The sequence below is a fragment of the Ectopseudomonas khazarica genome (genome assembly GCF_017915135.1).
In the GTDB taxonomy this organism is placed as follows: domain Bacteria; phylum Pseudomonadota; class Gammaproteobacteria; order Pseudomonadales; family Pseudomonadaceae; genus Aquipseudomonas; species Aquipseudomonas khazarica.
In genome coordinates this window covers 2483313-2593929 of record NZ_CP068551.1, presented here as the reverse complement: position 1 = coordinate 2593929, position 110617 = coordinate 2483313, and the positions used below count along the sequence as shown (strand labels likewise).

The following is a 110617-nucleotide window of genomic DNA, read 5'->3' as shown; positions in this document are numbered from 1 at the left end:
TGATACAGCCAAGCGCACTGCTTACGTTGCAGCAGCTGAGCGCGCCATCGAAAGTCAGCGCAAGGTGCTCGAAGAAGCCAAAACCATTAGAGAGACTCAGGCGCTTGCCTGAATAATTGCCGAACCAGCAAGAAGCCGCCGCTCAGAGGCGGCTTTTTTGTGGGAAAAATCCATGGATCCACAGAGCGTCAGAGACGCTTGAGGTCTCTCCACTCCTGCAATGCCTCTAGCACCGCCTAACTCACCGTATTCCCCCCACTACCCCGCAATACTCCCCTTCCGGTTGAGGCCCGTCAGAACGTGCCATATGGTGCCAAATAGACACCTTTCACGTATCACACAATCGCCGGTATGGTATCGGCGGGATCGTTATCCATGGAAGCGATACAGTTTTTGAGCCACGAGCAAGTCTGTGAGTTGACTGGCGCCAAGATAAGAGCGAAGCAAATCGAGGTCCTACGCAGAAACGGCATACCCCATACGATCAAAGCAAATGGCTGGCCATGTGTGATTGCGGCCAATCTATTACCAGTGTCGAAGGTTAGCGTTGAGCGAGAAGTGACCTGGAGGTCGAGGAAGGCAGGATAGATGGGACGAAGACCAACAAACCTAGGGGCAATTCCGCGCCTGCGTGAGCGAAAACGCGGAAGCACGACATACTACTTCTATGACACCGGAGGCCGGCCAAGGAAGGAGATTCCCCTTGGTCGAGATTACGGTCTGGCAATAATGAAGTACGCTGAACTTGAGCGCGATAGAACAGCTACAGAGCTACAACAGAAAGTCATTACGTTCGGGTATGTGGCTGGGAAATACCAAGTAGAGATTATTCCTACCAAGGCCCCCGGTACCCAAACGAAAAATCGCCAAGAACTGCGCAAGCTACTAGAGTTTTTCGACGACCCGCCAGCCCCACTTGAAGCGATCCAGCCTCAACACATTCGCCAGTATCTACGCTGGCGGCAATCCGCTCCAATTAGCGCGAATAGGGAGAAGGCTCTTCTCTCAGCAATCTGGAACTATGCACGAGAGATGGGTTACACCGCTCTTGCTAATCCGTGCGCGGGGGTGAAAGGCAACAAGGAAAAAGGACGCGACGTCTACATCGAAGACAGCCTCTTCCATGCCGTTTACTCAAAAGCCGATTCTGGCTTACGCGATGCGATGGACTTGGTTTATCTGACAGGACAACGTCCTGGAGATACCTTGCGCATGGACGAACGAGACATCAGAGACGGGCATCTGCATGTAAAGCAGTCAAAAACTGGCACCAAACGCCGCATTGAGGTTACAGGCGAACTCGGCCTGCTACTGGAAAGGATCAAGGCTCGAAAAGCAGGCCACAAAGTGCGCTCGACGAGACTGGTAGTGGCGGAGGATGGAATCGCTATGACTCCGGCAATGCTCCGCTCCCGGTTCGACAAGGCTAGAAAGGCGGCAGGTATCGAAAAAGCAGAGTTTCAGCTACGTGATCTACGGGCCAAAGCAGGCACCGACACGGCTGAATCAAGCGGAGACATCCTAAAAGCTAGAGACCAGCTTGGCCACACCACGGTAGTCATGACGGAGCATTACATCAGGGAGCGGCGAGGAAGAAAAGTGTCGCCAACAAGGTAATTGCGGAAAAAAACTGGAATTGCGGAAAAAGTGGTAAGAGAGTCGATATCTGTAAGTGCTTGATTTTAAATGGTGCCCGAAGCCGGACTCGAACCGGCACGCCCTTGCGAGCGAGAGATTTTAAGTCTCCTGCGTCTACCGATTTCGCCATTCGGGCGGTAGCGCTGTGCGAAGGGCTGGACTATATACAGCCCTCCACGTCCTCGCAAGGCACGCAAAAGGTGCCATGGAGAATGAAAAAGGCCTCGTAAATCATTGATCTACGAGGCCTTTGGATTGGAGGCTGAGGTCGGAATCGAACCGGCGTTCACGGATTTGCAATCCGGTGCATAACCACTCTGCAACTCAGCCTTAAATCAAATGAGCCGCCTTGGCGACTCGTGTAAAACTGGAGCGGGAAACGAGACTCGAACTCGCGACCCCGACCTTGGCAAGGTCGTGCTCTACCAACTGAGCTATTCCCGCTTGTCTTGTCGACGGGCGCCATTCTATAGAATCGAATCGCGACGTCAACCCTTTGATTCAAAAAAACTTATTTCTTTTCCGAGGTGGTGCTGAGGTGCGGCCAGGCGGCCAACAGATACTGCAGCATCGACCACAGAGTCAGCACGGCAGCAATGACCAGCAGCACGTAACCGACGATGACCCAGAAGGTGAACTGTGGCGGGTTGCCGAGCAGGATGACCAACGCCAGCATCTGCGCCGCCGTCTTCCACTTGCCCAGGTTGGACACCGCCACCTGGGCACGGGCACCCAGCTCGGCCATCCATTCACGCAAGGCGGAGACCACGATCTCGCGGCCGATGATGATCGCCGCAGCGAGCGTCAGCCAGAGATTGGAGTGCTCGGCCGCAAGCAGCACCAGCGCGACAGCCACCATCAGCTTGTCCGCGACCGGATCGAGGAAGGCACCGAATGGCGTGCCTTGCTCCCAGCGCCGTGCCAGGTAGCCATCGAGCCAGTCGGTCGCAGCGGCAATCGCGAAAACGCCGCTGGCTGCCCAGTAGCTCCAGGAGAACGGCAAATAGAACAGCAGGATGAAAACCGGGATCAGCGCGACCCGGAGCACGGTAAGCAAGTTGGGGATGTTCATCGGCACAACTAGGCTGCGAGGTGAGCGAGCATTCTACTCGCTGTGCAGGGTCGCATAAATCAACTCAGCGAGCTTTTTACTGATTCCGGGTGCTTTGGCGATTTCTTCGGCGCTGGCACGCGAGAGCTCCTGCAGACCGCCGAAATGATTGAGCAACTCACGCCGCCGCTTGGGCCCGATACCCGCAACCTCCTCGAGGGTGGAGGTACGCCGGGCCTTGCCGCGGCGCGCACGATGCCCGGTGATGGCGAAACGGTGGGATTCGTCGCGGATCTGCTGGATCAGGTGCAACGCCGGCGAATTGCCGGGCAAGGTGAACTCATGTGCCGCGTCGTTCAGGTACAGCACTTCGAGGCCTGGCTTGCGCGTGGTGCCCTTGGCCACGCCCAGCAGGATCAGGTCGGGCACGGCCAGTTCCTGCAACACCTCACGGGCCATGGCCAGCTGGCCTTTGCCGCCGTCCACCAGCAGCACGTCGGGCAGCTTGCCTTCGCCATCCTTGATCTTGCTGAAGCGCCGGGTCAGCGCCTGGTGCATCGCCGCGTAGTCGTCGCCTGCGGTGACGCCTTCGATATTGAAGCGCCGATAATCGGACTTCAGCGGACCCTCGGGGCCGAACACCACGCAGGAGGCGACCGTCGCCTCACCGCTGGAGTGGCTGATGTCGAAGCATTCCATGCGCTGCGGCGGCTCATCCATCTCCAGCACCGTCGCCAGGGCCTCGAAACGCTCGGTCATGTGCTCGCGATTGGCCAGGCGCGCAGCCAGTGCCTGCTCGGCATTGGTAACGGCCAGCTGCTGCCAGCGTGCCCGGGTCGCCCGCACCCGGTGACTGATCGTCAGGCTGCGTCCCCGCAGCGACTCTATCGCCTCGACGAGCGTGGCGAAATCCTCATGCTGCACGTTGACGATCAGCTCGCTCGGCAGGTCGCGTTCCGCATTGCCCAGGTAGTACTGGGCGAGGAAGGCCATCAGCACATCGCCGCCCTCCTCCTCGATGGCTACCTGAGGGAAGAAGTTCTTGCTGCCCAGCACCCGGCCACCGCGAACGCTGATCAGATGCACGCATGCGCCGCCCGGATTGAGCATGACCGCGACCACGTCGACATCCCCGGTGCCGCCCTCCATGCTCTGCTGATCCTGCACGCGCCGGAGCATGGCGATCTGGTCACGCAATTCGGCCGCGCGCTCGAACTCAAGGGCCATGGAGGCCTTTTCCATGCTGACGGACAGCTCCTCGCTCAGGGCATTGCTGCGCCCATCGAGAAACATCACCGAGTGGCGCACGTCCTCTGCGTATTCCTCGGGGCTTACCAGGCCCACGCAGGGCCCCTTGCAGCGCTTGATCTGGTACTGCAGGCAGGGACGCGTGCGGTTCTTGTAGTAACTGTCCTCGCATTGGCGGACGAGAAAGGTCTTCTGCAGCAGGCTGAGACTTTCACGGATGGCCAGCGCACTGGGATAGGGGCCGAAGTAGCGCCCCTTGGCCTTCTTCGCGCCGCGATGGATGCCCAGCCGCGGGAAGTCGCCATCGGACAGGAATACGTAGGGATAGGACTTATCGTCGCGCAGCAGGATGTTGTAGGGCGGCCGCCATTCCTTGATCAGCGTCTGCTCGAGCAGCAGCGCCTCGGTTTCGTTGGCGGTGATGGTGGTTTCGATCTGCGCGATGCGCGCGACCAGCGCGGCGGTCTTCGGTGCCTGGCCGGTCTTGCGAAAGTAGCTGGCGAGGCGTTTCTTGAGATTCTTCGCCTTGCCCACGTACAACAGGCGCGCCTCGCCATCGAACATACGATAGACGCCAGGGCGACCGCTACAGGTCGCGAGGAAGGCACTCGAATCGAACGGAGCGGACATCGGCTAGTTGGCGGCGTCGACCATGCCGTGGCGCACAGCCAGCAGTGCCAACTCGACATCGCTGGTGATGGAGAGCTTCTCGAAGATGCGATACCGATAGGTATTGACGGTCTTCGGCGACAGGCAGAGCTTGTCCGAGATGTTCTGCACCTTGTGGCAATTGGCGATCATCAGGGCGATCTGGATTTCGCGCTCGGACAACAGGTCGAACGGCGAGCCATTGCTCTGCGGCTGGAAGGACTTCAGCGCCATTTGCTGGGCAATCTGCGGGTCGATGTAGCGCTGCCCGGCGAACACCAGGCGGATGGCCTGAACCATCTCGTCGAGCGCTGCACCCTTGGTCAGGTAGCCGGCGGCGCCAGCCTGCAGCAGGCGGGTCGGGAACGGATCGTCTTCGCAGACGGTAACGGCGACCACCTTGATGTCGGGGTGGCTGCGCATCAGTTTGCGTGTGGCTTCCAGGCCGCCGATGCCAGGCATCTTGACGTCCATCAGCACCACGTCCGGCTTGAGTTCACGAACCTTGAGCAAGGCTTCCTCACCGGTGCAGGCCTCACCGACGACCTGCAAGCCGTCGATGTCAGCAAGCATGCGCGTGATACCCGTGCGAACCAGATCGTGATCGTCGACCACCAGCACCTTAATCAATCGCCACCTCGTTGCACCTTGTCAGCCACCGTGCAGCGACGGTGAGGTTGAACTTGCCGGCCACCTTAGCAAAAAAGCCAGGGACTGACCTAGCTTGACGCACGGAAGTCAAAAAGCAAGCGTCAGATTAAGATCGGGAATTGCTCAGGGCAATACAGGGAAATGGCGGAAGCGGTGAGATTCGAACTCACGCATTTGCCTCTGACCATACCCGCAGCCCGCATTCTTCCGTGCTCGCCCGTGTGTTAGCCGGCAGTTTCTGTTCCCAGGTCATTCCCAGCTATCTGAACGTGCCAGAGCAGGCCCCCCCAGGCGGCGGCGATTCTACCAATTTATGTTGAGCCGTGGGGAAAAGGTAATTTTGGTAATCGGTCAGTCTTGAATCGGCGAAAGCCCAGTTATTTCAATTGGTTAGCTCGGATTCAGAAAGGTAATAAAATGGTAATTACCAGGTTAGGAGATTACCCAAGGCGGCAGTCAGGATGCCGAAACTAAAAATCCTTTAAAAACAGTAACATACAGAAATATTACCTTTGCGATTACCAAAGCTTACCCCTCAAGGTAATCGTTCAAGCCCAGTGTTTTCGCGGGCTACAGCCCAGCGAGAACACCTCATTACCGAAATTACCCTTTCTCGATACCGCCTCAGCCTTGCCGGCCAATGTGCTCGGCAGAGCGCCTGTAAGAGGGCCACGGTGCAGGGATTCGCAGGGTATTGCCGCAGCCAGAACGCTGTATGCAGCCCCCAGCCTGGGCCGTCTGGCCCTACCCGCGGCCTGCAGGGAAAACGACACGTTTAGCGGGCAGGCGTGGAGGGGGGAAGACTGCGCGCGCCGGGTGCTGCTACCCCCTGCCACCCCCTGGCCTGGCGAGCGGGCACAAAAAAGCCGCCCGTGGGCGGCTGGTGTGTAGCTGGTGCTGCTGATCAGCTGTCGCTGTCAGTGGTGCCGGGGAGCCTGAACTCTTCGAAGCGGATGACCTCCTCGCCCAGCCACTCATTCACCTGCAACAGCTTGGCCTGGATGGGCTCCAGTTCGTTCATGGCCCAGATGGCGGCGGCGTCCTTGATCGAGCCGAAGCCACCAGCGTTCTGCGGCACAATGCCAATCAGCTGAGGCGGAATGCGCAACGCGGCGAGCAGATCGTCGCGGCTGATGTTCTTGATGGCGGCAAAATCATCCTTGGCTGACACCTCGCTGATGGGGATCAGCTGGATGCCATCCTTCTTGCCACCTGGTGCATACATGAACAGGTTGCGGAAGTTGCCCGGCCCCTTGCTGTTCTTCATCGCCTCGCGCAGATCGGTGACGAAGCTCTCGTCCTTCACCGCGTCGTGCATGTAGAGGATGAACCCCGCGTGTGACCCGTTCTGGTAATACTTGCGGCGGAACAGGGTCGCGCTCTCATTCAGCAGCGCGCTCTGTAGGGCCGCCATCCACTCCGGCAGCCCGTAGATTTCCTGGTTGATATCCGCCTCGCGCACGTGCCCAACGCTGCCCGTCTTGAACTCATGTTCATCTTTCCAGCCGCGCACCTGGTAGTACGTTTCGAGATCCACACCACGGCGCACATACTTCGCCAGTACCGGCTGTAGGCCCATGGCCTGGCGCAGCATGTTGTCCTTCTTTTCCAGGTAGGCATTGCCGCACCAGCCGAAGTCTGTGGCGAACTGCTCGAACGCCTGACGGCTCAGCAGTCGGTGCGGCTTGAAGGTCCGCACCAGCATGTTGCGGCGGAAGTTCAGCCCCGATTGCAGATAGACACTGGCCTTGGTCGACCTGGCCAGGCCGTCGAGCGACATCGGCGGCTCATACCAGCGGCCATTGGCCCAGCACTCCAGGTAGTCCAGCACTTCCCGGCGATCCAGTACCGGCACCGGGTCCCCGAACGTAAAGGCTTGAGCGCCTGCGGCGCCCTGCCCGGTCAATACTTCGCCTTCACGCGTTGGTTCGGCTACGGCAACCTGCTGGCCACCCTGCTGCTGTGTGCTCATCTAGCAAATCTCCATGATGGCCGTGTTGGTAGAGGTATTGCCTTCCAACGGCTCGTTGAACAGGGCATGAAACAGCGCCCAGGCCAGATCGGCATGCCCGGTCGCCTCGCTGCGCCCTGCTGTGTAAGTGAAACTGCGTCCGCTGGCCGTCATCGTCTTGCGGATGGCCATCAGCGATTGCGCGATATCCGTGGCACCGGCGTCGAACTCAAGCCGGCCTTTGCGCACCACATCCCATGCCTTCATCACCAGCTGGGTTTTCACCTCTGGGCTGTAACTGAAGGTCCGCAGACCAGGGAAGAACTGGCGCACCAGCTGCGCCACCCCGGTGCCCATGCCCGTGGTGTCGATGCCGATATAAGTGACCCAATAGATTTGCGTGAGCTGGCGGATTTTCTCGGCCTGCGCCTCGAAGTCCATGCCCCGGAACTGGAAGCGATCCAGCACCCGGAACTTGCCGCCCTGCTCAGTCGGCGGGGCCAGCACAACAAGGCCGGCGCTATCGCCGTTCTCGGCAGGGTCATAGCCCAGCCACACCTGGCGGTCGCCGAACGGCCGGGCCGCGAACGGCTTATAGTCCGGCCAGTCCCAGGACTCGACCATGCACGGTTGCAGCATCGTGAGCGGGAAGATGCTGTCGCCGTCGTCGACGAACTGGCACATCAGCAAGTTATCGAAGGCCGGCCCGTCGTACTCAAGCCGCAACTCGTCCAGGTCGAACAGATCGCAGCCGCGCGCCTCGGCGTCCAGAATCGTCACGATCTGCCGCCACACCTTGTCCTCGCACAACCGCCCCATCTGCAGCGCGTCGTGGCTTACATCCAGCTTGATATGCTGCGCAGTCGGGCGCCCCTTGTTCAGCCGCTCCCCGGTCCAATACACATAGGCCGGGTGCGCCATCGAGCTGGGCGTCGAGAAATAGGTCTTCCGCCAGTGCTTGTGCAGCGCCATGCCCGAGGCCACCTTGTTGATCTCGGCAAAGCCATGCACCCAGAAAAATTCGTCGAAGTAGAAGTTGCCGGACCGCCCCTGCGCCGTGCGGAAGTTCGTGCCCAGGAAATGCAGCTCCGCGTTGTTCCACAACACGATGGGGTCGCCGGTCAGCTTCACGCCCAGCACCTCATTCAAGAACGCCTGCATGTACGTCTTGAACTGGTGCGCCTGCGCCTTGCTGGCAGACAGGAAAATCTGGTTGCGCCCCGTGGTGATCGCGTCGATCAGCGCCTCGCGGGCGAAGTAGAACGTAGCGCCGATCTGCCGCGACTTCAGAATCATGCGCGTGCGCTGGTCGCCAGCCCGGAACCAATCGAGCTGATAGTCGAAACAGCTGTCGCGGAACGCCTCGACCAGCGTCTCGATCTGCTCCTCGCTCAGTTCGTTGCGGACGGCTTGTTTCTTCGGCCCGTCGTTGCGCTTGGCGATGTTCGGGTTTAGATCGGTCTCCGTCCCGCCACCCTGGTAACGCTGGATTCGCGCCTGCCGCTCAAGCTGGCGGTGCAGCAAGTCAATTTCCTTGAAATCACCGCTCGACTTGCCCTCTTTCAGGATCAGCTGCACTAGGCGCGCTTCCAGCGCCCCGCCGATCCGCTCCACGTTGTCCGCCCGGTCCCACTCGTCGCGGCTTTTCCAGCTATGGACCGTGCGTTCTTTCTCGCCCAGGTAGTCGGCGATATCGGTGACGCGCCACCCCGTCCAGTACAGAAATTTTGCCTGGCGGCGGGCGTCGGTGATGGGTGCGGGCTGGGCGATAGCATTCATGGCGCCGATGCTGCCGCCCGCGCGCGCGAGTCGTTACCGGCGCAGGTTGTAGCGCCCCGCGCTACAACCTCGGCTCGTTGCCGCGCCCTGCCCAGCTGCCGACCATGCCCTCAACGCGAAACCCGCACCGAGGATTACCCAGCATGGCCGCCAGCACCGCCCCCGCCAAGAAATTCCGCTCCAAGTGGTTCCGTGTCGCCGTCGAAGGCGCCACCACTGATAAACGCAAGATCGAACGTTCCTGGCTGGAGCAAGCCGCCAAGAACTTCAACCAGAACACCTATGGCGCCCGTGTCTGGCTGGAGCACCTGCGCAGCGTACTGCCTGACAGCCCATTCAAGGCCTACGGCGACATCACCGCCGTGAAGACCGAAGAAGTCGACATTGCCGGCAAGAAAAAGCTGGCCCTGTTCGCGCAGATCGAGCCGACGCCCGAACTGATCGCCATGAACAAGGCCAAGCAGAAGATTTACACCTCGATTGAGATCGACGACAGCTTCTCCGACAGCGGTGAAGCCTACATCGTCGGTCTGGCCGTCACCGACTCCCCCGCCAGCCTTGGCACCGAAGTGCTCGCTTTCTCCGCGCAAAAGCCGGACGCCAACCCGTTCAAGGATCGCCACTACTCCGAAACCTCGATGTTCTCCGAAGCCATCGAGACCGAACTCACGTTCGAAGAGATCGAAGACACCCCGAGCATGTTCGCAGCCCTGCGCGGCAAGGTCAGCGAGCTGCTGGGTAAGAGCAAGGAAAAGGAAGGCATGGACGCCGCCAATTTCAGCGAGCTGGGCGCCCTGATTGAAGACCTGGCCGACCACGGCGCCAAACAGGCCGAAGCCTTCAACGCCATGAAAACCGCCCACGAAAAGCTCCAGGCCGACCACACCAAGCTGGCCAGCGACTTCGCCGACTTGGCCAAGCGCCTGGAGAAAACCCCGAGTCAACAGTACAGCCAACGCCCTGCGGTAACCGGTGGTGACGGCTCAACCCTCACCGACTGCTGATCCCCAACGGACGACGCCCCAGCCAAGGAACACCGGAGTAACCCCATGCGCAACGATACCCGCAAGCTCTACAACGCCTACCTGCAGCAAGTAGCGGCCCTCAATGGCGTTGACGACGTCACCACCAAATTCGCCGTGGAGCCCACCGTCGCCCAAACGCTGGAAACCCGCATCCAGGAATCCAGCGACTTCCTGTCGAAGATCAACATCACCCCGGTACGCGACCAGGCCGGTGAGAAAGTAGGCCTGGGTATTTCCGGCCCGGTCGCCAGCACCACTGACACCAACACCCAGGACCGGCAGACCCGCGACCTCAGCTCGCTGGATGAACGCGGCTACTTCGCCTCTCAGACCAACTTCGATACCCACATCCGCTATGCCAAGCTGGATCAGTGGGCCAAGTTCCCCGACTTTCAGGCTCGCATCCGCGACGCCATCATCAAGCGCTGCGCCCTGGATCGCATCATGATCGGCTGGAATGGCACCGCCCGCGCCGCCACCTCCGATCCAGTTGCCAACCCGTTGCTGCAAGACGTCAACATCGGCTGGATGCAGAAAATGCGCGCCGAGAACGCCGCGCGCGTTATGAGCGAAGTGCAAGCCGCAAGCGGCAAGATTCAGATTGGCGCCGGTAAGGACTTCGAGAACCTCGACGCCCTGGTCTACGCCATGGTCAACGAGTTCCTCGAACCCTGGTACCAGGAAGACTCCGAACTCGTCGTCATCTGCGGTCGCAAGCTGCTGGCCGACAAGTACTTCCCCATCGTCAACCAGAACCATGCGCCGACTGAAACCCTCGCGGCGGACCTGGTCATCAGCCAGAAGCGTATTGGCAACCTGCCGGCCGTTCGCGTGCCCTACTTCCCGCCGAACGCCCTGATGGTCACCCGCCTCGACAACCTGTCCATCTACCCGCAGGAAGGCACCCGCCGCCGCACCGTAGTCGACAACGCCAAGCGCGACCGCATCGAAAACTACGAGTCCGTCAACGAAGCCTATGTGCTTGAGGACCTGGGCTGTGCCGCCCAGGCCGAAAACATCGAGCTGAGCTGAGGCCTGCCGCCATGACCAACCCATGCCGCCAGCACTTTCTGCGTGTCACCGCCGCCCAACAAGCGGCGGCAACACCGCAGAATCAGCCCATGGCTGATTCCAGTGCCTACACCATGCAGATGGCCCAGCTGCACCAGCACTACCAGCAGCTTCGTGGCATCCAGAGCACCCAAGCCAAGGAAGAGCTGAAAGCCAAGTTGCTGCCCGACTACGCCCCCTACATCGACGGCGTGCTCGCCAGTGGCCAGGGCGCCCAGGACGAGGTGGTGACCACCGTCATGCTCTGGCGCTTCGACGCTGCTGACTACGAAGGCGGCCTGCAGATCGCCGCCTACGTGCTCAAGCATGGCCTCGAAATGTCCGACAACTTCGCTCGTAAAACGCCCTGCTTGATCGCCGAAGTAGTCGCCGAAGCCGCGCTCAAGGCCGCCCGTGCTGGCAACGTCTTCGACGTCGGCATCATTGCCGAAGCCGACCGGCTTACTGCCGCGCACGACATGCCGGACGAAGTACGAGCCAAGGTCAAGCTGGCTATCGGTCTGCTGGCCGCCAATATGGTCGACGAGAAAGAAGCCAAGCCCAGTGACTTGCAGTGCCTGGAAGTGGCACAGCACTTCATCCCCCGCGCCATCGAGCTGCACGAACGGTGCGGCGGAAAGAAAGCCCTGGAGCGCGTCGAGCGCCTCCTGAAAAAACACGCTGAGCAAAAGCCCAGCTAACCGAGCCTTCCCCCGGCACCCCGGCGGCTCGGGGCCGATCAGCATGGTTCATTCCTACCCAGCTGTGACGCCCCGACCACCGCCGTTTTATTCGAGCGGCCAGACATGAGCGCATTCGTCGGCGGCGGCGACAACCCCGCCTTTACCCTCACCAACGACGGCTTCTGGCCCAACATCGACGGCGACGACCTGCGCGCAGCACAGCGCATCGGCGCCGACGTCAGCAACATGCGCCTGGAGACCGCAGCGGTCGCCGCCATCATCAGCATCAACCGTGAACTGCGCCCCCTCAAGATGCGCCACCTGGCCGCCGGCCACGACATCCTGCAGGCCGTGCCGGCTGACCAGGTCAACGGCACCAGCGAACTCGTGCATACCTACCTGCGCGCCATCTACTGCACCACCAGCGCCGAGGTGGCCGAGCGCTACCGCAACTACGACACCACCAACAGCGGCACCGCCAAGGCCGAAGAAGAGAACACCAGCGCCGACGACTACCGTCGCGACGCCCGCTTCGCCATTCGTGACCTGCTCGGCATCAGCCGCAACACCGTCGAGTTGCTCTGATGAACACCACCCACGCCCAACAGGGCGACACCCTCGACGACATCTGCTGGCGGCACTACGGGCGCAGCGTGGGCGTCGTCGAAGCCGTCATCGAAACCAACCCAGGCATTACCCGGCACGGCCCCGTTCTGCCCACCGGAACCCCCGTAAAACTGCCCAGCGTCGCCCCGCAACCCACCGCCACCGGCGTGGTGAACCTATGGGACTGAGGAATGAAAAACATGCCTGACCGCCCCGAAACCTGGGCTTGGCTGCTCGCCTGGCTGGAACACCACCACCCGCTGGTCTACGCCGCCGCCCTCTCCGCGTCCATCGCCTCGGCTCGCTTCATCTACAGCGGCGGCGCCATCAGGCGCGCCCTGGGCGAAGGGTTCATCTGCGGCCTGATCACCCTCGCCCTCACCAACGGCTTGCCCTGGCTCGGTGTACCCGTCGAGTTCGCCCCCTTCTTCGGCGGCCTGGTCGGCCTGATCGGCGCCGACGGCGTGCGCACCGGCCTCAAACGCCTCTACAGCAGAAAGGTAGAAACCCTATGACACAGCCCATCGTCCTCAAGCACGGCGCCAAAGGCCAAGCCATCGTTCAACTGCAAAAAGCCCTCAATGCCCACGGCGCCAAACTGGTGCCGGACGGCGACTTCGGCGACGAAACCGAAAAGGCTGTCCGCGCCTACCAGCTCAAAGTGGGCCTGGTAGTCGATGGCCGCGCAGGCGAGAAAACCCTCCTCGCCCTGGCCGGCGCCGACTGTCGCAGGCTGCTGCACAACAGCCACCTGCTCGCAGCGGCCAAGCGCCTGGGCGTCGAGCTGGCCGCCATCTACGCGGTGAACGAAGTCGAGAGCGCCGGCGCCGGCTTCCTCGCCAACGGCAAACCCAAGGTGCTTTTCGAGCGCCACGTCATGCATCAGCGTCTGTCCCTGGTGCGCAATGAAGACGACGACAGCGCCGCCCTGCTCGCCCATGCCGACCAGCTCGCCGCCACCTACCCCGCCCTGGTCAACCGCAAGCCAGGCGGCTATGCCGGCGGCGTGGCAGAGCATGTGCGCCTGGCGCAAGCCCGCCTGATCGACGCCCTGGCCGCTGACGAGTCCGCATCCTGGGGCGCCTTCCAGATCATGGGCTACCACGCCACGCGCCTCGGCTATGCCAGCGTCGCCGAGTTCGTCGACCTGATGCACCGCAGCGAGGGCGACCAGTTCGAAGCGTTCGTCCGTTTCATCGAAGCCGACCCGGCCCTACTCAAGGCCCTGAAGGCCAAGAAGTGGGCCGACTTTGCCCGCCGCTACAACGGCCCCGCGTTCGCCCGCAACCTCTACGACGTCAAGCTCGACCGCGCCTACAAGCGTCACGCCGACTGCGGCTGTGGTGGGCAGAAGGTGGCGGCATGACGCTTGGATACACCACCGCAGCGCAAGCCTTAGCGCACGGCTGTACCCACCACGGCAGCTACTACGGCATCCCTCTTTGGATGGGGGACATCGATAGCGAAGCTCCACTGGTATTCGCCAAATGGGCGCCGCTCGATCTGCTAATCCTGCCGTTCTCGATCATCGAAGGTCTGCTGTTCCCGCTGGTGCATGGTCCGGACGCTCAGCCCATGTTCATGTTCAAGGTAAAGAGGGAAATCGAATGACCCGCGCCCCCTGCCTGCTCCTGCTCGTCGTCCTGCTCCAGGGCTGCACCGTCATTCAGTCCGCCCAATGGGCCGTGTCCCGCTACTGCGGCCTGCCAGTGCCAGCCCGCAGCGCCAACCGTGAGGCCGTCGCCCTGGCGCTCGCCCCCAACCGCCTGACAGTCGACTGTGCGAGGGACCAATGATCGAGCCAACCGACTACTGCACCGCCTTCCCAGAGGGCTGGTGGCAACACTGCTGCGAAGCGCATGACGCTGCCTACGACGCGCAGATCGGCAAGGCCCAGGCGGACAAAGAGCTGCTAGCCTGCGTCGTCGAATCCCGCCCAGGCTGGGCGGAACAGTCCCCCATGGCCGCAGATGGCGCCTCGGTGCTGGTCGGCCTGCTCATGTTCGCCGGCGTCTCCCTGTTCGGTCGGCGCTTCTACAAGCGCGCCGGCAAGCAGCAGCCCAAGCCATGAGGAAGCCAAACGCCCTGCGCGCCCACCTGATCGCCGCTGTTCCGCAACTGCGGCACAACCCGGACAAGCTCCTGGTATTCGTCGATGAAGGCGCCACCCGGTGCACCGCCGCGCAAGGCCTGTCGCTGGAATACAGCTACAAGCTCAACCTGATCCTTACCGACTTCCCCGGCAGCCCCGACGCCGTATTCATCCCGCTGCTTGCCTGGCTGCGAGAAAACCAACACGAGCTACTGGCCAACCACGACAACAACACCCAGGGCATTCAGTTCGAGGTGGACGTTATCGACAAAAGCAAGGTCGACCTCGCCATCACCCTGCCGCTCACCGAGCGCGCCATCGTCAGCAAGGGCGCGGGCGGCGTGCTCAGCGTCGACTACCCGCCCGAGCCGGCGCTTACCCCGCACCTGCCGGCTACCAACTGGCAGCTATACAGCGGCGCCGAGCTGCTGGCCGAGTGGATGAGCACCGACGCCGAAGGCGCCGCCACCGAGATCGAAACCCCACACCCAGGCCCGCGCCGTGGCTGACAACCTGCACGCCCTGGAAGACTGGGCCGGCGCCCTGCTCGCCAAGCTCCAGCCCGCCCAGCGCCGCCGGCTCAACCAACAGATCGCCCGCGAACTGCGCCGCCGCCAGCAACAGCGCATTGCTGCCCAGCGCAACCCGGACGGCACCCCCTACGCCCCGCGCAAAGCCCGCCAGCCTCTGCGCAGCAAGCAAGGCCGCATCAAACAGAAGATGTTCACCAAGCTGCGCCAGGCCCGCCACCTCAAGCTACAGAGCGACGCCAACCGCATCGGCATCGCCTTCATGGGCCGCGTTGCCCGCCTGGCCCGCGTCCATCAGTACGGCCTACGCGACCGCCCAGGGCGCAACGCCCCCGACGTCCAATACAACGCCCGCGAGCTGCTCGGCTTCGCCGATGCCGACCTCGAAATGATCCGCGACAAACTGCTCCAGCACCTCGAAAGCGCCGGCGCGTTGTAGCGCCCCCCGCTACAACCTCGGCCCCGTGCGCCACGCGCGCGCGAGCTGCACAGTCGGCGCATGAATACCGCCGACCTCGCCCGCCGCCTCGACAACCTGCTCCGCCTCGGCACCATCGCCGAGGTGGACGTCGCCGCAGCGCGCGTGCGCGTCGCCACCGGGCAACTGCTCACCGGCTGGCTGCCGTGGCTCGCCCTGCGCGCCGGCACCACCAGCCACTGGAGCGCGCCGACAGTGGACGAGCAGGTTGTCCTGTTAAGCCCATCCGGCGAACTCACCCAGGGCGTGGCCCTGATCGGCCTGTACAGCGACGCCAACCCGGCCAACGGCAACAGCGCAGACGTACACCGCACCACCTACCCGGACGGCGCCGTGATCGAGTACGACCAGGCGGCCCACAAGCTACGCGCCACCCTGCCCGGTGCCGGTCGCGCCGAGCTGTTCGCCCCTGGCGGCATCACCATTACCGGCACCGTCACCGTAACCGGTGACGTCATCGCCAACGGGGTCAGCCTTACCAAGCACGTGCACCTGGGCGTTATGCCCGGTACCGGCGTCACCGGAGCGCCCCAAGCATGAACCGCAACACAGGGGGCGACCTGGCGCGCCTGGCGCACATCCGCCAATCCATCGGCGACATTCTCAGCACGCCTATCGGCTCGCGCCTCATGCGCCGCGAATACGGCAGCCACCTGCCCGAGCTGATCGACCAGCCCCACAACGACTACACCCGCATGCTCGCCATAGCCGCCATCGCTGCCGCCGTCATGCGCTGGGAACCGCGCGTGCGCATCAGCCGCGCCCAGATTCGCTACGGCGCCACCTGGCCCCAGGGCGTGGCCGACATCGAAGGCACCCTCGTTGACAGCAACGAGGCCTTCAACCTGCAAGTGCCGCTACAGCTTGGAGCCATCGCATGACCCTGGCCGCTCCCGATATCGTCGAGCCGCTCGACTACGAGCAAATCTTCCAGGCGCGCAAAGCCGGCCTGCTCGCCCTGCTGCCAGCCGACCAGCGCGAGGCCACCGCCGAACTGCTGGAGCTGGAATCCGAGCCACTCACCAAACTGCTGCAGGAGTCCAGCTACCGCGAGCTGCTGCTACGCGCCCGCATCAACGACGCTGCCCGCGCCAACCTGATCATCTATGCCGAAGGCCTGGACCTGGACCACATCGGCCAGCTGTTCGGCCTGCCGCGCCTACAGGGTGAAGCGGACGCCCGCTACCGCGAGCGCCTGCTCCTGCGCATTGCCGCCATGGCCGGCAACGGCACCCGCGAGCACTACATCCTGGTCGCCATGAGCGCGAGCCTGGCCGTGCGCAGCGCCGAGGTTATCCAGCCCAGCGCAGGGCGCGTCGACGTCGTGCTCTGGCTGCAAGAAGGGGCTGACGGCCCTGCGACGCTGGCCGCCTGCTGGGCTGCCTTCGATGCCCCCGGCGCCAAGATGCTCGGCGTCACCCTCGGCGTTCGCCTGGCCCAGGCCACCCCCGTCGACGTCACCGCCAGCATCTGGCGCGAGGCAAGCGCGCCCACCAACCTGGTGGAGCTGCTGGCCACCAGCTTCCGCGCCCAGTTCGCCGCCCATGCCACCCTGGGGCGCGCCATCGCCCGCAGCTGGGTCACCAGCACCCTGCATGCCGCTGGCGTTGCCCGCGTGGAACTGGCCATGCCGGCAGACATCAGCATCGCCGCGGACGGCTTCGCCACCCTGCGCACCCTGCAGCTCACCGACCGGGGCCAGGCATGAGCACCACCCTACTGCCGCCCAACAGCACCGAGCTGGAGCACGCCTGGTCGCGCCTCGGCCTGGGCGAGCTGGAGGCCCTGGCCGATCTGCCCGCCGGCGTACAAGTCACCCTGCCGCCAGGCTTCGCCCCGGTGCTGGCCGCCCAGTATTTCCTGGCCCAGTTCGCGGAATACTTCGACACCCCCGAGCAGCTGCTCGCCGCCGGCCTGCCCTGGCTGCGCGAGCGCGGCACAGGCGCCGGCGTAGAGCGCGCACTGGGCTGGATCGACATCACCGCCACCGTCGAAGAAGACGGCCCACTCCTGCACCTGGACCCCGGCAGCCCCCGCGCCCCGGCTCGCCTCGACGACATCCGCAAGCTTATCGCCGCCAGCATCCCGGCCCACGTCCGCTTCTACCGCCTGTTCCACGGCTACGACGTGCGCCACGCCCGGCTCGATCGCTCTCGCTGGGACGGCTCCCTCCTCGATGACGACAGCGGCCTGATCGTCGACGGCCTCAAGCTCAGCTTCGGCGAGCGCCACGCGGCCCAACTGCCAGCACCGCCGCGTGCGGCCCTGCCAGCGCGCACCCACGCCCGCGCCCTGCTACTGCGCCGCGACAGCATGTATTGGGACAACTGGGTCACCGACAGCACCTGGGAAATGGACCTGTTCGGCGGCGTCGGCTCCATGCACAGCGCCCTGCTGCCAGTGCGCGAGCTGGGCGCCCCCTGGCTGCTGCTCGCCCGCGTACACCTGGGCAGCACCGTGCGTGATCTGCCGCCCCTGCAACCCGCCGCCACCGCAGCGCGCAACAGCATCACCCCCGAACGACACCCGCGCCGCAAATGGCGCGGCCCATGGGTCGGCCCCTGGCGCCTGCCCATCTACAGCAAACACAGCACAGAGGACTGACCCCCATGGCCGCACTACAAGACGACGGGCGCATCGGCGAATGCGCCATTTTCATCAGTCGCTCCCTGCACTTCGCCTGGGGGCGTGGGAACCCGGCATGGGACGCCGCCCCCGAGCCGGAGCCGACCACCGCTTCCGCACTGGTTGACGAGATCGGCCGCCGCAGCGTGACGCAAGCACAGTTCGTGCAGCCCGACCCAGCAGGCGAAATCGAGCTACCAGGCGGCCAGCGCTTCACCCCATCGCCCGCCCCCACCAAATGGGCGCATGTGCGCGTGGTGTTCGACTACAACGACGCCGCCGGTGAAACCGTGCGCGAAGTCGGCCTGTTCTTCGATACCCAGGTAGACCCGGCACTCCCGGCGGGTCAGCGCTACTTCACCCCCGCGCAACTGATCAACCCTGGCCGCCTCAAGGTGCTGGAGCGCCTGCCAAACAAGCTCATCCGCGAAGCGGGTGTGCGCCAAACCTTTGAATACATCCTGCCGTTCTGAGGCCCGCCATGACCGAACACTACGACCGCTTTGACCAGGCAAAGAACTACGACCGCCACCTGTTCCGGCCCGACCGCATCTTGCAGAGTGCCGAGTTCAACGAGCTGCAGAGCGCCGAGCATCAGCGCCTCAAGGGCATTGCCGACGTCCTGCTCAAGGATGGCGACATCATCCGTGACGCCGGCCTGGTGCTGGATCTCGAAACCGGCCACGCCACCCTTGAAGCCGGCGCCATCTACCTGGACGGCGCCGTGCGCGGCATCGCCCCTGCTGCGCTCACCGTGCCCCTGGTCGGCACCGTCACCATTGGCGCCTTCATGCTCAGCGAGGTCATCACCGCGCAGGATGACCCCGCCTTGCTCAACCCCGCAGCCGGCACCCGTGGCTACAACGAACCCGGCGCCGACCGCCTGCGCCTTACCCCCACCTGGGGCCTGGAAGGCAGCCGCAACGATGCCGAGTTCTTCCCGGTCTACACCGTCGTCGACGGCAACGTCCGCCAGAAAAGCGCCCCGCCGAACCTCGACGTGGTCGCCCAGGCCATCGCCCGCTACGACCGCGACAGCACCGACGGCTGCTATGTCGTGCGCGGCCTGGTCGCCGAGCTGCTCAGCAGCACCCCCGAGGACTCGCAAACCTGGCTGATCAACGCAGGCCGTGCGCGCATCAACGGCTTCGGCGTCGAGCTGGCCACCTCCCGCCGCATCATCTACGACGCACAGCCCGACCTGCGCCTGATCGCCTCTGAGCCACACCTCATGGCAGGCCCGGCCCGCCAGCGCATCAACGTCAACCGCCCGGCCATCGCCGAAGTGGTCACCCTGCAAATCACCGCCGAGCGCACCGTCGACGTCGTGCATGGCGCCTACGTCGGCGCCGCCGACGTGCTGCCGGACAACTCCGTCATCAGCATCGAGCGCGTCTGGCAGGGCACCACCGAGTACGCCGCAGCCGCCGACTACACCCTCGGCGCGGCGGCGGTGGACTGGGCGCCGGCAGGCGCTGAACCCGCCACCGGCTCCACCTACAAAGTCACCTATCGCTACATCGCCAGTCCCGAAGCGCTCGACCCGGATGACACCGGCCTCTACGTCGAGGGCGCCGTCGCCGGCACCCTCGCCCTGGTCACCTACCGCGCCAAGCTGCCGCGCATCGACCGCCTGTGCCTGGACGAAGGCGGCGGCGCGGTGTGGGTGCGTGGCGTGTCGGCCCTGGACAACCCTGTCGCCCCCAACGTGCCCGCCAACCTGCTGTCCATCGCCACCGTGCGGCAAACCTGGCTGCCCGCGACCCGCAGCGTCACCGCAGACGGCGCCCGCATGGTGCCCATGTACACCTTGGGCCGCATGCAAGCCATGATTGACGAGGTCTACCAGCGTGTGGCCGAGCAGCGTTTGCTGTCCGACGCCAACGTCCGCGACCAGGGCATCCGCCGGGGCGTGTTCGTCGACCCATTCCTGTCCGACGACATGCGCGACGCGGGCATCGAGCAAAGCGCCGCCATCGTCGACGGTGAGTTGGTATTGCCCATCACCGCCACGGGCCTGGCCACCGCCAGCGCAGACGTGACCAGCCCGCAGCGCTGCCCCAGCGTGCCGCGTGTGGCCGTCGAGCAAGTGGCCCGCACCGGTGCGATGAAGGTCAACAGCTACGGCGCGCAGCTGCCCATGCCGGCGCGCGTCACCCTGGAACCCGCCGTAGACCGCTGGACGGAAACCGAAACCGTCTGGGCCTCGCCCGTCACCAAGCGCATCGCCATGCCCACCGGCCAGCACCCGCACCGCTGGTACACCGGCAACTACGTCACCAGCACCCAGGTCACCAGCAGCGTCAGCACCGAGGCCATCTGGACCCTGCGGCAGATCGACGTAGCGTTCGAGCTGCAAGGATTCGGCGCTGGCGAGCGGCTGATCCGTGTGGTGTTCGACGGCATCGACGTCACCCCGGTGCCGATCCTGTCCGCCAACGGCCAAGGCGTGGTCAACGGCGCGTTCCACATCCCCGAGGGCGTCACCAGCGGGCGCAAGACGGTGTTTTTCGTCGGCGAAGGCGGCAGCCGTGGCGAGGCCGAGTATTACGGCGAAGGCACCCGCGAGATTGAAGAAAAGCAACAGGTCACCACCGAGTCGCCGGAGTACGTCATCAGCTTCAGCGACCCGACCCAGACCACCACCCCGACCGTCTACCCGCCAGGCCTCGGCCCGGAGAACTTCGCATCCACTCAGGCATGGGTCACCCGCCTGAAAATCTACGAGATGCAGAACGGCACCTGCATCCTTGACCCGCTGGCCCAGACGCTGCGCGTGGACAAGCTGTGCCAGGTCGAATCCGTCGACCTCATGCTCACCACCCTGGGCGCAGACGGTAAGGACATCCTGGTGCAACTGCGCACCACCGCCAGCGGCATGCCCAGCACCGCCGTGCTGGCCGAGGCGCGCATCACGCCGCAGGCAACCGGCGTGCTCAACGTCACCTTCGACATGCCCGCGTTGCTGTGGCCAGGTCTGGAGTACGCCATCGTTGTGCTGACCGACTCCAACGAGCATGAACTGGCCATCGCCACCCTGGGCGCCTACGACCAGGACGGCGGCGCTTGGGTATCGGCCCAGCCGTATCAAATCGGTGTGCTGCTCAGCTCGGCCAACGCCGTCACCTGGACGGCGCACCAGGACCGCGACCTGTGGTTCCGCCTCAACGTCGCCCAGTACACCGCCACCCAACGCACCATCGACCTCGGCACCCTGGACGTCGAGGACGTGACCGACTGCGTGTTCATCGCCGGCGGCGTATCCCCATCGCCCGAGGCCACCGTCGACTACAGCCTGACCCTGCCGGACGGCTCCGTGCTGCCAGCGGCTGACCTGCAGGCCATCCAGTTCCCGGCGCCGGTGACCGGCGAGATCGCTGTCAGCGCCCACCTGCGCGCCAGTGAGGGCGTGTCCGGCATTCTGCGCGGCCCTACCCAGCTGGCCCTGGGCGTCCTGCAACCTGGCGGCACCTACGTCAGCCGCGCCATTCCGGCCGGCGCCAACGTGCGCCTGCGCGTGGTGTTCGATGCCGTGTTGCCGGCCGGCAGCAACGTCGCCGCCGAGTACCAGGTCGACGCCGGCGCCTGGCAGGCCTGCGACGCCCCCACCGCCAAGGCCCTGGGCAACGGCGCGCTGGAACTCAGCAGCGTAACCGCAGGCATCACCGGGGCCGTCGTGCGCGTGCGCCTCACCCTCACCGGCACCCCGGCGGCGCGCCCGCGTGTGCGCGACCTACGCGTGATCGTTTCGGAGTAAGCCCATGATCGACAACCGCACGCCCAACTACAGCTGGCCGCTGATCCACCCGGACAACGACCAGGAGGACGACGTCCCACGGCTGCTGCTGACCCTGCTACAGATCGATGCGCTGATCGCCAGCATTCAGCTTGACCTGGCCCTGATCAGTCCCGAGGCCATCGGCGCGCTGCCGGTCGCTGGCACCGCCGTGGCCGCCGAGCGCCTGGCCACGGCCCGCCGCATCAACGGCGTGCTGTTCAACGGCACGCAAGACATCACCATCAGCACCGGGGAATTTGTTGCGGTGCCGGCACCGGACGACGTGACGCTCGCCCCCCTGGGATTTGCCCAGATCACCAACGCCGATGCCCCTGTCACCGTCAGCCTGCCGGCGGCGCCGGAGGCCGGGCAAGAAGTCATGGTCGGCAACCTCACCGGTCGGCTCGATCACCGCATTGCAGTCGACAAGATCAACGGGCGCGCCACCGACGGCCACCTCACCCTCAACAAGGCGTTTGTAATCGTGCGGCTGCGGTTCATCAGCGCCGACTACGGCTGGAGCATTCTGTAATGACCAATCTGACGCAGTTCATCAACGGCGGCATGCTGTTGAAACAGCAGATCATCACCGCCAACGGGGATTGGGACCGACCTGTTGGCCTGGCCGGCAATACCGTCTATGTGACGTTGATTGGTGGTGGAGAGGGCTGTGGCACGAACACCCCCACAGCAGGAAACGGCGGTGAATACTTCATTCGAGTGCCGGTTGATATCGGTGATGACATGTCGGTGCCGTGTACGATTGGCGCTGGCGGGATCGGCGCCGGGACATCATCGACCTCCTATAGCCCAGGCGGGACCACTTCCTTCGGTGCTTTCATTTCGGCGCTTGGTGGCAGTACCAGCGCCGGAGTCGGGACCCCTGGCGGAGGTCGCCAAAATAACAGCACCAATCCGACTCCTGTGCAGAACGGATCGGACACCCCCCTGGGTTATGGGGGGAAAGTTATTGCATACACCAGTTCCACCCTAGTGGCTGGCGGCGGTGGGGGTTTGATTCTGGATACCAGTCGCACTGTTGGGCAAACGACTAGCGCCATGTCAGCAGCCATGGGGTATGGCGCCGGTGCTAACTACTCGGCGGGCCTGGTGCGCAACGGCGCCCCCGGCGCAATCCTGATCGAATGGCCGGAGGTGGTCTGATGGCACGCTATGCATTGATCGTCGCCGGCATCGTTCACAGCACGCCCGAGTATGCCGAGCGTCCCGAGTTCGCCCCCAGCATCGTCCTGATCGAACTGCCGGAGGGATCACCGGTCGCACCGGGCTGGCTGTATGACGGCGCGCAGTTCACCGCGCCCGCACCGCAACCTGTACCACTGCCCACCAGCGCAGACGTGGACGCCGAGCGCGACCGGCGCATTTCCGCCGGCTTCATGTTCCAGGGCGTGCGCTATCAGTCCCGCCTGCCATCTGCCAACCAGCCAGGCGACTGGGACGTGTTCAGCGGCAAAGCGCTGGAGGCACTCATCGCCATCATGGCCGGCGCGCTGGCCGGTGATCTGCGCTGGTCTGATCCGGCGGCAGACTTCGCCTGGATCGCCGCCGACAACTCCCGCGTGCCCATGGATGCACAAACCGTGATCGAGCTGGGCAAGGCAGCAGCCGCGCACCGCTCGGCCCACACCTTCGCCGGCAGTGACCTCAAGGCCATGGCCACCATCCCAGCGGACTACACCGCCGACCACTGGTGGCCCGCTATCAACTAAATGCAAACATTCAATGCGACAACCCGAAATGGCTGCATGACTATAATCAGGACGTGAACCGCAGCCTTCAGCTTTACTCCCTTGCCGGCCCTCCCCAGCGCCGGCTTTTTTTTGGTTGTAACGCCCCCCGCTACAACCACCGGCCCTCGCTCAAACATCGCGCGCGCGACACGCTAAAGGCTCACTGATCCGCCCCAGCAGGAGCCCCCAACTATGTCCGCCACTGGCTACCACCACGGCGTGCGCGTTGTCGAAGTCAACGAAGGCACGCGCCCCATTCGCACCCCAGCCACCGGCGTGGTCGGCATGGTTTGCACCGGCAGCGATGCCGACGAAACGGTTTTCCCCCTCAACAAGCCGGTATTGCTCACCGACGTGCTCAGCGCCACCGGCAAGGCTGGCACCCTGGGCACACTGGCGGCCAGCCTCGACGCCATTGCCGACCAGGCCAACGCCATCACCGTCGTGGTACGTGTGGCCGATGGCGAGGGTGCCGACGACGCCGCCAAAGCAGCGGACCAGGCCACCAAGGTCATCGGCGGCGTGGACGACCAAGGCCGTTACACCGGCCTCAAGGCCCTGCTCGCAGCCGAGGCGCAACTCGGCGTAAAACCGCGCGTGCTCGGCGTGCCGGGGCTGGACTCGCTGCCCGTGGTCCAAGAGCTGATCATCACCGCGCAGAAGCTGCGCGGCTTCGCCTACGCCAACTGCTGGGACTGCGCCACCGTCTCCGACGCCATCGCCTACCGCGAGGCCTTCGCCGCCCGTGAGCTCATGCTTATCTGGCCCGACTTCATCGAGTGGAACACCGCCAGCAACAGCGAGCACGTCGCCAGCGCTGCCGCCCGCGCCCTCGGCCTGCGCGCCCGCATCGACGCCGAAACGGGCTGGCACAAGACCCTGTCCAACGTCGCCGTAAACGGCGTGACGGGCCTCTCGCGTGACGTGCATTGGGATCTGCAAAGCCCCGACACCGAAGCCGGCCTGCTCAACGCCAGCGAGATCACCACCCTGATTCGCCGCGAGGGCTTCCGCTTCTGGGGCTCGCGCACCTGCGCAGACGATCCGCTGTTCGCCTTCGAGAACTACACCCGCACCGCCCAGGTGCTGGCCGACACCATGGCCGAGGCGCAATTCTGGGCCATGGACCGCCCCATGCACCCCTCCCTGGTGCGCGACATGGTCGAGAGCATCAACGCCAAGTTCCGCGAGCTGATTCGCGGCGGCTACCTGATCGGCGGGGAATGCTGGTACGACCCAGCCGCCAACGACAAAGACACCCTCAAGGCCGGCAAGTTGTACCTCGACTACGACTACACCCCCGTCCCGCCGCTTGAAGACCTCACCCTGCGCCAGCGCATCACCGACCGCTACCTCGTCGACTTCGCCGCGCGCGTGACCGGCTGAGCCCAACAACCCAGCGCGGCCAGGGCCGCGCCACCGGAGAGCCACCATGGCACTGCCTAAAAAACTCAAGAACATGAACCTGTTCTACAACGGCCACAGCTACATGGGCGTGGTTGCGGCCGCCACCGTGCCCAAGCTGGCCCGCAAGATGGAGGCCTATCGCGGCGGCGGCATGAGTGGCCCGGTCAAGGTCGACCTCGGCCACTCCGATGACGGCCTGCAGATGGACTACACCCTCGGCGGCCTCGTACTGCTGGAGCTGCGCAGCTTCGGCGCCGTGCGTGCCGACGCCGTACAGCTGCGTTTCGCCGGCTCCTACCAGCAGGACGACACCGGCACGGTGACGCCGGTCGAAGTCGTCGCCCGTGGCCGCATCGAAGAACTCGACATGGGCGAAGCCAAGCCCGGCGAAAACACTGAGCACAAGGTCAGCATGACCCTCAGCTACTACAAGCTGATCGTTAATGGTCGCGTCGAGATCGAAATCGACCTGCTCAACATGATTTACATCGTCGACGGCGTGGACCTCGAAGCCGAGCACCGCGCCGCCATCGGCCTGTAACCCCCATAACCCACCCGCGAAGCTGGCCTCGGCACTCCTGCGCCGCTGGCCAGCACCTACAGCAAAAGGAAAACCAGCATGGAAACCAAAAACCCGAACGAAGAAGTGGTCCCGCTCGACACAGCCATCCAGCGCGGCGAAACCACCATCACCGAAATCACCCTGCGCAAGCCCAACAGCGGCGCCCTGCGCGGCGTCACCCTGCTCGATCTGGCACAGATGGACGTGCTCGCCCTGCGCAAGGTGCTGCCGCGCATCTCCGAGCCCACCCTCACCGACCACGAAATCGGCCAGATGGACCCCGCCGACCTCACTGCCTGCGCCGTAGTGGTGGCCAGTTTTTTGGTGCAGAAGTCGGCGCGCGAGGCTGCCCTCACTGCGTAGAAGACGCCATGGCAGACCTCGCCCTGGTATTTCACTGGCAGCCGGCGTCCATGGACGCCCTGCCACTGGCAGAACTGATCGACTGGCGCGAACGGGCCAGAGCAAGGTGGGAGCAAGACGATGGCGCGTGACCTCAAGATGCAACTGGTCCTGCAGGCCATCGACAAAGCCACGGCCCCCATCCGCGCCATCACTCAGGGCAGTAGCGGGCTCGGGCGGGCGCTCAAGGCCAGCCGCGACCAGCTCAAGTCGCTGAACGCCCTGCAAAACGACATCAGCAGCTACAAGAAACAGCACACCGCCGTTCGCGAGACGTCCGAGCAACTCGCCAACGCCCAGCAGCGCATGCGGGGTATGCGTGAACAGCTCAAGGGCATGACGGCGCCCTCTGCGGCGTTCCAAAAGAGCTTCCTCAACGCCAGCAGGGAAGTGGATCGCCTATCGCGAAAGCACCAGGAGCAGCGAGCGGAGCTGCGCCAATCCATTACCCGTTTCAAGGAAGCGGGCATCAGCACGTCGTCACTCAAGAGCCGTGAGAAGACGCTCGGCGATGAGATCGACGCCGTAAACCGCAAGATCAAGGCCCAGAAGGATCGGCTGGCCGAGCTGACCCGCCAACAGGAACGCCTGGCCCGAGCGAAGCAACAGTACCAGCGCACCCAGGGCCTGTCCGGCAGCATGGCCGCCAGTGGTGCCGGTGGGCTTGCGACCGGTAGTAGCATTCTCTACAGCGGTGCGCGCTTGCTCGCCCCTGGCGTCGCCTACGGCGCGCAGATGAGCGAGCTGCAGGCCATCACCCGCCTGAACAAAGACGACGAGCGCTTCAAGGCGCTGAAGGGCCAAGCGCGCGAGCTGGGCGCATCCACCGCATTCAGCGCCAACGAGGTCGGCGCCGGGCAAACCTTCCTGGCGCGCGCCGGCTTCACACCCGAGGCAATCCGCGCCTCGATGGGCGACATTCTCGACTTGGCCTTGGCCAACAACACCGACCTGGCCCGCACGGCGGATATCGCCTCGAACATCAGCAGCGCCTTCAAGATCGACCCCGAGGTCCAAGGCAACATCACCCGCGTGGCCGACGTGCTGTCCGGCACCGCCGCACGCGCCAACGTAGACCTGGAGATGCTCGGCGAAACCATGAAGTACATGGGTTCCGCCGAAGGCCTGGGGCTTACTCTGGAGCAAGCCGCCGCCATGTCCGGACTGCTCGGCAACATCGGCATCCAGAGCAGCCAGGCCGGCACAACCATGCGTGCCATGCTCAACCGGCTCTCGGCCCCGGTGGGTGCTGCGAAAAAATCCATTGCCGCGCTTGGCCTGGAGATCGCCAACGCTGACGGCAACATGCGCGACATCCCTGACTTGCTCGGCGAGATCGCCCGCAAAACCAAAGACATGGGCAACGTCGAACGGGCCGCTCACCTCACGGCCATCTTTGGTGTCGAGCCAGGCTCAGGCATGGCCGAACTGATCAACCAGAAGGGCCTGGGCGGCCTGGACAAGCTCCTGCAGGAGCTGATGAACGTACAGGGCGAGAACGCCCGTATGGCCAAGGTCATGGCCGACAACATCGACGGCGACCTGAAGGGCCTGAGCAGCGCGTGGGAAGAAGTCGGCAACACCATCGCAGACGCCAACGAAGGCCCGCTGCGCGACTTCATCCAGAGCATCACCGGTGTGGTTCGCGGTATCAGCGCCTGGATGAAGGAGAATCCCCGGCTCACCGCGCAGATACTGAAAACCATCGCGGGCTTGGGCATGCTGCTGGCCATCGGTGGCGGCCTCACTGTCATGCTCGCATCAGTCATCGGCCCCTTCGCCATGGTGCGCTACGGCATGATGCTGCTGAGCATCAAAAGCCTCGGCTTGGTCAGCTCCATTAAAACCGTTGGTACTGTGTTGTTGTGGCTCGGCCGGCTGGCCTTGGCCAACCCTATCGGCCTGGTCATCACCGCACTGGTGGCAGGTGCCTACCTCATCTACCGCAACTGGGATCGCGTCGTCGCGTTCTTCTCCGGCATCTGGGCTGAACTCAAGGCCGGCGCCAATGGCGGCATTTCCGGCATCACTACCACCCTGCTCAACTTCAGCCCGTTGGGCCTGTTCTACCGCGCCTTTGCCGCCGTCATGAACTACTTCGGCCTTGAGCTACCGGGCAGATTCAGCGAGTTCGGCGGCATGCTCATCGACGGCCTGGTGAACGGCATCACCAACGGCCTCGGGCGCGTCAAGGGCGCGATCGAGAACGCCGGCGGCGCCACCATCGGCTGGTTCAAGGACAAGCTCGGCATTCGCAGCCCGTCGCGCGTGTTCGCCACCCTGGGTGACGACACCATGGCGGGGCTGGCCGTGGGCCTGCGCCGCAGTGAGGCGCGCCCACTCCAACAACTGGCGAGCACCGCCAAGCAGCTCACCACCGCCGGCGCCATCACCCTGGCCACCGCTGGCAGCAGCCTGGCCATGGACAACCGCCCGCCACTGGGCGCCCGTCATGCCCCCGCCGCGCAGCTCAGCCAGCCGGCGCCGGTCACCATCCACGTTCACCCCAGCGCCGGCATGGACGAGCAATGCCTCGCCCGCCTGGTGGCCATCGAGGTCGCCCGCCAGCAGCACGCCCAGCAGGTGCGCAGCCGCAGCAGCCTGCAGGACCAGGAGTAACCCCGCATGATGATGTCCCTGGGCATGTTCGTGTTCAGCCTCGAAAGCCTCGCCTACCAGCAGCTCCAGCGACAAACCGACTGGCGCCACCCCAGCACCAGCCGCATCGGCGCGCCGCCCGCCTCGCAGTTCCTGGGCCGTGGGGAGGATGAAATCACCCTCCCTGGCGTGCTTTTCCCCGGCCTGGTCGGCAGCGTGCGCAGCCTCGACAAACTGCGCGACATGGCCGACACCGGCGCCGCCTGGCCCATGGTGGACGGCAACGGCTACGTGCTGGGCGCCTGGGTCATCGTCGCGCTCAGTGAGACGCGCGCCGAGTTCTTCCAGGACGGCACCGCACGCCGCTATGAGTTCTCCCTCAAGCTCAAGCGCGTGGATGAACGCCGCGTCGACCAGCTCGGCAGCAACGCCAGCGGCCTCTGGGGGCTGCTGTGACAGCGGAGCGCGCCAACTACCCGCACCCCATGTGCCGGGTGGTGGTCGGTGGCGTCGACATCACCAGCAAGGTTACCCAACGGCTGATCAGCCTCGACCTCACCGACAACAAGGGCATGGAGGCCGATCAGCTCGACCTGCGCCTCACCGACCACGACGGGCTGCTCGCCATCCCCCCAACCGGGGCCAGCATTCGCTTGTGGCTGGGCTGGAGTGATACCGGGCTGGTCGACAAAGGCGCCTTCACCGTGGACGAAACCGAGCACAGCGGCGCGCCCGACGTGCTCAGCATCCGCGCCCGCAGCGCGGACCTGCGCGGCAACCTCAAGAGCAAGCGTGAGCAAAGCTGGCACGACACCACACTCGGCCTGGTGGTCGCCGAGGTCGCCGCCCGCAACGGCCTACTGCCGCTGATCGCCCCCCAGCTCGCCCTTGTTTCCCTGCCGCACCTGGACCAAGCCAACGAGTCAGATACCAACCTGCTAACCCGCCTGGGCCGGGAGCATGATGCCATCGCCACCATCAAGGCCGGGAGTATCCTGTTCATGCCGGCCGGCGGCTCGATCACCGCCAGCGGCCTGGCCCTGCCACACGTTCACCTCACCCGCGCAGACGGCGACAGCCACCGCTACCTGCAGGCCGACCGCGACAGCTACACTGGCGCCAAGGCCTACTACTACACCGTGGCAGGCGGGCAAAAGCGCGAGGCCATCGTCGGCGCCGGCGACAACCTCAAGGAACTGCGCCACGTCTACGCCGACCGCTCCAGCGCCCTGCGCGCCGCACGGGCCGAATGGCGGCGCATCCAGCGCGGCAACGCCACGCTCAGCTACACCCTCGCCCACGGCAGGCCCGAGCTGCTGCCCGACCAGACCTTCACCCTCACCGGCATAAAACCCGAGATCGCCGCCATCAACTGGCTGGTGGAGCGCATCCGTCACAGCTACACGCCGGACAGCTTCACCACATCCCTGGAGCTGACCAGCAAAGCAGCTGACGAAGGCGATACCTCCCTATTGGAATAGATCAGGGCTGCATACAGGCAAGGTTGATGGCAAAATCCGAGGTTTACATCAGTGGATTCAGCAAATGGAACTTGTAGACACAATTATTGAGCTGCTAAAGAGCGATCTTGGGATTGGCACGATTCTTACTATAGTAGTCGCCCGCATAGGCAAGGCCTTGAGTATGTGGAGCAACATACTTGAACTGCATGACAAAAGCTTTGTGCGTCGAAAGCTCGACAAGATCAAGAACCTGCGCAAAGACACATCAGACGAAGATGTCCTGGCCACCTATCTAGATCGTCAACTCAACAGCGAAAAATTCCGGATTGCCTCGGGCATCTCTGCCAATCCAGTAGAGATGGCTTGGCTTATCCAACTGGACAAAACCGGCCTATGGAATCAAAAACAGATAAAAGCTGTTGCAAGATACCTTACAACTGACCAAGACACTAAGACCGCCAGGCTGACCATCAGCAAACCGGATCAATTAGGTGCCCGCCTTAGCATAATAGCGGGTGCAATCATGCTGGCACTCGGGGCTTTCTTCTGGATAAGCTTATATATAAAGGCTGGTACATTAGGCCTCTACGCGGGAGCACCTATATTCGTTGCATACACAGTCGCGGCCGTTATGTTCTCGGGCGGCTTCATTAACTACAAAGTCGCTCGAAAGATCGAAGCCTACCTCAAGCGCAACCCCTTACCTGCATAAACATCGGCGAAAACAATGAGCACGCCTAATCACGTCCAGATCATCTACGGGCCGGACGGTGCGCCGGCCTTCGTCGTCATTCCCTATGCAGACTATGTGGCCACACAGCCGCGGGACGCTCCAGTGCCCAATGAAGTAGTGGGTTACATGGTGAAAGAAGGCTTGACCGCTGTCGGGGCCTGGCGCCGCCACCTGGGCTTTTCGCAAGCCGAGGTGGCGGAGCGCATTGGCATCAGCCGGGCGGCCTACGCGCAGCAGGAACAGGCGAAGAAACCACGCAAACCCACCCGCGAGAAGATCGCCGCAGCCTTCGGTATCAGCCCCGAGCTGCTCGACCTGTAAACGACGAAGCCCCGCGCTCGGCGGGGCTTTTCTAGTCGGGGCATTCAGCAGTGTTTGAAAAATCAGCTGTGCTTTCTGCAAAGGCAACGTTGATTTTGTCGATCAGCCAGCGGTCATCGCTCGCAACATACTTGAGCTTAAAGACCACCGGAGCACTCTCTTTGTCGTACCCATTAATGCTCAGGCAGCCTTCATTCTGCGTAGAGAACTCGTAATGGCTATCAACTCGCCGCATGTAATCTTTAAATAGTAACTGCTGCCTAGCGTCCGGGTTGGTTTTATAATTCTCTCCCAGCAGGGACGGGCTGAAAAACTGATGCGCCACATCAAGGACATTGTTGTTGCTAGCGACTTCATTATAGGTTGAAAATGCTTTGTAGATTGGGGTGTTTGAGCGCTGTTCAGTTACGCAGCCGACGATAGACGACGCACATAGAATGCCGGCAAATACCTTCTTCATATCATCGCCCCATTATGTTCTGCAGTTCAGCTTCATAGGCGTCGTGACGCCCATCAAAGGCTCTAGCAGCACGACACAGCAAACCCGAGCACGATGTTATCAGCTGCTTCAAGTCAAACATCCCGCTCACACTTAAAGAAAGATACTCCAAGCCAAAACTTGCAGTATAGCCAACCTGCATTCCATCTCTATTCTCAAAGCTAACGCTAATGTTTTTTACTTTAGCGCCAATGGTTTTCAGCGCTGGAGCCCCGCTAAACGTAAGATAACCCGCAGATCCAGATAAAGTTGCATTACCGTCTTGATCCACCGCCAGCTTCGCATGACCTGCTTTCGCCAATATCTTTACCGTAACGTCCTTATCTTTTGAGTAAGCCAGCTCCAAGAGTTTTGCGACGGTTATTTTTGCTTCAGCCCTTTCAAATGACATGAGATATCCCTAATCAATTTCCATACCGCTGTTTATTACAGCAGTACAAAGCTACATAAGAGCTATTGCCTCTACAGGAATCTGCTCGCACAACGTGTTACTTAGTAACCAAGGGCGTGATCAAGTTCACGAAATACTTACGAATGCATACCGCCACCGGCACTTTGACAGCTGCGCAAAAGCAAGCCCCGCAATAGCGGGGCCTGATCATTCACTTGGGTGAATCTCGCGTCGCCAGCGCCTCGATCGCACGGCGCATAAACGCCTGTTCGCCCTGGTCTAGCTGGCGGTAGAACCGCAGCAGCAGCCTTTCCTCCGGCGTCAGATACTCCCTCTCCGGCTGTGCAACCCGCTCCGCCAGTTGCTCCCCTACAGCCGTTTTTACATCGGTGTTCATCTGCATACTCCGTTAATGGCAGTTGAACCCTGACCATAACGGCGGCTTTCAGAATCCCAAGGGCACAGCCTAAAGCGGGTCGCCCACCAGCACCGCTTTACCGATATCGCCCTCGCAGCCATCCTCACCGGGATGCCATTCCAGCGTGGCACTCTCGCCAACTAGATCCACATACAGAAAGCGCTGAAGACACTCCCCCATGCCATCCGTATTGATAGCCACCAGGCGCTGGTCATCCCAGGTGGTCACCTCATAGTCGAACGCCTGCGCTTCCAGATCCTCGCCGCTGTCGTGGTGCAGTAGCGAGGCGTAGGCCTCAAAGCAGGTCTGCCGTTCACGGTTGCAGATAATTTCCGACGCATTCGTGGTGCCGTGGTCATAGCCTGCAACCGTGCGCCAACCGCCAGAAAGGGCTAGGCCGTTGCTCTGGTCAATTCGCAGCGGGGGAATGGTGGTGGCGGTGCGCTCCAACGGCGCAGGACTGACGATCCAGGCGGCCGCATAAGCGGCCACCAGGGCAGAAGCGAGGGCAACGGAGAGGTAGCGAAGAATGGGCATGGTCGTATTCCTTTTCGTGGGTGGCGCCGTCCTGGCACAGCAATTGTAGACCATGTGAACCGGAGCAAAAGGCCAGCTTTACTTCTTGTAAATTTGTAGTGACAACACTTGTAAACACTGTCTTCAAGCCCCGTATAATCGCGGCCGATGATAGGGAGGCACGAATGCCAACAGCTGTATCACTTTTCTCGGGTTGTGGCGGATCGGACGCAGGCGTCATCGCGGCCGGCTTTGACGTCATTATGGCCAACGACATCCTGCCCTATGCGCGTGACGTCTACCTGGCAAATTTCCCGGAAACCGACTACCGCCTTGGCGATATCTGCGGCATTCAGGACTTCCCTGCGGCCGACCTTCTAGTTGGCTGCTACCCCTGCCAAGGCTTCAGCCAAGGCGGCGCCCGCGAGGCCAACCGGAAAATCAACACACTCTATCTTGAGTTCGCACGTGCGTTGGGCATCATCCAGCCGCGTGCATTCATAGCAGAGAACGTTTCAGGGCTGCGCCGCAGCACCTATCGCCACCTGCTTGAGGATCAACTCGCCAAGTTCTCGGAAGCAGGCGAGCACGGTTACAACGTCTACTGGCGCCAGATCAATGCCCATGAATACGGCGTTGCACAAGAGCGCAAGCGGGTTGTCATCGTAGGTATTCGCAAGGACATGAACGCCGAGTTTGAATTCCCGGCGGCTACTCATGGCCCGGAGGCTGATCAGCCCTTTTTCAGCATCGGAGAAGCCCTGGAAGGTTTGCCAGAATGGCCTGAAGGCGAGTTCTGCGAAGACCCATTCCACTGGTACTACCTATCGCGCAACCGCCGCAGGGACTGGAGCGAAATCAGCAAAACGGTTGTCAGCCATATGAGACACATGCCACTGCATCCGGTGAGCCCTGTCCTAAAACGGATTCACACCGACAAGTGGGAATTTGAGACGGATGCGCCCGCTCGCCGCTTCTCCTTCCGTGAGGCCGCACGCCTCCAGGGCTTCATGCCACGCTACACCACTCACGGCGGAGATATGATCTTCCCCGACACAGTGGAGAGCCGTACCAAGGACGTTGCTTACAACATGCTGAGACAGCGTTACAAGGTAGTGGGCAACGCTGTACCACCACCTATGTTTGAGGCAGTGGCCGGTGCACTGCCTGATATCTGGGAAGATGAATAAAAGGGGCGTTACAGCCCCTTTTATTTTAATGCCTTAACCATCTGTGCATTTATATCTAGCAACTGAGACCTGAACATAGAATTAATGTGATTAGAGTTTCTTTCACACAACAGCGACAGCCTTGCACGATCCAAGACAATACCGACTTCGGTACTCAACTTTGCTATAACCAAATGTCCTGGTATATGACGAGGAACTGCAAATGCAGGCGTAAACTCAACAAAAGAGACCGGCTGAATATACTCGTTTAGCTTCTTTGCAGACAAATCACCGAGTTTATCTTGCCAATTCTCCCCGCAAGCACACTGACCAAGGATCATAAGCTGTCCTAGCCTTTGATCCTGAAAGCACTTCCAAGCAACAAAATCCAGGCCATAGTCTTTAACATTAACGGGATCTTTGACATCCGCATAAGCAAAACGAGGCGCCCAAATAAATTCACCGCACATAGCGTTTATTTGAGCAATCATCCCTTTAAAGGATGCAGGCTCATTATGCCTTCTAGGCCAACCGCAGCGCACGCTTTTCGCATGCCCGCCCAAATACAAACGAGTGGCCTCTGCCGAAATATATTCAAACAGAACTGCAGCCTCGTCAAAAATCGCACTACTTTTATTAATGAGAGTTGTAAGCAGGCAAAACTCATAAACCAACGTACTGCTTTTACGGTATCGAATAGAGGAAAGATCTACAGAAAAGGGGTATGAACGACCGGAAATAGTAGATCGCCTACTAATCTCTTCAAGTACAGGCCCAACAACAAAATCAAGCGCCTCCTCCTCAGCAACCCAAGTATAATCATGGCCTGGCAAGTCTGCATGATGCTCGTCAGCCATGATGTCGTCTTGCACACCTGCATCAACAGGAGAAGCCCCATTTATAATGGCGTTCAACTCTGTCTGATCAGCATTACTAGCCGCAGAAAATAAAACACCACGCCGATCCCAAGCAACATTATCCGTATTATAAATCATCTGGCAGAGTTATATCCGAATCACTGTAATTCTTGAGGCGACCGTAAACATCGACACTGCGGTTCACTATAGCCTTTCCCGAGGGCAGCAAAGCGGCTGCATCAGCGATTGACAATGACCTATCAGCAAGAAGCTCCAATGCCCGGGTCAAGTTAGCCTCAATCTCACCAAAGGCCTTAGTTAACTGATCTACTGGCGCCCTAGTAAGCTCCTCAATTCTTCCAATCGAGTAACCTTGAGCAAGAAGGTTTCTCTTAACAGGATCAGCCAAGGCACCTGCCAAAGTACTTAATTGACGAGAATCATCAATTGCCGGCAACTTAGATGTAATCTTGTTACCAAACATATAGGTAACAGCTGCAGCACTGTCTGCCCGCTTGTCCGCCTTAACGGGCTTCGGATTCGTTGGCTCATTACCAACAAGACCAAGCCACTCCCTGACTTGAGGATAATTTAAAAGTGTATAGACCCAAGAGAAAGGAAAGAGGGGGTTACTACCTCGCCCTTTTCTTAAGCTGCTTGCAGGGTCAAAAAGCCCTTCATCACGCAACTGATTAATAAAATAGAAACCCTCAAGCAGCCTTTCAATTGTCCTATTTTTATCCCCAGTAACCTGGCTGATCTGATCGAGATTCATCTCGCCACTTCTGATAATTTCATCGATCCATGCGGCTTTGGCGTAAGAATCCCACGCCTTAGCAGACATAATGTGACGAACACCCAAATAGGAATGCAAGAGCGTACGGTCTTCGTTGTGCTCGAACACCTGCACAGGGACTTTAGTGTCCTCAGTCCATATGTCTTTACATTTTCCGGCAAATTTCTCACCGAGGACAGTTTGATTCTTAGAGCGATCAGCGCCGGCAAGAATCAGGCACGCTGCCAAACGGCGATTACCTTCAACAACGACATATTCATTGTCACTATTTTTTAGCGCAATTAGCGGCTCAGCAGAAAAATATCCATTATAAGCCAGTGAACTTATGACATCTTCTACGCCAAAATTTTCAACAATAAAATCCACTACATCAGTTTGATTCCGGCGCGCCCCCTTTTCCATCCCAAAGCGAGGGTTATTAACATCAAGATTTAAGTCCTTCAGAGAGACCAGACTTATTTCTTTTCCAGTATCATTATTTTGAACCACTGTCTGACTCCGTAGAATTCATAGCAATGTCGGTCTTTAGGCACAGTGCCACGACTCGGGAGCACCGAATTCATCCATTCCTAAGAACGCTCGCCAAAGCAGACACCATTTTATGGGTATGCTGCCGTTCACTCTCTGGCAACTGGCGGTAGTGCTCGATTAAGTCGCTTTCGTCGCTATCAAGGCTGCTGCTGGGCTTAGGCGTGCGCTGGCCCGTAACCACATACAGCACGTCAACGCCCTTCTCTGCCACCGCCGCCAGATAGGCCGCATCGGGGTAGCGCTCCCCTTTTTCGTAGTTGCCCTGGGCGTTCGCCTTAACCCCGCCCAGCTCACCGAAAGCGCCCTGGTTGAGGCCAAGTCGCTCCCGCTCTTCGCGCAGGCGCTCGCCAATTCCACTCATTTGGATAGAAAACCCCATTGACACCACTCATTTGAGTGGTAATCTGTGCGCCATTGAATGCTTTTGAATGGTTTTGAATGATGCACGCCATCCGTACCCCAGCACAAGCAAAGGCCTGGATCGAAAGCCAGGGCAAAACCGTTAAGGAATTTGCCGAAGCCAACGACCTCGATCTGCACACCACCTATCAAGTGCTCGCCGGCACCAAGAAAGGCAGAAGCGGCAAGGCCCACAAAGCCGCCGTCCTACTCGGCATCAAGGAAGGCACGGTCGCACAGTAGTGCGCCAGGCCAAGGGGGGAAACGAGAAGATGAAGCGCCCGATTCTTGATAGCCGCCGCCGCGCCGTGCTGGCCGTGGTGGCCGCCTTCCCAGGGGGCCGCGAGTGCGCTGCCACCTGCCTGGGGCTGGACCTCAAGCCGTTCGACAACAAGCTGTACGAGAACCCCGGCCACCGCCCACTGACGGACGAGCAAGTGCGCCAGTTGGAGACGGTCGCCGGCACCACCTACCTGCCCGACTACCTAACCGGCCTCTACAACGGTGTGTTTGTCGCCATGCCTGAACCGGCCGACACGGACAACATCGACCTGCTGGCCCGCGCCATGGGGACAGCGGTCAAGCGCGGCAAGGTCGACGCGATGATCCTCAAGGCGCTGGAGGACGGCGAAATCAGCGAGGCCGAACTGGCCAGCATCATCGCCGCCCATCGCCAGCACATCGCCGCACGCCATGCCGAAGTTGGCGCCATCCTCGCCCTGCACAGGAAGCCCCAGCCATGACAGTCCCAACCGGTGGCGGCTACCGCGCCCTTTGCCCTGCCTGCCGCAGCCCAATGCGTATTCGCGGCAGCAAGGACCAGGCAGCGACGTTCAAGACCATGTATGCCCAATGCACCAACGTGGCTTGCAGTGCGGCCTATACCGGCTCGCTGAGCTGGGACTATGCCCTTAGCCCGTCCGGCCTCGACGCGCCCCGCGTCGTGCTGCCCCTGGCACCCTCCGCACGGCGTCAGCAGGCGCAGCGCGATAGTCGCCCCGAGTCCAACCAGCTGGACCTACTCGACGCCCAGGAGGCCAGCACATGAACACCGCCCAGCCACTGCCGCATGACTACCGCAGCCAGATGCAGAGCCTGGCCAGGGCCTATGTGCTGACCCATCGTGACGAGCACCTCAGCGACTCGGAGCAACTGGCCGTGCGCGCCACTCGCCACCTGGTGCACAAGTACGACGTACCGCTGTTTCTGGCCCCGCGCCTGGTGGCCCTGGCAATCAGCGAGCTACCTCCGCCCGCTTCATAACCGTTAAACGCACCACCTACCGCCCTGCCCGCCTCGCGTGGGTAAGGGGAAGTTGCACCCCAAAGGAGGCCCTGTATGGCCGATGTGACCATCGCAATGACGCTCAGCACTACGCAGGCGCGGGCCTTCCTTCGTTACCAGCTCAATCAATACGAGGTTCTCATGGCCGAGGTCTGGCACTCCGATCGTTACCGCACCGTGCCCGAGGGCATGCGTGGCCCACGTGTGCTGAAGGACTACCCGCACATTGCCGGCTTGCACCGCTCTATCCGCGCACTGCGCAAGCAGCTGCAGGAGGCGCAGGCGTGAAAGCCATGGACAAAGCCGTACGCCTGGAGGTGCTGAGCCGCCTGGAGCGCAACTACGGCCTGCAGCAGATGAAGGGCACGCACTACCTGCGCAAGGGCACGTGCCCGGCCTGCGGCAAGAAGGAGCTGTACTCGCGCAGCGACGAGCCCTGGTTCATCAAGTGCGGCCGCGAGAGCAAGTGCGGCGAGCAGTGGCACGTGAAAGAGCTGTTCGAGGATCTGTTCGACGACTGGAGCAAGCGCTCGCCCGCGACCGATGCCGAGCCCAACCGCACAGCGGACGACTACCTGAGCTTTGCCCGCGGCTTCGACCTTGGTTTGATCAAGGGCAGCTACACCCAGGAGAACTACTGGGACCGCGACCTGGGCATCGGCTCGGCCACGGTGCGCTTCGCCCTGGAGCACGGCGGCTACTGGGAGCGCTTGATCGACCGGCCGCACCGCTTCGGCAAGAAGAAGGCGCGCTTCGCCACGGGCAAATCACCCAAGGGCTACTGGTGGTGCCCGCCGGGTGTGGACCTGCTGGCGGTGAAGGAGCTGTGGATCGTCGAGGGCGTCTTCGACGCCATCGCCCTGCTCCACCATGACATTGTGGCGGTATCGGCCATGAGCTCCGGCGCCTTCCCGGCGGAATCGCTCAAGGAACTAGCCCGCCAGCGTGGCGGCAAGCTGCCGCGCCTGGTATGGGCGCTGGACAACGAGCCAGGCGCGCACCGTTACACCCGCAAGCACGTAGCCATGGCCACCGCCCTGGGCTATGAGTGCCGTGCTGCGCAGATTCCTCAGCGTGACCGCAAGGTGGACTGGAACGACCTGCACCAGCGCTGGCAGTTCATCGACAACGCCGAGCAGCGCATCGAGCAGCGTGAGCGCGATATCAAAGCCGCCCGCTATCACGGCGCCCTGCTGCTGGCCGAAAGCGCCGCCGAGAAAGGCGCGCTGATGTACGAATGGCGCGAGCGCCACGAATTCCACTTCGCCTTCGAGAACCGCCTGTACTGGTTCAAGATGGACCTGGAGAAGTTCAACAAGGCGATGCAGCAGCTGGAGGAATCCGAGCGCATCGAAGACCGCCAGCTCACCGACAAACAGCGCCGTGACAAGGCCCTGCGCCAGTGCGGCGCCGTGTCGGAAATCGCCAACTGCTACCCGCGCGCGCTGTACTTCCAGCGCAACGAGCTGACGGACGAAAGCTGGTACTACTTCCGTGTGGACTTCCCGCACGATGAACCCACCGTTCGCAACACCTTCACCGGCGCCCAGGTGGCGGCAGCCAGCGAGTTCAAGAAGCGCTTGTTGGGTATGGCCGCCGGCGCGGTGTTCACCGGCAGCGGTGCGCAGCTGGATAAGATCATGCGCGAGCAGCTGTTCGGCCTGAAAACCGTGCAGACGCTGGATTACGTCGGCTATAGCAAAGAGCACGGCTGCTGGGTGTTCGGTGACCTGGCCGTGCGCGGCGGTGTGGTGGAGAAGGTCAACACAGAGGACTACTTCGAGTTCAAGAAGCTGCGCTTGAAGACGTTGCAGAAGTCCATCCGCATGGAGATCAACGCCGAGGGGCATGACTACCGCACGGACTGGCTCGATTGGCTGTGGCAGTGCTTCGGCGCACAGGGGCTCATTGCCCTGGTGTATTGGTTTGGCTCGCTGTTCGCCGAGCAGATCCGTGCGGAGTTTCAGAGCTTCCCCTTCCTGGAGGTGACCGGCGAGGCCGGCGCGGGCAAGTCCACCTTGCTGATGTTTTTGTGGAAGCTGCTCGGCCGCCAGGACGAGGAAGGCGACGACCCGCTCAAGATGACCAAGGCCGGCCTGCGTCGCTGGCTGAGCCAGACCGCCGGCATGCCGGTGGTGGTGCTGGAAGCCGACCGCAGCGGCGAGGAAGGCGGACCGATGAAGGTGTTCGACTTCGACCAGTTCAAGCCGCTGTACAACGGTCGCGGCCTGGGCCTGACGGGCGTGAAGAACGCCAGCACAGATACCAACGCGCCCCCCTTTCGCGCCGCCCTGGTGTTCAGCCAGAACGCCACCGTAGCGGCGTCCGAGGCGATCCTTACGCGCATCATCAAGCTGCACTTCGTGCGTCCGAACGTCACCAGCGCCAGCCGTGCAGCGGCAGACAACCTGAACCACCTGCAGGCGACGGACGTGAGCCACTTCCTGCTGTTGGCCACCAAGGCCGAACAGCAGGTGCTGGAGGTGTTCCGCAAGCAGGTGAAGGAGCATGAAATCACCCTGCGCGCGATCCGCGACATCCGCATCGAGCGAATCATCAAGAACCACGCGCAGTTGCTCGCCCTGCTCGATGCCCTGCGCCTGATTCTGCCCATCACTGACGAGCAGCACCGCGCCACGCAGCAAGAGCTGATCGCCATGGCAGTGGAACGCCAGGGCGCGGTGAATTCGGACCCCGAGGAAGTGCGCACCTTTTGGGATGTGTACGACTACCTGGAATCCCTTGGTGACAGTGCGGTGGTCAACCACAGCAAGAAGCCGGACGTCATCGCCATCAACCTCAACGAGTTCGCCGAACGCGCTGCCGAGCACAAGCAGAAGCTGGCGGACGTGGCGACCCTGCGCGGCCTGCTGAAGAACAGCCGCTCGCGCCCCTGCATCGACATCAACCGGGCCGTGGATAGCGCCGTGCGCACGGCCTACAACGCCCGCAATCCCCTGGCACCACGCTGCCCCACGGTGAAGTGCTGGATGTTCAAAGCGTAACCCCAACCCGGCGCGGCAACGCCGGCTCAACCCCGAAGGAGAAGCACCATGCAAGTCGACCACGAAACCCGCACAGACAAGGCCATCACGTTGCTCGGCAGCGGCCTTGCGCTCGTTGCTCTGTTCACGCTGTGCAGCGTTGCCCCGGAAGCGCTGCTCGCCATCATCCACTGATCCAGCACGCCCAGGCGCGGCAACGCCTGGGCACCACCCGAAGGAGAACCACCATGCAGTCAGCACACGCCCGCATGCAGGACGACCTAAACCGATTGGCTGTGGAAGAAGCGGAACGCCCATACATCCGCTCCCAAGGTATTGAGGCCTTGCACAAACTGTTGCCAGTCGCCCGGCGCGACACCGGGCAGAGTCGCGTTTGTGCCCAGTTCCTGCTGAGCCTTTACAACGGCAACGCCTTCCCATTTCCCCTCACCGATCTGCGTGGCCTGGACACGCCGCTGTGGGATGCCTGCATTGCGCTGCTGCGCCTTGATCGTCGCCCGGAAATGGAGGTGCACCATTACGTCGAGAACGGCGAGGCCATCTGGTCGGAGCTGAAGCTCAAGTGGGCGCCACGCCCTGACTGACCCGGCCCGCCCTGGTGAGCGACAACTCACCAGGGCACCCTTGGAGAACTGCCATGCACCTACAACCACTCCACCGCTGGCCGCTACTGGCGATGGTCACCGTCCTCGCCGGCGTCACGGCCACGTCGGTGGCGCTGGCCATATCCGCGTTGATAGCAGCGCCCCTTCTCGCAGGCCTATTCGCCTCGGCCGCAGTAGTGCTGGACCTGTTCAAGTACGCCGCCTGGCCACTGGCCCTGATGCTGCTGGCAGCCCGCCGCACACTGGCCGCGCTACTGATGATGGCCAGCGCCCTGGCCCTGGGCGCCGTTTCCGGCTGGGCCACCTATGACCGGCTGATGACCTCGATCATCACCAGCCAGGCCGAGCACCAGGCGCAGCACGGACAACGCCAAGCCGACCTGCTGGAGCTGCGCCAGGCCGACGCCACCCGCATCGAGCAGCTAGACGCCGAAGCGGTCGCCATCCATCACCAGGCAAACGCCCTGCGCGAACGCGGCATGGTCACCCGCGCCCTGGAGCTGGAGGCCGCCGCCCTCGCCCGCATCGACGCCTTGCGCAACGCCGCCCAGCAGCGCCGCGACAGCGCATCGCAGGAACTCACCACCCTGCGCAGCCAACCGGCCAAGGCGGCAGGCCTGTCGACGGAGCTGGCCACCCTGCTGTGCATTGGCTTCGCCCTCGCGCTGGAAGTGGTGCCGGCCATGATCCTCAGCGCCCTGCGCCCCGTTCCCGAAACCGCCCCAGTAACCGTGCAAGCACGCCAGAAACGCGCCGAGGAACGCCCCCAGGAACACCCGGTAACCGAGCCGGAAACGGCTACAGGCACCGGCCTACCGCCCGAGCTGCTGGAGCTGATCTCCCGCACCGATCACGGCGCCAAGCTTGCCGTGCGGCAGGTGGCGAAGGAATTGAGGATGGGCAGCGAAAGAACCACCCGACTGATGCAGCAGGCCGCAGAAGCCGGCCTGCTGAGCAAGACAGCCGCCGGCTACGTGGCGGCATAAAGAAAGGCCCCGGTGAGCGGCAACTCACCAGGGCCGGACCAACCCCGAAAGGAGAACCACCATGCAAGCAGAACCCAAAGAAGTCAGCGCCGACAAGGCTACCACACAGCAACAACGCACACGCCCAACCATGGGCAGCCACAGCCTGGACCTGCCCAGCATTTGCGACATCTGCGGCGGCGCACGCTCTACGCGCAAGCACGCCAAGTGCAGCCGCATTCGCCAGCAAACCAAGCAGACTGAGTGGTCCGCCCTCATGGCCGAACTCGCCGCCAAACGCCTCGCCAAGCAGGAGCGCCGCCGTTATGCACGCTGATTCGGCATCTGTGGCCGTGCTCTTCGCGCGCGCCGACAGCATCTACAAAACCATGTCTGGCTGTGACGTCTACGACATCCAGCGCGACGCTATGACCTTTGCTGGCGGCGCTCCGGTCGTTGCCCATCCGCCATGCAGGGCCTGGGGGCGTCTCCGTCAGTTCGCCAAACCGCGTCTGAACGAAAAGCAGTTGGCGCTGTGGGCAGTTGACCAAGTCCGTGCAAATGGTGGGGTGCTTGAGCACCCTGCCACCAGCCTCTTGTGGCAGGAAAAGCCCCTGCCTGAACCTGGCTATTTCGACGCCTGGGGTGGCTGGACGCTGGTTATTTCGCAGTGGTGGTGGGGACACAAGGCCGACAAGCTGACCCGTCTTTACATCTGCGGTGCCAAACCGGACCAATTGCCGGCTATTCCCTATCGCATGGGCGAGGCCAGCCACGTAATCGCGTCCAGCAAGGCGCGGCAAAAACTACGCTATCGCCCCGAGGTAACCAAACGGGAGCGCGAGGCAACACCGCGTGACCTGGCCGCGTGGCTTATTGAGGTCGCACGCACATGCGGCGCGAGGAATGCGCCATGACCATCATCGCACCGGTTATCCGCTACCACGGCGGAAAGTTTCGGCTTGCCCCGTGGGTAATCGAGCACTTCCCACCCCACCAGGTGTATATCGAGCCATTCGGCGGCGCGGCTGGCGTGCTGATGCAGAAGCCCCGCAGCCATGGAGAGGTTTACAACGACCTGGACGGCGATATCGTCAATCTATTCCGCGTGCTGCAGGACGCAGCACAACGCGACCTGCTGGCCGAACGTCTGGTGCTTACGCCATATGCCCGCGAAGAGTTCGAACAAGCCTGGATCTTCACTGACGAGCCAGTAGAGCGAGCACGCCGCACAGTGATCCGCGCGCAGATGGGCTTCGGCTCGGCTGGAGCCAGCAAAGGCTCCACCGGATTCCGCATTGACTGCTATCGCCAGTACGGTACTGCCCAGCAGCTATGGGCTCGCTACCCGGAACAATTGAGCGCGATCGGCAAACGCCTAGCCGGCGTTCTGATCGAGAACCGGCCGGCGATCGACATCATGCTCGCGCACGACTCGGCCCTCGCACTGCACTACGTCGACCCACCGTACATGCACGACACCCGCGTACGCGGTGCACAGAAGGGCCGGTACTACCGACACGAGCTGGACGACGACCAGCACGCCGAGCTGCTGGGCACCCTCAGCAAGCTGCAGGGCATGGTCGTGCTAAGCGGCTACCCGAGCGACCTTTACCGGGAGTGCCTCGACAGCTGGACGATGAATAGCACTTCGGCCCGGATTAGCGCCGGCCGGGGCGGCGACACCCGCACCGAATGTCTCTGGCTCAACCCAGCGTGCATGGAAGCACTTGCGCGGCGCGGTCTGTCGCTGGAGTTGACTGTATGAACCGCCAAGTCATCACCACCGGCAGGCGATTCGGCAAGCGCCTCTGGCCGCTGTTCAGCTACGCCAAGGCGCACGGCTGGAAGATCACCAAGACCAACGGTGGCCACCTTCGCCTGATCAAGCCTGGCCGCCCTATCGTCCACACCAGCAGCACGCCGAGCGATTGGCGTGCCGTGCGTAACGCCGTCTCCATGCTGGCCCGGGCGGACGGTTATCGCGTACTGGAGGTGGACCGTGGCTGACCAGGCCGACCGCCAACACATGCACGAATGCGAGGCGCGCCACTGGCTGCGCCTCGGCTACACCAGCGCGGCGATGGTCGACGAGCTGCGCGAAAAGATCACCGCCAAGCGTGGCGCCGCTGCGGCCGAGCGGCTGATCGAGGAAATGCGCCGGCAGTGGCAGCGCCGGCGCGAGTGGCTCAGGAGGGAGCATGCCTAGACCAGGACGCGACAAACGCCACTCGACTCTGGCCCGTTCTGCGGCAAGTATACTGGATACTCAACCAGTATTCTTGCGCTATGTACTACGACGTCACCCCGCTCTATCACCTCGGCAAGCGCCGACCCGCGCGCGACGTGCAGGCCAGCCAACGCTTGCGTTTGGACGTGCAGGTTTACATGAACCCGGAGGGACCATCCGGCGGGCCGTGCCTGACCGCCTGCGCGGGTGGAAACAACATGCAAGACCCTATCCCCAGGCTCTACAACGTCCATCTGGAGGGCATGGCCACCCTTGGCATGGTGCTGGCGGGCGTCGAGGTGATCGACGGCCAGGTCTTCCATCAGGCCTGGCATTGCCGCCCGCTGGAAGAGGCCGTGGTAATTCCCTGGTCGGCCTGCCCACGCTCGTCGCTGGATCTGCTGATCTGAGGCATTCGTTGCCGGCATAACAAGAAACAACCGCTGCATCTTCTCGGCCCGACCTCGGGCCGAGCTTCTTATCGGCCCATACACTGGGCTTTTCGTGTGCCGGGGGGCGCAGATGGCAAAGGGTGTAGAGGTGCGCGGCAACCGCGTGCGTGTGTATTTCCGTTATCAGGGCGAACTGTGCCGCGAGCCGTTCAATGGTGATGCAACGCCCGACAACATCGCCCAGGCCGAACGCCTAGTCGGCATGATCGAGTACGAAATCAAGGCGGGCACATTCAGCTATGCCCGCCACTTCCCTGACTCGCCCAAGGTGAAAACCAACACCTTCGGGCACTACCTGGACCTATGGCTTGAGATCAAGCGCAACCAGCTCGCCGCCAGCGGCTTCCGTGGCTACCTGAGCCGCGTGGAGAACCATATCCGCCCGCGCTGGGGCGATGAACAGGCCGACCAGATCGACCACCTGGACATGCAAGCATGGGTACAGAAGGAGCTGATGGCCAAGCTGCATAACAAGACGGTGCGTGAAATCGTCAGCAACATGCGTCAGGTGTTTCGCCTGTACCGCACCCGCAACAAGAGCGCCCACGATCCCACGGACGGGATTGCAATCACTCTGCCCGATACCGAAGACCCGGACCCGTTTACACGCGAGGAAATCGACACACTGCTCAGCGCTGAGAGCGACCGTGTGCAGGAACTGAACATGATCGAGTTCATGCTCTGGTGCGGCCCGCGCGTAAGCGAGGCAATGGCGCTGACATGGGAGGACGTAGACCTCGAAGCCGGCACGGTGACTTTCCGTCGCGCCCGCGTGCGCAGTCAGTACAAGGTGACGAAGACACGCCGCTCGACGCGCAAGGTTCAGCTACTGGCGCCGGCGCTGCGCGCCCTGGAACGCCAGGTGGCGCACACAAAGAGCATGAAGCCGGTGGAAATCGAGGTGGTGGACCGGGACAACCGCACGCGGCGCAAGCAGGCCGTGCGCTTCGTCTTCCACAACTCGGCGACCAATCAGGCCTATTCGACGTCCGACAACCTGCGGAATGTGTGGTGGAAGGCGCACTTGAAGCGCGCAGGCATCAAGCCACGCGGCCCGAACCAATGCCGGCACACGTTTGCCAGCCAGATGCTGAGCAGCGGGATTGCAACACCAGAGTGGATTGCTGACCAGATGGGGCACACGTCCACGGCGATGATCTTCAAGCACTACGCCAAGTGGATCAGCAAAGACGGCCCCGACTTCGTGGGCATGCTCAACAGGGCCTTGAACCTGCTGTAACACCCCACCGGGAGGGCCATTCGACTGCCCTCCCTGCTTACCTCTATTCCCAAAGTGTTCCCAAAACGCTCCCTTGCGGGCTTCTATTTTGAGAAACCCCTTACAGGACAGGGCTTTAGATGGCGGAAGCGGTGAGATTCGAACTCACGGATAGTTGCCCATCGACGGTTTTCAAGACCGTTGCCTTAAACCACTCGGCCACGCTTCCAGATTCTTTCTACGGAGGGTTCGAGACCGCTGTCTCGAAGCTCCGCCTCAGTGCGGGCGGCAATCTTACCGGAACGCAACACACTGTCAAACTCTCTGTCTTGGCACAGGGATCGGCTCTGCTATGATCCGGGCATTCGAGTAACGGAATCCTTGTGCCACAGGAGCGTCGCCATGCAAGAGCAAGACTACGTCATCAATCATTCGCAGGCTGAGCAACAGGAAGTCAGCAAGGTGTTGCGCAACACCTACGGCCTGCTGGCCATCACCCTGGCGTTCAGCGGCCTGGTGGCGTTCTTCAGCCAGCGCGCGAACCTGCCTTACCCGAGCTTCTTCGTGGTGCTGATCGGCTTCTACGGCCTGTTCTTCCTCACCTACAAGCTGCGTGATTCCGCCTGGGGCCTGGTTTCCACCCTCGCGCTGACCGGTTTCATGGGCTACACCCTCGGCCCGATCCTCAACCGCTACCTGGGCATGGCCAACGGCGCGGAAGTGATCAGCTCGGCGTTCTCCATGACCGCCCTGGTGTTCTGCGGCCTGTCCGCCTACGTGCTGACCACCCGCAAGGACATGAGCTTCCTCAGCGGCTTCATCACCGCTGGCGTGTTCGTCCTGCTCGGCGCCATGGTGGCCGGCTTCTTCTTCCAGATCAGCGGCCTGCAGCTGGCGATCAGCGCCGGTTTCGTGCTGTTCTCTTCGGCCTGCATCCTGTACCAGACCAGCGCCATCATCCACGGTGGCGAGCGTAACTACATCATGGCCACCATCAGCCTGTACGTATCGATCTACAACCTGTTCGTCAGCCTGCTGCAGATCTTCGGCATCATGGGCGGCGACGACTGATAGGCTTTCGTCCCCCTTCGAGCCCGCTTCGGCGGGCTTTTCTTTTTTATCCACTCGACTTTGTGCGCCGCAGGCCCCTGGCCTTATCATTGCGGCTGTTTTTCGCTTCGCCGGACGCCCCATGAAGTTTGCCATCGCCCTGTTCGCCGCCCCTCACCTGCCTGCCTCGCGGCGCGCGCTGCGCTTTGCCCAGGCAGCGCTGGCTGGCGGCCATGAAATCGTCCGCCTGTTCTTCTATCAGGACGGCGTGCACAGCGCCGCCAGCAATATCGTCACCCCGCAGGATGAGCTGGACCTGCCCGGGGAGTGGCGTGAGTTCGTCACCGGCAACGACCTGGACGCTGTGGTGTGCATCGCCGCAGCACTGCGCCGTGGCGTGCTCAACGACGAGGAGGCGCAGCGCTATTCGCGCCCTGCGGCCAACCTGGAGGCGCCGTGGGAGCTGTCCGGCCTCGGCCAGTTGCATGAAGCCGCACAACAGGCCGATCGACTGATCTGCTTCGGAGGCCAGTGAATGAGCAAGTCGCTGCTGATCATCAGCCGCCAGGCGCCCTGGAGCGGCCCAGGTGCCCGTGAGGCGCTGGACATCGCCCTGGCCGGTGGCGCATTCGACCTGCCGATTGGCATGCTGTTTCTCGACGATGGCGTGTTTCAGCTGAACCAGGGCCAGCAACCAGGCGCGCTGCAACAGAAAGACCTCGGCGCCAACCTGCAGGCGCTGCCGATGTTCGGCGTAGAGGATCTGTACGCCAGCGAGCGCAGCCTCGCCGAACGCGGCCTCGCCGGCAACGAACTGAATCTGGCGGTGCAGCGTCTCGACGACAGCGCGCTGACCGCCCTCCTCGACCGTTACGACCAGGTGATCACAGTCTGATGGCCACCCTGCACATTCTTTCTCATTCGCCATTCGCCGACAGCCGCCTGGCCAGTTGCCTGCGCCTGCTCGGCGCCCAGGACGCCCTGCTGCTCTGTGGCGACGCGGTCTACGCCTTGCAGCCTGCAACCGCCAACCTGCAGGCGCTGCAGTTGATGCCCGCCAGCGTCGCGCTCTACGCCCTGGACGAAGACCTCGCCGCGCGCCACCTGCAAGCCCCCGAACGCGTACAGGCCGTGGACTATCCGGGCTTCGTCGAACTCTGCACCCGCTACGCCAAGGTCAACAGCTGGTTATGAACACGCTGAACGTCGCTGGACAGCATATCGCCCTGGACAAGGACGGCTACCTGGTCGACCTGCAGGATTGGTCGGGCCCGGTGGCCGAGGCCCTGGCGGAGGCCGAGGAGCTGCAACTGAGTGCCGAGCACTGGGAAATCCTCCAGCTGCTGCGCGCCTTCTACAACGAATTCCAGCTGTCGCCGGCCAATCGCCCGCTGATCAAGTACGTGGCCCTCAAGCTGGGCCCGGAGAAAGGCAACAGCCTGCACCTCAATCGCCTGTTCAAGGGCACGCCTGCCAAGCTGGCGGCCAAGCTGGCCGGCCTGCCCAAACCGACCAATTGCCTATGAATCTGATCACTCCCGCCGAACACCCTTTCGCCCAGTTCGTGCGCATCCTCGGCAAGGGCAAGCGTGGCGCTCGCGGCCTGACCCGCGAAGAAGCACGCGAGGCCATGGGCCTGCTGCTCGATGACAAGGTCGAGGACACCCAGCTTGGCGCCTTCCTGATGCTGTTGCGGCACAAGGAAGAAAGCGCCGAGGAACTCGCCGGCTTCACCGAGGCGATTCGTCCGCGACTGGCTGCCCCGGTTATCCAGGTCGATCTGGACTGGCCCAGCTACGCCGGCAAGAAACGCCACCTGCCGTGGTACCTGCTGGCAGCCAAGGCCCTGGCGAACAGCGGCGTGCGCATCTTCATGCACGGCGGCGGCGCCCACACCGCCGGACGCCTGTATACCGAGCAGCTCCTGGCCCTCCTGGAGATACCCCGCTGCCATGACTGGCCGTCGGTGCAGCATGCGCTGGACCAGCAACACCTGGCCTACGGCTACCTGGGCGACTGGATGCCGGCGCTGCAGCGCATGATCGACCTGCGCAACACGCTGGGCCTGCGCTCGCCGATCCACTCCCTGGCCCGCGTGATCAACCCGCTCGGCGCACGCTGCGGCCTGCAAAGCATCTTCCATCCCGGCTACCAGGCCGTGCATCGCGAAGCCAGTCGCCTGCTGGAGGATTGCGCCATCGTGATCAAGGGCGAAGGGGGCGAGATCGAGGCCAACCCGGATTCGGCCTGCCACCTCTATGGCACCGCCAATGGCGAGGACTGGGATGAGGAATGGCCAGCGCTCTCGGCGCAGCGCCACGTCAAGCCGGAGAGCCTCGACCCGGCACGGCTGAAGGCCTTCTGGCACGGCGAGCAGGAGGATGCCTATGGCTATCTGGCGGTCATCGCCACCATGGCCACCGCGCTGCGCGGCCTTGGTCTGGCGCGTGAGGACGCCTTCGCCCAGGCGAAGATGCGCTGGGACGCCCGTCTTCAATCAATCTCTTCGATGGATTGAGCCAGCTTTTTCAACGCTTCAATCGAGCCGGTGACGATAGACTCCAGTTTCATTCAAAACGGAGGCAGGCGTCATGGGCTTGTTGATCGATGGGCGCTGGCACGACCAGTGGTATGACACCGGCAGCGGCGGACGTTTCCAGCGCGAAAGCGCGCAGCGGCGCAACTGGGTGACCGCCGACGGCGGCGCGGGGCCAAGTGGCGATGCCGGTTTCAAGGCCGAGGCCGGCCGCTACCACCTGTACGTTTCGCTGGCCTGCCCCTGGGCGCATCGCACCCTGATCCTGCGCAAGCTCAAAGGGCTCGAATCGCTGATCGATGTGTCGGTGGTCAGCTGGCTGATGCGCGAACAGGGCTGGACCTTCGATCGCGACTTCGGCTCCAGCGGCGATCAACTCGACAACCTCACCTACATGCATCAGCGCTACACGGCGGACGACCGTCATTACAGTGGGCGCGTCACCGTGCCAGCGCTGTGGGACAAGCAAACCGGCGGCATCGTCAGCAACGAGTCGTCGGAAATCATCCGCATGTTCAACGACGCATTCGACGGCCTGAGCGGCAACGACCTGGATTTCTACCCCGAGCCATTGCGCGAGCGCATCGATCAGCTCAACGAGCGCATCTATCCGGCGGTGAACAACGGCGTCTATCGCGCAGGCTTCGCCACTACCCAGGATGCCTACGAAGAGGCCTTCGACGAGCTGTTCGACATGCTCGATGAGCTCGAAACGCTGCTAGACGGGCAACGCTATCTGGCCGGGCATTACCTGACCGAAGCCGACATCCGCCTGTTCACCACGCTGATCCGCTTCGACGCCGTCTACCACGGCCACTTCAAGTGCAACCTGAAGCGCATCGAAGACTACCCGAACCTGTCCAACTGGCTGCGCGAGCTCTACCAGTGGCCCGGCGTCAGCGAGACGGTGGACTTCACCCATATCAAGTCGCACTACTACGCCAGCCACGCCACCATCAACCCGACGGGTGTGGTGCCCAAGGGGCCGCAGCAGGACTTCATGCGCACGCACGATCGCCAGCGCCTGCCGGGCAAGGGCGTGTGGCAAAAAACCGAGCGCTAGGTGTGATCTCTCAGTAGGTTGTTCATCCGGGGCATTCCCGGAATTCTGGAAGCGCGACCAACACAGCCTTCCAGGAGCCCCGGATGAACCTGCATAAACATGCCCGTCTTACCCCGCGAGGTCGAGCCCTTCTCGTGCAGCGCATGCTCAACGGTCTGCGAGTCGAAGATGCGGCACAAGCCGCTGGCGTCAGTGTGCGTACAGCCTACAAGTGGCTCAAACGCTTTCGTGAGGAAGGTGAGATTGGCCTGATGGATCGTTCATCACGTCCGCACTCATGCCCCCATGCCACGGCAATCGCTCTGGTCGAGCAACTGATCGAGCTACGTCGCTCTCGCAAGACTTACCGGCAGATCGCTCAGATACTCGGCCTGGCCGTCAGTACCGTGGCCCGCCGCCTCAAGCAGGCCGGCTTTCATCGGCTGGCTGAGCTGGAACCCGCTCCTGTGGTGGTGCGTTATGAATACGCCAATCCTGGCGATCTCCTGCACTTGGACATCAAGAAGCTTGGCCGCTTCTGGAAACCCGGGCATCGAGTCACTGGCGACCGTCAGCAGTGCTCCGACGGCGCCGGCTGGGAGTTCATGCACGTGGCTATCGACGATGCGTCCCGACTGGCGTTCACCAGCCTGCATCCAGATGAGCGCGGCAGCAGCGCCTGCCGGGCCTTGCTGCAAGCACTGCGCTACTACCGCGGGCTGAACATCTGCTTTCGGCGCGTCATGACAGACAACGGCGCCTGTTATCGGTCCCGGGCGTTTCAACGGTTGTGTGCTCGACTCAGGCTGAAACACATCCGTACCAAGCCCTATACGCCACGCACCAACGGTAAGGCCGAGCGCTTCATCCAAACGAGCCTGCGTGAATGGGCCTATGCCCGTAGCTACGACACTTCACAGCAGCGAGCAGCGCACCTGCTGCCCTGGCTGCATCACTACAACTGGCACCGACTGCACGCCAGCCTCGGATACCTGCCCCCGATCAGCAGAGCACCGCTTCCACTGAACAACGTACTGGGTTTACACAGCTAGGCCGCAGGGTGGATGAGGCCTTCTTCATCCATCGATACCCAGCCACGGTGGATCGATGAAGCGCGATCCACCCCACGTATCAGACGTGGCCCTGCGCACCCTCGAACCAGGCCAGCTTGTCACGCAAGGTGACCACCTCGCCGACGATGACCAGAGTCGGTGCATGCACTTCATGCTCGGCCACCAGTTGCGGCAAGCTGTCCAGGGTGCCAGTGAACACCCGCTGATTCTGCGTGGTGCCCTGCTGCACCAGAGCCGCCGGCGTTGCGCCCGAACGACCGTGGGCGATCAGTTGCTCGCAGATGGCGGGCAACCCCACCAGGCCCATGTAGAACACCAGCGTCTGCCCTGGGGCCACCAGGTCCTTCCATGGCAGATTGCTGCTGCCATCCTTGAGGTGCCCCGTGACGAAGCGGACCGACTGCGCATGATCGCGGTGGGTCAACGGAATGCCCGCATAGGCGGCGCAACCCGACGCGGCGGTGATGCCTGGCACCACCTGGAAGGGAATGTCCTCCGCGGCCAGTTGCTCGATTTCCTCGCCACCACGGCCGAAGATGAACGGGTCGCCCCCTTTCAGGCGCAACACGCGCTTGCCCTGCCTGGCCAGGTCGATCAGCAGCTGGTTGATCTGCTCCTGCGGCACCGCATGATCGGCGCGGCGCTTGCCCACGTAGATGCGCTCGGCATCGCGGCGGCACAACTCGATGATGGCTGGCGCCACCAGGCGGTCGTAGAGCACCACATCGGCCTGCTGCATCAGGCGCAGCGCCCGGAAAGTCAGCAGGTCCGGATCACCGGGGCCGGCACCGACCAGATAGACCTCGCCCAGCGCTCGCGGCGCGGCGCCAGCCAGGCGCTCCTGCAGAAGACGCTCGCCCGCCTCCGGTTTGCCAGCGAAGACGCTCTCGGCAATCGGCCCCTGGAAGACATCCTCCCAGAATACCCGGCGCTGCTGCACATCGGGAAACATCTGTTTGACCCGCTCGCGAAAGCGCTTGCCCAGGTTGGCCAGTTGCCCATAGCTGGCAGGAATCCAGGTCTCGATCTTGGCCCGGATCAGTCGCGCCAGTACCGGCGCATCACCACCACTGCTGACGGCAACGATCAGCGGCGAACGATCGACGATCGCCGGGAAGATCACACTGCACAGCGACGGCGCATCGACGACGTTGACCGGGATACCGAGCGCCTGGGCTTCGGCGGACACCTGCGCGTTGAGCGTTTCGTCGTCGGTCGCCGCGATGACCAGGGCCACGCCCTGCAGGTCGCTGCTCGCATAGCCGCGCAGGAAGATGCCGGCCGAGCCAGCCAGCTCCTGCAGCTCGCTACGCACCTCGGGCGCAACGACGCGCAGGCGCGCACCGGCATCACTGAGCAGGCGCGCCTTGCGCAGCGCGACCTCACCACCGCCGATCACCAGTACCGGGCGATCCTGCAGCTTGTGGAACAGCGGAAGAAATTGCATCAGGTCAGCCTCAGCGAAGGTCGGTTCGCAGAATGCGTCGTGCACACCCTGCCGCCATTGAAAACGGGGCAGCCGTGCCGCCCCGTTCCATGCATCGCGATGAGCGGCTCAGCCGATCACTTCGATACCACCCATGTAGGGCTTGAGTACCTCGGGCACGCGAATGCTGCCGTCGGCCTGCTGGTAGTTCTCCAGCACCGCGACCAGGGTGCGGCCCACGGCCAGGCCGGAACCATTGAGCGTGTGCAGCAGCTCCGGCTTGCCGGTTTCCGGGTTGCGGTAACGCGCCTGCATGCGGCGCGCCTGGAAGTCGCCGCAGTTGGAGCAGGAGGAAATCTCGCGGTACTTGTCCTGGCTCGGCACCCAGACTTCCAGGTCGTAAGTCTTGACCGCAGAGAAGCCCATGTCGCCGGTGCACAGTGCCAGCTTGCGATACGGCAGCTCGAGCAACTGCAGCACGCGCTCGGCATTGGCCGTCATGCCTTCCAGCGCTTCGAAGGAGGTCGACGGTTCCACGACCTGCACCATCTCGACCTTGTCGAACTGGTGCTGGCGAATCATGCCGCGCGTATCGCGGCCGGAGGCCCCTGCCTCGCTGCGGAAGCACGGCGTGTGGGCGACGAACTTCAGCGGCAGCTGCTTGGCGTCGAGGATTTCGCCGGCGACGATGTTGGTCAGCGACACTTCGGCGGTCGGGATCAGGTACAGATCGGCCTGGTCTTCACGGGCGATCTTGAACAGGTCTTCCTCGAACTTCGGCAGTTGACCGGTGCCCTGCAGCGCCGGCGCCTGCACTAGGTACGGGGTGTAGGCCTCTTCGTAGCCGTGCTCGCCAGTGTGCAGGTTGATCATGAACTGCGCCAGGGCACGGTGCAGGCGCGCGATGGGGCCGCGCAGCAGGGCGAAACGGGCACCGGAGAGCTTGGCGGCAGTCTCGAAGTCCAGCCAGCCGTGCTGCTCGCCCAGGGCGACGTGATCCTTGATCTCGAAGTCGAAGCTGCGCGGTGTCCCCCAGCGCGCGACCTCGACGTTCTCGTCCTCGTCGGCGCCGACCGGCACGGATTCGTGCGGCAGGTTGGGGATGTTCAGCAGCAGGTTGTCCAGCTCGCCCTGGATCGCGTCGAGCTCGCGCTTGCCGGCTTCCAGGTCGCTGCCCATCTGGTCCACTTCCGCCAGCAGCGGCGCGATGTCTTCACCGCGCGCCTTGGCCTGGCCAATGGACTTGGAACGACTGTTACGCTCGGCCTGCAATTGTTCGGTGCGCACCTGCACCGACTTGCGCTGACTCTCCAGGGCCTCGAAGCGGGCGACGTCGAGTGCGAAGCCACGGGTGGCGAGGCGCTCGGCGATTTCGGTGAGTTGCGTGCGGACGAGTTTGGAGTCGAGCATGTTCGGGTCTCAATACATCGGCGAAATGGTTAATGACCAGCAAGCTGGCGCGGGTTGTGGAGTGTAAAGCCTTAACGGGTCAGGATGCCAATCGGGCCAGACTCAGGCCGGCCCAGGCTGCCAGCAGACCGCCAAGGATGCTGAAGGCCAGATAGCCGAAGGCTTCGGGTGCGCGCCCGCCCTCCATCAGCTTCATGATCTCCAGGCTGAAGGACGAAAACGTGGTGAAGCCACCCAGCACGCCGGTGATCAGCCCGGTGCGCAGCTCCAGTGGCAGGTCGGTACGGGTGAGGAACAGGCCGGACAGCAGACCGATCAACAGGCAACCCAGCACGTTGACGGTGAGCGTGGCCAGGTAGAAGTGCCGCGGCCAGTTGCCGGCGACCCAGCTGGCCACCAGAAAGCGCATCAGCGAACCGACAGCCCCCCCTGCCGCCACGGCAAGCGCCACACGAATCATCTCTTTCTCCTTTGTCGGGTGCTGCTGGAATCCAGGCTGCGCAGGTGCTTGAGCTTCTCGCGAATCTTCGACTCCAGGCCTCGCGGCACCGGCTGGTAATACTCGCGCGGCTCCATTTCATCCGGGAAATACACTTCGCCAGCGGCGTAGGCATTGGGCTCATCGTGGGCGTAGCGGTATTCCTCGCCATAACCGAGCTGCTGCATCAGCTTGGTCGGCGCATTGCGCAGGTGCAGTGGCACCTCCAGCGAGCCGAACTCGGCGACATCCTGCTTGGCTGCCTTGATCCCCAGATACACCGCGTTGCTCTTGGCTGCGCAGGCGAGGTAAGTCACCGCCTGCGCCAGCGCCAGGTCGCCCTCGGGACTGCCCAGGCGCTTGACCGCATCCCAGGCGGCCAGACACAACGGCAACGCACGCGGGTCGGCATTCCCGACGTCTTCGCTGGCCATGGCGACAATGCGCCGGCAGATGTAGGCCGGGTCGCAGCCGCCGTCGAGCATGCGCGCCAACCAATACAGCGCGCCATCGGGGCTGGAGCCGCGGACGGACTTGTGCAACGCGCTGATCTGGTCGTAGAAGGCTTCGCCGCCCTTGTCGAAACGCCGGCGGGTATCGCCCAGCAGGTTGTGTAGCGAGGCCACGGCGATCTCGCCACCATCCTCGGCCAGGTCGGCGGCGTTCTCGAGGAAATTGAGCAGGCGCCGGCCATCGCCATCGGCGGCGGCCATGAGCATGGCGAAGCTTTCCTCGGGCAGGCTCAGGTGACGCTCGCCCAGGCCTTTCGGGTCGCTCAGCGCGCGCGCCACCAGCTTGCGCATGGCCGCCTCGTCGAGGCTCTTGAGCACATAGACGCGGGCGCGCGACAGCAGTGCATTGTTCAGTTCGAACGAAGGGTTCTCGGTGGTGGCGCCGATGAAGATCAGCGTGCCGTCTTCGACGTAGGGCAGGAAGGCATCCTGCTGGCTCTTGTTGAAACGGTGCACCTCGTCGACGAAGAGGATGGTGCGACGGCCATATTGCGCGGCATGCTGCTGCGCCACCTCGACCGCCTGGCGAATCTCCTTGACCCCGGAGAGCACCGCCGAGATGGTCTCGAAATGCGCATCGCTGACCTTGGCCAGCAGGCGCGCCAGGGTGGTCTTGCCTACCCCAGGCGGCCCCCAGAAGATCATCGAATGCAAGGCGCCCTGTTCCAGCGCTTCACGCAGCGGCTTGCCAGGCCCCAGCACATGCTCCTGGCCGACGTATTCATCCAGGCTGGTAGCACGCAAACGCGCAGCCAGGGGCTGCGCGACGGGTTGGCGAGCGAACAGGTCCACCACTTACTCCTGGATGACGTCCGCACCTTGCGGGATGTCGAAGCTGAACAGGCCGTCGTCGACCGGCTCGTTCATCTTCACATTGAGGAACAGGATATTGGTGCGCTGACCAATGCTGTCGATCAGCTGCATGTCGTTGAGCACGCGATTGCGGAACGACAGGCGCAGGCTGTCGAACAGGCTGTCCTTGGCCTTGGGCTTGAGGATGAAGTCGACCACGTTGCCGCCTTCCTTATAGTCGATATCGAAGTTCTCGCGAATCTGCGACACGTCACCGGAGAGCAGCAGCGCCGGGGTGTGGGTCAGGCGCTGGTCGAGGGTCTGCACGGTCACCTGCTCCAGGTCCGGGTCGTACAGCCAGACCTTCTTGCCGTTGGACACCAGCAGCTGCTCCATCGGCTGGTCGGTATGCCAGCGGAACAGCCCCGGGCGCTTGAGCACCAGTTGCCCGGCGGTTTCCTGCAACTGGGTGCCGCTGGCATCGAGCGTCAGTTGCGAAAAGCGCGCACTGATGGTCTGCGCCTGGTTGAGCAGCTCGGTCAGGCGCTGGGTGGCCGCCTCTTCGTCAGCCTGGGCAGTCAGCAGGGTAAAACTCAGAACAGCCAGCATCAGCAGGCGAATAACACGCATAGGAACCCCTTTAGTCCGTGTGAGGATGGCGAGATGACTCCGCACCTCGCATTGCTCGGCCGCATGAACGACCGTGGAATCTTGTAGACCGCGAATCGGGCGGTTTGTCCGTGAGATGCCGAAGTCAGTCGCGCGACGGCCCGGGCGCGATGACCTCGCGCGAGCCGTTGGTGTTCATCGAACTGACCACGCCGGCCATCTCCATCGCCTCGATCATCCGCGCGGCGCGGTTGTAGCCGATCTTCAGCTTGCGCTGCACTGCAGAGATGGAAGCACGACGGCTTTCCAGCACGAAGTTGACGGCTTCGTCGTACAGCGGATCTTCCTCGCTGCCCTCGCCGCCTTCGCCACCACCGCCTTCGAAGCCGCTGCCACCACCCTCCTCGACGCCCGCGAGGATGTCCTCGATGTAGTCGGGCGAGCCGCGCTGCTTCCAGGCCTCGACCACACGGTGCACTTCATCGTCGGAGACGAAGGCACCATGCACGCGGATCGGCAGGCCGGTGCCGGGCGGCAGATAGAGCATGTCACCATGCCCCAGCAACTGCTCGGCGCCACCCTGGTCGAGAATGGTGCGCGAGTCGATCTTACTCGACACCTGGAACGCCATGCGGGTCGGAATGTTGGCCTTGATCAGACCGGTGATCACGTCCACCGAAGGGCGCTGGGTCGCCAGGATCAGGTGAATGCCCGCAGCCCGCGCCTTCTGGGCGATACGTGCGATCAGCTCTTCCACCTTCTTGCCGACGATCATCATCATGTCGGCGAACTCGTCGACGACCACCACGATGGTGGGCAGCGGCTTGAGCAGCGGCGGCTCGTCTTCCATGCTTTCGCGACGGAACAGTGGATCGGTCAGCGGCGTGCCGGCTTCGATGCCGTCCTTGACCTTGCGGTTGAAGCCCGCCAGGTTGCGCACGCCCATCGCCGCCATCAGCTTGTAACGGCGCTCCATCTCGGCCACCGACCAGCGCAACGCATTGGCGGCCTCCTTCATGTCGGTCACGACCGGGCACAGCAGGTGCGGAATGCCTTCGTAGATCGACAGCTCGAGCATCTTCGGGTCGATCATGATCATCCGCGCCTCTTCCGGCGTGGACTTGAACAGGACCGACAGGATCATCGCGTTGACCCCCACCGACTTACCAGAACCTGTGGTACCGGCCACCAGCAGGTGCGGCATCTTGGCCAGGTCGGCGATCACCGGACGTCCGCCGATGTCGTGCCCGAGGGCCAGGGTGACCGGCGACTTGGCATCGTCGTACTCGCTCGACGACAGCACTTCGGAGAAGCGCACGATCTGCCGGTCTTCGTTGGGTATCTCGATGCCCACGGTGGTCTTGCCGGGAATCACCTCGACCACGCGTACGCTGACCATGGCCATCGAGCGTGCCAGGTCCTTGGCCAGGTTGGAGATGCGGCTGACCTTGACGCCGGCAGCGGGCTGAATTTCGAAACGGGTGATCACCGGGCCCGGATGCACGGACTCCACCACCACCTCGACGCCGAATTCCTTGAGCTTGATTTCCAGCAGGCGTGACATGGCCTCGAGCGACTCGGGCGAATACTGCTTCTGCTTCTTCTCGGCGACATCGAGGATGGAAATCGGCGGCAGGCTGCCCTCGATGGCGCTATCGACGAACAGCGGCGCCTGTTTCTCCTTGAGCACGCGCTTGCTCGGCTCCGCCGCCTTGGGCGGCGCAGGCGGCGTGATCACCGGTGCCGGGCGCTTGTCGCGCTCGCTCATGTGCTTGCTCAGCGACTCTTCGCGTTCGAGCAGGCGCTCCTTGACCTTGGCCTGTTCGCGGCGGTCAGCGACCACGGGCGCGGCCACCTCGATGACGCGGTCGTCCAGCTCACGCAGTTGCGCGACCATCTGCTTGCGTTCGCTGCGGGCATTCCACCAGCCCGTGATGGCGCCATGGATCAGTTCGATCAGATCGAGGGTGATCTTGCCGGTCAGGTCCATCACGCGGAACCAGGACAGGTCGGAGAACACCGTCAGGCCGAAGAGGAACAGGGCCAGGAATACCAGGGTGCTGCCTTGTACGTTCAGCGCATGCACGGCCAGATCGCCCAGGCTGGCACCCAGCATGCCACCACCGGAGCCCTGCATGCCGGCATCCGCCGCGAAATGGATGTCGCCGAGTGCGGCGCCAGAGAGAATCAGGAACACCAGGCCGATGCTGTGCCAGGAAAACAGCCAGCCATTCCAGTGCCAGGGTTGGTTACGGGTGCGGAACACCTGCCAGGTCTTGGCCGCCAGCAGCAACGGGAAGATGTAGGCGAAATAGCCCAGCGCACCGAACAGCGCGCTGGAGAGCCAGGCGCCAATGCTGCCACCTGCGTTGATGATGCGCTCGACCTGCACGCTGTTGTCCCAGGCCGGATCGGCGGCGTTGTAGGTCAACAGTGCCATCAGCAGGTACAGGCACATAGCGCCCAGGGCGATCAAGGCGCCTTCCTTCAGTCGATACTGAAGTTTCTGACGCCAATCGATAGTCTGGGTGGTGGAATTCTTCAAAACAGCCATTTCCTGCGCCCTGGGCGCGTCCATCTGATGATTGATCGCGGAAGCGGCCTATTGTAGGGCCTGCCTGGTGCTCAGGCCAATTGCCAAGCTCCCGCACTTGCCCTGCTTCGGTGTAGCATAGCCGCCAGCAGCTTCCATGCGGCTCAATTGGAGCACGCATTCTCTTTTGTGACAAAGGCTTATGGGGTTTTTTTATGAGCGAAGTCAAGCATTCACGCGTGATCATCCTGGGTTCCGGCCCTGCCGGTTATAGCGCCGCCGTGTACGCCGCGCGCGCCAATCTCAAACCCGTGGTCATTACCGGCATCCAGCCTGGCGGTCAGCTCACCACCACCACCGAAGTGGACAACTGGCCGGGTGACGTCGAAGGCCTCACCGGCCCTGCCCTGATGGAGCGCATGCAGAAGCATGCCGAGCGCTTCGACACCGAGATCATCTACGACCATATCCACACCGCAGAGTTGCAGAGCCGCCCCTTCGTCCTCAAGGGCGACAGCGGCACCTATAGTTGCGACGCGCTGATCATCGCCACCGGCGCCAGCGCCCAGTACCTCGGCCTGCCGTCGGAAGAGGCATTCTCCGGCAAGGGCGTTTCCGCCTGCGCGACCTGCGACGGTTTCTTCTACCGCAACCAGGTGGTCGCAGTGATCGGCGGCGGCAACACCGCTGTGGAAGAGGCACTGTACCTGTCGAACATCGCCAAGGAAGTGCACCTGGTGCACCGCCGTGACAAGCTGCGCTCGGAGAAGATCCTGCAGGACAAGCTGTTCGACAAGGTCGAGAACGGCAACATGCGCCTGCACTGGAACCACACCCTCGACGAAGTGCTGGGCGACCAGACCGGCGTGACCGGCGTACGCCTGAAAAGCACCCAGGACGGCAGCACCCAGGACCTGGCCCTGGCCGGCGTGTTCATCGCCATTGGCCACAAGCCGAACACCGAGCTGTTCGTCGGCCAGCTGGACATGCATGACGGCTACCTGAAGATCAAGGGCGGCAGCGAAGGCAACGCCACTGCCACCAGCATCGAGGGTGTGTTCGCTGCCGGCGACGTGGCCGACCACGTCTACCGCCAGGCCATCACTTCGGCCGGCGCCGGCTGCATGGCCGCGCTGGATGTCGAGAAGTTCCTCGACAGCAACTGATGGCACCAGGGCGAGCACCCCGCTCGCCCTCCCCTGCCCCGCGGACGGACGCGCATGCTGACCTGGCTGCAACGTGATTCCCTGCAGTTCCCGCCACTGGCCAAGGCCATGCGCGAACCGAACGGCCTGCTGGCTGCGGGCGGCGACCTCAGCGCCGACCGTTTGATCAGCGCCTATCGCCACGGCTGCTTCCCCTGGTTCCAGGACGGCCAGCCGATCCTCTGGTGGTCACCGGACCCGCGCACCGTGCTGCTCCCCAACGAACTGCATGTTTCGCGCAGCCTGGCCAAGTTGCTGCGTCAGCAACGCTACCGCGTCAGCTTCGACCAGGATTTCGCGGCTGTGATCAACGCCTGCGCAGGGCCACGCAGCTACGCCGACGGCACCTGGATCACCCAGGGCATGCAGGATGCCTACCTGCAGCTGCATAAGCGCGGCATCGCCCACTCGGTCGAGGTCTGGCTCGACGACGAGCTGGTCGGCGGCCTCTATGGCCTGGCCATGGGACAACTGTTCTTTGGCGAATCCATGTTCAGCCGCGCCGACAACGCCTCGAAAGTCGGTTTCGCCACCCTGGTGGGCAAGTTGCATGAATGGGGCTTCGCGCTCATCGACTGCCAGATGCCCACGCAGCACCTGCACAACTTCGGCGCCAGGGCCATACCGCGCGCCACGTTCGCCGAATACCTGCAGCGCCACCTCGACCTGCCCAGTGCAGCGGACTGGCTCGCCTAGTCGACTGGCCAACCCTGACATACACTCTTAGTCAGGTTTTCCCGAGACACCGCCATGACCGAGCTGGCCCGCCTGAAGTTCTATGCCACTCAGCCACATCCATGCAGCTACCTGCCGGAAGAACAGGCGACGACCCTGTTTCTCGACCCCAGTCAGCCCATGGACGTGCTCGTCTACGCCGAACTTTCGGAAATGGGCTTTCGCCGCAGCGGCGATCACCTGTACCGCCCACACTGCCAGCAGTGCACCGCCTGCATCCCGGCACGCATCCCGGCAGCGCTGTTCACGCCGAACCGCCAGCAGCGGCGCATCCTCAAGCGCAACGAGGACGTCAGCGTGCGCTCGGTGCGCCCGGCATTCACCGAAGAGTATTACGCCCTCTACGTTCGCTACATCGAGCAGCGCCATGCCGATGGCGACATGTACCCGCCCAGTCGCGACCAGTTCTCGACCTTTCTCGTCCGGGACCTGCCATTTTCTCGTTTCTATGAGTTCCGCCTGCGCGGCAAACTGGTCGCCATCGCGGTCACCGACGTGCTGCCGAACGGCCTGTCGGCGGTCTACACCTTCTATGATCCGGACGAGGAGCGCCGCAGCCTCGGGCGCTTCGCCATTCTCTGGCAGATCGGCGAGACCGCACGTCTGGGCCTCGAAGCCGTCTATCTGGGCTACTGGATCAAGAACTGCCGCAAGATGAACTACAAGACCCAGTACCGGCCCATCGAGCTGTTCGTCAATCAGCGCTGGACACGGCTGACCTAGCGCACCTCCCGCCCCTTCAGCCCCAGGCAAAGCACCAAGCCACTTGGCGCAGCCCCCTGTTTTCGGGCACAATGCACGCCGCTTTTGCCTGGGGCCAGTCGCGCCGGGCCATTTCCTGGATACCGAGGGCTTTACTGCATGTCGAAAGAAGACAGCTTCGAAATGGAAGGCACTGTCGTCGACACCCTGCCCAACACCATGTTCCGCGTGGAGTTGGAAAACGGGCACGTCGTTACCGCGCACATCTCCGGCAAGATGCGCAAGAACTACATCCGCATTCTCACTGGTGACAAGGTGCGCGTCGAGCTGACACCTTATGACTTGAGCAAGGGCCGCATCACCTACCGCGCCCGCTAAGCCAAGCACCAAACGAAAACGCCCGGCGACTGCCGGGCGTTTTCGTTTGCGCGTGCAGCGCGGGCCTCCCTGGCCTACACCGCCGCATCCCGATCAGGCGACTTCCGCCGTCGTCTCGAACTCGAAGCTTGGCTCGCCATCGCGAATGTCGATGTGCACCACACCGCCATGCTCGGCCAGCTCGCCAAACAGGATTTCCTCCGCCAGCGGACGCTTGATCTTGTCCTGGATCAGTCGCGCCATCGGCCTGGCCCCCATCATCACGTCGTAGCCACGTTCGGCCAGCCAGCTGCGCGCCGCGTCGCTGACTTCGAGCGTGACCCGCTTGTCCTCCAGCTGCGCCTGCAGTTCGGTGAGGAACTTGTCGACGATGCTCTTGATCACTTCGTGGCTCAGACGGCCGAACTGGATGATGGTATCCAGGCGGTTGCGGAACTCCGGCGTGAAGCTCTTCTTGATGACTTCCATGGCATCGGTGGAGTGATCCTGCTGCGTGAAGCCGATCGACGCACGCGATGCGGTTTCCGCACCGGCATTGGTGGTCATGATCAGGATCACGTTGCGGAAATCCGCCTTGCGCCCGTTGTTGTCGGTCAGCGTGCCGTGGTCCATCACCTGCAGCAGCAGGTTGAAGACTTCCGGGTGCGCCTTTTCGATCTCGTCGAGCAGCAGCACGCAATGCGGCTGCTTGGTGATCGCCTCGGTCAGCAGGCCACCCTGATCGAAACCGACGTAGCCGGGCGGCGCGCCAATCAGGCGCGACACGGTATGCCGCTCCATGTACTCGGACATGTCGAAGCGCACCAGCTCGATCCCCATGGCCTTGGCCAGCTGCCGCGCGGCCTCGGTCTTGCCCACCCCGGTGGGGCCGGCGAACAGGAAGGAGCCGACCGGCTTGTCCGGTGCCTTGAGGCCGGCCCGCGACAGCTTGATCGCGGTGGCCAGCGAGTCGATGGCGGCATCCTGACCGAATACGGTGAGCTTGAGGTCGCGCTCCAGGTTTCGCAGCAGCTCCTTGTCGGAGCTGGACACGTGCTTTGGCGGAATCCGCGCGATCTTGGCGACGATGTCCTCGACCTGCGCCACGTCGATGCGGGCCAGACGCTTGTCTTCCGGCTGCAGGCGCTGGTAGGCGCCCGCCTCGTCGATCACGTCGATGGCCTTGTCCGGCATATGGCGGTCGTTGATGTAGCGCGCCGCCAGCTCGGCCGCCGCACGCAGCGCCTCATCGCTGTATTCGATGTGATGGTGCTGCTCGAAGCGGGCCTTGAGCCCCTTGAGGATGCCGTAAGTGTCATCCACCGAAGGCTCAACCACGTCGACCTTCTGGAAGCGCCGCGCCAGTGCGCGATCCTTCTCGAAGATGCCGCGAAATTCCTGGAAGGTGGTCGAACCGATGCAGCGGATCTCGCCGGAGGACAGCAGCGGCTTGAGCAGGTTGGAAGCATCCATCACCCCGCCGGATGCGGCCCCGGCACCGATGATGGTGTGGATCTCATCGATGAAGAGGATGGCGTGCGGACGCTTGCGCAGCTCGTTGAGCAGCGATTTGAAGCGCTTCTCGAAGTCGCCACGGTACTTGGTGCCCGCGAGCAAGGCGCCCAGGTCCAGCGAGTAGACCACGCTGTCGGCAAGCAGGTCAGGCACCTGTTCGTCGACGATGCGCTTGGCCAGGCCCTCGGCGATGGCGGTCTTGCCGACACCGGCCTCACCGACCAGCAGCGGGTTGTTCTTGCGCCGACGCGCGAGGATCTGCGCCACGCGCTCGACCTCGTGCTCGCGCCCCACCAGCGGATCGATCCGCCCCTGGCGCGCAAGCTCGTTGAGGTTGCTGGCATAGGCATCGAGCGGATTGCCGGAGGTAGCGGAATCACCGCCCTCCTCATCCTGCATGTCCTGATCGCTTTCGTGGTGATCACCATGCCCCGGCACCTTGGAGATGCCATGGGCGATGTAGTTGACCACGTCGATACGGGCCACGCTCTGCTGCTTGAGCAGGAACACCGCCTGGCTTTCCTGCTCGCTGAAAATCGCCACCAGCACATTGGCACCGGTGACTTCACGCTTGCCGGAGCTCTGCACGTGGAACACCGCGCGCTGCAGCACGCGCTGGAAGCCCAGGGTCGGCTGAGTCTCGCGCTCCTCGTCGTGCTGGGGAATCAACGGAGTGGTGGAGTCGATGAATTCCTGCAGGTCATGGCGCAGCTTGTCGAGGTTGGCCCCACAGGCCCTTAGAACACTGGCGGCGGCCTCGTTATCCAGCAGGGCCAGCAGCAGGTGCTCGACCGTCATGAACTCATGACGTTTTGCACGGGCCTCCTTGAAAGCCAGATTGAGGGTGACTTCGAGCTCTCGATTCAACATAGCTTCACCTCATACCCAAGTGGCCGGCGTTAACCGTCCTTCTCTATTTCACAGAGTAGCGGATGCTGGCTCTCACGCGCATATTGGTTGACCTGCATGGCCTTGGTCTCCGCAATGTCGCGCGTGTAAACCCCACACACCGCACGCCCCTCTGTATGGACGGTCAGCATGATCTTGGTCGCCAGCTCCCGGTTCATGCCGAAAAAGGTTTCAAGTATTTCGACGACGAAGTCCATCGGTGTGTAGTCGTCATTGAATAGGACCACCTTGTACATCGGTGGTGCCTGCAGTGCTGGCTTGGATTCCTGAACAGCGATACCAGAGGAGTCATCCTCATGCTCTGCCGGGTGATCCTGATTGAATGTTAGTCGAATCTGGCTACTTGCATGCATGCTGAATTCAGAGGTTCAGGGCTGGGCGAACTGGGATGCTAGAGGGAGTTTGACTGAGTTCTCAGCCATCCGCCGTATAGCCTTGACTATCGGCAAAAGGGTGTTACAACCAATGAATACCCACTAGTGGGTATCAGGGGTTCCACGCCTTCGCCCAGCCTGGTCGGTTATCGCGCGGAATCGAAGTGGATGATACTCCAGAGATGGAGTCCTTTGCAGAGGGATATCAGCATGCTCAGCGGTAAGGTCAAGTGGTTCAACAACGCCAAAGGCTATGGATTCATCCTGGCCGACGGCCGAGATGAGGACCTGTTCGCCCACTACTCGGCCATCCAGATGGACGGTTATAAAACGCTCAAGGCCGGCCAGCCGGTCCGCTTCGAGATCGTGCAGGGTCCCAAAGGACTGCATGCCATCAATATCAGCGCGGTGACCGCCACTCAGGACGCCCCAGCGGCCGTACCCCAGGCGCAAGATATCGCGAGCACTGTCGAAGTCTGAGCATCCTGGCAAATCGCCACAAGAAGGCCGGTCATGTGACCGGCCTTTTTTTCATGCGCTGATCGAGTATCCGATCACATGTGGCTGATCATCGCGTCACCGAACTCGGAGCACGACAGCAGGGTCGCACCCTCCATCAGGCGCTCGAAGTCATAAGTGACAGTCCTGGCCGCGATCGCGCCATTGGTGCCCTTGATGATCAGGTCGGCGGCCTCGCCCCAGCCCATGTGGCGCAGCATCATCTCAGCCGAGAGGATGACCGAACCCGGGTTGACCTTGTCCTGGCCGGCGTACTTAGGCGCAGTACCGTGAGTGGCCTCGAACATTGCCACCGAATCCGACAGGTTGGCCCCCGGCGCGATGCCGATGCCCCCGACCTCGGCCGCCAGGGCGTCGGACAGGTAGTCACCGTTGAGGTTGAGCGTGGCGATCACGTCATACTCGGCCGGGCGCAGCAGGATCTGCTGCAGCATGGCGTCGGCGATCACGTCCTTGACCACGATGTTCTTGCCGGTCTTCGGGTTCTTGAACTGCATCCACGGGCCGCCATCGAGCAGTTCGGCGCCGAACTCCTCACGGGCAATCTCGTAGCCCCACTCCTTGAAGGCACCTTCGGTGAACTTCATGATGTTGCCCTTGTGCACCAGGGTCACCGAGCCACGATCGTTGTCGACCGCATACTGCAGTGCCTTGCGCACCAGACGCTTGGTGCCCGCCTCGGAAACCGGCTTGATGCCGATGCCGCACATGTCGGTGAAGCGGATCTTCTTGACGCCCATTTCCTCGGTGAGGAACTTGATGACCTTCTCCGCCTCGGCGCTGCCGGCCTTCCACTCGACACCGGCATAGATGTCTTCGGAGTTCTCGCGGAAGATCACCATATCCACGTCGCCCGGCTTCTTCACCGGGCTGGGCACGCCCTCGAACCAGCGCACCGGGCGCAGGCAGACGTACAGGTCGAGCTCCTGGCGCAGGGCCACGTTGAGCGAACGGATGCCGCCACCGACAGGCGTGGTCAGCGGCCCCTTGATCGAGACCACGTAATCACGCACGGCCTCCAGGGTTTCTTTCGGCAGCCAGGTGTCCTGGTCGTAGACCTGGGTGGCCTTCTCGCCGGCGTAAACTTCCATCCAGGAGATCTTGCGGGTGCCGCCATAGGCTTTCTCGACGGCCGCGTCGACGACCTTGATCATCACCGGAGAAATATCGACGCCGATGCCATCACCCTCGATGAACGGGATGATGGGGTTGTTCGGTACATTCAGTGACATATCGGCGTTGACGGTGATTTTGTCACCGCTGGCTGGCACCTGGATCTTTTGGTATCCCATGCTGGACTCCATCTTGTGGTTAGACAGTGTGCATCCCCGAGAGTAGCGCAAACCGCTTGGCGAGACACATGTGCGAAGGTCTTATTCAACTGGGCATTCTGCGGCGAGGTGCCGCAGTGGTATACTGCTTAGGTGACTAACGAGTCATAAGGGGCGACCTGACTGGAACCAGACAGCAGCCTCTTGCAACCGGTAGACGGCCACCACTGCCTGTCGGTTCGAAATGCTCGACACTCTACGGGTGCATCCAACATCACCGCGGCGAGTCCTCGACCCGGCCCCACCATCCTGGGGCTCAAGCGCCTACCCGCGCAGGTCGAGTTTCTATGCGCGCTCAGCAAAGAAGAGAGTTAACCCTAAATGTCCACCCCTTCGAAGATCATCTACACCTTCACTGACGAAGCTCCAGCCCTTGCCACCTACTCGCTTCTGCCCATTGTGGAAGCCTTTGCCGCCTCGGCTGACATCTCCGTTGAAACCCGCGACATCTCTCTTGCTGGACGGATCCTGGCAAGCTTTGCCGACCGCCTGGACGCCGACAAGCGCATCGACGACGACCTCGCCAAACTGGCCGAACTGACCCTGCAGGCCGACGCCAACATCATCAAGCTGCCGAACATCAGCGCCTCCGTGCCGCAGCTCAAGGCTGCCATCGCCGAACTGCAGGCGCAGGGCTACGCCATCCCCAGTTTCCCGGAAGACCCGCAGAGCGAAGAAGACAAAGAAGTTCGCGCGCGTTACGCCAAGGTCCTGGGCAGCGCCGTGAACCCGGTCCTGCGTGAAGGCAACTCCGACCGCCGCGCCCCGGCCGCCGTCAAGGCCTACGCCCGCAAGCACCCGCACAGCATGGGCAAGTGGAGCATGGCCTCGCAGTCCCACGCCGACTACATGCGCGGCGGCGACTTCTTCTCCAGCGAGCAATCGATCACCATGGCCAAGGCCGGTGACGTGCGCATCGAGTTCGTCGGCAAGGACGGCAAGGTCGAAGTCAAGAAGCAACTCGCCCTGCAGGAAGGCGAAGTGTTCGACAGCATGTTCATGAGCTGCCGCAAGCTGCGTGACTTCTTCGAGAAGACCCTGCAGGACTGCAAGGAGACCGGCGTGATGTGGTCCCTGCACGTCAAGGCGACCATGATGAAGGTCTCCCACCCGATCGTCTTCGGCCATGCCGTCAGCGTCTACTACAAGGACGTGTTCGACAAGTACGGCGACCTGTTCAAGGAGCTGGGCGTCAACCCGAACAACGGCATCAGCAGCGTCTACGACAAGATCAAGTCGCTGCCGGCCTCGCAGCAGGAAGAAATCCTTCACGACATCCACGAGGTCTACGCCCATCGCCCGGAAATGGCCATGGTCGACTCGGTCAAGGGCATCACCAACCTGCACATCCCGAGCGACGTGATCGTCGACGCCTCGATGCCGGCGATGATCCGCAACTCCGGTCAGATGTGGGGCAAGGACGGCAAGCAGAAAGACACCAAGGCCGTCATGCCGGAGAGCACCTACGCGCGCATCTACCAGGAGATGATCAACTTCTGCAAAACCAACGGCGCGTTCGACCCGACCACCATGGGCACCGTACCGAACGTCGGCCTGATGGCGCAGAAAGCCGAAGAGTACGGCTCTCACGACAAGACCTTCGAAATGACCGCCGACGGCACCATGCGCGTCGTCGCTGCCGACGGCAGCGTGCTGATGCAGCACGAAGTCGAAGCCGGTGACATCTGGCGTGCCTGCCAGACCAAGGATGCGCCGATCCGCGACTGGGTCAAGCTGGCCGTCACCCGCGCCCGTCAATCCGCCACCCCGGCCATCTTCTGGCTGGACCCGGAGCGCGCCCACGACTGCGAACTGCGCAAGAAGGTCGAGCTGTACCTGCAGGACCACGACCTGACCGGCCTGGACATCAGCATCATGGGCTACAACGAAGCCATCCGTGCCAGCATGGAGCGCCAGATTCGCGGCCAGGACACCATCTCGGTGACCGGCAACGTCCTGCGTGACTACCTGACCGACCTGTTCCCGATCATGGAGCTGGGCACCTCGGCCAAGATGCTGTCCATCGTTCCGCTGATGGCGGGCGGCGGCATGTACGAAACCGGCGCCGGCGGCTCGGCACCCAAGCACGTGCAGCAGCTGGTCGAAGAGAACTACCTGCGCTGGGATTCGCTCGGTGAGTTCCTGGCCCTGGCCGTGTCCCTGGAAGAAACCGGGATCAAGACCAGCAACGCCAAGGCCAAGGTTCTCGGCAAGACCCTGGACCAGGCCACTGGCAAGCTGCTGGACAACAACAAGTCCCCGGCGCGCAAGGTCGGTGAAATCGACAACCGCGGCAGCCACTTCTACCTGGCCCTGTACTGGGCCCAGGCCCTGGCCGCCCAGGACGACGACGCAGCCCTGAAGGCTCACTTCGCACCGCTGGCCAAGCAGCTCACCGAGCAGGAAGCCACCATCGTTGCCGAACTGGCTGCCGTACAGGGCAAGCCGGCCGACATCGGCGGCTACTACCGCTCCAACCCCGAGCTGACCAGCAAGGTGATGCGCCCCAGCAACACCTTCAACGCCGCCCTGGCCTCGCTGAACGCCTGATAGGGCTTGAGCGTGAAAAGAACCCCGGCCCCGTGCCGGGGTTCTTTTTTATAGCGCGAACCCCTGCCCCCCAACACTTCCCCGTGGAGCCAACGACATGCAGTGGCAACCCCATATCACCGTGGCCACGGTCATCGAAGACCAGGGCCGCTTCCTCTTCGTCGAAGAGTTCAAGGCCGGGCGTCTGGTGCTCAACCAGCCTGCCGGACACCTGGAAGCCAACGAATCGCTGCGCGAAGCCGCGCTGCGTGAAACGCTCGAGGAAACCGGCTGGGACGTGGAGCTGACCGGCCTTCTGGGCATCTACCTCTACACCGCGCCAAGCAACGGCGTGACCTACCAGCGCGTGTGCTTCAGCGCCCGTCCACTGCGCCATGACCCCGCGCGCGAACTGGACAGCGACATCAGCGGCATCACCTGGCTGAGCCGTGACGAACTGGCCGCGCAACCCGAACGCTGGCGCAGCGAGCTGGTACTGCGCTGCGTGGATGATTATCTGCAGGGTGTCAGCGGCTCACTGGAGCTGCTCCGTGACTGACCGTCGCGGCGGCAACGCCGATCCCGCGCACGCGGCGCGTCGTCGTGTGGGGCGGACCAAGGCTTTCTGGTAGACTCGGCAGCTTTTCAGGCTTCACTCGCAGATTCCCATGCAAGCACCTAGCACCCAACGCGTGATCGTCGGCATGTCCGGCGGCGTCGATTCGTCCGTTTCCGCCCTGCTGCTGATGGAACAGGGCTATCAGGTCGAAGGCCTGTTCATGAAGAACTGGGACGAAGACGACGGTACCGAGTACTGCACCGCCATGGACGACCTGGCCGACGCCCAGGCCGTATGCGAGCGCATCGGCATCAAGCTGCACACCGCCAACTTCGCCGCCGAGTACTGGGACAACGTGTTCGAGCATTTCCTCGCCGAATACAAGGCCGGACGCACGCCGAACCCGGACATCCTGTGCAACCGCGAGATCAAGTTCAAGGCCTTCCTCGACTACGCCCTGTCGCTCGGCGCCGACCTGATCGCCACCGGGCACTATGTGCGCCGCCGCGATATCGACGGCCGCACCGAGCTGCTCAAGGGACTGGACCCGAACAAGGACCAGAGCTATTTCCTGCATGCCGTCGGCGGCGAGCAGATCGCCAAGACCCTGTTCCCGGTTGGCGAGCTGGAAAAACCGCAGGTACGCGCCATTGCCGAGAAGTACGAACTGGCCACGGCGAAGAAAAAGGATTCCACCGGCATCTGCTTCATCGGTGAACGTCGTTTCAGCGACTTCCTCAAGCAGTATTTGCCTGCCCAGCCGGGCGACATCGAAACCACCGACGGCCAGGTGATCGGGCGCCATCACGGCCTGATGTACCACACCATCGGCCAGCGCCAGGGCCTCGGCATCGGCGGCATGAAGGACGCCGGCGATGACCCCTGGTACGTGCTGCGCAAGGACCTGACGCGCAACGTGCTGATCGTCGGCCAGGGCAACGAACACCCCTGGCTGTTCTCCCGCGCCCTGCTCGCCTCGGAAATCTACTGGGTCAACCCGGTGGACCTGAGCAGCCCGCGTCGCCTGACCGCCAAGGTGCGCTATCGCCAGCGCGACCAGCTCTGCACCCTGGAGCAGAGCGAGAACGGCTACCGCGCCGTCTTCGACGAGCCGCAGCGCGCCGTCACCCCGGGGCAGTCCGTGGTGTTCTACGACGGCGAGGTGTGCCTCGGCGGCGGCGTGATCGAAAGCGCAGAAGCCTGGCACGAGGACGCCCGATGACCCCGCTTCAGGAGCAACTGGTTGCACTCGGCGCCGTGTTCGAAGCGGCCGTGCTGGCGGACAAGATCGCCCGCACCGGCCAGGTCAGCGAAGCCTCGATGAGCTGCATGCTCGGCAGCCTGCTGGTACGCGACCCGAAGAGCACGCTGGACGTGTATGGCGGCGACGACCTCAACCTGCGTGACGGCTATCGCGCCCTGATCAGCTCGCTGGAGCGCAATCCGGCCGCCTTGCAGCGCGAGCCGCTGCGCTATTCCCTGGCCCTCATCGGCCTGGAGCGGCAACTCGACAAGCGCGACGACATGCTGCAGATCATGGGCAGCCGTCTCGACCAGATCCAGCAGCAGGTGGAGCATTTCGGCCTGGTGCACGACAACGTCATCGCGGCCTGCGGCGGCCTGTATCAGGACACCATCAGCACCTTCCGCCAGCGCATTCAGGTGCATGGTGACATGCGCTTCCTGCAGCAGCCGAACAATGCCGCGAAGATTCGCTCCCTGCTGCTGGCCGGCATCCGCTCGGCACGCCTGTGGCGACAACTGGGCGGACACCGCTGGCAGCTGGTATTCAGCCGCGGCAAGCTGCTCAAAGAACTCTATGAACTGATGCGCACCTGACCATGAGCCCAGCCAGCCGCAGCGTCAAACCCCTCCAGGGTGCCCTGCTGCTGGCGCTCTCGGCCCTGTTGTTCGCCTTTACCGGCGTTGGTATTCGCGAGATATCCGTCAGCGTCAACAACGAGTCGGTGGTGTTCTTCCGCAACCTGGTCGGCGTGCTGTTCTTCCTGCCCCTGGTCCTGGTCCGCGGCGTCGCGCCGATGCGCACCACTCGCCTCAAGTCGCACCTGTGGCGCACCACCTACGGCCTGGCGGCGATGTACTGCTTCTTCTACGCCATCGCCCACCTGCCCCTGGCTGACGCCATGCTGTTCACCTACTCGGCGCCGGTCTTCACCCCGCTGATCGCCCATCTCTGGCTGAAAGAGCCGCTGACCCGGCGCATGCTGGTCAGCAGCCTCGTCGGCCTGTGCGGCGTGCTGCTGGTGGCCAAGCCCAGTGCCGCACTGTTCGAGGGTGCCGCCCTGATCGGCCTGGCCGCCAGCCTGCTGGCAGCCTTCGCCTTCGTTTCCATCCGTGAAATGAGCGACAGCGAGCCGGCCACCCGCATCGTTTTCTACTTCTCGCTGTTCAGCGCGCTGTTTTCCGCCATTCCGCTGACCTGGAGCTGGCAGCCGCTGGACGCCACCCAGCTGGGCTGGCTCGTCGGCATCGGCCTGCTGGCCACCGCCAGCCAGATCATCATGTCCCGCGCCTACGGCCTCGCGCCGCCGGGGCTGATCGGCCCCTTCGCCTACCTGGCCATCGTCTTCGGCGGCATCATCGCCTGGCTGCTCTGGGACGAGACGCCGGACACCCTGTCGCTGCTCGGCGCGGCGCTGATTTTCGCCGCCAGCCTGCTATCGGTCGCCAGACGCAGCGCATAGGCGGCGAAGCGTTGGTTTTCATGTATGATATGCGCCCTTTTCTTCAGAGGTCGTCCTGGCGCGCGAGCCAAGGCCCGTTTCACCCAAGCAGGCCCGACGCAACGCGGCACCCGGACGACTGATCAGCCCGACAGCCCGAGAACGCCCACATGCAGCTTTCCTCGCTCACCGCGGTTTCCCCCGTCGACGGCCGCTACGCCGGCAAAACCAGCGCCCTGCGCCCCATCTTCAGCGAGTACGGCCTGATCCGTAGCCGCGTACTGGTCGAAGTGCGCTGGCTGCAGCGCCTCGCCGCGCACGAAGGCATCCCGGAAGTGGCGCCCTTCTCCGCCGAAGCCAACGCCCTGCTCAACGAGCTGGCGGAAAACTTCGCCGTCGAGCACGCCGAGCGTGTGAAGGAAATCGAGCGCACCACCAACCACGACGTCAAGGCCGTGGAATACCTGCTCAAGGAGCAGGCCGCCAAGCTGCCGGAGCTGGACAAGGTCAGCGAATTCATCCACTTCGCCTGCACCAGCGAGGACATCAACAACCTGTCCCACGCGCTGATGCTGCGTGAAGGTCGCGACGACGTGCTGCTGCCGCTGATGAAGCAGCTGGCAGGCGCCATTCGCGAACTGTCGGTGAAGTTCGCCGACGTACCGATGCTGTCGCGCACCCACGGCCAGCCGGCCTCGCCGACCACCCTGGGCAAGGAACTGGCCAACGTCGTCTACCGCCTCGAGCGGCAGATCGCGCAAGTCGCCGCCGTGCCGCTGCTGGGCAAGATCAACGGCGCCGTGGGCAACTACAACGCGCACCTGTCGGCCTACCCGAGCATCGACTGGGAAGCCAACGCCCGCCAGTTCATCGAAGGTGACCTGGGCCTGACCTGGAACCCCTACACCACCCAGATCGAGCCGCACGACTACATCGCCGAACTGTTCGACGCCATTGCCCGCTTCAATACCATCCTGATCGACTTCGATCGCGACGTGTGGGGCTACATCTCCCTCGGTTACTTCAAGCAGAAGACCATCGCGGGCGAAATCGGCTCCTCGACCATGCCGCACAAGGTCAACCCGATCGACTTCGAGAACTCCGAAGGCAACCTGGGCATCGCCAATGCAATCTTCCAGCACCTGGCCAGCAAGCTGCCGATCTCCCGCTGGCAGCGTGACCTGACCGACTCCACCGTGCTGCGCAACCTCGGCGTCGGTTTCGCCCACAGCGTCATCGCCTATGAAGCAAGCCTCAAGGGAATCAGCAAGTTGGAGCTCAATGCTCAACGTATTGCTGAAGACCTGGATGCCTGCTGGGAAGTGCTCGCCGAGCCGATCCAGACCGTGATGCGCCGTTACGCCATCGAGAACCCCTACGAGAAGCTCAAGGAGCTGACCCGCGGCAAGGGCATTAGCCCCGAGGCCCTGCTGGCCTTCATCGACGGCCTGGACATGCCGACCGCCGCCAAGGAAGAGCTCAAGCAACTGACCCCGGCGCGCTACATCGGTAACGCCGTGGCCCAGGCCAAGCGCATCTGAGCGACACCAGCCTCGAGGACGCCCGGCTGAGCCGGGCGTTTTTGTTTAAAGGTTTTTATCCATTTCAAGGGCTTACCGATGAATCCTGATACTCCGCTGCAATTGCTGGGTGGCCTCACAGCCCGCGAGTTCCTGCGCGACTACTGGCAGAAGAAACCGCTGCTGGTGCGCCAGGCCATCCCCGATTTCGAGAGTCCGATCAGCCCGGACGAACTGGCGGGGCTGGCGCTGGAAGAGGAAGTCGAATCGCGCCTGGTCATCGAGCATGGCGAGCGCCCCTGGGAACTGCAGCGCGGCCCGTTCAACGAGGACACCTTCCAGGACCTGCCGGAACGCGACTGGACCCTGCTGATTCAGGCGGTCGACCAGTTCGTGCCCGAGGTCGCCGAGCTGCTGGAGGACTTCAAGTTCCTGCCCAAGTGGCGCATCGACGACCTGATGATCAGCTTCGCCGCCCCCGGTGGCGGCGTCGGCCCGCATTTCGACAACTACGACGTATTCCTGCTGCAGGCCCATGGCCATCGCCGCTGGCAAGTGGGCCAGATGTGCGATTCCGACAGCCCGCTGCTCCCCCACGCCGATCTGAAGATCCTGGCCGAATTCGAACCAACTGAAGAGTGGGTGCTGGAGCCCGGCGATATGCTCTATCTGCCGCCGTGCCTGGCCCACAACGGCATTGCCGAGGATGATTGCATGACCTATTCCGTGGGCTTCCGCGCGCCAAGCGCTGCCGAAGTACTGACCCATTTCACCGATTTCCTCGGCCAGTTCCTGCCCGACGAAGAGCGCTACAGCGACGCCGACATCCAGCCGAGCGAAGATCCGCACCAGATCCAGCGCGACGCCCTGGAGCGCCTCAAGGCCCTGCTCAACGAGCACATGAGTGACGAGCGCCTGCTGATGACCTGGTTCGGCCAGTTCATGACCGAGCCCAAGTACCCCGAGCTGGTCGCTGGCATCGAGATCGGCGAAGAGGATTTCCTCGGCGCCCTGGAAGATGGCGCGATCATCATCCGCAATCCCAGCGCACGCATGGCCTGGTCGGAAGTCGGCGAAGACCTGGTGCTGTTCGCCAGCGGCCAGAGCCGCCTGGTCACGGCTCGCCTGCGCGAACTGCTGAAGCTGATCTGCAGCGCCGACGCGCTGCATGTCGAGAACCTCGGCGCCTGGCTGGCCGACGACGAAGGGCGTACCCTGCTCTGGGAACTGGTCAAACAGGGAAGCCTGGGGTTCGCCGATGAGTGAGATCACTGTCCGCGTGGCGGACTGGCATAAGGACAATGCCGAGCTGCGGCGGATTCGGGACACCGTTTTCGTCGCCGAACAGTCCGTTCCGCCGGAGCTGGAGTGGGACGCCGAGGACGCCGATGCCGTGCATTTTCTCGTCGAGGAAGGCGACTACGCGGTCGGCACGGCGCGCCTACTGCCCGACGGCCATATCGGCCGCGTCTCGGTGCTCAAGGACTGGCGCGGCCTCAAGGTGGGCGAGACGCTGATGCAAGCGGTGATCGCCGAGGCGGAAAAGCGCGGCCTGCGTCAGCAAATGCTCACCGCTCAGGTGCATGCCACGCCGTTCTATGAAAGGCTAGGCTTCAGGATAGTCAGCGACGAATATCTCGACGCCGGCATCCCGCACGTGGACATGGTGCGCACCAGCCAGTAGAGGAAGCGATGGACAACGAAGACGCCCCGGTCGATACGGACGATACGCAAGCGCCCAGCGAGCTGGCGGCTATCGAATTCGAGTCGCCGGGGCGTTTTGCCGTGCACAATCCCGAGCCCGTCACGCCAGATGTCGCGCAGTGGGAGCCGGCGCCCTTCATCCTCGGCCAGCACGAGCGCCTGGAGCGCTTCAGCCAGCCGCAGGAGGCCCGCGCCCACGTCCTGGCGCTGATCCAGCAGGCGCAGCGCAGCCTGTGCCTGTACAGCGACGATCTGGAGCCATGGCTGTATCACCACAGCAGCGTGCAGCAGGCCTGCACCCGCTTCCTGCTCTCCAGTCCGCGCGCGCGCCTGCGCATCCTGTTGCGCGACCCGACGCGCGCGGTGAAGGATGGCCATCGCCTGCTCACCCTGTCCCGGCGGCTGTCGTCCAATCTGCATATCCGCAAGCTCAACCCCGATTACCCCAGTGACGAACTGGCCTACCTGATCGCCGACGACCGAGGCCTGCTGCTGCGCCCCGAGCTCGACCAGCAGGCCGGCTACGCGCTGTATGCCGACCCGGCACGCGTGCGCCAGCGTCAGGCCCAGTTCGATCAGGCCTGGGATACCAGCATCACCGATCCTGACCTGCGGAGCTTTCTGCTATGACCCTGCGCACGCTGCTCGCCACCCTGCTCCTTGGTCTATGCCTGCCCCTGCATGCGGCGACCGAAGTGATCCCACTGAACTACCGCACCGCCGACGACGTGCTCGGCGTGGTGCAGTCGATGCTGGGCAACGAAGGCCGGGTCAGCGCCTATGGCAATCAACTGATCGTCAACGCATCGCCGGGCAAGATCGGCGAAGTTCGCCTGCTTCTGCAGCAGCTCGACACCCAGCCACGCCGGCTGCTGATCACCGTGGAAAGCAGCGACAGCAATTACCAGAACGATCGCGGCTACCGCGTCGACGGCACGCTCAGCGCCGGCAACGCCGAGGTCCAGGTGGGGCGCGGCGAGGTGAATGGTCGCGACCAGGTGCGCATCATCCGCCGCAGCACCGACAGCCGTGGTGGCGGCACCCAGCAGGTGCAGGCGACCGAAGGCTATCCGGCATTGATCCAGGTGGGCCAGAGCGTGCCGCTGACCACCACCAGCACCGGCCCCTACGGCCAGGTCTATCAGGACACCCAGTATCGCGACGTGACGCGCGGCTTCTACGTGACGGCCAGCCTGTCCGGCGAACTGGTGCACGTGACCATCAGCAGCCAGCGTGACCGCGTCAGCAGCAACCGCTCCAACGTGATCGACGTGCAGAGCACCGACACCCGCGTCAGTGGTCGGCTCGGCGAGTGGATCACCCTGGGGGGCGTCAGCGAGCAAACCAGCTCCGACGGCCGCGACGTGCTGCGCCGTCAGACCACGCAAGGCCGCGAAGACATGTCGCTGCGCCTCAAGGTCGAAGCCCTCGACTGACCCCCGACCAAAGTCGCATGCCCCTTTCGCCCTGCGCAGCATGGACAGTGCGCGCAGCCCGCGAAATGCCTGAAACGCCCGCCCCATGGGCTGCCATCAATGACCAACCGGTCATCTACTGAATATGTAGTAGTTTTAAAAAACCACTACAAAACGTTTGACGAAGCATTTCACCAGAGGCATGATGGCCTCGCTCCCGCTAGCCAGGGGTCCTGAAAAGGATCTCCAGATCGCCCGCGAAGTACTTCGCGACGATCCGTGTCCCAACAGCCCACAAGGCCGTACGACGAGGTTGCGACTGGAACGTAGTTGTCCTGAGGGACGGGGAAGCGTTTAGCGTCAGACAGATCGAAAGCCCAGCAGGTGCCCAAGGTTTCCACGAGCCGACCCGCACCGGCGACGTTACCGAACTGTTAGCTGCATCCCCCCTCCTCGCGGTACATCCTCGCCCCAGCCGTTTTCTCGCCGTTCAAGTGGAAGCCTCCCGCAGCCGCCGCATCCGTGCGCGCATTGAGTGGGTAGTCGGTGCTCAACCAACACATTTTCTGAAGGATTGACCATGTCCGCATATCAAAACGACATCAAGGCTGTAGCCGCTCTGAAAGAGAAATTCGGCAGCAGCTGGAGCGCTATCAACCCAGAGTCCGTCGCCCGTATGCGCGCTCAGAACCGCTTCAAGACCGGTCTGGAAATCGCTCAGTACACCGCTGACATCATGCGCAAGGACATGGCCGAGTACGACGCCGATTCGTCCGTCTACACCCAGTCCCTGGGCTGCTGGCACGGCTTCATCGGTCAGCAGAAGCTGATCTCGATCAAGAAGCACCTGAAGACCACCAACAAGCGCTACCTGTACCTGTCCGGCTGGATGGTCGCGGCCCTGCGTTCCGACTTCGGCCCGCTGCCGGACCAGTCGATGCACGAGAAGACTGCCGTCTCCGACCTGATCGAAGAGCTGTACACCTTCCTGCGCCAGGCTGACAGCCGCGAGCTGGACCTGCTGTTCACCGCCCTGGACGCCGCCCGTGAGGCTGGCGACCACGCCAAGGCTGCCGAGATCCAGGCGCAGATCGACAACCACGAGACCCACATCGTCCCGATCATCGCCGACATCGACGCTGGCTTCGGTAACCCGGAAGCCACCTACCTGCTGGCCAAGCGCATGATCGAAGCCGGTGCCTGCTGCATCCAGATCGAGAACCAGGTTTCCGACGAGAAGCAGTGCGGCCACCAGGACGGCAAAGTGACCGTTCCACACGCCGACTTCCTCGCCAAGATCGCTGCCGTTCGCTACGCGTTCCTCGAGCTGGGCATCGACAACGGCGTGATCGTCGCTCGTACCGACTCCCTGGGTGCCGGTCTGACCAAGCAGATCGCCGTGACCAAAGAGCCGGGCGACCTGGGCGACCTGTACAACTCCTTCCTCGACTGCGACGAAATCTCCGACGCCGAGCTGGGCAACGGTGATGTCGTGATCAAGCGCGAAGGCAAGCTGCTGCGTCCGAAGCGTCTGCCGTCCAACCTGTTCCAGTTCCGCAAGGGCACTGGCGAAGACCGCTGCGTACTGGACTGCATCACCAGCCTGCAGAACGGCGCCGACATGCTGTGGATCGAAACCGAGAAGCCGCACGTTGGCCAGATCAAGGGCATGGTTGACCGCATCCGCGAAGTCATCCCGAACGCCAAGCTGGTTTACAACAACAGCCCGTCCTTCAACTGGACCCTGAACTTCCGCCAGCAGGTGTTCGACGCCATGGCCGCCGAAGGCAAGGATGTTTCCGCCTACGACCGCGCCAAGCTGATGAGCGTCGAGTACGACGAGACCGAACTGGCTCAGGTTGCCGACGAGAAGATCCGCACCTTCCAGCGCGATGGTTCCGCTCAGGCCGGCATCTTCCACCACCTGATCACCCTGCCGACCTACCACACCGCCGCGCTGTCTACCGACAACCTGGCCAAGGGCTACTTCGCCGACCAGGGCATGCTGGCCTACGTGAAAGGCGTTCAGCGTCAGGAACTGCGTCAGGGCATCGCCTGCGTCAAGCACCAGAACATGGCTGGCTCCGACATCGGCGACAACCACAAGGAGTACTTCGCTGGCGAAGCTGCTCTGAAGGCAAGCGGTAAAGACAACACCATGAACCAGTTCCACTAAGAACGGTTCTCTGCTGCGGACCACGCATCCGCAGCAGTTCTTTTGCCTAATCCGCCCCGACCCTGCCGGGGCTTTTTTTATCCCCTGCGTTCAACCTGCCGGGCAGGCGCATGAGCGCCCTTTTCTGGCCGATTTGTGCGGCAGTGCGCAGGCACTGTCACGATTCCGTCGTTTTCCTTGATTAGCGTCATAGCTCCGTCGATCAGCCCAATCAAGGAGCCCACCGTGCGTATCGAACAAGAGCAAGACGTGCTATTCGGCAATGGCGATGAACCCCTCAGCAACGCCTCCAGCAACCCCCATATCAATGACCTGATCGAGGCCGGACTGAGCCGCCGCCAGGTGGTTGCAGGCGGTGCGGCACTCGGTGTCATGGGCTTCCTCGGCGTCGCCCTGCCCGGCAGTGCCGAAGCCGCCGGGAATCCGCTCAAGGACCTGCTCGAACGCCTGAAGAAACGCGGCAAGCGTCTGCCGTTCACGGCGGTGGCGGCCGGCTACAAGGCCACACCCTTCATTCCCTGGGGCACGCCCATTCGCGGCAGCTTCCCGGCATTCCTCGACAATGCCGGCAACAGCGCCGCCGATCAGGCCGATCAGGTGGGCATGCACCACGACGGCATGCACTTCTTCCCCATCGATGGTCAGCGCGGTGCCGGCCACAAGAGCGACCACGGTCTGCTGGTCCTCAACCACGAGTACATCGACGCCCCGCTGCTGCACCCCAACGGCCCGACGCTGGTCGACGGCAAGCGCAGCAGCGCCGACGAGGTCCGCAAGGAAATCAACGCCCACGGGGTTTCGGTGGTGGAAGTTCGTCGCAACCGCGGCCAGTGGGAGGTACTGCCCAGCGCCCGCAATCGCCGCATCACCGGCGCGACACCGATGCAGATCAGCGGCCCGGCGCGCGGCCACGCCCTGCTCAGCACCCGCTACAGCCCGGACGGCACCGCCACGCGCGGCACGCTGAACAACTGCTCTAACGGCTTCACCCCCTGGGGCACCTACCTGACCTGCGAGGAAAACTGGGCCGGCTACTTCGCCAGCGGCGACGCCGAGCGTCCGCGCGAAATGACGCGCTACGAAGTCGGCAGTGCCAGCCGCTACGGCTGGGATCACCTGGCCGGTGACGAATTTCAGCGCTTCAACGCCACCCGCCTGGCCGCCAACGCCAGTGGCGACTATCGCAACGAGCCCAACCACTTCGGCTGGATCGTCGAGATCGATCCCTTCGCCCCCGAAGCCGCACCGGTCAAGCGCACCGCCCTGGGCCGCTTCGCCCACGAGGGCCTGGTGTTCGCCCCGACCAAGCCGGGGCGCCCGGTGGTCTGCTACTCCGGCGACGACTCGCAGAACGAGTACATCTACAAGTTCGTCAGCCGTGGCAAGTACATTCCGGGGCGCAGCAACGGCAGCCTGCTCGACGAGGGCACCCTCTACGTGGCGCGCTTCAAGGCCAATGGCAAGGGCGAATGGCTGGCGCTGGACATCCGCAACAAGGCCTTCCAGGCGGCCTGCAGGGCTGCCGGGGTCAGCTTCGCCGACCAGGGCGAGGTGCTGATCAACACCCGCCTGGCGGCCGACATCGTGGGCGCCACCAAGATGGACCGGCCGGAATGGGGGGCGATGAACCCGCAGAACGGCGACATCTATTTCACCCTGACCAACAACACCTCGCGCACCGTCGTGGACGCCGCCAACCCGCGCCCGGCCAACGCCTATGGCCACATCATCCGCTGGCGCGAGCAGAGCCGCGATCATGCCGGCCGCGAGTTCGTCTGGAGCCTGTTCCTGCTGGCCGGGCCGGAAGGCGACAGTCTCGACCCCAACGGCAGGCCGCTGACCGCCGACAATCGCCTGGCCAGCCCGGACGGCCTCTGGTTCGATAACGACGGTCGCCTGTGGATCCAGACCGACATGAGCGGCAGCCAGCTGGCCAGCGGCCCGTTCGGCAACAACCAGATGCTGGTGGCCGAGCCCGTCACCGGCGAGGTCAAGCGCTTCCTGGTCGGCCCGGTTGGCTGCGAGGTCACCGGCATCACCGCCACGCCGGACTTCCGCACGCTATTCGTCAACATCCAGCACCCGGGTGAAGGCTCGACCTCGACGAACTTCCGCAGCACCTGGCCGGACGGTGCCGGTCGCCGTCCACGCTCGGCCACCGTGATCGTCACCCGCGACGACGGCAAGCCGCTGCTCTGACCCAGCCGCGCCCCTCTCGCGCCACCGCGCGAGGGGCGGCGCATGCAATCGACGCATGGAACAGGCAAGGCGCAGCCGCGGCTTCTAAGCTGGAACACACTCGACTCGCGCAAGGACCGCCCATGCCTCGCTCTTCCCTGCTGTTCGGCAGCTGCCTCGTATTGGGCAGCGTGACACTCGCCTGGTACTGGCAGCGTCCTGATACCCTGCATTCCGCCATCCCGCAGCCCGCGCAGGTGCCCACGGCGCAAGCCGCGCAAGGCAGCCCCGCGCCAGCCCCGGCCGACCTCAGCGAGGAGCAGCTGCAACTGCTGGCGAAACCCGAAGTTCAGCAGCAGGAACGGCGTCTGGAGTTCCATCGGCGTTACCGGGGCTTCATCGAGCACGCCAGCGAACTCGACGCTGACGGCCGCGAGGCGCAAGCGCAGCAACTGAGTGAAGGCGTCGACGCACTGGAACGCAGGGGCGAGCTGGCGCTGAGCGAAGCCTTGCTGCTGCAGATCGGCCTGATCAGGGCCGTCAGCACAGACGAGCAGGAACAGAAGCGCCGCGCCGAAGCCCTGATCAGGCGTTACCAGGCCCTCAGTGCAGAGCGCGAGGCCAGGCAGGCGCAACGGGTCGACCCGAACTTCGCACGCTACAAGGCCGAGGAGAAGCGCATCGTCGAGGAAGTGCTGGCCCTGCAGAGCATTCCCGACGGCCTGTCCCGCGATCAGTACCTGCGCCAGCGTCTGCAGGAGGCGCGCGAACGCAACTATCGACAACGCCCGGACAGCTAGCGCCGCGGCAGAGGCGCCGCCGCAGCACTAGCCGATCATCCGTTCAGAGCAGTTGGTCGAGCAGGTAATACAGCAGATTGAACGGCTTGTTGCGGTCGGCCACATCACTGCTTTCCGATGCTTCCAGCACTTGCCCGCTGCCGTCGAGCACGCTGCTGACGAAGTTGTCCAGTTGCAGGTTCTGCTCCTGGATATCGGCATTGGCGAACTCGATGATGCTGGTGCAGTGGCTTTCGTTGACGTCACGAAACTGCGGGAAGTAGCCCCCGACATTCCCCAGGCTGGCCAGCTGGCTGCGCAGGCGCGACGTATCGGTCGCCCAGCGTTGCTTGATCAGCGCTTCCTTGGTCGCCTGGTCCGGCGCGTTGACGATCTCCGGATAGAAGCGCTCGTAGGAATAGGCGGAGTAGTTCAGGTCCTGCCAGAAGTGCGTATGGCCCATGCGATCACCCGGCAGGTTACTCGAGAGCGCCGGGTAGAGGCTGCCCAGGTCGCTCCTGTCGAAGCCGGGCAGGCGCGCCTGCAGGTACTGCAGTGGTCCCTGCTCGGCATCCAGGCCCCAGGCCTGACGAATGAAGGCTTGCAGCGGATAGGACGGATAGCGCTGGTTGTCCCCCGCCAGGGCGGTGTAGACCGGCCCGGAGTCGTTGACCAGGTAGCCGCGACTGGGCGCCATGTCCTGGCGCAGGTTGGCATAGTTGGTCAGGCTGCCGGCGCCGCCGGCGCTGCACCCTGTGGTCAGCATCTGCGTGGGGCGCGGCAGGTTGTCCTTGAGCCACCCCACCACGGCGCGCATGTTGCGCAGGCCGTTGTGATGCCAGACCAGGGGCTGCTGCCCCTGCGGGTCGTCATACACCGCCACCTTGTCGCCGGAATAGATGTCACCGGTGCAGTACGGCACGTAGACCATGTTCCAGTTCTGCGTCTTCACCCGCGTCCAGGGATGCAGGCGCACCACGAACGGGCTGACCAGGCTCGCCCCCGGATTGAGCAGCGACATGTAGTCGTCGGCGATCCCGTCGGGGTTGCGCGCACCGCGAATGCCGGCCTGCCCGCTGCAGCTGGCGTAGTCCCAGCAGGCACCGCCACCCTCCAGGTAGACGATGGTGTTGCGGGTATTCGGCACCCGGTTGATGAAGAACTTGTAGGGCGAGCCATTGCCGCACACCGCGCCGGTTTCCGGCGCCATCTGGATGGTCTGCCAACCGTAGTAGTTGCTAGCATTGAAGCCACTGTTGAAGCCGCTCGGATTGGCCAGCAGCGGATAAGGCCCGACGCGCTGCGCCGGCATGACCGGGTTATCGGCCCCAGGAGGGGAAACCAGATTGCTCAAGGTCTGCCAGAAGCTGTAGTCGCCCTGCTCGGCGCTGGCAGGCGCACTCAGGGCGAGTAGCAGAACGACAGGAACGATACGCGACAGGGACTGGGCGACAGGCATGGCAAAACCCCTCATCTTGTTATTCGTACGAAGGGCCGGCATACCCAGGCAGGGGCAACAGCGCAGACCCAGCGGTTGGTGGGCACTGCTCGATCAATGATGCATCGCGCTCCGGCGATTCATGCACGCTAGTACAAGATCGCGGGCGCAACACCCAGGAAGGCATATCGTTTAGTGATAATCGCGGCTTCTGCTTATACCTTTGCCCATGACACAGGCCTGCACCTGCTGCTTTCGCCCCAACACCAAAGTGGCAATGAATTGCTCATTTCGCGGCGGCTCATCCGGGACGGAAATAAGGCAGATTAGTCAGCTGAATTTGCGGCGCAAAGTTGCCAGCGAGGGGTTGCCAGCTATAGTTGCGGGGACGACGGGACGAGCGAAAGGCTCAAGAACGGCACTGCGGGCGCCTGTCAATCACAAGCTCGACAGAAATGATCAAACTGCGAGAATAATTTTTCTCTGAAAAATTTACTTACAGTTGGCGTGCACATAGTATTGTATACACACTTTGCGTCAGCGCCCTCGATGGCGTTAGGCGACTACTAAATTAAAAGCCGTTCCTTAATTTCAAGGAGTACCGGCATGCCTGATGCGGTAACGACCATGTCCCAGAACTGGGCTTTCGCTGTTTTCTTGCTGGGTGTCTGCGGGCTCATCGCCTTCATGCTCGGCGTCTCCAGCCTGCTTGGCAGCAAGGCGTGGGGCCGCAGCAAGAACGAGCCGTTCGAGTCGGGCATGCTTCCCACCGGCAGCGCGCGTCTGCGCCTGTCAGCCAAGTTCTATCTGGTCGCGATGCTCTTCGTGATCTTCGACGTTGAAGCCCTCTATCTCTTCGCTTGGGCTGTCTCGGTGCGCGAAAGCGGCTGGGCGGGCCTGATCGAAGCTACAGTTTTCATAGCAATTCTGTTGGCAGGTCTTGTCTATCTTTGGCGTATCGGCGCGCTCGATTGGGCACCGCAGGGACGTCGTGAACGGCAGGCGAAGCTAAAACAATGAGGCTTTGGCGATGCAATACAAACTTACTCGGGTCGACCCGGATGCGCCCAATGAGGCGTATCCGATCGGCCAGCGGGAGGTCGTCTCCGACCCGCTGCTAGAGGACCAGGTTCACAAGAACATCTACATGGGCAAGCTCTCGGACGTGCTGAGCGGCGCGGTCAACTGGGGGCGCAAGAATTCCCTGTGGCCGTACAACTTCGGCCTCTCTTGCTGCTATGTGGAAATGACCACCGCCTTCACCGCACCGCACGACGTCGCACGCTTCGGCGCCGAAGTCATTCGTGCGTCACCGCGTCAGGCCGACTTCATGGTCATCGCCGGCACCTGCTTCATCAAGATGGCGCCGGTCATCCAGCGTCTCTATGAGCAGATGCTGGAGCCCAAGTGGGTCATCTCCATGGGTTCATGCGCCAACTCCGGCGGCATGTACGACATCTACTCGGTCGTTCAGGGCGTGGACAAGTTCCTCCCCGTGGACGTCTACATTCCCGGCTGCCCGCCCCGTCCGGAGGCGTTCCTGCAAGGCTTGATGCTGCTGCAGGAATCCATCGGCCAGGAGCGCCGCCCGCTATCCTGGGTCGTAGGCGACCAAGGCATCTACCGTGCCGAAATGCCTTCGCAAAAGGAACAGCGCCGCGAGCAGCGAATCGCCGTTACCAACCTGCGTAGCCCTGACGAAGTCTGAGCCGATGCTTGCCTGCGCAAGCCTCACGCCCACTTTCTACGTTGTTCGATAGCGACCGAGACCATGACTGCAGACACCGTTGTGTCCATACCGCCATACAAAGCTGACGACCAGGACGTCGTCGCCGAACTGCGCGCCCAATTCGGCGACGACAGTTTCACCCTGCAAAGCACCCGCACCGGCATGCCGGTTCTCTGGGTCGCCCGCGAGCGCCTGATCGAGGTGCTCACCTGCCTGCGCAAGCTGCCGCGCCCCTACGTGATGCTCTATGACCTGCACGGCGTCGACGAGCGCCTGCGCACCCAGCGTCGCGGCCTGCCGGATGCCGACTTCACTGTGTTCTACCACCTAATGTCGCTGGAGCGTAACAGTGACGTGATGATCAAGGTGGCGCTGCGCGAGGGCGATCTCAACCTGCCGAGCGCCACCGGCATCTGGCCCAACGCCAACTGGTACGAGCGTGAGGTCTGGGACCTGTACGGCATCACCTTCACCGGCCACCCGCACCTGAGCCGCATCATGATGCCGCCGACCTGGGAAGGCCACCCGCTGCGCAAGGACTATCCGGCGCGCGCCACCGAGTTCGACCCCTTCAGCCTGACTCTGGCCAAGCAGCAGCTCGAGGAAGAAGCCGCGCGCTTCCGCCCGGAGGACTGGGGCATGAAACGCGGCGGCGAGCACGAGGACTACATGTTCCTCAACCTCGGCCCCAACCACCCTTCCGCGCACGGTGCCTTCCGCATCATCCTGCAGCTCGACGGTGAAGAGATCGTCGACTGCGTGCCGGAGATCGGCTACCACCACCGTGGCGCCGAGAAGATGGCCGAGCGCCAGAGCTGGCACAGCTTCATCCCCTACACCGACCGCATCGACTACCTCGGCGGGGTGATGAACAACCTGCCCTACGTGCTGGCCGTGGAGAAGCTGGCCGGCATCAAGGTGCCGCAGAAGGTCGACACCATCCGCGTGATGCTCGCCGAGTTCTTCCGCATCACCAGCCACCTGCTGTTCCTGGGGACCTACATCCAGGACGTCGGCGCCATGACCCCGGTGTTCTTCACCTTCACCGACCGCCAGCGCGCCTACAAGGTGATCGAAGCCATCACCGGCTTCCGCCTGCATCCGGCCTGGTACCGCATCGGCGGCGTCGCCCACGACCTGCCACGCGGCTGGGACAAGCTGGTCAAGGAGTTCGTCGACTGGCTGCCCAAGCGCCTCGACGAGTACGAGAAGGCGGCACTGAAGAACAGCATCCTCAAGGCGCGCACCATCGGCGTGGCGCAGTACAACACCAGGGAAGCGCTGGAATGGGGCACCACCGGTGCCGGTCTGCGCGCCACCGGCTGCGACTTCGACCTGCGCAAGGCGCGCCCCTACTCCGGCTACGAGAACTTCGAGTTCGAGGTGCCGCTGGCCGCCAATGGCGACGCCTACGACCGCTGCATGGTCCGCGTGGAAGAGATGCGTCAGAGCATCCGCATCATCGACCAGTGCCTGAAGAACATGCCGGAAGGCCCGTACAAGGCGGACCACCCGCTGACCACACCGCCACCGAAAGAGCGCACGCTGCAGCACATCGAGACCCTGATCACGCACTTCCTGCAGGTTTCCTGGGGCCCGGTCATGCCGGCCAACGAAGCCTTCCAGATGATCGAGGCGACCAAGGGCATCAACAGCTATTACCTGACGAGCGACGGCAGCACCATGAGCTACCGCACCCGGATTCGCACCCCCAGCTTCGCCCACCTGCAGCAGATCCCCGCAGTGATTCGCGGCAGCATGGTGGCGGACCTGATTGCCTATCTGGGCAGTATCGACTTCGTCATGGCCGACGTGGACCGCTGATCATGAGCACGCTAATCCAGACAGACCGTTTCGTCCTCAGCGAAACCGAACGCTCGGCCATCGAGCACGAGATGCATCACTACGAAGACCCGCGCGCCGCCAGCATCGAGGCGCTGAAGATCGTGCAGAAGGAGCGCGGCTGGGTGCCGGACGGCGCCGCCGATGCCATTGGCGCGATCCTCGGCATCCCCGCCAGCGACGTCGAGGGCGTCGCCACCTTCTACAGCCAGATCTTCCGTCAACCGGTCGGCCGCCACGTCATCCGCGTATGCGACAGCATGACCTGCTACATCGGCGGCCATGAGTCGGTGCTCGCCGAGATGCAGCAACAGCTCGGCATCGGCCTCGGCCAGACCACCGCCGACGAGCGTTTCACCCTGCTGCCGGTGTGCTGCCTGGGCAATTGCGACAAGGCCCCGGCCGTGATGATCGACGACGACACCTTCGGCGACGTTCGAGCGGACGGCGTAGCCAAGCTGCTGGAGGACTACAAATGAAGACCCTCACCTCCATCGGCCCGGCCAACCGCATCGCCCGCAGCGAAGAGACCCACCCGCTGACCTGGCGCCTGCGCGACGACGCCCAGCCGGTATGGCTGGCCGAGTACCAGGCGAAGAACGGCTATGCCGCCGCACGCAAGGCGCTGACCGAGATGGCCCAGGCCGACATCGTGCAGACCGTCAAGGAATCCGGTCTCAAGGGCCGCGGCGGTGCAGGCTTCCCCACGGGCGTGAAGTGGGGCCTGATGCCGGCCGACGAATCCCTGAACATCCGCTACCTGCTGTGCAACGCGGACGAGATGGAGCCCAACACCTGGAAGGACCGCATGCTCATGGAGCAGCTGCCGCACCTGCTGGTGGAAGGCATGCTGATCTCGGCTCGCGCGCTCAAGGCCTACCGTGGCTACATCTTCCTGCGCGGCGAATACGTCGACGCCGCCGCCAACCTCAACCGCGCCATCGAGGAAGCCAAGGCTGCCGGTCTGCTGGGCAAGAACATCTTCGGCTCCGGTTTCGATTTCGAGCTGTTCGTGCATACCGGCGCCGGGCGCTACATCTGTGGCGAAGAAACCGCGCTGATCAACTCGCTCGAAGGCCGCCGCGCCAACCCGCGCGCCAAACCGCCCTTCCCCGCTGCCGTCGGCGTGTGGGGCAAGCCGACCTGCGTCAACAACGTCGAGACCCTGTGCAACGTGCCCGCCATCGTTTCTGGCGGTGTCGACTGGTACAAGAGCCTCGCCCGTCCGGGCAGCGAAGACCATGGCACCAAGCTGATGGGCTTCTCCGGCAAGGTGAAGAACCCCGGCCTGTGGGAGCTGCCGTTCGGCGTCAGCGCGCGCGAACTGTTCGAGGAGCATGCCGGCGGCATGCGCGACGGCTACCGGCTCAAGTGCTGGCAGCCGGGCGGCGCCGGTACCGGTTTCCTGCTGCCCGAGCACCTCGAGGCGCAGATGTACGCTGGCGGCATCGCCAAGGTCGGTACGCGCATGGGCACCGGCCTGGCGCTGGCGGTGGACGACTCGATCAACATGGTCTCCCTGCTGCGCAACATGGAAGAGTTCTTCGCCCGCGAGTCCTGTGGCTGGTGCACGCCGTGCCGCGATGGTCTGCCGTGGAGCGTGAAGATTCTCCGCGCCCTGGAGCGCAAACAGGGTACCGCCGAAGACATCCAGACCCTGCTCGGGCTGGTCAACTTCCTCGGCCCGGGCAAGACCTTCTGCGCCCACGCACCCGGTGCGGTGGAGCCGCTGGGCAGCGCCATCAAGTATTTCCGTGAAGAGTTCGAGGCCGGTGTGGCGCAGGTGGCGAGCACGCCCCGCACGCCGGCGACCGCGAGCTGAACAGACGAATTCCCTTAGCCAGCCGCTTTAGCAAGCGGGTAAACGAAGACTCAAAGAAATGGCCACTATCCACGTAGACGGCAAAGATTTCGAAGTCGATGGAGCGGACAACCTGCTGCAGGCCTGCCTGTCCCTCGGCCTCGATATCCCCTACTTCTGCTGGCACCCCGCGCTTGGCAGCGTCGGGGCCTGCCGGCAGTGTGCGGTCAAGCAGTACAACGACGAGAACGACACCCGTGGTCGTATCGTCATGTCCTGCATGACGCCTGCCACCGACAACACCTGGATCAGCATCGACGACGAGGAATCCAAGGCGTTCCGCGCCAGCGTCGTCGAATGGCTGATGACCAACCACCCGCACGACTGCCCGGTGTGCGAGGAAGGCGGTCACTGCCACCTGCAGGACATGACGGTGATGACCGGGCACAACGCCCGTCGCTATCGCTTCACCAAGCGCACCCACCAGAACCAGGAGCTTGGCCCGTTCATCGCCCATGAGATGAACCGCTGCATCGCCTGCTACCGCTGCGTGCGCTACTACAAGGACTACGCCGGCGGCACCGACCTGGGCGTGTATGGCGCCCACGACAACGTGTACTTCGGTCGCGTCGAGGACGGCATGCTGGAAAGCGAGTTCTCCGGCAACCTGGTCGAGGTCTGCCCGACCGGCGTGTTCACCGACAAGACCCATTCCGAGCGCTACAACCGCAAGTGGGACATGCAGTTCGCTCCAAGCATCTGCCATGGCTGCTCCAGCGGCTGCAACATCAGTCCCGGCGAGCGCTACGGCGAACTGCGCCGGATCGAGAACCGCTTCAACGGCTCGGTCAACCAGTACTTCCTCTGCGACCGCGGCCGTTTCGGCTACGGCTACGTCAACCGCGAGGATCGCCCGCGCCAGCCACTGCTGGGGAGTCAGCCGCTGGGCATCGATGCCGCGCTGGACAAGGCCGCCGAGCTGCTCGAGGGCAAGCGCGTGATCGGCATCGGCTCGCCGCGCGCCAGCCTCGAAGCCAACTTCGCCCTGCGCGAACTGGTCGGTGCCGAGCACTACTACAGTGGCATCGCGGCCGCCGAGCTGGACAACATTCGCCTGATCCGCGACATCCTGCGCAACGGCCCGCTGCCGACGCCGACGCTGCGCGATGTCGAGCTGCACGACGCCATCTTCGTCCTCGGCGAAGACCTGACCCAGACCGCTGCGCGCCTGGCCCTGGCCCTGCGCCAGGCGGTCAAGGGCAAGGCCACCGAGATCGCCGCCGGCGCACGCATCCAGGACTGGCACATGGCAGCCGTGCAGAACGTCGCCCAGCACGCCCGGCATCCCCTGTTCATCGCCAGCGTCGGCGAGACCCGCCTGGATGACGTCGCCGCCGAGAGCGTGCATGCCGCGCCGGCCGATCTGGCCCGTATCGGTTTCGCCGTGGCCCACGCCATCGACCCCAGCGCCCCGGCCGTGGACGGCTTGGAAGCGGAGGCGCGCGAGCTGGTACAGCGCATCGCCGCTGCGCTGACCAACGCCAGTCGCCCGCTGATCGTGTCCGGTGCCTCGCTGGGCGACAAGGCCCTGATCGAAGCGGCCGCCAACATCGCCAGCGCCCTGAAGAACCGTGAGAAGAACGGCTCGCTGAGCCTGGTGGTGCCCGAGGCCAACAGCCTGGGCCTGGCCCTGCTCGGCGGCGAATCCGTCGACGCCGCGCTGCAGGCCCTGAGCAGCGGCCAGGCCGATGCCGTGATCGTGCTGGAGAACGACCTGTACCGCCGCGCCGATGCTGCCAAGGTCGATGCCGCGCTGGCTGCCGCGCAGAGCGTGATCGTCGCCGACCACCAACGCACCGCGACCAGCGAACGCGCCCACCTGCTGCTGCCGGTGGCCAGCTTCGCCGAGGGCGACGGCACCCTGGTCAGCCTCGAGGGCCGCGCCCAGCGTTTCTTCCAGGTCTATGAGCCGAGTTACTACGACAGCAACATCCTGATCCGCGAGGGCTGGCGCTGGCTGCACGCGCTGCACAGCACCCTGCAGGGCAAGGCCGTGGACTGGACGCAGCTGGACCAGGTCACCGACGCCTGCGCCGCCAGCAACCCGCTGCTGGCCGGCATCAGGGACGCCGCGCCGAGCGCCGCGTTCCGCATCAAGGGCCTCAAGCTGGCGCGCGAACCGCATCGCTACAGCGGTCGCACCGCCATGCGCGCCAACATCAGCGTGCACGAGCCGCGTCAGCCGCAGGATCAGGATTCGGCCTTCGCCTTCTCCATGGAAGGCTACGCCGGCAGCAAGGAAGACCGGCAGCAGATTCCGTTCGCCTGGTCGCCGGGCTGGAACTCGCCGCAGGCCTGGAACAAGTTCCAGGACGAGGTCGGTGGTCACCTGCGCGCCGGCGACCCCGGCGTGCGTCTGCTCGAGGCCGCTGGCAACGCGCTGCCCTGGTTCGCGGTGAACGCTGCGTTCAACCCGGCGGCCGGTACCTGGCAGGTGGCGCCGCTGCACCACCTGTTCGGCAGCGAGGAAAACTCCGCGCGCGCCAAACCCATCCAGGAACGCATGCCCGAGCCCTATGTGGCCCTGGCCCGCGACGAGGCGGCTCGCCTTGGGGTGAACGACGGTGCGCTGCTGGCCCTGCGCGTCAACGGCCAGGCCCTGCGCCTGCCGCTGCAGGTGCGTGACGATCTGGGCGTCGGCCTGGTCGGCCTGCCGCTCGGCTTGCCGGGCATTCCGGCGACGCTCGCCGGTGCCAGCGTGACCCTGCTGCAGGAGGCCGCACAATGAGCTGGTTGACGCCCGAACTGATCGAGATCGTCATCGCCGTACTCAAGGCCATCGTCATCCTGCTGGTGGTGGTGGTCTGCGGTGCGCTGCTGAGCTTCATCGAGCGGCGCCTGCTCGGCTGGTGGCAGGACCGCTACGGCCCCAACCGCGTCGGGCCGTTCGGCATGTTCCAGATCGCCGCCGACATGATCAAGATGTTCTTCAAGGAGGACTGGACGCCGCCGTTCGCCGACAGGTTCATCTTCATCCTGGCACCGATGATCGCCTTCTCGGCGATGCTGATGGCCTTCGCCATCATCCCCATCACCCCGACCTGGGGGGTGGCGGACCTGAACATCGGCATCCTGTTCTTCTTCGCCATGGCCGGCCTTTCGGTCTACGCGGTGCTGTTCGCCGGCTGGTCGAGCAACAACAAGTTCGCCCTGCTCGGCAGCCTGCGCGCGTCGGCCCAGACCATCTCCTACGAGGTGTTCCTGGCCCTGGCACTGATGGGTGTGGTGGCGCAGGTCGGCTCGTTCAACATGCGCGACATCGTCGATTACCAGGCGCAGAACCTGTGGTTCATCATTCCGCAGTTCTTCGGCTTCTGTACCTTCTTCATCGCTGCCGTCGCCGTGACCCACCGTCACCCGTTCGACCAGCCGGAAGCCGAACAGGAGCTGGCCGACGGTTACCACATCGAATACGCCGGGATGAAGTGGGGCATGTTCTTCGTTGGCGAGTACGTCGCCATCGTCACCGTCTCGGCCCTGCTGGTGACGCTGTTCTTCGGTGGCTGGCACGGCCCGTTCGGCATCCTGCCGCAGATCCCGTTCTTCTGGTTCGCGCTGAAGACGGCCTTCTTCATCATGATCTTCATCCTGCTGCGCGCGTCGATCCCACGCCCGCGCTATGACCAGGTCATGGCCTTCAGCTGGAAGTTCTGCCTGCCGCTGACCCTGATCAACCTGCTGGTGACCGGCGCATTCGTGCTGGCCGCGGCCCAGTAAGGAGAAACGCAATGTTCAAATACATCTGGGACGTGCTGGTCGGCACCGCCACCCAGCTACGCAGCCTGGCCATGGTCTTCAGCCATGGTTTTCGCAAGCGTGACACCCTGCAATACCCGGAAGAGCCGGTCTACCTGCCGCCGCGCTACCGGGGCCGCATCGTCCTCACCCGCGACCCCGACGGCGAAGAGCGCTGCGTGGCATGCAACCTGTGCGCCGTGGCCTGCCCGGTAGGCTGCATCTCGCTGCAGAAGGCCGAGACCGATGACGGTCGCTGGTACCCGGAGTTCTTCCGCATCAACTTCTCGCGCTGCATCTTCTGCGGCCTGTGCGAGGAAGCCTGCCCGACCACGGCGATCCAGCTCACCCCCGACTTCGAGATGGGCGAGTTCAAGCGCCAGGATCTGGTGTACGAGAAGGAAGACCTGCTGATCAGCGGCCCCGGCAAGAACCCGGACTACAACTTCTACCGCGTCGCCGGCATGGCCATCGCCGGCAAGCCCAAGGGCGCCGCGCAGGACGAGGCCGAGCCGATCAACGTCAAGGGACTGCTGCCATGATGCTGACAACACTCTCCCTGCCCCTCGCCCGCCACCGTGCGCGGGCTACCGTGAGGAGCCTGTAATGGAATTCGCGTTCTACTTCGCCGCCGGCGTGGCGGTGGCATCGACGGTGGGGGTGATCACCAACACCAATCCGGTGCATGCCCTGCTCTACCTGATCGTCTCGCTGCTGGCGGTGTCGATGGTGTTCTTCGCCCTTGGCGCGCCCTTCGCCGGCGCGCTGGAAATCATCGTCTACGCCGGCGCCATCATGGTGCTGTTCGTCTTCGTGGTGATGATGCTCAACCTCGGCCCGGCCGCTGCCGATCAGGAACGCAGGTGGCTGACGCCCGGCATCTGGGTCGGTCCGGCCATTCTCAGCGCCCTGCTGCTCGGGCAGTTGCTCTACGTGCTGCTCAGCCATGTCAGCGATGCCCAGATCGGCCATACCACGGTCGAAGCCAAGGCCGTCGGCATCAGCCTGTTCGGCCCCTACCTGCTGGTGGTGGAGCTGGCCTCGATGCTGCTGCTCGCCGCCCTGGTCGCCGCCTACCACCTGGGCCGCCATGACGCCAAGGAGCCCACAGCATGACCGGTATACCCCTGGAGCACGGCCTGGCCCTGGCCGGCGTGCTGTTCTGCATCGGCCTGGTCGGCCTGATGGTGCGGCGCAACATCCTGTTCATCCTGATGAGCCTGGAGGTGATGATGAACGCCGCAGCGCTCGCCTTCATCGTCGCCGGCGCCCGCTGGGGTGCGGCTGACGGCCAGGTGATGTTCATTCTGGTGATCACCCTGGCAGCCGCCGAGGCCAGCATCGGCCTGGCGATCCTGCTGCAGCTGTATCGCCGCTTCAACACCCTGGATATCGACGCTGCCAGCGAGATGCGCGGATGAACCTTCTAGCCCTGACTCTATTCTTCCCGCTGCTCGGCTGGCTGCTGCTGGCCTTCTCGCGCGGACGCCTGTCGGAAAATACCAGCGCAGTGATCGGCGTCGGCTCCATCGGCCTGGCGGCTGCCAGCGCCGCCTGGGTGATCGCCGCCTTCCTCGGCAACCCACCGGCTTCAGGCGCCTACAGCCTGACCCTGTGGCAGTGGATGAGCGTCGAAGGCCTGGCGCCGAGCTTCACCCTGTACCTGGACGGCCTGTCCGTGACCATGCTCGGCGTGGTCACCGGCGTGGGTTTTCTGATCCACCTGTTCGCCAGCTGGTACATGCGTGGCGAGGAAGGCTACTCGCGCTTCTTCGCCTACACCAACCTGTTCATCTTCAGCATGTTGCTGCTGGTGCTCGGCGACAACCTGCTGGTGCTGTTCTTCGGCTGGGAAGGCGTGGGTCTGTGCTCGTACCTGCTGATCGGCTTCTACTACAAGCACGTGCCCAACGGTAACGCCGCGCTCAAGGCCTTCATCGTCACCCGCATCGGCGACGTGTTCCTGATGATCGGCCTGTTCCTGCTGTTCCTCAACCTCGGCACCCTGAACATCCAGGAGCTGATGGTGCTGGCACCGCAGCGCTACGTCGCGGGCGACACCTGGCTGTGGCTGGCCACGCTGATGCTGCTCGGCGGCGCGGTGGGCAAGTCGGCGCAGTTGCCGTTGCAGACCTGGCTGGCCGACGCCATGGCCGGTCCGACCCCGGTGTCGGCGCTGATCCACGCGGCGACCATGGTCACCGCCGGCGTCTACCTGATCGCGCGCACCCACGGCCTGTTCCTGCTGACCCCGGAGATTCTCGAACTGGTCGGCATCGTCGGCGGGGTGACCCTGGTGCTGGCCGGTTTCGCCGCGCTGGTGCAGACCGACATCAAGCGCATCCTCGCCTACTCGACCATGAGCCAGATCGGCTACATGTTCCTCGCCCTGGGCGTCGGTGCCTGGGACGCGGCGATCTTCCACCTGATGACCCATGCCTTCTTCAAGGCCCTGCTGTTCCTGGCGTCCGGTGCGGTGATCCATGCCTGCCACCACGAGCAGAACATCTTCAGGATGGGCGGCCTGTGGAAGAAACTGCCACTGGCCTACGCCAGCTTCGTCGTTGGCGGCGCAGCCCTGGCCGCGCTACCGCTGCTGACGGCCGGTTTCTACTCCAAGGACGAGATACTCTGGGAAGCCTTCGCCAGTGGCCACGGCGGCCTGCTCTACGCGGGGCTGACCGGCGCTTTCCTGACTTCGATCTACACCTTCCGCCTGATCTTCATCGCCTTCCACGGCGAGCAGAAGACCGAGGCCCATGCCGGCCATGGCATCGCCCACAACCTGCCGCTGCTGGTGCTGATCGTGCTGTCGACCTTCATCGGCGCCTGGATCACCCCGCCGCTGGCCGGCGTCCTGCCGGAAAGCGCCGGGCATGCCGGTGGCGAGGCCAAGCACAGCCTGGAGCTGCTGTCCGGGCTGATCGCGGTCAGCGGCATCGTCATCGCTGCCCTGCTCTTCCTCGGTCAGCGCCGCTTCGCCAGTGCCGTGGCGCAGAGCGCGCCGGGTCGCCTGCTGAGCGCCTGGTGGTTCGCCGCCTGGGGCTTCGACTGGCTCTACGACAAGCTGTTCGTGCGTCCCTACCTGCTGCTCTGCCACCTGCTGCGCCGCGACCCGATCGACCGCAGCATCGGCCTGATCCCGCTGCTCGCGCGCGGCGGCAATGCCGCGCTGGTACGCAGCGAAACCGGTCAGGTGCGCTGGTACGCCGCCTCGATCGCCGGGGGCGCCGTGCTGGTGCTCGCCGCCATCCTATTTTTGAGTTAAGGAAAACAGCCTGATGATTCTGCCCTGGCTAATCCTGATCCCCTTCATCGGCGGCCTGCTGTGCTGGCAAGGCGAGCGCTTCGGCCACGTCCTGCCGCGCTGGATCGCCCTGATCACCATGGGCCTGCTGTTCGGCCTGAGCCTGTGGCTGTGGGTCAGCGGTGATTTCACCCTGGCGCCAGCCCCGGACGGCGGCCCGCGCTGGGCCCACGAATTCGTCATCGACTGGATCCCGCGTCTGGGGATAACCATCCACCTGGCGATGGACGGCCTGTCGGTGCTGATGGTGACGCTCACCGGCCTGCTCGGCGTGCTCTCGGTGCTCTGCTCGTGGAACGAGATCCAGAACCGCGTCGGCTTCTTCCACCTCAACCTGATGTGGATTCTCGGCGGCGTGGTCGGCGTGTTCCTCGCCGTCGACCTGTTCCTGTTCTTCTTCTTCTGGGAAATGATGCTGGTGCCGATGTACTTCCTCATCGCGCTCTGGGGTCACAGCGGCAGCGACGGCCGCACCCGCATCACCGCCGCCACCAAGTTCTTCATCTTCACTCAGGCCAGCGGCCTGGTCATGCTGGTGTCGATCCTCGCCCTGGTGTTCGTGCACTTCAATCAGACCGGCGTGCTCAGCTTCAACTACGCCGACCTGCTGCAGACCGAACTGGCGCCAGGCACCGAATACCTGCTGATGCTCGGCTTCTTCGTCGCCTTCGCGGTGAAGTTCCCGGTGGTACCGGTGCATTCCTGGCTGCCCGACGCCCACGCCCAGGCACCGACCGCAGGCTCCGTGGACCTCGCCGGCATCCTGCTGAAAACCGCCGCCTACGGCCTGCTGCGCTTCGCCCTGCCGCTGTTCCCCAACGCCTCGGCGGAGTTCGCACCGATCGCTCAGTGGCTCGGCGTGTTCGCCATCGTCTACGGCGCCCTGCTGTCCTTCGCGCAGACCGACATCAAGCGCCTGGTGGCCTACTCCAGCGTCTCGCACATGGGCTTCGTGCTCATCGCCATCTACTCCGGCAGCCAGATCGCGCTGCAGGGCGCGGTGGTGCAGATGGTCGCTCACGGCCTGTCCGCCGCGGCACTGTTCATCCTCTGCGGCCAGCTCTACGAGCGCCTGCATACCCGCGACCTGAGCCAGATGGGCGGCATCTGGGCGCGCATGCCCTGGCTGCCGGCCATCAGCCTGTTCTTCGCCGCTGCGGCGCTGGGCCTGCCGGGCACCGGCAACTTCGTCGGCGAGTTCCTCATCCTGATCGGCAGTTTCCCGAGTGCGCCCTGGGTCGTGGTACTGGCCGCCTGCGGCCTGGTGCTCGGCTCGGTGTATGCCCTGGCGATGATTCACCGCGCGTACTTCGGCCCGGTGCGGCAGGAGGCGGCATTGCCCGGTCTGAAAGCCCGCGAGCTGTCCATGGTACTTGGCCTCGGGGCACTGCTGATTCTGCTTGGCGTCTACCCGCAACCGGTGCTCGACACCTCCGCTGCCAGCATGCATGGCGTGCAGCAGTGGCTGGCTGGCGCCCTCGATCAACTCGCCTCGGGCCGGTAGGGTAAGGATTAGAGACTCATGGAACATCACGCTGTCGAATTCACCCTGCAACACCTGATTGCCCTGCTGCCGCTGCTGGTGACCAGCCTCACCGTGGTGGTGGTGATGCTGGCCATCGCCGCCAAGCGCAATCACACCCTGACCTTCATCCTCTCGGTGGTGGGCCTGAACCTGGCGCTGCTGTCGCTGATTCCGACCCTGGAAGTCACACCGCTGGCGGTCACCCCCCTGCTGCTGGTCGACAACTTCGCCTGCTACTACATGGCGCTGGTGCTGGCCGCCAGCCTGGCCTGCATCACGCTGATCCACGCCTACCTGGGCGGCGAGTCGGGCAAGGGTTACCCGGGCAACCGCGAGGAGCTGTACCTGCTGGTGCTGCTGTCCGCTGCCGGCGGCCTGGTGCTGGTCAGCGCGCAACACCTGGCCGGGCTGTTCATCGGCCTGGAACTGCTGTCGGTGCCGACCTACGGCATGATCGCCTACGCCTTCTTCAACAAGCGCTCGCTGGAAGCCGGGATCAAGTACATGGTGCTGTCGGCGGCAGGCAGCGCCTTCCTGCTGTTCGGCATGGCACTGCTGTACGCCGAGTCCGGCAACCTGGCCTTCGCCGACCTCGGCGTCAGCCTGGCACGGGAAAGCACCCTGCTGGTCCAGATCGGCATCGGCATGATGCTCATCGGCCTGGCGTTCAAACTGTCGCTGGTGCCCTTCCACCTGTGGACGCCGGACGTCTACGAAGGCGCGCCGGCGCCGGTAGCGGCGTTCCTCGCCACCGCCAGCAAGGTGGCGGTGTTCGCCGTGCTGCTGCGCCTGTACCAGATCTCGCCGGCCACCGCTGGCGGCTGGCTGAACGAGCTGCTGACGCTGATCGCCATCGCCTCGATCCTGTTCGGCAACCTGCTGGCGCTGCTGCAGAACAACCTCAAGCGTCTGCTCGGTTATTCCTCCATCGCCCACTTCGGCTACCTGCTGGTGGCGCTGGTCGCCAGCCAGGGGCTGGCCGTGGAAGCCATCGGCGTGTACCTGGCCACCTATGTGCTGACCAGCCTCGGCGCGTTCGGCGTGATCACCCTGATGTCCACGCCCTACAGCGGCCGCGATGCCGATGCGCTGTACGAGTACCGGGGCCTGTTCTGGCGCCGTCCGTACCTGACCGCCGTGCTCACGGTGATGATGCTGTCACTGGCCGGCATTCCGCTGACCGCCGGCTTCATCGGCAAGTTCTACGTGATCGCCGCTGGTGTCGAGGCGCAGCTGTGGTGGCTGCTCGGTGCCATGGTGCTGGGCAGTGCCATCGGCGTGTTCTACTACCTGCGGGTGATGGTCACGCTGTTCATGCGCGAACCCAACCTGCATCGCCACGACGCCCCCTTCGACTGGGGCCAGCGCGCCGGCGGCATCATGCTGCTGGTGGTCGCACTGCTCGCCTTCTTCCTCGGCGTGTACCCGCAGCCGTTGCTGGAACTGGTGCAACAGGCCGGACTGGTCGCCCTCGCGCAGTAAGCCAAAGCCCCGCAGATGCGGGGCTTTTTCTTCTCAGGCTCGCCGGGAAAAGTCACTGCGACACTGCGGGCTTAATCGCGACAGCCTGTAGCGCTAGCGCCGGGCCACCAGAAACAGACGCGGGAACGGCAACAGCACGCGCCCATCGGCCTGCTGCGGGTAGGCCTCGGCAATCGCCGCCTGGTAACGCTGCAGGAAGGCGGCCTGCTGCTCGGCATCCAGCGGCTGCAGGAACGGCCGCAGCGCAGTGGACTTGAACCACTCGACCACCGCCCTGGCGTCGTCCAGCACATGGAAGTAGGTGGTGCGCCAGATATCCAGCTCGCTGGCATGCGCGCCGAGGATGTCGTAATAGGCCTGCGCAGTGTGCCGCTCGGGGTGCTGCACATGACCGATACGCGCTGCCCATGGACCATCGGCCGCCACTTCCCTGGCCAGGCGATGCGCCGGTTCCTGCAGGTTGTCCGGCGTCTGGATCGCCAGCCAGCCGCCCGGTGCCAGCTGGGCCAGCAGACGCGGGTAGAGCTGCGCGTGATCGTCCAGCCACTGCAGCGAGGCGTTGGCCAGGATCAGCTGCGGCGCGATGTCGGCCTGCCAGTGCTGGATATCCGCCAGCTGCACGCTGACCTGCGGCAGCCGTTCACGCGCCGCGCGCAGCATGTCCTCGCTGCTGTCGATGGCGACGATGCACGCCTCGGGGGCATGCGCCTGCAGCACCGCGGTGGAATTGCCGGGGCCGCAGCCCAGGTCCACCGCCTGCTCGATGCCCTCGCGGGGCACAGCCGCCAGGAGATCCTGGACAGGACGGGTACGCTGGCGTTCGAACAGGGAATACTGCGTGGCGGACCAACTCATCGGGGCGCTCCTGGATGACAGAGGGAGCGGCACAGGATAGCAGGGCTGCTGGATACGTTGCGCACCGGCAAGTTTCCGCTGTGTCTTCCCGGGCACATGGCGGTTATCCGCCACCTAATGTGCGCTGGATCACAGCCTTTTCACCATCCCAGGCACTCTGGCGGATATTCGCCACACTGGCATAAGCCTTGCCATGCAGGACTTCAACTCTGGTCGGGTATCGGGTACTGCCGCACCCCTTGCCGTCATTGCGTGCCAGAGTCGACCAACACAGGGCTGCCGAAACGAGCGCCCAAACCGACAAGAAGAAAAGGAAGCAGTATGTTCAATCCAGTCCGCGCCCTGGCCACCTGCGCCCTGGCGTTAGCCGCCTTCAGTGCCAACCCGGCACTGGCCGATGAACCTATCCTGATCAAGTTCTCCCACGTCGTTGCCGATGGCACGCCCAAAGGCCAGGGCGCACTGCTGTTCAAGCAACTGGTCGAGGAACGCCTGGCTGGCAAGGTAACGGTCGAGGTCTACCCCAATTCCAGCCTCTATGGAGACGCCAACGAGCTCGAAGCCCTGCAGAAGGACGAAGTCCAGCTGCTGGCACCGTCGCTGGCCAAGTTCGAGCAATACACCAAGCAGCTGCAGGTCTTCGACCTGCCGTTCCTGTTCGACGACATCGAGGCGGTCAACCGCTTCCAGAAGCGCTCCAAGGGCCGCCAGCTACTGCGCTCCATGGAAGATCACAACATCGTCGGCCTGGCCTACTGGCACAACGGCATGAAGCAGCTCTCGGCAACCCGCGCGCTGCACACGCCAGGCGATGCCAACGGCCTGAGCTTCCGCATTCAGCCTTCGGCGGTGCTGGAGGCGCAGTTCCGCCAGATCGGCGCGAGCAGCCAGAAACTGCCCTTCGCCGAAGTCCTCAACGCGCTCAAGAGTGGCCAGGTACAAGGCGCCGAGAACCCCTGGTCGAACATCTACAGCAAGCAGCTGCACGAGGTGCAACCCTTCATCAGCGAAACCAACCATGGTGTGCTGGACTACATGCTGGTGAGCAACTCGCGCTTCTGGTACAGCATTCCGCACCACATCCGCACCGAACTGGAAGCCATCATCGACGAAGTGACCTACGTGGTGAACCAGCAGGCGGAGGCCGCCAACCAGACCGATCGCCAGCGCATCATCGACTCCGGCCGCAGCCAGGTGATCACCCTCACCAGCGAGGAACGCGAAGCCTGGCGCAACGCCATGCGCCCGGTGTGGCAGCAGTTCGAATCGGTGATCGGCAGCGACGTGATCAAGGCCGCACAGACCGTGAATCGCAAGCAGCACAAGTGATGCGAAAGTGGTGTGGCGGTTTTCCGCCACGCCTATTGGCAAACAACCGCGCGCCATAAGAATGCAACATCATGGCAACGGCAGCGCCTTGCTCTTCGCAGTCACCGTCCGCCTCTGACTATGCAGCGGCAGAGCTATTCCAAGAAATAGATGACACAAAAAGACGCCCGCTCTCGGCTGAGAACGGGCGCCTCCACATGCAGCAGCTGTTACTGCCAGTTGGCCGCAATGACCGCATTCAACTGATCACGCTGTGTCTGCGTCAGTTCGATCTCGCCACCCGCTGGCGCACCGAAAGCAGCCATGGCGTTGACCAGGCCATCCACCTGATTCGCATACAGCGACGACCCACCAGCCTGGATCAGGTCAAGTTGCTGGGCTGGGTTGGCATACCAGTCCTGGATGGTGATGCTGTCCTCCGAACCCGACACATCGATCACCAGGTCGCTGCCACTACGTGACAGCCACAGATCCTCGCGGACGATACCTTCGATGCTCAGCACATCGGTGTCGACATCCGGGGTGTTGGACAGATTATTGATCACATCCTGACCGTCCCCGAGAGCAAACACGTAGGTGTCGCTCCCAGCTCCACCAAGCAGGTAATCATTGTCGGAGCCGCCATCGAGCAAATCGTCCCCACCATCGCCCCACAGCTGATCAGCGCCGGCACCACCGAACAACGTGTCATTGCCCAGGCCGCCACTCAGCTTGTCGTCGCCGTCACCACCCTTCAGCTGATCGTTACCTTCACCACCGTCAAGCAGATCATTACCAGAACCACTGTTGAGCAAATCATCCCCATCATCGCCCCGCAACTGATCAGCACCAGCACCACCGAGCAACGTGTCACTGCCCAGGCCGCCACTCAGTTGGTCGTCACCGTCACCACCCTTCAGCTGATCGTTACCTTCACCACCGTCAAGCAGATCATTACCGGAACCACTGTCGAGCAAATCGTCCCCACCATCGCCCCGCAGTTGGTCAGTGCCGGCACCACCGAGCAACGTGTCACTGCCCAGGCCGCCACTCAGTTGGTCGTCACCGTCACCACCCTTCAGCTGATCGTTACCTTCACCACCGTCAAGCAGATCATTGCCGGAACCACTGTCGAGCAAATCGTCCCCACCATCGCCCCGCAGTTGGTCAGTGCCGGCACCACCGAGCAACGTGTCACTGCCCAGGCCGCCACTCAGTTGGTCGTCACCGTCACCACCCTTCAGCTGATCGTTACCTTCACCACCGTCAAGCAGATCATTGCCGGAACCACTGTCGAGCAAATCGTCCCCACCATCGCCCCGCAGTTGGTCAGTGCCGGCACCACCGAGCAACGTGTCACTGCCCAGGCCGCCACTCAGTTGGTCGTCACCGTCACCACCCTTCAGCTGATCGTTACCTTCACCACCGTCAAGCAGATCATTGCCGGAGCCACTGTCGAGCAAATCATCCCCATCATCGCCCCACAGCTGATCAGTGCCGGCACCCCCATAGAGCAGATCATCACCGGCACCGCCCAATATTTGATCGTTTCCACCTCCTCCCCATTGAATATCTTGTCCAGATCCACCGACCAAGTGATCGTCCCCAGCAGTTCCATGCATTGGTCCGCCATGCTGAGCCGCTTCGATGCGATTGGGACTTATGATCAATGGCAGGCTGTGCTGCGCACTGGCACCAGCAGCGTCAGTGGCTGTAATGATTAAGGTCATTGAACGGCTACCTTGCGCTACGCCACTGAACTCGCCCGTGACACTGTCCAGGTACAGCCACTCGGGTAGATCACCGCCGTCTGCCAGACGCGCGCTGTAGATCAAATCGTCGCCATCACTGTCGACGAAAGAGCCGGATGGCAAGGTATAGCGCCATGCCTGACCAGATGTAGCGGTCTGCTCATCCAGCGAACCAATCGCTTGCGGGGCATGATTAGGCATTGCGAGAGGCGGCAGCTCAATACCCAGTGCACCGTTCGAGAATGACGAGATGACAACCTGACCGGCCTTTGGCACCCCCTCCTCATCCAGCAATCGCAATGTCAGCGTGTTCATGGAAGGATCAAGACTCAATAGGAAAGTGCCGTCGAGGGCATGCCATAGGTTTTCAGCCGTGGCACTCAACAACTCGCCTTCAATCGCGAGTCCATCGAGCGTTACACTTCCGATGCCATCCACATCGAATATTCGTGTATCGCTACCCTCTATTCGATACGAGTCCAAAGCATAAACATCATAGCCCTCACCGCCCTCCAAGGTATCGTTGCCGGCACCGCCATAAAGCAGATCATCCCCCACACCACCGTTCAGATAATCATCACCGCTGCCTCCCTGAAGTGTATCGTCCCCCCCCTCACCATAAAGTTGGTTGCTTCCTCCATAGTCGTACACGGTGTCATGACCAGCCCCACCGTACAAAAAGTCATCCTGAAAAGCCGACCCCAGCAGATAATCATCCCCCTCCGTCCCTCTGGTGGAACGGAGGCGTAAATCTATTTCCGTCGAATCCCACACCGAGCCATCAGCAAAAAGAATCGTCCCTAATGGCTTGTTATCGAACAACGTCCAGTTGACAACCCGAATGCTATCGTCACTGTTGTCTGCGAAATGGACCAGCAGATCACTCCCATCCAGATCAATGCGCACATCGTCAGGGCGGATCTGGCTGCCAAATTGCAAAGTATCTAGTCCTCGGTAGTCAGGCTCCCCCAAAATATCCGGATTACGCCAGGAGCCAAACCGAGCGGCTAGTAGTTCGGTCACTTGCTCGTCCGGCATTCCAGCCCAGAGCGCCTGCAATCGCCCACCGTAATAAACATCCAACTCGGAATAGTTGTACTCCTGATCAGACAGGCGACCTAGTTCAAAAATGCGGTCGTGGCCATCACCTCGCTCGAACAAGTATGTATCGGCGGACAGGCTGGCAAAAATCTCGTCATCACCTTGCCCGCCACGATAGGTATTACCCTCACCGTAGTACTCATCCAAAGAGGCCCCCAGCCGATCACTACCGCTCCCGCCGAGAAGTGTATCGGCCCCCTTTCCACCGACCAGATAATCACGGTCATCACCACCAGTCAGATGGTCATCACCCTGGCCGCCAAAGAGAGAGCCGCCGCCCGACAAGGTATCGTTGCCATCTCCACCGACAAGCCTGCGCTCCCCCGCAGTCGCCTCTCTTGAAAGCACCTGACCCGTCGCATAGTTGTCAGGCATTGGCCCCAGGCCCGCCTGGTCTATCAACTCCCCCAGGCCTACGGTGGAGCCATCGGCAAACCGGATCTTGTCGACCCCAGTTCCTACAGGGTCATGGGCAAACGGCATCACCAACCGCACCACCTGCTCGCTTCCCCAGGAAATGTCCAGGGTCGTCACCCCCATCACACCACGCAGTTCACCTTGATTGGCTCCATGCAATACCGCGTCCTTGACGTAAACCTCATGTTGCGCCCACCCCCAAGCCAATTGCAGGTCGGCGTTCCCGACGCCTTCGGGCAGAACCAGGACATCATCCATTTCCTCATTGAGGGCCGAGCTGTAGGCATATACCGGGGCCATTCCATTGTCGCCCTGACCATATCCGGTGATTTGGATTGGCGATCTGTCATCACTGACAAAGTCAATACCATCTCCTTGCAAGACTAGGTAAGTATCTGCGCCCTGACCTCCCTCAAGCGTATCGTCGCCAGTGCCACCGATCAGCACATCGGTGCCTGTCGTACCCAATATATGGTCATTACCCGCGCCGCCATCGAGAAACACCCCCAACTGCCCAGGCGTTGCCTCGGAGAGTTGCAAACCCTCAATGCTGTCGTTACCGCGGCCACCATGGAAGATATTGCCCTGATAAACAAAGACGTACCCGCCGTTGTCATCACCATAAGCAACCTTCATTTCGGTGGTGCGACTCGAGGTATAAGTCTCATAGACCTTATTCACTCTGGTAGAACCCGAGTTGGAGCCGCTGGGTCCGTTCACAAGCCAGCCGCTCAGTTGGCCGTTCTCGTAGACCTCACCGCTGCCTGGGCCAACCACGGAGACCAATCCGCTGACGCCACCACCGTTATTGACCATGCTCAGAAATTGTTCGACTGAGACGAAACTCCCGCCGCCGGCTGAACCCCCACTGCTGCCTACTGCACTTAACTGAAACTGCTCGGTGCTTTCTACTCGGGAAGAATGAGAGGACGAGTATGCCTGGGACGACCGAACCGTGAGTTGGCCATACTCTTCTACGAATACCAACCTATAGGATTTGTTGTATTCGGTACGCCGCGTCCGAGTGTCAGACATCGAAAGCGAATGATACTGACCATCCTCCTGTAGATATGCACCTTGCGCCTGCATTTGTTTGCCGAAACCCGCAATCACCTGCTGCTTGAACTGACGCTCGGCGATTGCCACGCTCGCCGAATGATCAGATGAGACAACGCCCAGGAACGCCTCCAGGCTACTCAGTCCATTCACCGACTCGACCTGCCAATCCTGGCTCGAAGAGAAGTAATCTTTGATGCGTACACCATCGAGCGAGCCCTTGAGCCCGATCAGCAGATCCTCACCCTCCTGGCGCCTGACCAGATCTTCCGGGAAAACATCGTAGGCAACCCTCAGGATGGAAGAGGCGCCTGCGGAAACCTCGACAAGATCCTGCCCCATGCCCCGTTCGAAGGCATAAGTATTGGTTCCTGCACCGCCGATCAGCGTGTCATTGCCACTGCCGCCCGACAGAAAATCATCTCCCTCTCCACCATCTAACCAGTCATTACCGGAGCCACCCAATAGGTTGTCGTTATCGGCACCGCCGTACAGCTCATCATCGCCGTCACCACCACGCAACTCATCGACACCACCTCCCCCCAGCAGCGTATCGTTACCGGCACCACCATAGACATGGTCGTCTCCCCCCTGTACGTCAATGAAGTCCCCACCAGCACCGCCATGGGCCTCGTTCGCGCCATCGCTACCATAAAGACGATCACCATTCTCGCTAGCGAACAGCAGTGGAATGTCCACGTCCTGCAACGCCTCAGCGAGCGACAGAGAAGAACCATCGGCGAACTCAAAATGATTGATCGTGCCCGACAGGCCATCCTGAATCAGCACCCGATCCTCACCATGACTCACCTGCAGATAATGCGTCCCGGAGACCGATGTAAAGGCCCGAAACGCCAGCGATACGCGCTCAATACCTTCAGAAAACATCAACCTGTTGTTGCCACCCTCATCGATGATCAGCTCCTGGCCATAGCCCAAGCCAAACACAAACCGATCATCCCCGGAGCCACCTCGTAGAGTGTCGTTACCACTACCGCCGTCAAGCAGGTTGTTACCCGAATCACCCTGTAAGTAGTCGTTGCCTGCACCGCCAAGCAACGTATCGTTTCCGACGCCACCGAGCAGCAGGTCGTGGCCTGCGCCACCGAGCAGGGTATCCAGACCATCCCCACCTATCAGCGCGTCATCGTCCGTACCGCCATCGAGGTAGTCGTTGCCATTGCCCCCGACCAAGGTGTCGTTACCAGCCTCGCCATACAACCAGTCATTACCGGTCAACGAAGAAACATCATCCGAGTTCAGGTGATCCTCACCTGCCAGCCAGTCGTCGCCGGCACCACCCAGCAGAGTGTCATCACCTCCCATGCCAAACAGAGTGTCGTTATCTGCACCGCCATCGAGGTAATCATTACCGTGGTATTGCGCGGACGTGGTGCGGTCGTCGCCAAACAGCTTATCGTTGCCTTCATCGCCGAACAGTTGGTCATGCCCGCCGTTACCCTGGATCCGGTCGTTACCCTCTCCACCGACCAGCAGATCATTGCCATGCCTGCCGCCCGGCATGCGTGAACTTGGCATGACCTTCGACTCGCCGTCGAAGCCGTCACCAATCAACGTGTCGTTGCCGATGCCACCAACCAGCGTGTCACGACCCTCACCGCCGTGCAGGTAGTCGTGCCCACCGTTACCTTCAAGGTAGTCATCGCCGGCATAGCCATCGACGAAGTCATTCCCGTCCCCGGCAAACACCACATCATTTCCTGCCTGCGCCAGCGGCGCATAGCCCGTGGTGCCCGAAACATAAGCGACCAACTGCATGTCCTGACCAATTTCGACACTGCGCAGCCGTAGAAACAGGTCCGGCATCAGATTGGACGTCACTCCATCGGCCAGGATGATGTCGTCGCCGTCTCCCCCCATGATGGTGTCGGCCCCCGCACCACCAAATAGCCCATCCGCACCATTCGACCCCATCAACTGGTCATCGCCGCTACCACCATCCAGCCAGTCACCAGATATTCCTTTATCGTCCCCCGACAGTGGATTAGCGACACCATATCCACCCACTGCATAAGCATAAATTTGGTCACTGCCAGCGCCGCCAAACAGCCGGTCACTGCCATCACCCCCAACCAAGGTGTCCGCACCACTCCCCGAGTACGCCTGGTCGTTCCCTGCCCCCATGTCTATCAGGTCATTTCCACCCAACTGCCCATGAGCAAAGTTGAGATCATCGTCACCACCCAAGGCTTGAATGACATCATTACCGCTGGTGTCGATAAGATCATCGCGTGAGTCGCTACCCGTGATATTGGTAGACACGCCTTGAAACGGATCAGAAGGCTCTACATAACCTTCCAGAGTTATTCCTAGATCCCCCGAGGAGTAATTGCGGATTAAGACACTGTCCCCCTCTCCATATGACACCAGCAGATCGGAACCGGATAGCAGAAAGCGAACCTTCTTATCATCACTCAGCCAACCGTCTGCGTCCGGAGCCAGGCGAACGGCTAAGCCATATTTGATATCATCTATCCACAACTCGCCCAGCCCATCGGCATCGATCAGCGTGTCATGTCCATCGCCAGTAGCGAATTCGTATCGATCATTGTCGTTACCGCCGACCAGCGTGTCGCTATCTTTACCGCCAATCAGTCTATCGTCACCGCTGCCGCCTTCGAGGTAGTCGGCGCCGATTCCACCCGTGAGGGTGTCGTTGCCCCTCTCCCCATAGAATCGATGCCCCGCCTGGGAACCCTGTGGCGCCTCGATGAGGTCGGCGTCCTCCTTGCCGAAGACGATCCGCGAAACGTCCCCCACCTCGTGGATATGCATGACCAGCCCCGTGCTCCGATCGTCCAGCAACAGCCCCCGGTCGCCATCGACCAGCGGAGTCTGCGCATCGGTAATCCCGTCGATCAGGGCCAGCTCCAGCTTCCAGTGCAGCAGTTCGGCCCGGTCGCGCAGCCATTCGGCAGTCAGCTCGCCTTGGCCTGTTGTCGGGTCGTAAAGGCCCAGTCCGTCTCTAGAGGAATAATCCAGGCCGGCCAAGGCGAAAGGGCTCAAGGCCAGCAAGGCGATTCGGTACGCCTCGCCACCCGGCGCAGTGGCCAAATCGGCAATAGCCTGGGCACCAAGCCCCACCAGGCTGACCACACTGGCCTGCTGCCCATCCAACGCATCGCGGATGCCATAGATGCGTGAATACAACGACTCGCGGCTCTCCGCCTCGCCATTCAAGGGGCTGTAGCCTGGTAAAACCTGGGCTCCCCACGCATCGAGCACGGCCTCGAAACTCGCCAGATTGTTGGTGGAAGCGGCCTCGAAAATAGGGTTGAGGCGCGCACTCACCAGCGCAAAGTCATCGACCGCCAACGACGCATCGATCCGCACAAACAGATCCATGATGGCCAGGGCATCGGTCATCTGTTCCTTGCCATGCCCGAAGGTGGTGCCGAGCCCCCATGACTCGATGAAAACCTCCCCATGCCCGCCTTGCTGCTTTAAGCCAAGGTAGGAGTCCATAGTCACAATCTCGGGGCCTGCCGATCCATAGAGGTTGTAGATGCGCCCTCCAGCGAACTTATCCGCACCACCGAGCATGCCAAACACGTTGGCGATATTGGTCCAGCCCTTCGATCAACTCGGTCGCAAAACCCGCCCCGTTGATCGTCGTCGCCTCGGCGCCGGTCTCGGGAAACAGCCGGGTGAATGCCGCTGCCAGATGGCCGCCCAGACTATGGCCCGTAACGTCCAGCTCCACCTGCTGGCCATGCAGCACGCCCGATCCCAAGGCCCGATGATCATCGTAGTATTCCTGAGACTCCACGAACTCGATGGTGTACACCATGCCCGTGGGCATATCGATGATGATGTCACTACGGGCGCGCAATGCCAGTTCGTAATCGCTGGTGCCAATCGGAGTGGTCAGCCTTGCCGCGGCCAGAGCTGCGGTTTCGCCCAACAGCAGCGACAACTGCGCAACCTGGTAGGAGGCAGCAGCCTCGGCATTGAGGTACTGCCAGTCGTTGTACATATCGACGATCTGGTTGATCGCCAAGCCGTCCAGCACTATGTCGGCTATGTCCGTCTCGACAATATCGCTCCATGCATTCCCCGGCTCCGTGCCGCGAGTCGCGTATATGTATTTGCCCGTTTCCTTGGATTGAAACAGCGTGGCAGAGAAGCCAT

General features: G+C 62.9%; 114 protein-coding genes and 4 tRNA genes (2 of these 118 only partly in view). 89 read left to right on the top strand and 29 right to left on the bottom strand.

The window, feature by feature from the left end; translation table 11 throughout:
- The 3 genes from JLK41_RS12425 to JLK41_RS12415 all read left to right on the top strand — a co-directional run.
- A protein-coding gene (locus JLK41_RS12425) for a hypothetical protein (RefSeq protein ID WP_210391131.1) crosses the window boundary here: on the top strand, positions 1 to 112 show its 3' portion. The gene continues 62 nt to the left of window position 1, outside the view; the window shows 112 of its 174 coding nt (coding positions 63–174); its start codon lies beyond the left edge, outside the window; its stop codon occupies positions 110 to 112.
- Positions 113 to 351: 239 nt separating this feature from the next.
- Positions 352 to 588 carry a DUF4224 domain-containing protein gene (locus JLK41_RS12420; RefSeq protein WP_371916359.1) on the top strand — a complete coding sequence of 79 codons (237 nt, stop codon included), beginning with the start codon at positions 352 to 354 and terminating at the stop codon, positions 586 to 588.
- Positions 589 to 1617, top strand: a complete 1029-nt coding sequence (locus JLK41_RS12415; protein WP_210391130.1) for a tyrosine-type recombinase/integrase — start codon at positions 589 to 591, stop codon at positions 1615 to 1617.
- Positions 1618 to 1687: 70 nt separating this feature from the next.
- On the opposite strand, the gene JLK41_RS12410 is transcribed toward JLK41_RS12415, so the two are convergent.
- From JLK41_RS12410 to JLK41_RS12375, 8 genes are all read right to left on the bottom strand, one after another.
- Positions 1688 to 1774, bottom strand: a tRNA-Leu gene (locus JLK41_RS12410).
- A 120-nt stretch (positions 1775 to 1894) separates the two neighbouring features.
- A tRNA-Cys gene (locus JLK41_RS12405) sits at positions 1895 to 1968 on the bottom strand.
- Between the two features lie 38 nt (positions 1969 to 2006).
- A tRNA-Gly gene (locus tag JLK41_RS12400) sits at positions 2007 to 2082 on the bottom strand.
- Between the two features lie 67 nt (positions 2083 to 2149).
- On the bottom strand, positions 2150 to 2710 hold the full coding sequence (gene pgsA, locus JLK41_RS12395; protein ID WP_037056661.1) for a CDP-diacylglycerol--glycerol-3-phosphate 3-phosphatidyltransferase: 561 nt from the start codon (positions 2708 to 2710) through the stop codon (positions 2150 to 2152).
- Between the two features lie 33 nt (positions 2711 to 2743).
- Positions 2744 to 4567, bottom strand: a complete 1824-nt coding sequence (gene uvrC / locus JLK41_RS12390; RefSeq protein ID WP_037056667.1) for an excinuclease ABC subunit UvrC — start codon at positions 4565 to 4567, stop codon at positions 2744 to 2746.
- Positions 4568 to 4570: 3 nt separating this feature from the next.
- Positions 4571 to 5215 (bottom strand): response regulator transcription factor GacA, encoded by a 645-nt coding sequence (gacA, locus tag JLK41_RS12385; protein ID WP_037056669.1) that lies wholly within the window; start codon positions 5213 to 5215, stop codon positions 4571 to 4573.
- Between the two features lie 925 nt (positions 5216 to 6140).
- Complete coding sequence (locus tag JLK41_RS12380) at positions 6141 to 7208, bottom strand: phage portal protein (RefSeq protein WP_210391129.1); 1068 nt, start codon at positions 7206 to 7208, stop codon at positions 6141 to 6143.
- Entirely contained in the window at positions 7209 to 8966 is a 1758-nt protein-coding gene (locus JLK41_RS12375) for a terminase ATPase subunit family protein (protein ID WP_210391128.1), read from the bottom strand.
- A gap of 143 nt (positions 8967 to 9109) precedes the next feature.
- Between JLK41_RS12375 and JLK41_RS12370 the strand changes: the two genes are divergently transcribed.
- From JLK41_RS12370 to JLK41_RS12230, 29 genes are all read left to right on the top strand, one after another.
- Positions 9110 to 9970 carry a GPO family capsid scaffolding protein gene (locus JLK41_RS12370; protein WP_210391127.1) on the top strand — a complete coding sequence of 287 codons (861 nt, stop codon included), beginning with the start codon at positions 9110 to 9112 and terminating at the stop codon, positions 9968 to 9970.
- A gap of 45 nt (positions 9971 to 10015) precedes the next feature.
- The gene (locus tag JLK41_RS12365; RefSeq protein WP_210391126.1) at positions 10016 to 11023 is read left to right on the top strand and encodes a phage major capsid protein, P2 family; all 1008 of its coding nucleotides are present in this window, start codon (positions 10016 to 10018) and stop codon (positions 11021 to 11023) included.
- A gap of 89 nt (positions 11024 to 11112) precedes the next feature.
- Positions 11113 to 11742 carry a phage terminase small subunit gene (gpM, locus tag JLK41_RS12360; protein ID WP_342357382.1) on the top strand — a complete coding sequence of 210 codons (630 nt, stop codon included), beginning with the start codon at positions 11113 to 11115 and terminating at the stop codon, positions 11740 to 11742.
- 105 nt (positions 11743 to 11847) lie between these two features.
- Positions 11848 to 12309 (top strand): head completion/stabilization protein, encoded by a 462-nt coding sequence (locus JLK41_RS12355; RefSeq protein ID WP_210391124.1) that lies wholly within the window; start codon positions 11848 to 11850, stop codon positions 12307 to 12309.
- Positions 12309 to 12518: a tail protein X gene (locus JLK41_RS12350; protein WP_210391123.1), complete on the top strand. Its 210-nt coding sequence runs from the start codon at positions 12309 to 12311 to the stop codon at positions 12516 to 12518. The genes JLK41_RS12355 and JLK41_RS12350 overlap by 1 nt, the downstream gene beginning before the upstream one ends.
- A 12-nt stretch (positions 12519 to 12530) precedes the next feature.
- Complete coding sequence (locus tag JLK41_RS12345) at positions 12531 to 12845, top strand: phage holin, lambda family (protein ID WP_210391122.1); 315 nt, start codon at positions 12531 to 12533, stop codon at positions 12843 to 12845.
- On the top strand, positions 12842 to 13696 hold the full coding sequence (locus JLK41_RS12340; RefSeq protein WP_210391121.1) for an N-acetylmuramidase domain-containing protein: 855 nt from the start codon (positions 12842 to 12844) through the stop codon (positions 13694 to 13696). Before JLK41_RS12345 ends, JLK41_RS12340 begins: the two co-directional genes overlap by 4 nt.
- Positions 13693 to 13941 (top strand): hypothetical protein, encoded by a 249-nt coding sequence (locus tag JLK41_RS12335; RefSeq protein WP_210391120.1) that lies wholly within the window; start codon positions 13693 to 13695, stop codon positions 13939 to 13941. Before JLK41_RS12340 ends, JLK41_RS12335 begins: the two co-directional genes overlap by 4 nt.
- 181 nt (positions 13942 to 14122) lie before the next feature.
- Positions 14123 to 14401, top strand: a complete 279-nt coding sequence (locus JLK41_RS12330; RefSeq protein WP_210391119.1) for a hypothetical protein — start codon at positions 14123 to 14125, stop codon at positions 14399 to 14401.
- On the top strand, positions 14398 to 14931 hold the full coding sequence (locus JLK41_RS12325; RefSeq protein WP_210391118.1) for a phage tail protein: 534 nt from the start codon (positions 14398 to 14400) through the stop codon (positions 14929 to 14931). The genes JLK41_RS12330 and JLK41_RS12325 overlap by 4 nt, the downstream gene beginning before the upstream one ends.
- Entirely contained in the window at positions 14924 to 15391 is a 468-nt protein-coding gene (locus tag JLK41_RS12320; RefSeq protein ID WP_210391117.1) for a phage virion morphogenesis protein, read from the top strand. The genes JLK41_RS12325 and JLK41_RS12320 overlap by 8 nt, the downstream gene beginning before the upstream one ends.
- Before the next feature lie 60 nt (positions 15392 to 15451).
- Entirely contained in the window at positions 15452 to 15970 is a 519-nt protein-coding gene (locus tag JLK41_RS12315) for a phage baseplate assembly protein V (protein WP_210391116.1), read from the top strand.
- Positions 15967 to 16311, top strand: a complete 345-nt coding sequence (locus tag JLK41_RS12310; RefSeq protein WP_047587378.1) for a GPW/gp25 family protein — start codon at positions 15967 to 15969, stop codon at positions 16309 to 16311. Before JLK41_RS12315 ends, JLK41_RS12310 begins: the two co-directional genes overlap by 4 nt.
- Positions 16308 to 17138, top strand: a complete 831-nt coding sequence (locus JLK41_RS12305) for a baseplate J/gp47 family protein (protein WP_047587375.1) — start codon at positions 16308 to 16310, stop codon at positions 17136 to 17138. The genes JLK41_RS12310 and JLK41_RS12305 overlap by 4 nt, the downstream gene beginning before the upstream one ends.
- Complete coding sequence (locus tag JLK41_RS12300; protein ID WP_210391115.1) at positions 17135 to 18034, top strand: phage tail protein; 900 nt, start codon at positions 17135 to 17137, stop codon at positions 18032 to 18034. Before JLK41_RS12305 ends, JLK41_RS12300 begins: the two co-directional genes overlap by 4 nt.
- 5 nt (positions 18035 to 18039) lie before the next feature.
- Positions 18040 to 18528, top strand: coding sequence for a hypothetical protein (locus JLK41_RS12295; RefSeq protein ID WP_210391114.1), 489 nt, complete (start codon positions 18040 to 18042; stop codon positions 18526 to 18528).
- An 8-nt stretch (positions 18529 to 18536) separates the two neighbouring features.
- Positions 18537 to 21812 carry a DUF4815 domain-containing protein gene (locus JLK41_RS12290; RefSeq protein WP_210391113.1) on the top strand — a complete coding sequence of 1092 codons (3276 nt, stop codon included), beginning with the start codon at positions 18537 to 18539 and terminating at the stop codon, positions 21810 to 21812.
- 4 nt (positions 21813 to 21816) lie between these two features.
- Entirely contained in the window at positions 21817 to 22365 is a 549-nt protein-coding gene (locus JLK41_RS12285) for a hypothetical protein (protein WP_210391112.1), read from the top strand.
- The gene (locus JLK41_RS12280; RefSeq protein WP_210391111.1) at positions 22365 to 22997 is read left to right on the top strand and encodes a hypothetical protein; all 633 of its coding nucleotides are present in this window, start codon (positions 22365 to 22367) and stop codon (positions 22995 to 22997) included. Before JLK41_RS12285 ends, JLK41_RS12280 begins: the two co-directional genes overlap by 1 nt.
- Positions 22997 to 23563 (top strand): DUF4376 domain-containing protein, encoded by a 567-nt coding sequence (locus tag JLK41_RS12275; RefSeq protein WP_210391110.1) that lies wholly within the window; start codon positions 22997 to 22999, stop codon positions 23561 to 23563. Before JLK41_RS12280 ends, JLK41_RS12275 begins: the two co-directional genes overlap by 1 nt.
- Positions 23564 to 23776: 213 nt before the next feature.
- Entirely contained in the window at positions 23777 to 24970 is a 1194-nt protein-coding gene (locus JLK41_RS12270; RefSeq protein WP_210391109.1) for a phage tail sheath protein, read from the top strand.
- Positions 24971 to 25016: 46 nt separating this feature from the next.
- On the top strand, positions 25017 to 25532 hold the full coding sequence (locus JLK41_RS12265) for a phage major tail tube protein (protein WP_210391108.1): 516 nt from the start codon (positions 25017 to 25019) through the stop codon (positions 25530 to 25532).
- Positions 25533 to 25610: 78 nt separating this feature from the next.
- Positions 25611 to 25916: a phage tail assembly protein gene (locus JLK41_RS12260; protein WP_210391107.1), complete on the top strand. Its 306-nt coding sequence runs from the start codon at positions 25611 to 25613 to the stop codon at positions 25914 to 25916.
- A gap of 8 nt (positions 25917 to 25924) precedes the next feature.
- On the top strand, positions 25925 to 26047 hold the full coding sequence (locus JLK41_RS12255; protein WP_210391106.1) for a GpE family phage tail protein: 123 nt from the start codon (positions 25925 to 25927) through the stop codon (positions 26045 to 26047).
- Positions 26037 to 28574 (top strand): phage tail tape measure protein, encoded by a 2538-nt coding sequence (locus JLK41_RS12250; RefSeq protein WP_244976500.1) that lies wholly within the window; start codon positions 26037 to 26039, stop codon positions 28572 to 28574. The genes JLK41_RS12255 and JLK41_RS12250 overlap by 11 nt, the downstream gene beginning before the upstream one ends.
- 6 nt (positions 28575 to 28580) lie before the next feature.
- On the top strand, positions 28581 to 29009 hold the full coding sequence (locus JLK41_RS12245) for a phage tail protein (protein ID WP_210391105.1): 429 nt from the start codon (positions 28581 to 28583) through the stop codon (positions 29007 to 29009).
- Positions 29010 to 29038: 29 nt separating this feature from the next.
- Entirely contained in the window at positions 29039 to 30034 is a 996-nt protein-coding gene (locus JLK41_RS12240; protein ID WP_210391222.1) for a phage late control D family protein, read from the top strand.
- A gap of 64 nt (positions 30035 to 30098) precedes the next feature.
- On the top strand, positions 30099 to 30728 hold the full coding sequence (locus JLK41_RS12235; RefSeq protein WP_210391104.1) for a hypothetical protein: 630 nt from the start codon (positions 30099 to 30101) through the stop codon (positions 30726 to 30728).
- Between the two features lie 15 nt (positions 30729 to 30743).
- Positions 30744 to 31070 carry a helix-turn-helix domain-containing protein gene (locus JLK41_RS12230; protein WP_210391103.1) on the top strand — a complete coding sequence of 109 codons (327 nt, stop codon included), beginning with the start codon at positions 30744 to 30746 and terminating at the stop codon, positions 31068 to 31070.
- Between the two features lie 31 nt (positions 31071 to 31101).
- Here JLK41_RS12230 and JLK41_RS12225 read toward each other — a convergent pair whose 3' ends face one another.
- From JLK41_RS12225 to JLK41_RS12210, 4 genes are all read right to left on the bottom strand, one after another.
- The gene (locus JLK41_RS12225) at positions 31102 to 31530 is read right to left on the bottom strand and encodes a hypothetical protein (protein ID WP_210391102.1); all 429 of its coding nucleotides are present in this window, start codon (positions 31528 to 31530) and stop codon (positions 31102 to 31104) included.
- Position 31531: 1 nt separating this feature from the next.
- Entirely contained in the window at positions 31532 to 31960 is a 429-nt protein-coding gene (locus JLK41_RS12220; protein WP_210391101.1) for a hypothetical protein, read from the bottom strand.
- A gap of 211 nt (positions 31961 to 32171) precedes the next feature.
- Entirely contained in the window at positions 32172 to 32357 is a 186-nt protein-coding gene (locus tag JLK41_RS12215) for a hypothetical protein (RefSeq protein ID WP_210391100.1), read from the bottom strand.
- 69 nt (positions 32358 to 32426) lie between these two features.
- On the bottom strand, positions 32427 to 32915 hold the full coding sequence (locus tag JLK41_RS12210) for a hypothetical protein (RefSeq protein ID WP_210391099.1): 489 nt from the start codon (positions 32913 to 32915) through the stop codon (positions 32427 to 32429).
- 164 nt (positions 32916 to 33079) lie between these two features.
- On the opposite strand from JLK41_RS12210, the gene JLK41_RS12205 reads away from it, so the two are divergent.
- Positions 33080 to 34084: a DNA cytosine methyltransferase gene (locus JLK41_RS12205; protein WP_210391098.1), complete on the top strand. Its 1005-nt coding sequence runs from the start codon at positions 33080 to 33082 to the stop codon at positions 34082 to 34084.
- 20 nt (positions 34085 to 34104) lie between these two features.
- On the opposite strand, the gene JLK41_RS12200 is transcribed toward JLK41_RS12205, so the two are convergent.
- From JLK41_RS12200 to JLK41_RS12190, 3 genes are all read right to left on the bottom strand, one after another.
- On the bottom strand, positions 34105 to 35058 hold the full coding sequence (locus JLK41_RS12200) for a hypothetical protein (protein WP_210391097.1): 954 nt from the start codon (positions 35056 to 35058) through the stop codon (positions 34105 to 34107).
- Positions 35048 to 36205 (bottom strand): hypothetical protein, encoded by a 1158-nt coding sequence (locus tag JLK41_RS12195; RefSeq protein ID WP_210391096.1) that lies wholly within the window; start codon positions 36203 to 36205, stop codon positions 35048 to 35050. The genes JLK41_RS12200 and JLK41_RS12195 overlap by 11 nt, the downstream gene beginning before the upstream one ends.
- Before the next feature lie 70 nt (positions 36206 to 36275).
- Positions 36276 to 36608, bottom strand: coding sequence for a helix-turn-helix domain-containing protein (locus JLK41_RS12190; protein WP_210391221.1), 333 nt, complete (start codon positions 36606 to 36608; stop codon positions 36276 to 36278).
- Between the two features lie 80 nt (positions 36609 to 36688).
- On the opposite strand from JLK41_RS12190, the gene JLK41_RS12185 reads away from it, so the two are divergent.
- From JLK41_RS12185 to JLK41_RS12115, 16 genes are all read left to right on the top strand, one after another.
- Positions 36689 to 36889: a DNA-binding protein gene (locus JLK41_RS12185; RefSeq protein WP_210391220.1), complete on the top strand. Its 201-nt coding sequence runs from the start codon at positions 36689 to 36691 to the stop codon at positions 36887 to 36889.
- A gap of 29 nt (positions 36890 to 36918) precedes the next feature.
- Complete coding sequence (locus JLK41_RS12180) at positions 36919 to 37389, top strand: YmfL family putative regulatory protein (protein WP_210391095.1); 471 nt, start codon at positions 36919 to 36921, stop codon at positions 37387 to 37389.
- Positions 37386 to 37694 (top strand): ogr/Delta-like zinc finger family protein, encoded by a 309-nt coding sequence (locus JLK41_RS12175; RefSeq protein ID WP_210391094.1) that lies wholly within the window; start codon positions 37386 to 37388, stop codon positions 37692 to 37694. The genes JLK41_RS12180 and JLK41_RS12175 overlap by 4 nt, the downstream gene beginning before the upstream one ends.
- Entirely contained in the window at positions 37691 to 37909 is a 219-nt protein-coding gene (locus JLK41_RS12170) for a hypothetical protein (RefSeq protein WP_210391093.1), read from the top strand. Before JLK41_RS12175 ends, JLK41_RS12170 begins: the two co-directional genes overlap by 4 nt.
- A 75-nt stretch (positions 37910 to 37984) precedes the next feature.
- Entirely contained in the window at positions 37985 to 38218 is a 234-nt protein-coding gene (locus JLK41_RS12165) for a hypothetical protein (RefSeq protein ID WP_047589226.1), read from the top strand.
- A 5-nt stretch (positions 38219 to 38223) separates the two neighbouring features.
- Positions 38224 to 40935: a toprim domain-containing protein gene (locus JLK41_RS12160; protein WP_210391092.1), complete on the top strand. Its 2712-nt coding sequence runs from the start codon at positions 38224 to 38226 to the stop codon at positions 40933 to 40935.
- Positions 40936 to 40983: 48 nt separating this feature from the next.
- Positions 40984 to 41109, top strand: a complete 126-nt coding sequence (locus tag JLK41_RS25460) for a hypothetical protein (protein WP_280527703.1) — start codon at positions 40984 to 40986, stop codon at positions 41107 to 41109.
- A gap of 53 nt (positions 41110 to 41162) precedes the next feature.
- Positions 41163 to 41519 (top strand): DUF7673 family protein, encoded by a 357-nt coding sequence (locus JLK41_RS12155; protein WP_244976498.1) that lies wholly within the window; start codon positions 41163 to 41165, stop codon positions 41517 to 41519.
- A 53-nt stretch (positions 41520 to 41572) separates the two neighbouring features.
- Complete coding sequence (locus tag JLK41_RS12150; protein WP_210391091.1) at positions 41573 to 42526, top strand: hypothetical protein; 954 nt, start codon at positions 41573 to 41575, stop codon at positions 42524 to 42526.
- Positions 42527 to 42587: 61 nt separating this feature from the next.
- Positions 42588 to 42842: a hypothetical protein gene (locus JLK41_RS12145; protein ID WP_210391090.1), complete on the top strand. Its 255-nt coding sequence runs from the start codon at positions 42588 to 42590 to the stop codon at positions 42840 to 42842.
- A complete protein-coding gene (locus JLK41_RS12140) occupies positions 42832 to 43422 on the top strand; it encodes a hypothetical protein (RefSeq protein WP_210391089.1) in 591 nt (196 codons plus the stop codon). Before JLK41_RS12145 ends, JLK41_RS12140 begins: the two co-directional genes overlap by 11 nt.
- Positions 43419 to 44273, top strand: a complete 855-nt coding sequence (locus tag JLK41_RS12135) for a DNA adenine methylase (protein WP_210391088.1) — start codon at positions 43419 to 43421, stop codon at positions 44271 to 44273. Before JLK41_RS12140 ends, JLK41_RS12135 begins: the two co-directional genes overlap by 4 nt.
- Positions 44270 to 44515 carry a type II toxin-antitoxin system HicA family toxin gene (locus tag JLK41_RS12130; RefSeq protein ID WP_210391087.1) on the top strand — a complete coding sequence of 82 codons (246 nt, stop codon included), beginning with the start codon at positions 44270 to 44272 and terminating at the stop codon, positions 44513 to 44515. The genes JLK41_RS12135 and JLK41_RS12130 overlap by 4 nt, the downstream gene beginning before the upstream one ends.
- On the top strand, positions 44508 to 44714 hold the full coding sequence (locus JLK41_RS12125; protein ID WP_210391086.1) for a DUF7696 family protein: 207 nt from the start codon (positions 44508 to 44510) through the stop codon (positions 44712 to 44714). Before JLK41_RS12130 ends, JLK41_RS12125 begins: the two co-directional genes overlap by 8 nt.
- A 239-nt stretch (positions 44715 to 44953) precedes the next feature.
- Positions 44954 to 45145, top strand: a complete 192-nt coding sequence (locus tag JLK41_RS12120; RefSeq protein ID WP_155294612.1) for a hypothetical protein — start codon at positions 44954 to 44956, stop codon at positions 45143 to 45145.
- A gap of 112 nt (positions 45146 to 45257) precedes the next feature.
- Positions 45258 to 46427, top strand: coding sequence for a tyrosine-type recombinase/integrase (locus tag JLK41_RS12115; RefSeq protein WP_210391085.1), 1170 nt, complete (start codon positions 45258 to 45260; stop codon positions 46425 to 46427).
- Positions 46428 to 46547: 120 nt separating this feature from the next.
- Here JLK41_RS12115 and JLK41_RS12110 read toward each other — a convergent pair.
- Positions 46548 to 46635: transfer RNA gene (locus JLK41_RS12110), tRNA-Ser, on the bottom strand.
- A 173-nt stretch (positions 46636 to 46808) separates the two neighbouring features.
- On the opposite strand from JLK41_RS12110, the gene JLK41_RS12105 reads away from it, so the two are divergent.
- The 8 genes from JLK41_RS12105 (at position 46809) to JLK41_RS12070 (ending at position 52086) form a co-directional block, all read left to right on the top strand.
- Entirely contained in the window at positions 46809 to 47477 is a 669-nt protein-coding gene (locus tag JLK41_RS12105; protein ID WP_134675866.1) for a Bax inhibitor-1/YccA family protein, read from the top strand.
- Between the two features lie 121 nt (positions 47478 to 47598).
- Entirely contained in the window at positions 47599 to 47991 is a 393-nt protein-coding gene (gene tusD, locus JLK41_RS12100) for a sulfurtransferase complex subunit TusD (protein WP_150609561.1), read from the top strand.
- Entirely contained in the window at positions 47992 to 48351 is a 360-nt protein-coding gene (gene tusC, locus JLK41_RS12095; RefSeq protein ID WP_175252903.1) for a sulfurtransferase complex subunit TusC, read from the top strand.
- Positions 48351 to 48650: a sulfurtransferase complex subunit TusB gene (tusB, locus tag JLK41_RS12090; protein WP_152488681.1), complete on the top strand. Its 300-nt coding sequence runs from the start codon at positions 48351 to 48353 to the stop codon at positions 48648 to 48650. The genes tusC and tusB overlap by 1 nt, the downstream gene beginning before the upstream one ends.
- Positions 48647 to 48982, top strand: a complete 336-nt coding sequence (locus JLK41_RS12085; RefSeq protein ID WP_134675867.1) for a TusE/DsrC/DsvC family sulfur relay protein — start codon at positions 48647 to 48649, stop codon at positions 48980 to 48982. The genes tusB and JLK41_RS12085 overlap by 4 nt, the downstream gene beginning before the upstream one ends.
- Complete coding sequence (locus JLK41_RS12080; protein WP_210391084.1) at positions 48979 to 49974, top strand: glycosyl transferase family protein; 996 nt, start codon at positions 48979 to 48981, stop codon at positions 49972 to 49974. Before JLK41_RS12085 ends, JLK41_RS12080 begins: the two co-directional genes overlap by 4 nt.
- A 73-nt stretch (positions 49975 to 50047) precedes the next feature.
- The gene (locus tag JLK41_RS12075; protein WP_210391083.1) at positions 50048 to 51055 is read left to right on the top strand and encodes a glutathione S-transferase family protein; all 1008 of its coding nucleotides are present in this window, start codon (positions 50048 to 50050) and stop codon (positions 51053 to 51055) included.
- Between the two features lie 83 nt (positions 51056 to 51138).
- The gene (locus tag JLK41_RS12070; protein WP_210389071.1) at positions 51139 to 52086 is read left to right on the top strand and encodes an IS481 family transposase; all 948 of its coding nucleotides are present in this window, start codon (positions 51139 to 51141) and stop codon (positions 52084 to 52086) included.
- A 79-nt stretch (positions 52087 to 52165) separates the two neighbouring features.
- Here JLK41_RS12070 and cysG read toward each other — a convergent pair whose 3' ends face one another.
- The 6 genes from cysG to ftsK all read right to left on the bottom strand — a co-directional run bounded on the left by cysG (position 52166) and on the right by ftsK (position 59888).
- Positions 52166 to 53554, bottom strand: a complete 1389-nt coding sequence (gene cysG, locus JLK41_RS12065; RefSeq protein WP_037055933.1) for a siroheme synthase CysG — start codon at positions 53552 to 53554, stop codon at positions 52166 to 52168.
- 108 nt (positions 53555 to 53662) lie between these two features.
- Positions 53663 to 54943: a serine--tRNA ligase gene (serS, locus tag JLK41_RS12060; protein ID WP_210391082.1), complete on the bottom strand. Its 1281-nt coding sequence runs from the start codon at positions 54941 to 54943 to the stop codon at positions 53663 to 53665.
- A gap of 79 nt (positions 54944 to 55022) precedes the next feature.
- A complete protein-coding gene (crcB, locus tag JLK41_RS12055) occupies positions 55023 to 55403 on the bottom strand; it encodes a fluoride efflux transporter CrcB (protein WP_037055922.1) in 381 nt (126 codons plus the stop codon).
- Positions 55400 to 56725 (bottom strand): replication-associated recombination protein A, encoded by a 1326-nt coding sequence (locus JLK41_RS12050; protein WP_210391081.1) that lies wholly within the window; start codon positions 56723 to 56725, stop codon positions 55400 to 55402. The genes crcB and JLK41_RS12050 overlap by 4 nt, the downstream gene beginning before the upstream one ends.
- Positions 56726 to 56728: 3 nt before the next feature.
- The gene (gene lolA, locus JLK41_RS12045; protein WP_037055916.1) at positions 56729 to 57355 is read right to left on the bottom strand and encodes an outer membrane lipoprotein periplasmic chaperone LolA; all 627 of its coding nucleotides are present in this window, start codon (positions 57353 to 57355) and stop codon (positions 56729 to 56731) included.
- Positions 57356 to 57479: 124 nt separating this feature from the next.
- Entirely contained in the window at positions 57480 to 59888 is a 2409-nt protein-coding gene (gene ftsK / locus JLK41_RS12040) for a DNA translocase FtsK (RefSeq protein WP_392492032.1), read from the bottom strand.
- A gap of 194 nt (positions 59889 to 60082) precedes the next feature.
- Here ftsK and trxB point away from each other — a divergent pair, with 194 nt between their 5' ends.
- From trxB to infA, 4 genes are all read left to right on the top strand, one after another.
- Positions 60083 to 61033 carry a thioredoxin-disulfide reductase gene (gene trxB / locus JLK41_RS12035; RefSeq protein WP_037055914.1) on the top strand — a complete coding sequence of 317 codons (951 nt, stop codon included), beginning with the start codon at positions 60083 to 60085 and terminating at the stop codon, positions 61031 to 61033.
- 54 nt (positions 61034 to 61087) lie between these two features.
- Positions 61088 to 61768: a leucyl/phenylalanyl-tRNA--protein transferase gene (aat, locus tag JLK41_RS12030; protein ID WP_210391079.1), complete on the top strand. Its 681-nt coding sequence runs from the start codon at positions 61088 to 61090 to the stop codon at positions 61766 to 61768.
- A 54-nt stretch (positions 61769 to 61822) separates the two neighbouring features.
- Positions 61823 to 62530 (top strand): arginyltransferase, encoded by a 708-nt coding sequence (locus JLK41_RS12025; protein WP_037055910.1) that lies wholly within the window; start codon positions 61823 to 61825, stop codon positions 62528 to 62530.
- 138 nt (positions 62531 to 62668) lie between these two features.
- On the top strand, positions 62669 to 62887 hold the full coding sequence (gene infA, locus JLK41_RS12020) for a translation initiation factor IF-1 (RefSeq protein WP_002553999.1): 219 nt from the start codon (positions 62669 to 62671) through the stop codon (positions 62885 to 62887).
- A gap of 93 nt (positions 62888 to 62980) precedes the next feature.
- On the opposite strand, the gene clpA is transcribed toward infA, so the two are convergent.
- Positions 62981 to 65251 carry an ATP-dependent Clp protease ATP-binding subunit ClpA gene (clpA, locus tag JLK41_RS12015; RefSeq protein ID WP_037055908.1) on the bottom strand — a complete coding sequence of 757 codons (2271 nt, stop codon included), beginning with the start codon at positions 65249 to 65251 and terminating at the stop codon, positions 62981 to 62983.
- 29 nt (positions 65252 to 65280) lie between these two features.
- Positions 65281 to 65643 carry an ATP-dependent Clp protease adapter ClpS gene (clpS, locus tag JLK41_RS12010; protein WP_037055907.1) on the bottom strand — a complete coding sequence of 121 codons (363 nt, stop codon included), beginning with the start codon at positions 65641 to 65643 and terminating at the stop codon, positions 65281 to 65283.
- A 231-nt stretch (positions 65644 to 65874) separates the two neighbouring features.
- On the opposite strand from clpS, the gene cspD reads away from it, so the two are divergent.
- On the top strand, positions 65875 to 66144 hold the full coding sequence (gene cspD / locus JLK41_RS12005) for a cold shock domain-containing protein CspD (RefSeq protein ID WP_037055906.1): 270 nt from the start codon (positions 65875 to 65877) through the stop codon (positions 66142 to 66144).
- A 74-nt stretch (positions 66145 to 66218) separates the two neighbouring features.
- On the opposite strand, the gene icd is transcribed toward cspD, so the two are convergent.
- Positions 66219 to 67475, bottom strand: coding sequence for an NADP-dependent isocitrate dehydrogenase (gene icd, locus JLK41_RS12000; RefSeq protein ID WP_037055905.1), 1257 nt, complete (start codon positions 67473 to 67475; stop codon positions 66219 to 66221).
- Between the two features lie 360 nt (positions 67476 to 67835).
- Here icd and JLK41_RS11995 point away from each other — a divergent pair, with 360 nt between their 5' ends.
- The 13 genes from JLK41_RS11995 to JLK41_RS11935 all read left to right on the top strand — a co-directional run bounded on the left by JLK41_RS11995 (position 67836) and on the right by JLK41_RS11935 (position 83079).
- Positions 67836 to 70064 (top strand): NADP-dependent isocitrate dehydrogenase, encoded by a 2229-nt coding sequence (locus JLK41_RS11995; protein WP_210391078.1) that lies wholly within the window; start codon positions 67836 to 67838, stop codon positions 70062 to 70064.
- A gap of 97 nt (positions 70065 to 70161) precedes the next feature.
- Positions 70162 to 70602, top strand: coding sequence for an NUDIX hydrolase (locus JLK41_RS11990; protein WP_037055902.1), 441 nt, complete (start codon positions 70162 to 70164; stop codon positions 70600 to 70602).
- Between the two features lie 109 nt (positions 70603 to 70711).
- Positions 70712 to 71824: a tRNA 2-thiouridine(34) synthase MnmA gene (mnmA, locus tag JLK41_RS11985; protein WP_134675876.1), complete on the top strand. Its 1113-nt coding sequence runs from the start codon at positions 70712 to 70714 to the stop codon at positions 71822 to 71824.
- Complete coding sequence (hflD, locus tag JLK41_RS11980; protein WP_037055898.1) at positions 71821 to 72441, top strand: high frequency lysogenization protein HflD; 621 nt, start codon at positions 71821 to 71823, stop codon at positions 72439 to 72441. Before mnmA ends, hflD begins: the two co-directional genes overlap by 4 nt.
- 2 nt (positions 72442 to 72443) lie before the next feature.
- A complete protein-coding gene (locus tag JLK41_RS11975; RefSeq protein WP_134675878.1) occupies positions 72444 to 73307 on the top strand; it encodes a DMT family transporter in 864 nt (287 codons plus the stop codon).
- A 149-nt stretch (positions 73308 to 73456) separates the two neighbouring features.
- Positions 73457 to 74827, top strand: coding sequence for an adenylosuccinate lyase (gene purB, locus JLK41_RS11970; protein ID WP_150609537.1), 1371 nt, complete (start codon positions 73457 to 73459; stop codon positions 74825 to 74827).
- A gap of 78 nt (positions 74828 to 74905) precedes the next feature.
- Positions 74906 to 76072: a ribosomal protein uL16 3-hydroxylase gene (locus JLK41_RS11965; protein ID WP_150609535.1), complete on the top strand. Its 1167-nt coding sequence runs from the start codon at positions 74906 to 74908 to the stop codon at positions 76070 to 76072.
- Positions 76065 to 76490: a GNAT family N-acetyltransferase gene (locus tag JLK41_RS11960; protein ID WP_037055889.1), complete on the top strand. Its 426-nt coding sequence runs from the start codon at positions 76065 to 76067 to the stop codon at positions 76488 to 76490. The genes JLK41_RS11965 and JLK41_RS11960 overlap by 8 nt, the downstream gene beginning before the upstream one ends.
- An 8-nt stretch (positions 76491 to 76498) precedes the next feature.
- Complete coding sequence (locus tag JLK41_RS11955) at positions 76499 to 77140, top strand: DUF7931 domain-containing protein (protein WP_210391077.1); 642 nt, start codon at positions 76499 to 76501, stop codon at positions 77138 to 77140.
- A complete protein-coding gene (locus JLK41_RS11950) occupies positions 77137 to 77946 on the top strand; it encodes a secretin N-terminal domain-containing protein (RefSeq protein ID WP_210391076.1) in 810 nt (269 codons plus the stop codon). Before JLK41_RS11955 ends, JLK41_RS11950 begins: the two co-directional genes overlap by 4 nt.
- Before the next feature lie 559 nt (positions 77947 to 78505).
- Positions 78506 to 80101, top strand: coding sequence for an isocitrate lyase (locus JLK41_RS11945; RefSeq protein WP_037055884.1), 1596 nt, complete (start codon positions 78506 to 78508; stop codon positions 80099 to 80101).
- A gap of 225 nt (positions 80102 to 80326) precedes the next feature.
- Positions 80327 to 82300, top strand: coding sequence for a PhoX family protein (locus tag JLK41_RS11940; RefSeq protein ID WP_210391075.1), 1974 nt, complete (start codon positions 80327 to 80329; stop codon positions 82298 to 82300).
- 122 nt (positions 82301 to 82422) lie between these two features.
- Complete coding sequence (locus tag JLK41_RS11935; protein ID WP_210391074.1) at positions 82423 to 83079, top strand: hypothetical protein; 657 nt, start codon at positions 82423 to 82425, stop codon at positions 83077 to 83079.
- 43 nt (positions 83080 to 83122) lie between these two features.
- Here JLK41_RS11935 and JLK41_RS11930 read toward each other — a convergent pair whose 3' ends face one another.
- A complete protein-coding gene (locus JLK41_RS11930) occupies positions 83123 to 84517 on the bottom strand; it encodes a pectin acetylesterase-family hydrolase (protein WP_210391073.1) in 1395 nt (464 codons plus the stop codon).
- 585 nt (positions 84518 to 85102) lie between these two features.
- Between JLK41_RS11930 and JLK41_RS11925 the strand changes: the two genes are divergently transcribed.
- From JLK41_RS11925 to nuoN, 13 genes are all read left to right on the top strand, one after another.
- Positions 85103 to 85516, top strand: coding sequence for an NADH-quinone oxidoreductase subunit A (locus tag JLK41_RS11925; RefSeq protein ID WP_037055877.1), 414 nt, complete (start codon positions 85103 to 85105; stop codon positions 85514 to 85516).
- A 10-nt stretch (positions 85517 to 85526) separates the two neighbouring features.
- Positions 85527 to 86204 carry a NuoB/complex I 20 kDa subunit family protein gene (locus tag JLK41_RS11920; protein ID WP_210391072.1) on the top strand — a complete coding sequence of 226 codons (678 nt, stop codon included), beginning with the start codon at positions 85527 to 85529 and terminating at the stop codon, positions 86202 to 86204.
- 63 nt (positions 86205 to 86267) lie between these two features.
- The gene (gene nuoC, locus JLK41_RS11915) at positions 86268 to 88049 is read left to right on the top strand and encodes an NADH-quinone oxidoreductase subunit C/D (RefSeq protein ID WP_037055874.1); all 1782 of its coding nucleotides are present in this window, start codon (positions 86268 to 86270) and stop codon (positions 88047 to 88049) included.
- Entirely contained in the window at positions 88046 to 88546 is a 501-nt protein-coding gene (gene nuoE, locus JLK41_RS11910) for an NADH-quinone oxidoreductase subunit NuoE (RefSeq protein WP_175252955.1), read from the top strand. The genes nuoC and nuoE overlap by 4 nt, the downstream gene beginning before the upstream one ends.
- Positions 88543 to 89889: an NADH-quinone oxidoreductase subunit NuoF gene (nuoF, locus tag JLK41_RS11905; RefSeq protein ID WP_210391071.1), complete on the top strand. Its 1347-nt coding sequence runs from the start codon at positions 88543 to 88545 to the stop codon at positions 89887 to 89889. Before nuoE ends, nuoF begins: the two co-directional genes overlap by 4 nt.
- 58 nt (positions 89890 to 89947) lie before the next feature.
- Positions 89948 to 92656: an NADH-quinone oxidoreductase subunit NuoG gene (nuoG, locus tag JLK41_RS11900; RefSeq protein ID WP_210391070.1), complete on the top strand. Its 2709-nt coding sequence runs from the start codon at positions 89948 to 89950 to the stop codon at positions 92654 to 92656.
- Complete coding sequence (gene nuoH / locus JLK41_RS11895; protein ID WP_037055871.1) at positions 92653 to 93645, top strand: NADH-quinone oxidoreductase subunit NuoH; 993 nt, start codon at positions 92653 to 92655, stop codon at positions 93643 to 93645. The genes nuoG and nuoH overlap by 4 nt, the downstream gene beginning before the upstream one ends.
- 11 nt (positions 93646 to 93656) lie before the next feature.
- Positions 93657 to 94205, top strand: a complete 549-nt coding sequence (gene nuoI / locus JLK41_RS11890) for an NADH-quinone oxidoreductase subunit NuoI (RefSeq protein ID WP_037055870.1) — start codon at positions 93657 to 93659, stop codon at positions 94203 to 94205.
- Positions 94206 to 94269: 64 nt separating this feature from the next.
- Positions 94270 to 94779 (top strand): NADH-quinone oxidoreductase subunit J, encoded by a 510-nt coding sequence (gene nuoJ, locus JLK41_RS11885; RefSeq protein WP_037055868.1) that lies wholly within the window; start codon positions 94270 to 94272, stop codon positions 94777 to 94779.
- Entirely contained in the window at positions 94776 to 95084 is a 309-nt protein-coding gene (gene nuoK, locus JLK41_RS11880) for an NADH-quinone oxidoreductase subunit NuoK (RefSeq protein ID WP_037055867.1), read from the top strand. The genes nuoJ and nuoK overlap by 4 nt, the downstream gene beginning before the upstream one ends.
- A complete protein-coding gene (gene nuoL / locus JLK41_RS11875) occupies positions 95081 to 96931 on the top strand; it encodes an NADH-quinone oxidoreductase subunit L (RefSeq protein ID WP_150609524.1) in 1851 nt (616 codons plus the stop codon). Before nuoK ends, nuoL begins: the two co-directional genes overlap by 4 nt.
- 13 nt (positions 96932 to 96944) lie before the next feature.
- Positions 96945 to 98474 carry an NADH-quinone oxidoreductase subunit M gene (nuoM, locus tag JLK41_RS11870; RefSeq protein WP_037055864.1) on the top strand — a complete coding sequence of 510 codons (1530 nt, stop codon included), beginning with the start codon at positions 96945 to 96947 and terminating at the stop codon, positions 98472 to 98474.
- 18 nt (positions 98475 to 98492) lie between these two features.
- Positions 98493 to 99977, top strand: a complete 1485-nt coding sequence (gene nuoN, locus JLK41_RS11865; protein WP_175252895.1) for an NADH-quinone oxidoreductase subunit NuoN — start codon at positions 98493 to 98495, stop codon at positions 99975 to 99977.
- Between the two features lie 93 nt (positions 99978 to 100070).
- Here nuoN and tam read toward each other — a convergent pair whose 3' ends face one another.
- A complete protein-coding gene (tam, locus tag JLK41_RS11860) occupies positions 100071 to 100832 on the bottom strand; it encodes a trans-aconitate 2-methyltransferase (RefSeq protein ID WP_210391069.1) in 762 nt (253 codons plus the stop codon).
- A gap of 321 nt (positions 100833 to 101153) precedes the next feature.
- On the opposite strand from tam, the gene JLK41_RS11855 reads away from it, so the two are divergent.
- Positions 101154 to 102161 carry a TRAP transporter substrate-binding protein gene (locus JLK41_RS11855; RefSeq protein ID WP_210391068.1) on the top strand — a complete coding sequence of 336 codons (1008 nt, stop codon included), beginning with the start codon at positions 101154 to 101156 and terminating at the stop codon, positions 102159 to 102161.
- 209 nt (positions 102162 to 102370) lie between these two features.
- On the opposite strand, the gene JLK41_RS25355 is transcribed toward JLK41_RS11855, so the two are convergent.
- Both JLK41_RS25355 and JLK41_RS11785 read right to left on the bottom strand, forming a co-directional pair.
- Positions 102371 to 110029 (bottom strand): calcium-binding protein, encoded by a 7659-nt coding sequence (locus JLK41_RS25355; RefSeq protein ID WP_244976497.1) that lies wholly within the window; start codon positions 110027 to 110029, stop codon positions 102371 to 102373.
- On the bottom strand, positions 110010 to 110617 hold the 3' portion of the coding sequence (locus tag JLK41_RS11785) for a Tle-like phospholipase domain-containing protein (RefSeq protein WP_210391067.1). The gene runs 193 nt beyond the window's last position; the window shows 608 of its 801 coding nt (coding positions 194–801); its start codon lies beyond the right edge, outside the window; the stop codon is at positions 110010 to 110012. The genes JLK41_RS25355 and JLK41_RS11785 overlap by 20 nt, the downstream gene beginning before the upstream one ends.

What these genes read in the sequence shown, in the direction of transcription:
- JLK41_RS12185 (WP_210391220.1), top strand. Translation starts at nt 36,689, where the DNA reads ATGCACGCCATCCGTACCCCAGCACAAGCAAAGGCCTGGATCGAAAGC.
- JLK41_RS12325 (WP_210391118.1), top strand. Translation starts at nt 14,398, where the DNA reads ATGAGGAAGCCAAACGCCCTGCGCGCCCACCTGATCGCCGCTGTTCCG.
- JLK41_RS12200 (WP_210391097.1), bottom strand. Translation starts at nt 35,058, where the DNA reads ATGATTTATAATACGGATAATGTTGCTTGGGATCGGCGTGGTGTTTTA.
- cysG (WP_037055933.1), bottom strand. Translation starts at nt 53,554, where the DNA reads ATGCAATTTCTTCCGCTGTTCCACAAGCTGCAGGATCGCCCGGTACTG.
- nuoF (WP_210391071.1), top strand. Translation starts at nt 88,543, where the DNA reads ATGAAGACCCTCACCTCCATCGGCCCGGCCAACCGCATCGCCCGCAGC.
- JLK41_RS11965 (WP_150609535.1), top strand. Translation starts at nt 74,906, where the DNA reads ATGAATCCTGATACTCCGCTGCAATTGCTGGGTGGCCTCACAGCCCGC.
- JLK41_RS12340 (WP_210391121.1), top strand. Translation starts at nt 12,842, where the DNA reads ATGACACAGCCCATCGTCCTCAAGCACGGCGCCAAAGGCCAAGCCATC.
- JLK41_RS12245 (WP_210391105.1), top strand. Translation starts at nt 28,581, where the DNA reads ATGATGATGTCCCTGGGCATGTTCGTGTTCAGCCTCGAAAGCCTCGCC.
- JLK41_RS12130 (WP_210391087.1), top strand. Translation starts at nt 44,270, where the DNA reads ATGAACCGCCAAGTCATCACCACCGGCAGGCGATTCGGCAAGCGCCTC.
- nuoH (WP_037055871.1), top strand. Translation starts at nt 92,653, where the DNA reads ATGAGCTGGTTGACGCCCGAACTGATCGAGATCGTCATCGCCGTACTC.
- tam (WP_210391069.1), bottom strand. Translation starts at nt 100,832, where the DNA reads ATGAGTTGGTCCGCCACGCAGTATTCCCTGTTCGAACGCCAGCGTACC.
- tusD (WP_150609561.1), top strand. Translation starts at nt 47,599, where the DNA reads ATGAAGTTTGCCATCGCCCTGTTCGCCGCCCCTCACCTGCCTGCCTCG.
- JLK41_RS25355 (WP_244976497.1), bottom strand. Translation starts at nt 110,029, where the DNA reads ATGCTCGGTGGTGCGGATAAGTTCGCTGGAGGGCGCATCTACAACCTC.
- JLK41_RS12145 (WP_210391090.1), top strand. Translation starts at nt 42,588, where the DNA reads ATGCAAGCAGAACCCAAAGAAGTCAGCGCCGACAAGGCTACCACACAG.
- JLK41_RS12355 (WP_210391124.1), top strand. Translation starts at nt 11,848, where the DNA reads ATGAGCGCATTCGTCGGCGGCGGCGACAACCCCGCCTTTACCCTCACC.
- JLK41_RS12295 (WP_210391114.1), top strand. Translation starts at nt 18,040, where the DNA reads ATGGCCGCACTACAAGACGACGGGCGCATCGGCGAATGCGCCATTTTC.
- JLK41_RS12085 (WP_134675867.1), top strand. Translation starts at nt 48,647, where the DNA reads ATGAACACGCTGAACGTCGCTGGACAGCATATCGCCCTGGACAAGGAC.
- JLK41_RS11995 (WP_210391078.1), top strand. Translation starts at nt 67,836, where the DNA reads ATGTCCACCCCTTCGAAGATCATCTACACCTTCACTGACGAAGCTCCA.
- JLK41_RS12310 (WP_047587378.1), top strand. Translation starts at nt 15,967, where the DNA reads ATGAACCGCAACACAGGGGGCGACCTGGCGCGCCTGGCGCACATCCGC.
- JLK41_RS11955 (WP_210391077.1), top strand. Translation starts at nt 76,499, where the DNA reads ATGGACAACGAAGACGCCCCGGTCGATACGGACGATACGCAAGCGCCC.
- JLK41_RS12350 (WP_210391123.1), top strand. Translation starts at nt 12,309, where the DNA reads ATGAACACCACCCACGCCCAACAGGGCGACACCCTCGACGACATCTGC.
- JLK41_RS12070 (WP_210389071.1), top strand. Translation starts at nt 51,139, where the DNA reads ATGAACCTGCATAAACATGCCCGTCTTACCCCGCGAGGTCGAGCCCTT.
- JLK41_RS12415 (WP_210391130.1), top strand. Translation starts at nt 589, where the DNA reads ATGGGACGAAGACCAACAAACCTAGGGGCAATTCCGCGCCTGCGTGAG.
- mnmA (WP_134675876.1), top strand. Translation starts at nt 70,712, where the DNA reads ATGCAAGCACCTAGCACCCAACGCGTGATCGTCGGCATGTCCGGCGGC.
- JLK41_RS12170 (WP_210391093.1), top strand. Translation starts at nt 37,691, where the DNA reads ATGAACACCGCCCAGCCACTGCCGCATGACTACCGCAGCCAGATGCAG.
- JLK41_RS11950 (WP_210391076.1), top strand. Translation starts at nt 77,137, where the DNA reads ATGACCCTGCGCACGCTGCTCGCCACCCTGCTCCTTGGTCTATGCCTG.
- JLK41_RS12250 (WP_244976500.1), top strand. Translation starts at nt 26,037, where the DNA reads ATGGCGCGTGACCTCAAGATGCAACTGGTCCTGCAGGCCATCGACAAA.
- pgsA (WP_037056661.1), bottom strand. Translation starts at nt 2,710, where the DNA reads ATGAACATCCCCAACTTGCTTACCGTGCTCCGGGTCGCGCTGATCCCG.
- JLK41_RS12300 (WP_210391115.1), top strand. Translation starts at nt 17,135, where the DNA reads ATGAGCACCACCCTACTGCCGCCCAACAGCACCGAGCTGGAGCACGCC.
- JLK41_RS12255 (WP_210391106.1), top strand. Translation starts at nt 25,925, where the DNA reads ATGGCAGACCTCGCCCTGGTATTTCACTGGCAGCCGGCGTCCATGGAC.
- gpM (WP_342357382.1), top strand. Translation starts at nt 11,113, where the DNA reads ATGGCTGATTCCAGTGCCTACACCATGCAGATGGCCCAGCTGCACCAG.
- JLK41_RS12140 (WP_210391089.1), top strand. Translation starts at nt 42,832, where the DNA reads ATGCACGCTGATTCGGCATCTGTGGCCGTGCTCTTCGCGCGCGCCGAC.
- JLK41_RS12330 (WP_210391119.1), top strand. Translation starts at nt 14,123, where the DNA reads ATGATCGAGCCAACCGACTACTGCACCGCCTTCCCAGAGGGCTGGTGG.
- JLK41_RS12230 (WP_210391103.1), top strand. Translation starts at nt 30,744, where the DNA reads ATGAGCACGCCTAATCACGTCCAGATCATCTACGGGCCGGACGGTGCG.
- JLK41_RS11960 (WP_037055889.1), top strand. Translation starts at nt 76,065, where the DNA reads ATGAGTGAGATCACTGTCCGCGTGGCGGACTGGCATAAGGACAATGCC.
- nuoI (WP_037055870.1), top strand. Translation starts at nt 93,657, where the DNA reads ATGTTCAAATACATCTGGGACGTGCTGGTCGGCACCGCCACCCAGCTA.
- crcB (WP_037055922.1), bottom strand. Translation starts at nt 55,403, where the DNA reads ATGATTCGTGTGGCGCTTGCCGTGGCGGCAGGGGGGGCTGTCGGTTCG.
- JLK41_RS12285 (WP_210391112.1), top strand. Translation starts at nt 21,817, where the DNA reads ATGATCGACAACCGCACGCCCAACTACAGCTGGCCGCTGATCCACCCG.
- JLK41_RS12115 (WP_210391085.1), top strand. Translation starts at nt 45,258, where the DNA reads ATGGCAAAGGGTGTAGAGGTGCGCGGCAACCGCGTGCGTGTGTATTTC.
- JLK41_RS12290 (WP_210391113.1), top strand. Translation starts at nt 18,537, where the DNA reads ATGACCGAACACTACGACCGCTTTGACCAGGCAAAGAACTACGACCGC.
- JLK41_RS12075 (WP_210391083.1), top strand. Translation starts at nt 50,048, where the DNA reads ATGGGCTTGTTGATCGATGGGCGCTGGCACGACCAGTGGTATGACACC.
- JLK41_RS12080 (WP_210391084.1), top strand. Translation starts at nt 48,979, where the DNA reads ATGAATCTGATCACTCCCGCCGAACACCCTTTCGCCCAGTTCGTGCGC.
- JLK41_RS12150 (WP_210391091.1), top strand. Translation starts at nt 41,573, where the DNA reads ATGCACCTACAACCACTCCACCGCTGGCCGCTACTGGCGATGGTCACC.
- JLK41_RS12155 (WP_244976498.1), top strand. Translation starts at nt 41,163, where the DNA reads ATGCAGTCAGCACACGCCCGCATGCAGGACGACCTAAACCGATTGGCT.
- JLK41_RS12380 (WP_210391129.1), bottom strand. Translation starts at nt 7,208, where the DNA reads ATGAGCACACAGCAGCAGGGTGGCCAGCAGGTTGCCGTAGCCGAACCA.
- JLK41_RS12240 (WP_210391222.1), top strand. Translation starts at nt 29,039, where the DNA reads ATGTGCCGGGTGGTGGTCGGTGGCGTCGACATCACCAGCAAGGTTACC.
- JLK41_RS12335 (WP_210391120.1), top strand. Translation starts at nt 13,693, where the DNA reads ATGACGCTTGGATACACCACCGCAGCGCAAGCCTTAGCGCACGGCTGT.
- JLK41_RS12120 (WP_155294612.1), top strand. Translation starts at nt 44,954, where the DNA reads ATGCAAGACCCTATCCCCAGGCTCTACAACGTCCATCTGGAGGGCATG.
- JLK41_RS12375 (WP_210391128.1), bottom strand. Translation starts at nt 8,966, where the DNA reads ATGAATGCTATCGCCCAGCCCGCACCCATCACCGACGCCCGCCGCCAG.
- JLK41_RS12270 (WP_210391109.1), top strand. Translation starts at nt 23,777, where the DNA reads ATGTCCGCCACTGGCTACCACCACGGCGTGCGCGTTGTCGAAGTCAAC.
- icd (WP_037055905.1), bottom strand. Translation starts at nt 67,475, where the DNA reads ATGGGATACCAAAAGATCCAGGTGCCAGCCAGCGGTGACAAAATCACC.
- trxB (WP_037055914.1), top strand. Translation starts at nt 60,083, where the DNA reads ATGAGCGAAGTCAAGCATTCACGCGTGATCATCCTGGGTTCCGGCCCT.
- JLK41_RS12210 (WP_210391099.1), bottom strand. Translation starts at nt 32,915, where the DNA reads ATGCCCATTCTTCGCTACCTCTCCGTTGCCCTCGCTTCTGCCCTGGTG.
- JLK41_RS11945 (WP_037055884.1), top strand. Translation starts at nt 78,506, where the DNA reads ATGTCCGCATATCAAAACGACATCAAGGCTGTAGCCGCTCTGAAAGAG.
- JLK41_RS12135 (WP_210391088.1), top strand. Translation starts at nt 43,419, where the DNA reads ATGACCATCATCGCACCGGTTATCCGCTACCACGGCGGAAAGTTTCGG.
- lolA (WP_037055916.1), bottom strand. Translation starts at nt 57,355, where the DNA reads ATGCGTGTTATTCGCCTGCTGATGCTGGCTGTTCTGAGTTTTACCCTG.
- JLK41_RS12175 (WP_210391094.1), top strand. Translation starts at nt 37,386, where the DNA reads ATGACAGTCCCAACCGGTGGCGGCTACCGCGCCCTTTGCCCTGCCTGC.
- infA (WP_002553999.1), top strand. Translation starts at nt 62,669, where the DNA reads ATGTCGAAAGAAGACAGCTTCGAAATGGAAGGCACTGTCGTCGACACC.
- nuoM (WP_037055864.1), top strand. Translation starts at nt 96,945, where the DNA reads ATGATTCTGCCCTGGCTAATCCTGATCCCCTTCATCGGCGGCCTGCTG.
- JLK41_RS12205 (WP_210391098.1), top strand. Translation starts at nt 33,080, where the DNA reads ATGCCAACAGCTGTATCACTTTTCTCGGGTTGTGGCGGATCGGACGCA.
- JLK41_RS12315 (WP_210391116.1), top strand. Translation starts at nt 15,452, where the DNA reads ATGAATACCGCCGACCTCGCCCGCCGCCTCGACAACCTGCTCCGCCTC.
- JLK41_RS12225 (WP_210391102.1), bottom strand. Translation starts at nt 31,530, where the DNA reads ATGAAGAAGGTATTTGCCGGCATTCTATGTGCGTCGTCTATCGTCGGC.
- clpS (WP_037055907.1), bottom strand. Translation starts at nt 65,643, where the DNA reads ATGCATGCAAGTAGCCAGATTCGACTAACATTCAATCAGGATCACCCG.
- JLK41_RS12180 (WP_210391095.1), top strand. Translation starts at nt 36,919, where the DNA reads ATGAAGCGCCCGATTCTTGATAGCCGCCGCCGCGCCGTGCTGGCCGTG.
- JLK41_RS11975 (WP_134675878.1), top strand. Translation starts at nt 72,444, where the DNA reads ATGAGCCCAGCCAGCCGCAGCGTCAAACCCCTCCAGGGTGCCCTGCTG.
- tusB (WP_152488681.1), top strand. Translation starts at nt 48,351, where the DNA reads ATGGCCACCCTGCACATTCTTTCTCATTCGCCATTCGCCGACAGCCGC.
- JLK41_RS12260 (WP_210391107.1), top strand. Translation starts at nt 25,611, where the DNA reads ATGGAAACCAAAAACCCGAACGAAGAAGTGGTCCCGCTCGACACAGCC.
- JLK41_RS12215 (WP_210391100.1), bottom strand. Translation starts at nt 32,357, where the DNA reads ATGAACACCGATGTAAAAACGGCTGTAGGGGAGCAACTGGCGGAGCGG.
- JLK41_RS11935 (WP_210391074.1), top strand. Translation starts at nt 82,423, where the DNA reads ATGCCTCGCTCTTCCCTGCTGTTCGGCAGCTGCCTCGTATTGGGCAGC.
- nuoJ (WP_037055868.1), top strand. Translation starts at nt 94,270, where the DNA reads ATGGAATTCGCGTTCTACTTCGCCGCCGGCGTGGCGGTGGCATCGACG.
- cspD (WP_037055906.1), top strand. Translation starts at nt 65,875, where the DNA reads ATGCTCAGCGGTAAGGTCAAGTGGTTCAACAACGCCAAAGGCTATGGA.
- purB (WP_150609537.1), top strand. Translation starts at nt 73,457, where the DNA reads ATGCAGCTTTCCTCGCTCACCGCGGTTTCCCCCGTCGACGGCCGCTAC.
- uvrC (WP_037056667.1), bottom strand. Translation starts at nt 4,567, where the DNA reads ATGTCCGCTCCGTTCGATTCGAGTGCCTTCCTCGCGACCTGTAGCGGT.
- nuoN (WP_175252895.1), top strand. Translation starts at nt 98,493, where the DNA reads ATGGAACATCACGCTGTCGAATTCACCCTGCAACACCTGATTGCCCTG.
- JLK41_RS11990 (WP_037055902.1), top strand. Translation starts at nt 70,162, where the DNA reads ATGCAGTGGCAACCCCATATCACCGTGGCCACGGTCATCGAAGACCAG.
- JLK41_RS11930 (WP_210391073.1), bottom strand. Translation starts at nt 84,517, where the DNA reads ATGCCTGTCGCCCAGTCCCTGTCGCGTATCGTTCCTGTCGTTCTGCTA.
- JLK41_RS12105 (WP_134675866.1), top strand. Translation starts at nt 46,809, where the DNA reads ATGCAAGAGCAAGACTACGTCATCAATCATTCGCAGGCTGAGCAACAG.
- ftsK (WP_392492032.1), bottom strand. Translation starts at nt 59,888, where the DNA reads ATGGCTGTTTTGAAGAATTCCACCACCCAGACTATCGATTGGCGTCAG.
- serS (WP_210391082.1), bottom strand. Translation starts at nt 54,943, where the DNA reads ATGCTCGACTCCAAACTCGTCCGCACGCAACTCACCGAAATCGCCGAG.
- JLK41_RS12370 (WP_210391127.1), top strand. Translation starts at nt 9,110, where the DNA reads ATGGCCGCCAGCACCGCCCCCGCCAAGAAATTCCGCTCCAAGTGGTTC.
- JLK41_RS12275 (WP_210391110.1), top strand. Translation starts at nt 22,997, where the DNA reads ATGGCACGCTATGCATTGATCGTCGCCGGCATCGTTCACAGCACGCCC.
- JLK41_RS11925 (WP_037055877.1), top strand. Translation starts at nt 85,103, where the DNA reads ATGCCTGATGCGGTAACGACCATGTCCCAGAACTGGGCTTTCGCTGTT.
- JLK41_RS12365 (WP_210391126.1), top strand. Translation starts at nt 10,016, where the DNA reads ATGCGCAACGATACCCGCAAGCTCTACAACGCCTACCTGCAGCAAGTA.
- JLK41_RS12220 (WP_210391101.1), bottom strand. Translation starts at nt 31,960, where the DNA reads ATGTCATTTGAAAGGGCTGAAGCAAAAATAACCGTCGCAAAACTCTTG.
- nuoL (WP_150609524.1), top strand. Translation starts at nt 95,081, where the DNA reads ATGAACCTTCTAGCCCTGACTCTATTCTTCCCGCTGCTCGGCTGGCTG.
- JLK41_RS11855 (WP_210391068.1), top strand. Translation starts at nt 101,154, where the DNA reads ATGTTCAATCCAGTCCGCGCCCTGGCCACCTGCGCCCTGGCGTTAGCC.
- aat (WP_210391079.1), top strand. Translation starts at nt 61,088, where the DNA reads ATGCTGACCTGGCTGCAACGTGATTCCCTGCAGTTCCCGCCACTGGCC.
- JLK41_RS12265 (WP_210391108.1), top strand. Translation starts at nt 25,017, where the DNA reads ATGGCACTGCCTAAAAAACTCAAGAACATGAACCTGTTCTACAACGGC.
- JLK41_RS12160 (WP_210391092.1), top strand. Translation starts at nt 38,224, where the DNA reads ATGGACAAAGCCGTACGCCTGGAGGTGCTGAGCCGCCTGGAGCGCAAC.
- JLK41_RS12025 (WP_037055910.1), top strand. Translation starts at nt 61,823, where the DNA reads ATGACCGAGCTGGCCCGCCTGAAGTTCTATGCCACTCAGCCACATCCA.
- JLK41_RS12280 (WP_210391111.1), top strand. Translation starts at nt 22,365, where the DNA reads ATGACCAATCTGACGCAGTTCATCAACGGCGGCATGCTGTTGAAACAG.
- JLK41_RS11920 (WP_210391072.1), top strand. Translation starts at nt 85,527, where the DNA reads ATGCAATACAAACTTACTCGGGTCGACCCGGATGCGCCCAATGAGGCG.
- JLK41_RS12190 (WP_210391221.1), bottom strand. Translation starts at nt 36,608, where the DNA reads ATGAGTGGAATTGGCGAGCGCCTGCGCGAAGAGCGGGAGCGACTTGGC.
- hflD (WP_037055898.1), top strand. Translation starts at nt 71,821, where the DNA reads ATGACCCCGCTTCAGGAGCAACTGGTTGCACTCGGCGCCGTGTTCGAA.
- JLK41_RS12345 (WP_210391122.1), top strand. Translation starts at nt 12,531, where the DNA reads ATGCCTGACCGCCCCGAAACCTGGGCTTGGCTGCTCGCCTGGCTGGAA.
- nuoK (WP_037055867.1), top strand. Translation starts at nt 94,776, where the DNA reads ATGACCGGTATACCCCTGGAGCACGGCCTGGCCCTGGCCGGCGTGCTG.
- tusC (WP_175252903.1), top strand. Translation starts at nt 47,992, where the DNA reads ATGAGCAAGTCGCTGCTGATCATCAGCCGCCAGGCGCCCTGGAGCGGC.
- JLK41_RS12235 (WP_210391104.1), top strand. Translation starts at nt 30,099, where the DNA reads ATGGAACTTGTAGACACAATTATTGAGCTGCTAAAGAGCGATCTTGGG.
- JLK41_RS12305 (WP_047587375.1), top strand. Translation starts at nt 16,308, where the DNA reads ATGACCCTGGCCGCTCCCGATATCGTCGAGCCGCTCGACTACGAGCAA.
- nuoG (WP_210391070.1), top strand. Translation starts at nt 89,948, where the DNA reads ATGGCCACTATCCACGTAGACGGCAAAGATTTCGAAGTCGATGGAGCG.
- clpA (WP_037055908.1), bottom strand. Translation starts at nt 65,251, where the DNA reads ATGTTGAATCGAGAGCTCGAAGTCACCCTCAATCTGGCTTTCAAGGAG.
- nuoC (WP_037055874.1), top strand. Translation starts at nt 86,268, where the DNA reads ATGACTGCAGACACCGTTGTGTCCATACCGCCATACAAAGCTGACGAC.
- JLK41_RS25460 (WP_280527703.1), top strand. Translation starts at nt 40,984, where the DNA reads ATGCAAGTCGACCACGAAACCCGCACAGACAAGGCCATCACGTTGCTC.
- JLK41_RS12420 (WP_371916359.1), top strand. Translation starts at nt 352, where the DNA reads ATGGTATCGGCGGGATCGTTATCCATGGAAGCGATACAGTTTTTGAGC.
- JLK41_RS12165 (WP_047589226.1), top strand. Translation starts at nt 37,985, where the DNA reads ATGGCCGATGTGACCATCGCAATGACGCTCAGCACTACGCAGGCGCGG.